The organism is Bacteroidales bacterium (assembly GCA_016707785.1).
Taxonomy (GTDB): Bacteria; Bacteroidota; Bacteroidia; order Bacteroidales; family UBA4417; genus UBA4417.
The window spans coordinates 1-115,343 of record JADJGZ010000012.1 but is presented as its reverse complement, the minus strand read 5'-3'; the positions used below and the strand labels follow the sequence as shown (position 1 = coordinate 115,343).

At 40.4% G+C, this 115,343-nt stretch carries 87 protein-coding genes and 1 pseudogene (1 of these 88 running past the window's edge); 42 read left to right on the top strand and 46 right to left on the bottom strand.

Annotated elements, in window-relative coordinates; genetic code table 11:
• The 4 genes from IPH84_08410 to IPH84_08395 all read right to left on the bottom strand — a co-directional run.
• On the bottom strand, positions 1-734 hold the 5' end (the start) of the coding sequence (locus IPH84_08410) for a S46 family peptidase (protein ID MBK7173243.1). It extends 1,414 nt beyond the left edge of the window; 734 of the gene's 2,148 nt are visible here — the first part of the coding sequence; it begins with the start codon at positions 732-734; its stop codon lies beyond the left edge, outside the window.
• Positions 735-759: 25 nt separating this feature from the next.
• Positions 760-1,851: an NTP transferase domain-containing protein gene (locus IPH84_08405; GenBank protein MBK7173242.1), complete on the bottom strand. Its 1,092-nt coding sequence runs from the start codon at positions 1,849-1,851 to the stop codon at positions 760-762.
• Between the two features lie 86 nt (positions 1,852-1,937).
• Positions 1,938-2,558, bottom strand: a complete 621-nt coding sequence (locus IPH84_08400) for a hypothetical protein (protein ID MBK7173241.1) — start codon at positions 2,556-2,558, stop codon at positions 1,938-1,940.
• On the bottom strand, positions 2,536-2,751 hold the full coding sequence (locus IPH84_08395) for a hypothetical protein (protein ID MBK7173240.1): 216 nt from the start codon (positions 2,749-2,751) through the stop codon (positions 2,536-2,538). The genes IPH84_08400 and IPH84_08395 overlap by 23 nt, the downstream gene beginning before the upstream one ends.
• Before the next feature lie 227 nt (positions 2,752-2,978).
• On the opposite strand from IPH84_08395, the gene IPH84_08390 reads away from it, so the two are divergent.
• The 3 genes from IPH84_08390 to IPH84_08380 all read left to right on the top strand — a co-directional run bounded on the left by IPH84_08390 (position 2,979) and on the right by IPH84_08380 (position 5,081).
• Positions 2,979-3,719 (top strand): ABC transporter permease, encoded by a 741-nt coding sequence (locus IPH84_08390; protein MBK7173239.1) that lies wholly within the window; start codon positions 2,979-2,981, stop codon positions 3,717-3,719.
• Complete coding sequence (locus tag IPH84_08385) at positions 3,716-4,465, top strand: ATP-binding cassette domain-containing protein (protein MBK7173238.1); 750 nt, start codon at positions 3,716-3,718, stop codon at positions 4,463-4,465. The genes IPH84_08390 and IPH84_08385 overlap by 4 nt, the downstream gene beginning before the upstream one ends.
• Before the next feature lie 85 nt (positions 4,466-4,550).
• A complete protein-coding gene (locus IPH84_08380) occupies positions 4,551-5,081 on the top strand; it encodes a CvpA family protein (protein MBK7173237.1) in 531 nt (176 codons plus the stop codon).
• Positions 5,082-5,118: 37 nt separating this feature from the next.
• Here IPH84_08380 and IPH84_08375 read toward each other — a convergent pair whose 3' ends face one another.
• The 4 genes from IPH84_08375 to IPH84_08360 all read right to left on the bottom strand — a co-directional run bounded on the left by IPH84_08375 (position 5,119) and on the right by IPH84_08360 (position 10,530).
• The gene (locus IPH84_08375) at positions 5,119-5,913 is read right to left on the bottom strand and encodes a GLPGLI family protein (GenBank protein MBK7173236.1); all 795 of its coding nucleotides are present in this window, start codon (positions 5,911-5,913) and stop codon (positions 5,119-5,121) included.
• 38 nt (positions 5,914-5,951) lie between these two features.
• Positions 5,952-8,492, bottom strand: a complete 2,541-nt coding sequence (locus IPH84_08370) for a TonB-dependent receptor (protein MBK7173235.1) — start codon at positions 8,490-8,492, stop codon at positions 5,952-5,954.
• Positions 8,493-8,527: 35 nt separating this feature from the next.
• The gene (locus tag IPH84_08365; protein MBK7173234.1) at positions 8,528-8,767 is read right to left on the bottom strand and encodes a hypothetical protein; all 240 of its coding nucleotides are present in this window, start codon (positions 8,765-8,767) and stop codon (positions 8,528-8,530) included.
• Positions 8,768-9,144: 377 nt separating this feature from the next.
• The gene (locus IPH84_08360) at positions 9,145-10,530 is read right to left on the bottom strand and encodes a tryptophanase (protein MBK7173233.1); all 1,386 of its coding nucleotides are present in this window, start codon (positions 10,528-10,530) and stop codon (positions 9,145-9,147) included.
• A 249-nt stretch (positions 10,531-10,779) separates the two neighbouring features.
• Between IPH84_08360 and IPH84_08355 the strand changes: the two genes are divergently transcribed.
• The 6 genes from IPH84_08355 (at position 10,780) to buk (ending at position 17,919) form a co-directional block, all read left to right on the top strand.
• Positions 10,780-12,162 carry a hypothetical protein gene (locus tag IPH84_08355; GenBank protein MBK7173232.1) on the top strand — a complete coding sequence of 461 codons (1,383 nt, stop codon included), beginning with the start codon at positions 10,780-10,782 and terminating at the stop codon, positions 12,160-12,162.
• Between the two features lie 56 nt (positions 12,163-12,218).
• Positions 12,219-13,376, top strand: a complete 1,158-nt coding sequence (locus IPH84_08350; protein ID MBK7173231.1) for a PQQ-dependent sugar dehydrogenase — start codon at positions 12,219-12,221, stop codon at positions 13,374-13,376.
• 121 nt (positions 13,377-13,497) lie between these two features.
• The gene (locus IPH84_08345) at positions 13,498-14,307 is read left to right on the top strand and encodes a DUF2807 domain-containing protein (GenBank protein MBK7173230.1); all 810 of its coding nucleotides are present in this window, start codon (positions 13,498-13,500) and stop codon (positions 14,305-14,307) included.
• Between the two features lie 132 nt (positions 14,308-14,439).
• Positions 14,440-15,708 (top strand): peptidase M64, encoded by a 1,269-nt coding sequence (locus tag IPH84_08340; GenBank protein ID MBK7173229.1) that lies wholly within the window; start codon positions 14,440-14,442, stop codon positions 15,706-15,708.
• A 190-nt stretch (positions 15,709-15,898) separates the two neighbouring features.
• On the top strand, positions 15,899-16,801 hold the full coding sequence (locus IPH84_08335) for a bifunctional enoyl-CoA hydratase/phosphate acetyltransferase (GenBank protein ID MBK7173228.1): 903 nt from the start codon (positions 15,899-15,901) through the stop codon (positions 16,799-16,801).
• Positions 16,802-16,842: 41 nt separating this feature from the next.
• A complete protein-coding gene (gene buk / locus IPH84_08330; protein ID MBK7173227.1) occupies positions 16,843-17,919 on the top strand; it encodes a butyrate kinase in 1,077 nt (358 codons plus the stop codon).
• A 6-nt stretch (positions 17,920-17,925) separates the two neighbouring features.
• Here the strand turns inward: buk and purN are convergent, their stop codons facing one another.
• Positions 17,926-18,513 carry a phosphoribosylglycinamide formyltransferase gene (gene purN, locus IPH84_08325; GenBank protein MBK7173226.1) on the bottom strand — a complete coding sequence of 196 codons (588 nt, stop codon included), beginning with the start codon at positions 18,511-18,513 and terminating at the stop codon, positions 17,926-17,928.
• Positions 18,514-18,838: 325 nt separating this feature from the next.
• On the opposite strand from purN, the gene IPH84_08320 reads away from it, so the two are divergent.
• The 7 genes from IPH84_08320 (at position 18,839) to IPH84_08290 (ending at position 24,490) form a co-directional block, all read left to right on the top strand.
• Positions 18,839-19,075 (top strand): acyl carrier protein, encoded by a 237-nt coding sequence (locus IPH84_08320; GenBank protein ID MBK7173225.1) that lies wholly within the window; start codon positions 18,839-18,841, stop codon positions 19,073-19,075.
• A 14-nt stretch (positions 19,076-19,089) separates the two neighbouring features.
• Positions 19,090-20,343, top strand: a complete 1,254-nt coding sequence (gene fabF / locus IPH84_08315) for a beta-ketoacyl-ACP synthase II (GenBank protein MBK7173224.1) — start codon at positions 19,090-19,092, stop codon at positions 20,341-20,343.
• Between the two features lie 2 nt (positions 20,344-20,345).
• The gene (gene rnc / locus IPH84_08310; GenBank protein ID MBK7173223.1) at positions 20,346-21,083 is read left to right on the top strand and encodes a ribonuclease III; all 738 of its coding nucleotides are present in this window, start codon (positions 20,346-20,348) and stop codon (positions 21,081-21,083) included.
• Between the two features lie 69 nt (positions 21,084-21,152).
• On the top strand, positions 21,153-22,064 hold the full coding sequence (locus tag IPH84_08305; protein ID MBK7173222.1) for a cation transporter: 912 nt from the start codon (positions 21,153-21,155) through the stop codon (positions 22,062-22,064).
• 12 nt (positions 22,065-22,076) lie between these two features.
• The gene (pyk, locus tag IPH84_08300) at positions 22,077-23,504 is read left to right on the top strand and encodes a pyruvate kinase (GenBank protein ID MBK7173221.1); all 1,428 of its coding nucleotides are present in this window, start codon (positions 22,077-22,079) and stop codon (positions 23,502-23,504) included.
• Between the two features lie 55 nt (positions 23,505-23,559).
• On the top strand, positions 23,560-24,060 hold the full coding sequence (locus IPH84_08295) for an IPExxxVDY family protein (protein ID MBK7173220.1): 501 nt from the start codon (positions 23,560-23,562) through the stop codon (positions 24,058-24,060).
• Complete coding sequence (locus IPH84_08290) at positions 24,050-24,490, top strand: hypothetical protein (protein MBK7173219.1); 441 nt, start codon at positions 24,050-24,052, stop codon at positions 24,488-24,490. Before IPH84_08295 ends, IPH84_08290 begins: the two co-directional genes overlap by 11 nt.
• A 13-nt stretch (positions 24,491-24,503) precedes the next feature.
• Here the strand turns inward: IPH84_08290 and pheS are convergent, their stop codons facing one another.
• From pheS to IPH84_08270, 4 genes are all read right to left on the bottom strand, one after another.
• Entirely contained in the window at positions 24,504-25,526 is a 1,023-nt protein-coding gene (gene pheS / locus IPH84_08285; GenBank protein MBK7173218.1) for a phenylalanine--tRNA ligase subunit alpha, read from the bottom strand.
• 172 nt (positions 25,527-25,698) lie between these two features.
• On the bottom strand, positions 25,699-26,325 hold the full coding sequence (locus IPH84_08280; GenBank protein ID MBK7173217.1) for a peptidylprolyl isomerase: 627 nt from the start codon (positions 26,323-26,325) through the stop codon (positions 25,699-25,701).
• A 52-nt stretch (positions 26,326-26,377) separates the two neighbouring features.
• Entirely contained in the window at positions 26,378-27,208 is an 831-nt protein-coding gene (locus tag IPH84_08275; protein ID MBK7173216.1) for a peptidylprolyl isomerase, read from the bottom strand.
• Positions 27,209-27,227: 19 nt separating this feature from the next.
• The gene (locus tag IPH84_08270; protein ID MBK7173215.1) at positions 27,228-27,818 is read right to left on the bottom strand and encodes a thymidine kinase; all 591 of its coding nucleotides are present in this window, start codon (positions 27,816-27,818) and stop codon (positions 27,228-27,230) included.
• Between the two features lie 132 nt (positions 27,819-27,950).
• Here IPH84_08270 and IPH84_08265 point away from each other — a divergent pair, with 132 nt between their 5' ends.
• From IPH84_08265 to IPH84_08250, 4 genes are read left to right on the top strand one after another with little or no spacing between them, the layout of a single operon-like run.
• Positions 27,951-28,739 carry a hypothetical protein gene (locus tag IPH84_08265; GenBank protein MBK7173214.1) on the top strand — a complete coding sequence of 263 codons (789 nt, stop codon included), beginning with the start codon at positions 27,951-27,953 and terminating at the stop codon, positions 28,737-28,739.
• The gene (locus IPH84_08260; protein MBK7173213.1) at positions 28,740-30,080 is read left to right on the top strand and encodes a M28 family peptidase; all 1,341 of its coding nucleotides are present in this window, start codon (positions 28,740-28,742) and stop codon (positions 30,078-30,080) included.
• A gap of 31 nt (positions 30,081-30,111) precedes the next feature.
• Complete coding sequence (gene rsmI / locus IPH84_08255) at positions 30,112-30,825, top strand: 16S rRNA (cytidine(1402)-2'-O)-methyltransferase (GenBank protein MBK7173212.1); 714 nt, start codon at positions 30,112-30,114, stop codon at positions 30,823-30,825.
• Positions 30,822-31,259: an NUDIX hydrolase gene (locus IPH84_08250; GenBank protein ID MBK7173211.1), complete on the top strand. Its 438-nt coding sequence runs from the start codon at positions 30,822-30,824 to the stop codon at positions 31,257-31,259. The genes rsmI and IPH84_08250 overlap by 4 nt, the downstream gene beginning before the upstream one ends.
• A 1-nt stretch (position 31,260) precedes the next feature.
• Here the strand turns inward: IPH84_08250 and elbB are convergent, their stop codons facing one another.
• Positions 31,261-31,908: an isoprenoid biosynthesis glyoxalase ElbB gene (elbB, locus tag IPH84_08245; protein ID MBK7173210.1), complete on the bottom strand. Its 648-nt coding sequence runs from the start codon at positions 31,906-31,908 to the stop codon at positions 31,261-31,263.
• 190 nt (positions 31,909-32,098) lie between these two features.
• Between elbB and IPH84_08240 the strand changes: the two genes are divergently transcribed.
• The gene (locus tag IPH84_08240) at positions 32,099-32,758 is read left to right on the top strand and encodes an SOS response-associated peptidase (GenBank protein ID MBK7173209.1); all 660 of its coding nucleotides are present in this window, start codon (positions 32,099-32,101) and stop codon (positions 32,756-32,758) included.
• A 35-nt stretch (positions 32,759-32,793) separates the two neighbouring features.
• On the opposite strand, the gene IPH84_08235 is transcribed toward IPH84_08240, so the two are convergent.
• Positions 32,794-33,783, bottom strand: coding sequence for an acyl transferase (locus IPH84_08235; GenBank protein ID MBK7173208.1), 990 nt, complete (start codon positions 33,781-33,783; stop codon positions 32,794-32,796).
• A gap of 46 nt (positions 33,784-33,829) precedes the next feature.
• Between IPH84_08235 and IPH84_08230 the strand changes: the two genes are divergently transcribed.
• From IPH84_08230 to rodA, 5 genes are all read left to right on the top strand, one after another.
• Complete coding sequence (locus tag IPH84_08230; protein MBK7173207.1) at positions 33,830-34,330, top strand: hypothetical protein; 501 nt, start codon at positions 33,830-33,832, stop codon at positions 34,328-34,330.
• Between the two features lie 25 nt (positions 34,331-34,355).
• A complete protein-coding gene (locus IPH84_08225; protein MBK7173206.1) occupies positions 34,356-34,835 on the top strand; it encodes a hypothetical protein in 480 nt (159 codons plus the stop codon).
• Entirely contained in the window at positions 34,832-35,548 is a 717-nt protein-coding gene (locus IPH84_08220) for a YdcF family protein (protein MBK7173205.1), read from the top strand. Before IPH84_08225 ends, IPH84_08220 begins: the two co-directional genes overlap by 4 nt.
• 138 nt (positions 35,549-35,686) lie before the next feature.
• Positions 35,687-37,498 (top strand): penicillin-binding protein 2, encoded by a 1,812-nt coding sequence (gene mrdA, locus IPH84_08215; GenBank protein ID MBK7173204.1) that lies wholly within the window; start codon positions 35,687-35,689, stop codon positions 37,496-37,498.
• Positions 37,499-37,536: 38 nt separating this feature from the next.
• Positions 37,537-38,754 carry a rod shape-determining protein RodA gene (rodA, locus tag IPH84_08210; GenBank protein ID MBK7173203.1) on the top strand — a complete coding sequence of 406 codons (1,218 nt, stop codon included), beginning with the start codon at positions 37,537-37,539 and terminating at the stop codon, positions 38,752-38,754.
• A 184-nt stretch (positions 38,755-38,938) separates the two neighbouring features.
• Here the strand turns inward: rodA and IPH84_08205 are convergent, their stop codons facing one another.
• The 6 genes from IPH84_08205 to IPH84_08180 all read right to left on the bottom strand — a co-directional run bounded on the left by IPH84_08205 (position 38,939) and on the right by IPH84_08180 (position 46,615).
• Positions 38,939-41,050 carry a peptidylprolyl isomerase gene (locus tag IPH84_08205; GenBank protein MBK7173202.1) on the bottom strand — a complete coding sequence of 704 codons (2,112 nt, stop codon included), beginning with the start codon at positions 41,048-41,050 and terminating at the stop codon, positions 38,939-38,941.
• 227 nt (positions 41,051-41,277) lie between these two features.
• A complete protein-coding gene (locus IPH84_08200) occupies positions 41,278-42,489 on the bottom strand; it encodes an HlyC/CorC family transporter (protein MBK7173201.1) in 1,212 nt (403 codons plus the stop codon).
• A 156-nt stretch (positions 42,490-42,645) separates the two neighbouring features.
• Positions 42,646-43,161, bottom strand: coding sequence for an LPS export ABC transporter periplasmic protein LptC (gene lptC, locus IPH84_08195; GenBank protein MBK7173200.1), 516 nt, complete (start codon positions 43,159-43,161; stop codon positions 42,646-42,648).
• Positions 43,162-43,246: 85 nt separating this feature from the next.
• The gene (locus tag IPH84_08190; protein ID MBK7173199.1) at positions 43,247-44,578 is read right to left on the bottom strand and encodes a tetratricopeptide repeat protein; all 1,332 of its coding nucleotides are present in this window, start codon (positions 44,576-44,578) and stop codon (positions 43,247-43,249) included.
• 23 nt (positions 44,579-44,601) lie between these two features.
• A complete protein-coding gene (locus IPH84_08185) occupies positions 44,602-45,885 on the bottom strand; it encodes a hypothetical protein (GenBank protein ID MBK7173198.1) in 1,284 nt (427 codons plus the stop codon).
• Positions 45,866-46,615, bottom strand: a complete 750-nt coding sequence (locus IPH84_08180) for a type III pantothenate kinase (GenBank protein MBK7173197.1) — start codon at positions 46,613-46,615, stop codon at positions 45,866-45,868. Before IPH84_08180 ends, IPH84_08185 begins: the two co-directional genes overlap by 20 nt.
• 223 nt (positions 46,616-46,838) lie before the next feature.
• Here IPH84_08180 and IPH84_08175 point away from each other — a divergent pair, with 223 nt between their 5' ends.
• A complete protein-coding gene (locus IPH84_08175; protein MBK7173196.1) occupies positions 46,839-48,446 on the top strand; it encodes a S41 family peptidase in 1,608 nt (535 codons plus the stop codon).
• Positions 48,447-48,458: 12 nt separating this feature from the next.
• Positions 48,459-48,980, top strand: a complete 522-nt coding sequence (locus tag IPH84_08170; protein MBK7173195.1) for a dihydrofolate reductase — start codon at positions 48,459-48,461, stop codon at positions 48,978-48,980.
• Here the strand turns inward: IPH84_08170 and IPH84_08165 are convergent.
• From IPH84_08165 to IPH84_08145, 5 genes are all read right to left on the bottom strand, one after another.
• The gene (locus IPH84_08165; protein MBK7173194.1) at positions 48,972-51,704 is read right to left on the bottom strand and encodes an exo-alpha-sialidase; all 2,733 of its coding nucleotides are present in this window, start codon (positions 51,702-51,704) and stop codon (positions 48,972-48,974) included. The genes IPH84_08170 and IPH84_08165 overlap by 9 nt on opposite strands.
• Before the next feature lie 108 nt (positions 51,705-51,812).
• Positions 51,813-52,553, bottom strand: a complete 741-nt coding sequence (truB, locus tag IPH84_08160; GenBank protein MBK7173193.1) for a tRNA pseudouridine(55) synthase TruB — start codon at positions 52,551-52,553, stop codon at positions 51,813-51,815.
• A 50-nt stretch (positions 52,554-52,603) separates the two neighbouring features.
• Positions 52,604-53,383: an undecaprenyl-diphosphate phosphatase gene (locus IPH84_08155; GenBank protein MBK7173192.1), complete on the bottom strand. Its 780-nt coding sequence runs from the start codon at positions 53,381-53,383 to the stop codon at positions 52,604-52,606.
• A 1-nt stretch (position 53,384) separates the two neighbouring features.
• Positions 53,385-53,666 carry a DUF3098 domain-containing protein gene (locus IPH84_08150; GenBank protein ID MBK7173191.1) on the bottom strand — a complete coding sequence of 94 codons (282 nt, stop codon included), beginning with the start codon at positions 53,664-53,666 and terminating at the stop codon, positions 53,385-53,387.
• 30 nt (positions 53,667-53,696) lie between these two features.
• Positions 53,697-54,572: a cell division protein FtsX gene (locus tag IPH84_08145; GenBank protein ID MBK7173190.1), complete on the bottom strand. Its 876-nt coding sequence runs from the start codon at positions 54,570-54,572 to the stop codon at positions 53,697-53,699.
• A 234-nt stretch (positions 54,573-54,806) separates the two neighbouring features.
• On the opposite strand from IPH84_08145, the gene IPH84_08140 reads away from it, so the two are divergent.
• Positions 54,807-57,590: a leucine--tRNA ligase gene (locus IPH84_08140; protein MBK7173189.1), complete on the top strand. Its 2,784-nt coding sequence runs from the start codon at positions 54,807-54,809 to the stop codon at positions 57,588-57,590.
• 840 nt (positions 57,591-58,430) lie between these two features.
• Here the strand turns inward: IPH84_08140 and IPH84_08135 are convergent.
• Positions 58,431-58,732 (bottom strand): annotated as a pseudogene (locus tag IPH84_08135) (GxxExxY protein).
• 457 nt (positions 58,733-59,189) lie between these two features.
• On the opposite strand from IPH84_08135, the gene rarD reads away from it, so the two are divergent.
• The gene (rarD, locus tag IPH84_08130; protein MBK7173188.1) at positions 59,190-60,086 is read left to right on the top strand and encodes an EamA family transporter RarD; all 897 of its coding nucleotides are present in this window, start codon (positions 59,190-59,192) and stop codon (positions 60,084-60,086) included.
• A gap of 39 nt (positions 60,087-60,125) precedes the next feature.
• Here rarD and IPH84_08125 read toward each other — a convergent pair whose 3' ends face one another.
• The 3 genes from IPH84_08125 to IPH84_08115 all read right to left on the bottom strand — a co-directional run bounded on the left by IPH84_08125 (position 60,126) and on the right by IPH84_08115 (position 63,325).
• Positions 60,126-61,097, bottom strand: a complete 972-nt coding sequence (locus tag IPH84_08125) for an electron transfer flavoprotein subunit alpha/FixB family protein (protein ID MBK7173187.1) — start codon at positions 61,095-61,097, stop codon at positions 60,126-60,128.
• A gap of 72 nt (positions 61,098-61,169) precedes the next feature.
• Entirely contained in the window at positions 61,170-61,919 is a 750-nt protein-coding gene (locus IPH84_08120; protein ID MBK7173186.1) for an electron transfer flavoprotein subunit beta/FixA family protein, read from the bottom strand.
• Positions 61,920-62,185: 266 nt separating this feature from the next.
• Positions 62,186-63,325, bottom strand: coding sequence for an acyl-CoA dehydrogenase (locus IPH84_08115; protein MBK7173185.1), 1,140 nt, complete (start codon positions 63,323-63,325; stop codon positions 62,186-62,188).
• 236 nt (positions 63,326-63,561) lie between these two features.
• On the opposite strand from IPH84_08115, the gene IPH84_08110 reads away from it, so the two are divergent.
• Positions 63,562-64,146 (top strand): TlpA family protein disulfide reductase, encoded by a 585-nt coding sequence (locus IPH84_08110; GenBank protein ID MBK7173184.1) that lies wholly within the window; start codon positions 63,562-63,564, stop codon positions 64,144-64,146.
• An 88-nt stretch (positions 64,147-64,234) separates the two neighbouring features.
• Here the strand turns inward: IPH84_08110 and IPH84_08105 are convergent, their stop codons facing one another.
• Together IPH84_08105 and IPH84_08100 are read right to left on the bottom strand one after the other, a co-directional pair.
• Entirely contained in the window at positions 64,235-66,982 is a 2,748-nt protein-coding gene (locus IPH84_08105) for a family 20 glycosylhydrolase (GenBank protein MBK7173183.1), read from the bottom strand.
• Between the two features lie 37 nt (positions 66,983-67,019).
• Positions 67,020-69,086 carry an alpha-L-fucosidase gene (locus tag IPH84_08100; GenBank protein ID MBK7173182.1) on the bottom strand — a complete coding sequence of 689 codons (2,067 nt, stop codon included), beginning with the start codon at positions 69,084-69,086 and terminating at the stop codon, positions 67,020-67,022.
• A 217-nt stretch (positions 69,087-69,303) separates the two neighbouring features.
• Here IPH84_08100 and IPH84_08095 point away from each other — a divergent pair, with 217 nt between their 5' ends.
• The 4 genes from IPH84_08095 (at position 69,304) to IPH84_08080 (ending at position 76,449) form a co-directional block, all read left to right on the top strand.
• Positions 69,304-70,338: a fatty acid desaturase gene (locus IPH84_08095; GenBank protein MBK7173181.1), complete on the top strand. Its 1,035-nt coding sequence runs from the start codon at positions 69,304-69,306 to the stop codon at positions 70,336-70,338.
• Positions 70,339-70,544: 206 nt separating this feature from the next.
• Positions 70,545-72,503, top strand: coding sequence for a DUF3857 and transglutaminase domain-containing protein (locus IPH84_08090; protein ID MBK7173180.1), 1,959 nt, complete (start codon positions 70,545-70,547; stop codon positions 72,501-72,503).
• Between the two features lie 16 nt (positions 72,504-72,519).
• Positions 72,520-74,358, top strand: coding sequence for a DUF3857 domain-containing protein (locus tag IPH84_08085; protein MBK7173179.1), 1,839 nt, complete (start codon positions 72,520-72,522; stop codon positions 74,356-74,358).
• A 12-nt stretch (positions 74,359-74,370) separates the two neighbouring features.
• Positions 74,371-76,449 carry a CotH kinase family protein gene (locus IPH84_08080; protein MBK7173178.1) on the top strand — a complete coding sequence of 693 codons (2,079 nt, stop codon included), beginning with the start codon at positions 74,371-74,373 and terminating at the stop codon, positions 76,447-76,449.
• A gap of 195 nt (positions 76,450-76,644) precedes the next feature.
• Here the strand turns inward: IPH84_08080 and IPH84_08075 are convergent, their stop codons facing one another.
• The 5 genes from IPH84_08075 to IPH84_08055 form a co-directional block, all read right to left on the bottom strand.
• Complete coding sequence (locus tag IPH84_08075; GenBank protein ID MBK7173177.1) at positions 76,645-76,878, bottom strand: hypothetical protein; 234 nt, start codon at positions 76,876-76,878, stop codon at positions 76,645-76,647.
• Between the two features lie 23 nt (positions 76,879-76,901).
• Positions 76,902-83,003, bottom strand: a complete 6,102-nt coding sequence (locus IPH84_08070) for a T9SS type A sorting domain-containing protein (GenBank protein MBK7173176.1) — start codon at positions 83,001-83,003, stop codon at positions 76,902-76,904.
• A 487-nt stretch (positions 83,004-83,490) separates the two neighbouring features.
• Positions 83,491-85,536, bottom strand: coding sequence for a DNA primase (locus IPH84_08065; GenBank protein MBK7173175.1), 2,046 nt, complete (start codon positions 85,534-85,536; stop codon positions 83,491-83,493).
• A gap of 115 nt (positions 85,537-85,651) precedes the next feature.
• On the bottom strand, positions 85,652-86,353 hold the full coding sequence (locus tag IPH84_08060) for a hypothetical protein (GenBank protein MBK7173174.1): 702 nt from the start codon (positions 86,351-86,353) through the stop codon (positions 85,652-85,654).
• 20 nt (positions 86,354-86,373) lie between these two features.
• Positions 86,374-87,414 carry a radical SAM protein gene (locus IPH84_08055; protein MBK7173173.1) on the bottom strand — a complete coding sequence of 347 codons (1,041 nt, stop codon included), beginning with the start codon at positions 87,412-87,414 and terminating at the stop codon, positions 86,374-86,376.
• Positions 87,415-87,906: 492 nt separating this feature from the next.
• On the opposite strand from IPH84_08055, the gene IPH84_08050 reads away from it, so the two are divergent.
• The 7 genes from IPH84_08050 (at position 87,907) to IPH84_08020 (ending at position 96,449) form a co-directional block, all read left to right on the top strand.
• Positions 87,907-91,281 (top strand): isoleucine--tRNA ligase, encoded by a 3,375-nt coding sequence (locus IPH84_08050; protein MBK7173172.1) that lies wholly within the window; start codon positions 87,907-87,909, stop codon positions 91,279-91,281.
• Positions 91,282-91,346: 65 nt separating this feature from the next.
• Positions 91,347-91,748 (top strand): TraR/DksA family transcriptional regulator, encoded by a 402-nt coding sequence (locus tag IPH84_08045; protein MBK7173171.1) that lies wholly within the window; start codon positions 91,347-91,349, stop codon positions 91,746-91,748.
• Between the two features lie 9 nt (positions 91,749-91,757).
• Positions 91,758-92,444, top strand: coding sequence for a lipoprotein signal peptidase (locus IPH84_08040; protein ID MBK7173170.1), 687 nt, complete (start codon positions 91,758-91,760; stop codon positions 92,442-92,444).
• Positions 92,445-92,637: 193 nt separating this feature from the next.
• The gene (locus IPH84_08035; GenBank protein MBK7173169.1) at positions 92,638-94,143 is read left to right on the top strand and encodes a F0F1 ATP synthase subunit beta; all 1,506 of its coding nucleotides are present in this window, start codon (positions 92,638-92,640) and stop codon (positions 94,141-94,143) included.
• 44 nt (positions 94,144-94,187) lie between these two features.
• On the top strand, positions 94,188-94,424 hold the full coding sequence (gene atpC, locus IPH84_08030) for an ATP synthase F1 subunit epsilon (protein MBK7173168.1): 237 nt from the start codon (positions 94,188-94,190) through the stop codon (positions 94,422-94,424).
• Positions 94,425-94,554: 130 nt separating this feature from the next.
• Positions 94,555-94,878 carry a hypothetical protein gene (locus tag IPH84_08025; GenBank protein MBK7173167.1) on the top strand — a complete coding sequence of 108 codons (324 nt, stop codon included), beginning with the start codon at positions 94,555-94,557 and terminating at the stop codon, positions 94,876-94,878.
• Positions 94,879-95,093: 215 nt separating this feature from the next.
• A complete protein-coding gene (locus tag IPH84_08020; GenBank protein ID MBK7173166.1) occupies positions 95,094-96,449 on the top strand; it encodes a sigma-54-dependent Fis family transcriptional regulator in 1,356 nt (451 codons plus the stop codon).
• Between the two features lie 29 nt (positions 96,450-96,478).
• On the opposite strand, the gene IPH84_08015 is transcribed toward IPH84_08020, so the two are convergent.
• From IPH84_08015 to IPH84_07975, 9 genes are all read right to left on the bottom strand, one after another.
• Positions 96,479-99,433, bottom strand: a complete 2,955-nt coding sequence (locus tag IPH84_08015; GenBank protein MBK7173165.1) for an SPOR domain-containing protein — start codon at positions 99,431-99,433, stop codon at positions 96,479-96,481.
• Between the two features lie 84 nt (positions 99,434-99,517).
• Positions 99,518-100,042, bottom strand: coding sequence for a DUF4402 domain-containing protein (locus IPH84_08010; GenBank protein MBK7173164.1), 525 nt, complete (start codon positions 100,040-100,042; stop codon positions 99,518-99,520).
• The gene (locus IPH84_08005; protein MBK7173163.1) at positions 100,039-109,017 is read right to left on the bottom strand and encodes a T9SS type A sorting domain-containing protein; all 8,979 of its coding nucleotides are present in this window, start codon (positions 109,015-109,017) and stop codon (positions 100,039-100,041) included. The genes IPH84_08010 and IPH84_08005 overlap by 4 nt, the downstream gene beginning before the upstream one ends.
• A gap of 79 nt (positions 109,018-109,096) precedes the next feature.
• The gene (locus tag IPH84_08000) at positions 109,097-110,458 is read right to left on the bottom strand and encodes a hypothetical protein (GenBank protein ID MBK7173162.1); all 1,362 of its coding nucleotides are present in this window, start codon (positions 110,456-110,458) and stop codon (positions 109,097-109,099) included.
• A gap of 46 nt (positions 110,459-110,504) precedes the next feature.
• Positions 110,505-111,341, bottom strand: a complete 837-nt coding sequence (locus IPH84_07995) for a molecular chaperone (protein ID MBK7173161.1) — start codon at positions 111,339-111,341, stop codon at positions 110,505-110,507.
• Positions 111,342-111,582: 241 nt separating this feature from the next.
• A complete protein-coding gene (locus IPH84_07990) occupies positions 111,583-112,086 on the bottom strand; it encodes a DUF4402 domain-containing protein (GenBank protein ID MBK7173160.1) in 504 nt (167 codons plus the stop codon).
• 522 nt (positions 112,087-112,608) lie between these two features.
• Positions 112,609-113,127 carry a DUF4402 domain-containing protein gene (locus IPH84_07985; GenBank protein ID MBK7173159.1) on the bottom strand — a complete coding sequence of 173 codons (519 nt, stop codon included), beginning with the start codon at positions 113,125-113,127 and terminating at the stop codon, positions 112,609-112,611.
• A 187-nt stretch (positions 113,128-113,314) separates the two neighbouring features.
• On the bottom strand, positions 113,315-113,818 hold the full coding sequence (locus IPH84_07980) for a DUF4402 domain-containing protein (protein MBK7173158.1): 504 nt from the start codon (positions 113,816-113,818) through the stop codon (positions 113,315-113,317).
• Between the two features lie 549 nt (positions 113,819-114,367).
• Positions 114,368-114,808 (bottom strand): hypothetical protein, encoded by a 441-nt coding sequence (locus tag IPH84_07975; protein ID MBK7173157.1) that lies wholly within the window; start codon positions 114,806-114,808, stop codon positions 114,368-114,370.
• Positions 114,809-115,343 lie beyond the last annotated feature (535 nt).

The following is a 115,343-nucleotide window of genomic DNA, read 5'->3' as shown; positions in this document are numbered from 1 at the left end:
GGGACGTTTTCTTTGGCATATTCAGCCGGTTTATTGTCAGTACTTGCATAAACTCTGAAAACTGAAAAATCACCGGTATGTCTCGGCCACATCCAGTTGTCGGTATCGGCACCGAATTTGCCAATTGAAGAAGGAGGAGCCCCAACCAGGCGAACATCCCTGAAAACTTCATAAAGGAAAAGATAGAATTCATTACCATTAAAGAAAGAACCAACCCTGGCATCATAGGAATTATCTTTCGTAGCTTCTCCTTCCAGTTTCCTGCTGTTTTCCCTGATTTTTTCATTCCTGGCTTGCTCCGTCATGTTCTCATCAATCCCTTCAAGCATTTCCTTGCTTACATCCTGGATACTAACCAGGAAACGCACAGCCAGATTTGGTGTGGGAAGCTCTTCTTCGAGTCTCGTTGCCCAAAAACCGTCAGTCAGATAATCGTGCTCAACAGTACTGTGCGATTGAATAGAGCCATAACCGCAATGATGGTTCGTAAATAACAATCCCTGTTCTGAAACGATCTCTCCTGTACATCCACCACCAAAAATGACAATGGCATCCTTAAGACTGTTATGATTTATACTGTATAATTCTTCTGCAGTAAGGTGCAAACCTTCTTTCTGCATATCAACATAATTAAGCCGTTCAATGAAGAGTGGAAGCCACATTCCTTCATCTGCCCTGGTATTCATCAGAATCGAGCACAGGGTCAAAAGCAGTAATAGTTTTTTCTTTATCATTACTTTAAGTCTCTAATTGTTAATACTAAACGTATTTGTCACCTTTTCTTTCCCGCACTTCATCCACATAATTCCTGATATTCTGTTCATCACCTTTTCGGCAAATCAGTAAAACATCCTTTTCGTCAACAATAATGTAATTATCCAGGCCCTGAATAAGTGCTACCTTGTGATCCGGCATTGTTATAATACAATTCTTTGTATCCACAGGAATCACAGAATCTCCAACTATTGCATTATTATCTTCGTTTTTTATGCGGGCTTCATACAACGATCCCCATGTTCCAAGGTCGGACCATCCAAAATCAGAAGGAATAACATAAACATTATCTGCTTTCTCCATTACACCGTAGTCGATGGAGATACTTTTACACAAGGTATAAGCTTGTAAAATGTAATCTGATTCCATGGGCGTAAAATAACTACTGTCGCCTTCTCTGAAAATAGAATTTACCTCCGCAAGGTGCTTATCAAATGCATTCAGGATACTCCGAAGGGACCAGATAAAAATTCCTGAGTTCCATAGAAAATCTCCACTCTGCAAAAATGAAACTGCAAGCTCATGATGTGGCTTCTCCGTGAAAGTCTTCACCTTTCTAACACTGGTATGGGGCTTGAATTCCTTTGTCTCATCAAACTGAATATAACCATACCCGGTATCCGGACGACTTGGCATAATCCCAAGTGTAATGAGCCAGTCGTTGACACTTACAGCATCAAGAGCATCTCTCAGGGTTTTTGTAAAAATCTCTTCTTTTAAAATGATGTGATCAGAAGGAGCAACTACAATCCTTGCATCCGGGTTAAGATGAGCAATCTTGTGACAAGCATAGGCAATGCAGGGTGCAGTATTTCTTCTGACAGGTTCACACAGCACATGATCAGGAATAATCAGCGGAAGTTGTTCAATAACAAGATCCTTATAAAGTTCATGTGTTACAACAAAAATATTCTCCGGAGGACAAACAACTGATAATCGTCTGAAAGTCTGTTGTATTAATGTTTCTCCTGTCCCTAAAATATCAATGAACTGTTTAGGACGCATGGTTCTGCTCATCGGCCAGAATCGGGCACCGACCCCTCCGGCCATAATTACACCATAATTATTTTTATCCATCATATCACTGTTTGACAATATTTATAACGATCCAAATTTAAAACTGGTCTCTCACAAATATAGAAAAACCGGAATCAATACTTACTTTAAATCAGAATTATTTGAGCAGTAGGTGAAACGAGGTAATATCTCTTGTTTGATGGACAAAAGCACTTATATCTGGTCCGCATCCGCTCCAATTTAATCATTTGTTTTCCATTCAATAGCTGAAACTTAACCTGGTTTCCAATTTCAGCCAGGGTGAGCATTTCTCCCTTTTCCTCCAGCCGATTCAGAACTCGCAAGATTTGAACATCCCGGTGAAATGAGGATGGGGTCTTTCTGAAATGAATCTTTAAGGCCACAATTAGTTCATCAGGTAATATCTGAGGATTCAGGAAAGGCAGGGTGAGTTCCTGAAAGGACAGCTTCCATTCTCTTCCATGTGGCATAGCCTTGCGACCATATTCTTTCCAAACCTTAAGGTGGGCCAACTCATGAATAAAAACCAATAGGAAAGAATACTCTCCTAAATCATTATTTATACTGATAACAGGTAATTCACTTCCGGAAGATGACCGAAAACTACCAAGCTTTTGCTTCCTGGGAGAGGTAACTTTTATAATGAAATCATACCGATTGAAATATTCGGAAATGAGTCCTCTTGAATGTTCTGGAAACCGATTTAGCAGTCGGTTGAAAAATTCAGGCCTGGTAAATAAGACCATCCTGAGGAAGCATTAACTGACCTGGCATCTTCATTAAACAACCGCATCGGTTTCTACCGGTTGAAGGAGGGCTTCTGCGCCAGTTCTTATTATTGTAATTGGGGGTCATACAACCCTGAAGCATAATAACCATCGTGCTTACTCCAAAAAGAAGTAAAACCTTATGAGACAACACTGACTTAAGTTTACCCATGATCATGACATTCAAATACAAAGGAACTACTTCTTTAGTTATTATTACAACTTTATGTATTCATTTTTTTACCTGCTTATTCCTAAACATATTTTAAACTCAAAGGTTCAAAGGTAGTTTCCATCCCTAAAGAATTGGTATTTGGCAGGAAATTGAAAACCAATAATGTTGCAAACAGTGTTCTTGTAGTTAATTTTACGCTAATTTAGCGGTAATTATTGTGTGAGATGAAGATTATTTACCATTTTGGCCGATACCTTAGTTTGCTTCTCCAGGTTTTCAAACAACCTGAAAAAATGACTGTTTATCGCCGCCAATTCATGCTCGAAGTTGAGAACCTCGGACTGGCTTCAGCAGGAATCGTTGCTATTATTTCAGTTTTTATGGGTGCTGTTCTCACCATTCAGATGGCATTTAACATTGACTCACCCCTGGTACCCCTATATACCATCGGTTTTGCCACCAGGCAAAGTATTGTGCTTGAATTCGCGCCTACGATCATCAGCCTCATCCTTTGCGGAAAAGTGGGTTCCAGGATATCTTCGGAAATAGGAACCATGAGAGTAACGGAACAGATCGATGCCCTTGAAGTAATGGGAATCAACTCTGCATCCTATCTTATCCTTCCCAAGATCATGGCTGCCATGTTCATTTTCCCATTTCTCATTATGATGAGCATGGTTTTAGGTGTAATTGGAGGTTGGGCTGCCGGTACTGCCACCGGATCAATTACATCATACGGATATATTTATGGCATTCAGTCATTCTTTCATATGTATGATATCTATTATGCCCTCATTAAAACAGTTGTATTTGCCTTTATCATAACTTCCGTTTCTGCATACCATGGTTATTATACTAAAGGAGGTGCGCTTGAAGTTGGTAATGCCAGCACTTCAGGCGTGGTTTACAGTAGTATTGCCATTATCTTCTCAAACCTGATCTTAACCCAACTGCTTCTGGTATGATAGAAGGGAATCACATCACTAAACGATTTGGTGAAAAAATCGTTCTCGAGGATGTAACAGTCCATTTTGATCAGGGAAAAACCAACCTGATCATCGGGCAGAGCGGCATGGGTAAAACGGTCCTGCTCAAATGCCTCGTCGGGCTTTTGCCTTTCGAGGAAGGACAAGTGTTATATGATAAACGTCCTTTCTCGGAAATGGACTTTAGTCAGAAAAAAGAAATCCGCCAGGAAATTGGCATGTTATTCCAGGGTGGGGCACTGTTTGATTCGCTGACAGCTGAGCAGAATGTTATGTTCCCGCTAACAATGTTTACAAAAATGACACATGCCGAGAAACTGGAAAGAGCTAATTTCTGCCTCTCCAGGGTGAACCTTGAAAATGCCAATAAACTATTCCCTTCAGAACTAAGTGGTGGCATGAAGAAAAGAGTTGCCATAGCACGCGCGATTGCATTGAACCCAAGATACCTTTTTTGTGATGAACCCAATTCCGGATTGGATCCTCAAACGGCAAACCTCATTGATGAACTGATCAGTGAAATCACTAAAGAGTATAATATCACAACAGTGGTTGTTACACACGACATGAATTCTGTACTTGAAATCGGGCAGAAAATATACTTCCTGTTTAATGGAAAACTCTGGTGGGAAGGAAATAAAGACAATATACTTTATGCTGCTAATCCTGAGCTTAATGCATTTGTTTTTAATTCGGAATTAACAAAGAGGCTTCGTCCAACCTGAACTGATTAATCCCTGGTTGTGGATGCAATAAAATTACTCAACCACAAGTTTCTCAAATAAAAAACTTAAATCTTCCTAATCAAATATGAATATCCTTGACCTGGTATTGCTGGTTCCACTTGCCTATTTTGCCTGGAAAGGCTTTTCCAAAGGGTTTATTATCACTTTAGCCATGCTTGCAGGTATCCTGATTGGGTTTTATGCAGCAATTCATTTTTCTGAATTCGTAGCTGACTTGCTTCGAAAACAATTTGACATGAAAAGCTCAAATATTAAACCGATTTCCTACCTGTTCACTTTTACTATTGTATTGGTGCTTACTTTTCTTCTGGGACAATTTCTCACTTCAGTGGTCAAAACTACAGGTCTCGGAATTGTAAACAGAATAGCAGGATTATTACTGGGAGTTGCTAAAGGTTTGCTGATTGTATCTGCTCTGGTGATGGTTCTGGAAAAGATCGACCCAAAATCCTACCTGGTTACAAAAGAACAGAAAGATGAATCCGCATTGTATAAACCATTAGCTTCTGTTGCACCAAAAGTGTTTCCCCTATTGAAAACCTATACCAACAAGGCAAAAGAATATATAATGAATGGAGATGACCAGAATATCTGATCATCTCCATTATTGCAATCTTGAAACTATCTGAATTTTAATACCTTATACCCCAGAAAGGTGGTTCTTCAGCTGCTTTCCGCTCATCCATGTACTTCTTGATGACTTTATAATAATCATCCTCATGGATTCTTTTACCCTTCATCTTCTTTGGTAAATCCATCTCTGTAGTTAATGACTTCATTTCAATTTTATCCGCGGTAATCACCATGGCACCGTCATTTATTTCTATTTCCAAAATCATCCCGGGCAATCCACAAAATCGCTCCGGACCACCACTGATGGGCATATCCATGGCAAACCAGGCAGTTACCTTTTGTTGTTTAAGCGTATCATGCCAATAGGCATTCATACAAATATGGCCGGCAACTTCCTTGATATCATTCAGAATTTTCCATGGCTGCGGACGCAAAGAATCGTCAATGATATATACCTTGCCTAACAATTGAATCATATCCAACGTCTTTTGCTTCTCAAAATCTCTTCTGATGGAATATTCATCCCGCCTCCAGGAATAACCTTCATCGTCAGCTTCAGCTCTCTCTTCCGAATCCTTGTAAAAACTCTGGGTAGGCTTAAAGTACATCTCTGTGAATTCCTTCCATTCAGATCTGTTACCCCACATATAGGTGATTCTTTCCCTCTGCTGCTTACTAAGATAGTCAACTGCAGCCATCTTTTTTGTCCAGTTGTGAGTAATCAGAAAACGGATTTTCCCCTCCATTGTCTGGGCAAAAGTACTGTTTGGCAGGAAAAATGAAAGCATCATCACAGCAACTGTTATACTGATTGCCTTTTGACCTTTCCCAATGATGAAACTAATGTATCTCATAACTAATCTCTATTTATTACGCTTGTGAAAAATCAATCCTACCAAAAATTATTCTTCTTTAATTTATCTTCAAATCCCCTAAGGTTGTATGTGGCACTTAACATATAATATCTTGCCAGGGTTGGAGCACTGGTATAAGATATATAGTTTGCAGTACCATACTGACTGATATATACTCTCTTATTCAGTATATCAAAAGCTGCCAGGCGTATTTCCAAACGATTCTTTTTCCCAAGAATTCTACGTATTGATCCATTCCAAATTGGCATATCACGGTCGAAATTAAATTTATCATTCCTGTAAATAGCATAATTAAAATTGCTCTCCAGGAAAAACTTGGGTGCAAATTGCCATTTTACAGAAGCATAAGTTTCATAATTCCTGATCTTCTGATTTTGCTCAGTGCGAATCGAATAGGAGATGTCATTGAAATTGATCCCCTGACTGATATTCATGATCAACTTTGGGCTTGGAGTTAGGTTGATCCCGAAATCGAAATTATATCCTTTGTTATCTGTTTCATTTAATACATCATTCACATAAGCAGGGGAATTCCCAATATTCACAGATCCGTTAAAGTCAATTGTGAGCTTGGTTTTAATGATTGGGAAGCTAGACCACACATACATGTTAAAGCTGGAGCCTCCTTCAATGTTCTCGGCCCGCGTGGTAGTCCTGATCCCAATAGTATCAATCACTTCCACCCATTGGTTATAGACAATGTTCTGGTCATAATTATTATAATTACTTCCAATCCCAAGGCTGGCAAAAGATGATGGGTTCCAGTAATTAAAATTCAAACTGACAGAATGTGATCTCTCAGGCTTCAAATTTGGGTTACCTTCACTTCTATATAAAGGATTATCGGTATTTGGAACCGATTGCAGGTCGGTAATTGATGGTTCTGTTACATCATAATTATAATTTGTGCTGATCCACATATTATGAGGTAGCTGGTAACTGGCCGATAAATTCGGGGTCCAGTTATTGAAGCTTCTCTTTAATGTATCTGAAAAGGGAAGATCCTTATCAATCGCATAATTACCTTTTAGCTGCAGTTGCTGGGCAGCGGCTCCGACTTGTACATTTAACCCTTTATTGGAATACCGGATACTGGAACCCAAACGATTATATAGCACGTTGTTTGTATAATACACGCTCAGGCTATCAATTCTGATGTTATTCTCCGAAGGATTGAGCACCTGTCGGTTCACTCCATTTTCACTCAAACTGAAATTATAGAATGTCTCCCAGTACCACACTTTTGAAAGTGGCTCGGTATATAATAAGCTTGATTTTAGCTGGGAAACATCATTGTCTTTCTCATTCAACTTCCTGATTTGTTCCTTGAATGAGGCTGCATTGAAGAATTCATTCAAAGAAAAAAGCTGGTCTGAACCGTTACTCCTGTTAATATTATATCCTGCACTCACAGCCAATGACCGGCCCTTTTTCTTAAACCGGTGGCGGAATATAGATGCACTCGTTATTCTCCAGGATTCAAGATCATTCGAATTATTCATACTGAGCCTGTTGAAAAGAACTTTCTCAGCTCCTGAATAGAGTTGACTTTGATCCATTGAAGAATTGGAGTTACTAAGCCGGAAATTAGCTTTTACAATGATGATATTATTAGAGTCAATCTCCTTCTCAAAACGGGTTGCAAAAGTATGATTGCCTCTGAAATCGTTCTTTGCCAAAGTATCATTATTATAAAAAGAGCTATCCCCTAAGAAAGTCTGCTTGCTTGAAAACTGCTCAAGATTCAGTTTAGTCTGGTTATAGAAATAACTGGCATTAAACTTCGTCTTCTTGTTATCATAATTATAATTTGTACCTCCTCCGAAATTCTTTGTGAACCCCCGGCCATCAAACTGGTTCATTGGTGAATCATCGCCACTGAAAGAATAATATCTTCCACCACCTGAACTGAATCCAAAATCCCCGTTATCATAATCATTAAAAGCGTTCTGGCCTTTAAACTCACCATAGTCTTCCCAATTCACCCCGGTTTGATTGATATTATTGGCATATCCTATGAATGAAAGCTGGTTTTTATCATTGAAACGATTGTAATTCCCACGTCCGGCCCAACGTTCATCCGTTCCAACAGCCCCGGTAATCTTTCCAAAGGATCCCTTTTTATACTCCTCCTTCAGTTCAAGGTTCATGGCCTTTTCCTTTGTGCCATCATCAACACCTGTTAACTTCGCCTGCTCCGACTTTTCATCATACACCTGCACTTTTGAAATGGCTTCCGCACCGAGGTTCTTGGTAACGCTCTTTGGATCGTCACCGAAGAAAGTCTTCCCATCCACAAATACCCTTTTTACATCCTTACCCTGAGTTTTGATGTTTCCTTCCGCATCCACTTCAATACCGGGAAGCCTGCGCAATAAGTCTTCCACTGTTGATCCGGGTGGAACTTTAAAAGTAGTGGCATCATATTCAACCGTATCTCCCCTGATCCTTAGCGGGGCTTTGGCAGCCTTGACAACCACTTCCATCAATGCCAGGGAAATAGGCTTCACTCTCACTACTCCCAGGTCATTGATTGCTGAAGAAGATGTTTGAATCAATTGTTGATGTGGAAGGTAACTGATATGCGAAATCTTTAATAAGTAAGGGACATTCCTGACATTATTAAATGAAAATGCACCGGATCCATCGCTGGTGGTAAATTCACCAGCGTACTGTCCTTGGGTGTAAGAAGCATAACAGTTGCAAAAGGCACTTCAGCATTCGATGTGTCCCTGATCATACTTTTGATGGTAACTTTAGTCGGAGATTGAGCCACCAACTGTCCTGAACATACCATAAGCAAGATCATCAGGAACCAGAATAATTGTTTCATTGAATTTTGGATTATATTTTATGACGCGATTTTGATAATTATAAGTACCAGGAGTTAAAACAAGAGTAAATAACTAAATGTTGGATAAAATTGTAGGGACCATGAAAGATCAAAGAATAAACTGATCCAATCCAATAAAATTGTACGCCGAACTTAAATTATTTTCCATGTCTTTTTTAAGACAAATATCTACAAGAAAAATACGCTAAACCACGCCTTGCAATTGATTTAAGACAATTTAACATTAAGATTATCCGATGAATGTTTAAACCATCCGTCACAAGATGAAAACAGGTTACTGAAAACTGATTTTTCAGTAACCTGGTGCAGAAAAAAAAGAAAATCAATGCTTGTTCATTACATTGATAAGTCCGGATTTAGATGGAATCCTTCCTTTTCATTTTTACAGTAAAATGGCGCAGAATTGGAGCTTCATAAAGAATTTCCATTCCTGAGGTGATGGATTTTCTGCGTTCGAAAACATTGGCCATTGAAGCGGCCACATATTCCATATGATTGTTGGTATAAACTCTTCTTGGAATAGCCAACCTGACCAATTCAAGTGCTGGGTATCGATTCTCACGCGAAACAGGGTCCCTGTCAGCCATCATTGCGCCAATTTCAACACCCCGGACACCTCCTTCCAAATATAATTCAACAGCTAATGTTTGTGCCCTGAATTGTTCTTTAGGCAAATGTGGAAGAATTTTATTTGCATCAATAAAAATTGCATGTCCGCCATAAGGTTGCTGCACTGGAATACCATATTTAGTCAGCAGTTTCCCAAGATATCCCACCTGGCCAACCCTGGCTTCAAGATAATCAAAGTCTAAGGCTTCATACAAACCCTGGGATAATGCAGCCATATCGCGACCAGCAAGTCCCCCATAGGTGATAAACCCTTCAAACATAATATTGAAAACCGAAGCCTGGCGATGTATCTCACTATCGTTAAGTGCAATAAAGCCTCCGATATTGACAATACCATCCTTCTTACTGCTCATAGTCATGCCGTCTGCAAGACTATACATATCTGCTACGATATCTTTAATAGCCCTGTTCTGCTGGCCTGGCTCCCTTTTCTTAATAAAATAGGCATTTTCAGCATATCTTGCTGAATCATACAATAACCTGATTCCATATTTTTGAGCCATAGCCTTCACTTGCCTCAGGTTCTCAAGTGAAACGGGTTGTCCGCCTGAAGAATTACAGGTTAAGGTTACTAATATGAAGGGAATCTTTTCCTTAGGATGTCTTTTTATTTCATTTTCCAGCTTTTCAAGATCAACATTCCCTTTAAAAGGATGGTCCAATTCTGTATCAAAAGCTTCATCAATGGTACAATCCACTGCATGTGCCTTCCTGAACTCAATATGACCTTTGGTAGTATCGAAATGTGAATTACCGGGGACTACGTCTCCTTCCTTGACCAGAACACTAAAAAGGACATTTTCAGCAGCCCGGCCCTGATGAGTTGGTAAGAAAAAATCAAAACCAAATATATCTTTGACTGCAGCCTTCAGCTTAAAATAAGATGCTGATCCGGCATAACTCTCATCACCAGTCATAATCTCTGCCCACTGCTTATCACTCATTGCACCTGTACCGGAATCAGTTAACAAGTCAATGAACACCTGGTCAGATGATAAATTGAAAAGATTAAATCCAGCCTTGGTAATCCAGGCTTCACGCTCAGCACGTTCACTTCGCCTGATCGTTTCAATCATTTTAATTTTGTAGGGTTCGGCAAAAGGTAACTCCATAGAAATTGTTTTAGCAATGATAAAACTGTTTTAAAAACTATATACAACTTTGAATATCAACAATATAATAGTCACGCTCCTTAATGTAACGGAATATTGTTTTTCTTAAACCTGTTAACTGGTTAAATTTCATATCTGGTGATTGAAACGCCTCAAATATACATTATTTTGATAAAAAACAAAAAATACCGAAATTTGTGGAAACGCAATCCCAACATAGCATTCAGGCCATCTAAAATGAAGTAAAAAATGAGCACCCGGCAATTGAATACCTTAATCAGCTTCATTTTCCTTTCAATACTCACTTCCGGATGTAATAATAGTTCCTCCTCATCTATTCTGATAGAAGAACCCGGAAAAATAACAGAACAGGTCAAATGTGTAAAAGATACCAGTCTATCCTACACTTTATATGTTCCATCATCCTATCAAAAAGAAAAGAAATGGCCGGTATTATTATGCTTTGATCCTCATGCCGAAGGATTGTTACCGGTCCGTCTGTTTAAAGAACAAGCTGAGAAATATGGCTTCATACTCGCAGCCTCCAATAATTCTAAAAATGGAATGTCCCCCGCTGAAACTAACCTGATATGCAAAACAGTGCTTTCAGACCTTACTTCAACTTATTCCACAGATTCCAAAGCTATTTACCTTGCAGGTTTTTCCGGTGGGGCAAGAGTGGCAGGATCCTTTGCACTAAACGAAGGCAACATAGCAGGAATTATTGCAATCGGAGCCGGACTACCTGCTCAAAACCCACAACAGGATATTACATTCAGCTATCTCTCCATAGCCGGAACCTGGGATTTTAATTATACAGAATTGCATCAATTGGATAAAAAATTGGAAGCCACGGGTACTACTCACTATCTTCTTGAATATGATGGCCCTCATGCCTGGCCACCATCAGAAATTGTACCTCAGATTTTCACCTGGCTGGAGTTTGACAGAATGCGAAAAGGAACAGTAAACCTTAACCGGGTACTGATCAACCAGTTCATCGATGATAATTTTAACCTGGCAGATAGTGCCCGAAAGAATAAAGATTTTGTTACCAGCTATAAGTACCTGGTAAAAATGAGGCAATACCTGGAAGGTCTGACAGATCTCACACCATTAAATTCAGAAATTGACAGAGTCATTACAGAACCTTCCTTTATTGCCGCACAGCAAAGGAATGAACAAATTCTTTCCACCGAAATAAACTTACAGTCACAATATTCCCTTAGTATTCAAAGTGAACAACCCGACTGGTGGATGAAGGAGTCCCAAAAACTTCGTTCTGCCTCAGAAAAATTGCCACAATCAGACGAAACACATATGTATAAGCGTCTGCTCGGATTCCTTAGTCTCAATGCTTACTCACTCTCCAATAGGTCTATCCGGCAGGGCAACCTGGAAATGGCTTTCCATTTTGTGGAACTTTACAGTATTATTGACCCCTCCAATTCTGAACATCGTTACCTTGCTGCATTGATATTGATACAGCAAGGTCAAAAAAAGGAAGCTTTGAATGCACTTGAAGATGCCTTTCAACTAGGATTTAAAGATTATTCCCGACTTAATAAGGAACCTGCCTTTAAAACTCTTGTAAAAGACCCCGAATATATCAGGATAACAAAGTCTCATTGAACTGGTTATCATGTTGTTGGGTTAAAAATTAAACCAGTCCTTCAAAACCAAACCATATGAAACCTCTATTTTTCACCAACAGGATTTTTTTATTATTAGGAGTAATTACCCTGATAGGATGCAATCAAAAAACTATTGATGAAAAACTCATCCCTTTTGCCAAAGATATTGATCAACCCTGTAGTATAACAAATGCAGGTGATGACCGGTTGTTCGTTGTTGGACAGAAAGGATACATTTATATACTGGATTCTGCAGGGAATAAACAGGCAGAGCCATTCCTTGATATCCATGAAAGGGTTGTTTACGGAGGTGAGAGAGGTTTACTTGGACTTACATTCCATCCCAATTTTAAAGAAAATGGGTATTTCTATATCAATTATGTAGGTGCAGAAGACTCAACACATATTTCCCGATTTAGCATAAAACCCAATAACGGCAATGCAGCTGATGCCAGTAGTGAAATTAAAATCCTGAGCATAAAACAACCTTACTCTAATCATAATGGAGGTTGTATCACTTTTGGTCCGGATGGTTACCTTTACATAGGTATGGGAGACGGTGGTGCAGCCGGAGATCCTGAAAACAGGTCACAGAATCCTAATGAACTGCTTGGGAAAATGCTTCGCATCGATGTTGACAAATCGGTGCCATATTCTATTCCAGCTGATAACCCTTTTGTAAACGACAGTAACTATAAGCACGAAATCTGGGCTACCGGGTTGAGAAATCCCTGGCGTTTTAGTTTCGACAGGCTAAATGGCGACCTCTGGATTGCAGATGTAGGTCAGAATAAAATAGAAGAGATCCATCTTCAAGTTGCAGAGAGTAAAGGTGGAGAGAATTATGGATGGAGATGTTTCGAAGGCAATGATCCCTTTAATCAGGAAAACTGCATAAAAGATGTACCATTTGCATTTCCGGTTCACACTTACGCGCATGGTGATGAATGTTCTATAACAGGAGGATATATCTTCAGGGGCTCTGAAACATCTTTTTACTATGGACAATATTTCTTTGCCGATTATTGCTCTGACCGGATCTGGACACTTCAACTTAAAGATGGGAAATGGCAGTCAATAGAGTTCGGGAGGTTTAAAAATAATAATTTCAGCACCTTTGGAGAAGACAATAAAGGACGATTATATGTTGCCGGATTGAGCAGCGGTAAAATTTTCAGGATTAACACTTCTCTTCTTCAAACCAAGGACTAAAAGGTTGTTGCATATTACTTCCCGAAGCATACTCATTCCTTATTAGGAATAATCATAATTCACTGTAACTTTTCATAGCCTTGTACGTCAAAGGCATTGATAACTTCTTTCATCCCCGATCATGAATAGTTCCATTACTTTGAAACCTTTTCTGTTTTTCGGATTATTTCTCATTCTACTGGCCACCACATCCTGTAGTGACCTTCAGTGCATCGATGGAAACAACGAAATGGTAAAAGAGAAAAGAATTCCGGGATCAGGCTTTGATGCTATTACTCTTTCTTCCGATTTTTCTGTATTCATTACTCATAGTAAAGTTGACAGCATAGTTATTGAAGCAGAATCAAACCTTATCCCCAAAATAATCACTGAAACCCGGAATAATAAGCTTGAACTTAGAACCGAGGGAGACATTTGTTTAAATCCACGTAAACCTCTTATTATCAGAATTTTTACTAATCATATTTCAGAGTTGGACATATCCGGTTCTGGCAATATTCAATCAGATTCCATTATTTCAGAACAATTAATGCTCACCATTTCCGGGTCCGGATCCTTTAAAGCGCCCATTCATGTAAATAATCTTCTGGCTACCATTGCGGGGTCAGGCAATGTTGAATTGTGGGGAAAAGCCACTAAAGGAGAATTAGTCATCAGCGGAACAGGTAATATTGACTCCTATGGACTGGATATGGATTCCTGCCGGACATCCATTTCAGGATCCGGTAATAACTATGTATTTGTCAGAGATTTATTGGAAGCTACCATTTCAGGAAGTGGCTCTGTTTTTTATAAAGGCAGCCCAGAGGTACAGTCGCATGTCTCGGGTTCAGGCAGTGTGGTAAATAAACCTTCCGGAAGCGCCCAGGCAATGAGCAGGCTGGGAGGATTCAGCTTTCCCCCATCAAGAACTATTTACCTGATATACTAACCTCAATACGCTTTGTTTGATAAGCTTCCGACGAACTGAGTCAGGAGAACAAAACTTTTTAAGGCTATCCTTCCTTTGGTGAGCCAAAGGTTTCTTTTGTATATTCGTTTGTCCATTCTCAATACACTCCTGATGAAATTTATCGGAATACTTTGCCTCGTTTTGGTATCATTGGCAGCAAAAGCCTCCTTTGATGACTGGTTTTATCCCCGCACACTTCGTATTGATTACTATCATACTGGAGATGCTCAACATGAGTTGTTTTCATTAGATGAAATCAAAAGCGAACCTTTCTGGGGAGGATCTTTTGAACAACTTATCGATTCCCTTCAAATGGGCGAGTACTATTTTAAAGTGTACGACAAAGAAAGTAATACCCTGATATATAGTTATGGGTTTTGTACCCTTTTCGCTGAATGGCAATTTACTGAAGAGGCGAAACATTTGAGGAAGAGTTTTTCGGAAACCCTGGTCATGCCCTATCCAAAAAAAGACATCCGGATTGAGATTTTGAGTCGCAATAGCTTGGGCATCTATCAGATAGTTCATGAATTTAAAATTGAAACATCTAATTACTTCATTACATCTGAACGACGATATAACTACCCCCAATATGATGCATTAATTAATGGAATTCCCGCCAAGAAAGTTGATATTGTAATACTTCCAGAAGGATATACAGCGGATGAAATGGAAGATTTCAAAAAGGATTGTGATAAATTTACCTTAGAGTTATTCGCATTTGAACCTTTCAAACAAAATAAAGACAAGTTTAATATCCGTGGGATTTTAGCTCCGTCAGCCGAGAATGGAACAGATATTCCGGGCGACAGAATCTGGAAAAAAACAATTCTGAATACCACCTTTTATACTTTCGACTCTGAAAGGTATCTCATGACCTACGATAATAAAAGTGTGAGAGATCTTGCTTCAAATGTCCCTTATGACCAGATTTATATCCTGGTTAATACTAAAAAATACGGCGGTGGGGCAATTTATAATTTCTACAACACCTCCGTAAATAGCAACTCATCATCCGCAAAAATCTTTGTACATGAATTCGGACATGGATTTGCCGGATTAGCTGATGAATATGATGATGGTTCAACTGCATTCAATGAAATGTATCCCCTGGATATTGAACCCTGGGAACCAAATCTAACTACATTGGTTGATTTCAGTCATAAATGGAAAAATCTACTTCCAGAAAATACAGTGATACCAACACCCTTGAATACTGATGACCCTTTGAAGTTAGGCGTTTATGAAGGTGGCGGTTATGTAGCTAAAGGGCTTTACAGACCGGCAACTGATTGTATGATGAGATCCTTTAAGGGAAATGCCTTTTGTAATGTGTGTGAAACAGCTATTCAACGGATGATTGATTATTATACAGATTAATCCTTTTTCTATTTATCCTCCATAATCCCAGGTTTTAACAAACATTTGGGAAGAACTATTCTAAATAGCAGGTAAAGTATCGGGAAGCCTTCAGAAATGATAGGCAATTATCTAATTTTGCACGGTATTTTATTGATAACTACAATAATTCTAATGTTATCTCTTTAACAACACTTAAAAAAAACATACCATGACCATTACAAAATTGGAACAAATCTTCGATCTTCTGAAATCAAAACAAAAACGGAGATTGGTAGCTGCCTACGCCAATGATGCACATACAATTGAAGCTGTTTATGCTGCAGTGAATAAAGGCATCATCGATGCTACCCTTACAGGTGACGAAAGTAACATCCGTAAAATTTGCCAGGATCATGGTTTTGATGTTTCATCATTTGAAATTGTTCATGAGCCTAATGAAATAAAAGCAGCATCACTGGCCGTTCAACTGATCAATGAAGGTAAAGCTAACCTTTTAATGAAAGGTTCATTGAGTACGGACAAATACATGCGTGCGATCCTGAATAAAGAAAAAGGACTTTGCAATGAAGGAGCTGTATTAAGTCATATTACCGTGATGGAATTTGCTGCATATCACAAACTGTTGACTATTAGCGATGTTGCAATTATCCCTTTGCCTGATTTCAAGCAGAAACTGAGAATCATTGATTATATGGTTAAAGTCTCTAAAGCAATAGGTGTCGAAAAACCAAAAGTGGCAGTTATTGCTGCAACAGAGCAAATGCTAGCCGGAATGCCAGCCTGTGTTGATGGTGCAATGCTTGCAAAAATGAGTGACAGGGGGCAGATACAAGGTTGTATTGTAGATGGACCTTTAAGCCTGGATTGCGCTATAGATAAGGAATCTGTTGAGATCAAAAAAGTGACCGGACCCGTTGCCGGCGATGCAGATTGTCTGTTGTTCCCAAATATTGAAGCAGGTAATGTCTTCTTTAAAGGGGGAACAAAGCTGGCTGGTGCTGAATTAGCTGCTTTCGTAGCGGGCGCAAGAGTTCCTTGTGTACTCACTTCAAGAGGTGACAGCGCTCTCACCAAAACATATTCTATTGCTCTGGCTGCATTATTGGCTTGATAGTTTTACCTTAATCAAGAATTCATAACTGATTGCTGACAATGGAAGATTTTCGTATTCTTGCTATAAATCCTGGTTCAACCTCTACAAAAATTGCGGTTTACCAGAATACGAACCCAATTTTTGTAAAGAATATCACCCACCATAGTGAAGAAATTGCGAAGTTCGAACATATAGCCGATCAGTTTCATTTCAGGAAAGACATTATCTACAAAGAGTTAGAAGAAGCAGAGATTCAGCTGGAAAAGATACAGGCTGTTGTGGGAAGGGGTGGGATGCTTAAACCGATCCCTTCAGGCGTATATCGGGTAAATGACGCCATGAAATATGATCTTCATGAGAGGCCTATTAAAGAACACGCCAGCAACCTCGGTGGACTAATCGCCGATGAAATTGCCAACTCTTTGCCTAATGCTAAAGCCTATATTGCTGATCCTGTTGTGGTTGATGAATTACACGACCTGGCAAGAATATCTGGACATCCCCTATTTAAACGCATCTCCATATTTCATGCCTTAAATCAAAAATCTATCGCCCGCCAGCATGCTAAAAGTATTATGAAACGCTACGAGGATCTGAATTTGATCGTAGTGCATATGGGTGGAGGCATTACGGTTGGGGCGCATGAAAAGGGCAAAGTAATTGATGTAAACCAGGGATTAGACGGTGAAGGACCTTTTTCACCTGAACGCAGCGGAACATTGCCTACCGGTGACCTGGTTCGTTTCTGCTTTAGTGGGGAGTACACTGAAAAAGAGATCATAAAAATGGTGGTTGGCAATGGCGGAATTGTTGCCTACCTGGGCACAAATAGTGCTTATGAAGCAGAAATGAGTGCTCAGAATGGTGACCAGAAAGCCCGGTTCATTCTTGAAGCCCTGGCTTACCAGGTAGCCAAATCAATTGGTTCTATGGTGCCCGTCCTTAAGGGAGATGTTGATGCTATACTTTTAACTGGTGGAGTAGCCCACAGCAAGTGGATTACCAATATGATCATTGAAAGAGTATATAAGTTTGCCCCGGTTTATACCTATCCAGGGGAAGATGAAATGCGCGCACTCGCAATGAATGGACTGATGGTGCTTAAGGGTGAAATTGAGGTGAAAGAATACGCCTGAGAAGAGTTATTTTTCTCTGACCCCTGAAACCAGGTTCTCAATAACTTTAGGAAGATACTCATATTCCAAAGCATGGATTTTGGAAGCTAATGTCTCAGAAGTATCTGATTCTGTGATAGGACATCGTGCCTGAAAGATGACTTCCCCTTCATCATACTTCTCATTCACATAATGTATTGTAATTCCACTCTCTGGCTCCCCGGCCCGGATAACTGATTCATGAACCTTACTTCCAAACATTCCTTTGCCTCCAAATTTGGGAAGTAAAGCCGGATGAAGATTTATGATATGATCTGGATAGGCTTGCAGGATATTTGATGGGATTAACCAAAGAAAACCGGCTAAAACAACCCAATCTACTTTTTTGCTCCTGAGGTCTTCAAGAATGTCACTGGAATGATAAAACTGCTCTTTATTGAAAAGTCTGGCGGGTACATTCAGATTCTTTGCCCTTTCAAGAACATAAGCTGAAGGATTGTTGCAATAGATTCCGGCAATCTCCAGAATATTTTTTTCAGAAAAATACTCTATAATCCGCTGGGCATTACTTCCACTTCCTGAGGCAAAGATTGCGATTCTAGGTAAGAAATCCATTCCGGGTAATTTTAATCCAAAATTAGGATAAAATTATCAATTCACATGGATACTTCAGTGTTAGCAATCTTGGAAGAAAAAGCATAAAAAATTTTCACATCTTACTTCAATATCCAGCTCTTTTCCTTTCAATAATTCCTTTTTGCGATTGAAATCAGTGGGCTAAAAAGATATTCTTTGAGCTACAAACCCATATATCACTGATGTATACTATTAATTTTCTGTAACTTATGTATAAAGAATCCAAAATATTTAAATCATTTTTTGGTTTATGTCGGTAAAAGCTTTTTCTTTGCAGCCCAAAACCAATTAAAAGAGTACAACAATGTCCGACATTGCAACAAGAGTAAAAGCTATCATCGTTGATAAGCTTGGAGTTGACGAAAAAGAAGTTACCCCCGAAGCAAGTTTCACCAACGACCTGGGTGCCGATTCATTGGACACCGTTGAGCTGATTATGGAATTCGAGAAAGAATTCAACATTGCTATTCCCGACGATCAGGCTGAGAAGATCGGCACAGTAAGCGAAGCTATTGCTTACATCGAAAACAACGCGAAATAAGTAAATCACGTTTGATGAAGTTAAGGCGAGTAGTAGTTACGGGCCTTGGCGCACTGACTCCGGTAGGAAACACCATCCCTGAATACTGGAATGGTTTATTAACCGGGGTTAGTGGCGCTGGACCGATTACGCGTTTCGACGCGTCAAAGTTTAAATCACAGTTTGCCTGTGAGGTAAAGAACTTTGATCCAATGAATTTCTTTGATCGCAAAGAAGTTCGTAAGTATGATCCATTTACCCTTTTTGGGTTGGTAGCGGCTGATGAGGCTGTTATCAGTTCAGGAATGGAAATAGATAAACTGGATCTGGACCGGGTAGGCGTTATCTGGGCTTCAGGTATTGGAGGGATGTCCTCTTTTTATGAGGAGGTTGCATCCTTTGTTACCGGAGATGGCACTCCACGCTTTACTCCTTTCCTGATTCCGAAAATGATTGCTGATATTGCTGCCGGTCATATTTCCATTAAATATGGTTTCCGCGGCCCTAATTTTGCCACGATTTCTGCTTGTGCATCCTCAGCAAATGCGCTGATTGACGCCTATACATATATTCGTCTTGGTAAGGCCAATATTTTTGTAACTGGTGGATCAGAAGCCACAATCAATCCCGCCGGTATCGGAGGTTTTAATTCTCTCCATGCCATTTCTACAAGAAATGATGATCCATCCACCGCATCAAGGCCTTTCGACAAAGATCGTGATGGTTTTGTTATGGGAGAAGGTGGAGCTGCTTTGGTTTTTGAAGAAATGGAACATGCTCTTGCCCGCGGTGCTAAAATCTATTGTGAAGTTGCCGGCGCCGGTATGAGTGCAGATGCTCATCATATGACAGCTCCTCATCCTGAAGGTATTGGTGCTAAAAATGCCATGCGTTTCGCCCTTGAAGATGCCGGAATGAATCTTGAAGACATTGATCATATCAATACTCATGGAACTTCCACCCCTCTTGGTGATATCGCTGAAATAAAAGCTATCGTTGGTCTTTTTGGTGAACATGCAAAGAAAATTGCAGTCAATTCTACCAAATCAATGACCGGTCACCTTCTGGGAGCTGCTGGAGCTGCTGAGGCAGTTGCTTCTATCCTGGCTGTATATAACGATATTATCCCTCCAACAATCAATCACTTCACAGATGATGAAGAGATTGATCAGAACGTTGATTTTGTCTTCAATAAAGCCTCAAAAAGGACTGTAAATGCAGCTTTAAGCAATACCTTCGGCTTTGGCGGTCACAATGCGTCCCTTATCTTCAAGAAATTCGAACAATAGCCTTGTCCCCGTTCGACGTAATTAAACCCATCAGGGTTATACTTTCAGAAGACAAAGAGTTATACTCCTTCATAAAGAATATTTTCGGGTTTTATCCTGGAAATATTTTTTTGTATAAACTGGCCTTCAGGCACAAATCCCTTGCAAAAGAACTCACTAATGGCACAAGGGTTTCTAATGAACGATTAGAATACCTTGGGGATGCCATTTTAAGCGCTGTTGTAGCTGATTATCTTTTTAAAATATTCCCTATTAAAGGGGAAGGCTTCCTGACTGAAATGCGGTCCAGGATCGTTAGCCGGGCATCCCTAAATAAACTATCCCAAAAATTAGGACTTGACAAGCTTATCCAGGTTAGTACAGAAGGAAATAATGTGTACAAATCGATGAATGGCGATGCTTTTGAAGCCCTGATAGGAGCCATATACCTCGATAAAGGGTATCAATTTACCCGAAGAATCATCATTGAAAAAATCATTCTTCAGCACTTTGACCTCGATGAACTTGAAAACAATGATACTAACTATAAAAGCCGTTTAATCGAGTGGGCCCAAAGAGAAAAACATAGTGTTGAATTTATCCAGGTCAGCGAAGTCGGGCATGGATATACAAAACAATATGTTATTGAAGTGCTTATTGACAAACGCCCTTTTGGAAAAGGCAGGGATTATTCCATAAAAGGAGCCGAACAAAATGCTGCAATGAAAACACTAATAGAATTGGATATCTCTAAAGCCTGACATTGTCAAAGTTTTCCTTTGCTGACTTGCTGAACTATTTATTCTATTCAAATTCTTAATCCTCTTTTCATGAGTACGCACGGATCAAATAAAGCCGTATTTTTTGCCCTGGGTGGTAATCTTCTTATTGCGATCATCAAATTCATTGTTTCCTTCATTACCGGAAGTGCTGCCATGCTGGCAGAATCTATACATTCCACGGCTGATTCATTCAACCAGGTATTACTCCTTATTGGAAATAAACGTTCTAAAAAAGCAGCTAATGAAATGCATAGTCTGGGCTATACCAGGGAGATTTTCTTCTGGTCGCTGATAGTTGCCGTATTACTGTTTTTTGTCGGCGCGCTGTTCTCTATTATAGAAGGAATTGAAAAGACTATTCATCCGGAGGAGATAACCGGAGTAAAGTGGTTGTTTATTGTTTTAATATCATCCATTATCATTGAAGCCAAATCATTCCAGGTAGCTTATAAGGAATTCAGAAAAACCCATAAACAACCTCTTTTAAAAGCCCTGCAACAATCCAATGATGTCAACCTGGTAGTAGTGATCTTTGAAGATTCTGCGGCTTTGCTCGGCCTAATCATTGTCCTGATTTCGACTTTACTGGCATGGCAGGTGGATCCAATCTTTGATGCAATTGGTAGTATTATGGTTGGAGTATTGCTCCTGGTGATTTCAATTATGCTGATCATTGAAGTTAAAGCACTAATAATTGGTGAAAGTATTCCCCGGGACGAAAGAAATAAAATCAAAGAAATCATTCACTCCTATCAAAAGATTAAACATATCAACAGGGTGCAGACCATGGTAACAGGCAATCATAAATATATGGTTCTCTTATCTGTTGATCTTGAAGATGACATGAAAATTTATGATGCCGAAAACCTTATTGATAAGATTAAAGCTGAAATCATCTCACATATTCCCGAAATAGAGACTATCTATATCGAGATTAAAGACGCAGTAAGAAACCAATAAATCTGTACCTGGATGAAAACCAAAATTGTTGCTACAATAGGACCAGCGTCTTCTTCGCCTGATATGCTCAGGAAACTGATAGAAAATGGTGTAAATGTCTTCCGGTTGAATTTCTCCCATGGCACGTATGAAGATCATGAAAAAGTGATCATCTCGATTAGGCAGTTAAACCTTGAATTAGGAACACATGTTTCTATCCTGGCTGATTTACAAGGGCCTAAAATCAGGATTGGAATCATGGAAAATGGAATAGTTCAGATGGAAGATCATCATGAACTGATTATTACAACTAAAGAATCAATTTCTACGGTTGACCGTTTATATATTACTTATCCTGAATTTGCCAAAGATGTAAAAGCTGGAGAAGATATACTCCTTGATGACGGGAAATTACAATTCAGAGTAATCGAAACAAATGGATCTGATGAAGTAAAGGTCAGAGTAGTTCATGGAGGCCCATTATCTTCAAAAAAAGGCGTTAATCTGCCCAATACCAATGTTTCGATTCCTTCTTTAACGGTAAAAGACAAAAGAGATCTTGAGTTTGCTATTAGCCAAAAAGTGAATTGGGTTGCATTGTCGTTTGTCAGGTCAGGCAATGATATTGTTGAACTTAGAAAGGAAATAGAATTATTAACCCAGGAATCATTCCGTCCCCGGATTATTGCAAAAATCGAGAAACCGGAAGCAGTAAAAAATATGGATGAAATTATTGCTGCTACCGATGGTATAATGGTTGCCAGGGGTGATCTTGGTGTTGAACTCCCTCTTGAACAGGTTCCCCTTGTTCAGAAAACCCTTGTTTCGAAATGTGTGAGTGCCTCAAAACCCGTAATAATCGCCACCCAGATGATGGAAGGAATGATCTCCAACATCAGGCCAACAAGGGCTGAGGTCAATGATGTTGCCAATTCTGTGCTCGATGGTGCCGATGCTGTTATGTTAAGTGGTGAGACTTCAGTAGGAATGTTTCCGGTTGAAGTGATTCAGACTATGAAGAAGATCATTACTGAGGTCGAAGAATTCCAGGATATCTATAATAAGGAACATCATGTTGACCCCGAAAATAAAGTCAGTATCATTAGTGATTCCATTCTCTTTGCTGCCTGTAAAATTGCCCGCGAATCAAATGCCCGGGCAATCCTGGCCATGACCCATACAGGTTATTCTGCTTTCAGGATCAGCAGTCAACGACCACGGCAGGATATTTTTATTTTTTCAAATGACCCTTACCTTGTTTGTACTTTAAGCTTAGTATGGGGAGTTAGAGCTGTCTATTTCAATGAAATTGAGCAATCCACCACAAGGACCCTTAAAAAAATTACTGAAAAATTGATTTCAGCTGACTTGATCAGGAAAGGTGATTTGTTGGTTAATGTTGCTAGTACCCCTATCTATATTTCTGGTAACACAAATATGTTGAAATTAAGTTTCGCCTGACATTCCTGATTATAAAGGTTTTGCTTAATTTTATCATGGAATATGCTATTGAGCCATGGCCAGGAAAAACCGTTTGGATGCTGTAACAGAATTTGCAATTGCCCTAATAGGAATTGCTACATCGCATCGCGATTATAAACTGGTTCATTACATTAACGAGAGTTTGCAGATAAACCTGATAAACGAGGAAGACCTCCCGGTTTTTAATGTAAAAAATGATTCTCTTTCCTATTTCCCATTCTTCACCTATTACCATCCGGATCTAAGGACCGACTTCTGCCTCATTGCGAATAACAATAATAGTACTTTCCTGATTCCTTCGCTTAAACAGATAAATTTCTTTCTCCTGATGCAAGGCGCAGCTTATCAGCAGCACATAGATACAGTTTCAGCGAGTTTAAGAAAAATACAGGGGGTCCAGGCAGCTATACTTGTAAATCAGTCTGGAATTAAAGAGATAGGACCATTATTGGAAGATATCGAATTGCATAAGATCGAAATTCAGAAGAAGGCAGGAGATTCTATTGTCAAGTTATATAAGAATGATGAAGAGTAAATCTCTTGAATACACCCTGGTTTCAGTACAGGTAATTACTGCTGCATATCTTGTGATTCAAACATCGTGGATGAATATGAATGCCTGGAGCTTAATCATAGTTGCATTATCAGGTTTTTTGGCAATTTGGTCTATTGTAATCATGCAATTGGATAATCTTCGCATTACTCCAAGCCCGGGAGAAATGGCACGACTTGTTACCAAAGGACCTTACAAACTGATCAGGCATCCCATGTATGCATCTTTGATCTTGCTTTCCCTTCCTTTGGTACTGGCAGAATTCAATGTAATAAAACTGGTGATGGGACTCTTATTGGCCCTTGACCTACTGATCAAATTGAATTATGAAGAAAAGCTTCTAAAGCAGAAATTCCCCCAATATGTGGAGTACTGTAATAATACAAAGAGGCTGATTTCTTTTATATATTAGTGCATTGGGAAGATCAGAATGAAGACTCAAACTGCCTCAGGAACCTGATGTCATTCTCAGAGAACATTCTCAAATCTTTCACCTGGTATTTCAGGTTGGTGATACGTTCAATACCCATTCCAAAAGCGAATCCACTATAAATCTTGCTATCGATTCCACAATTTTCCAGAACATTAGGATCCACCATACCACAGCCAAGAATTTCTACCCATCCAGTGTATTTGCAGAATCCGCATCCTTTTCCACCACAAAGGTTACATGAAATATCCATTTCTGCAGAAGGCTCAGTAAAAGGAAAGTATGAAGGACGCAGACGAATCCTGGTATCAGGAGCAAACATTTCTTTAGCAAAATAGAGTAAGGTTTGCCTTAAATCAGCATATGAAACATTCTTATCAATGTAGAGTCCTTCTACCTGGTGAAAGAAGCAGTGAGCGCGGGCTGAAATAGCTTCATTGCGGTAAACCCGACCAGGGAAAATGGCCCGGATAGGGGGCTTGGTAGTTTCCATAGTTCGAATCTGAACGCTTGAGGTATGCGTACGTAAAGCTATATCCGGATCTTTTTCAATGAAGAAGGTATCCTGCATATCACGTGCCGGATGCTCCGGAGGGAAGTTCAATGCAGAGAAATTATGCCAATCATCTTCTATTTCAGGGCCTTCACTAACAGTAAATCCCAGCCTTGAGAAAATGCGAATAATCTCATTCCTTACAATATTCAAAGGATGACGGGACCCTGCCTCCCGGAATGAAGCGGGCATAGTTAAATCGACATTGATATCCTCCTTCTGCTCACTTCCTTCCAACATCTCCTTTAACTGGTTAACTTTTTCCTGTGCAGCGTTCTTCAAGAGATTTAACAATTGCCCGGCATCTTTCTTTTGTTCAACCGTTAATGTTTTAAACTCTTCAAACAAATCCTGAAGCAAACCTTTCCTACCAAGGAACTTGATCCTGAATTGTTCCAGGTGTTCCATATTCTCAGTTGAGAAGCTTTTTACTTCTTCCAGGAGGTTGTTAACTTTATCTTTCATACCATAATCTTTATATCCGGAGCGGATAGGCCAATAAAAAGCAAACCTGCTGATAAATCAACAGGTTTGCAAAGTTCGGAAAAAATTTGTTTCAAGGATAAGAAAGCTGTCTGTCAAATTATTGGAAACTAACCTGACATATCCGGCTCTCACTCAAATATCGCTGCTCAAATTAAAGGACTTTCACTGTCATTTTGACATCCTGAACAGGTTTGTCACCAGGGCCCGTTTTAACGGCAGCAATTTTATCAACAACATCAATGCCTTCAATTACTTCTCCAAAAACTGTATATGCTCCATCCAAATGAGGGGTGCCTCCGACAGTTGTATAAGCTTTTCTTTGTTCAGCTGTGAATTTTTTACCCATTTGTCCTTCAAACTGGTTTAACTGGGCATCAGTGTACTTAGCGCCCTGGACAATGTAAAACTGAGAACCGGAGGACTCTTTCTTGGGATTTACCTGGTCACCCATACGGGCAGCAGCTAGCGCTCCTTTTTTGTGAATATGAGCAGGCAGAATTTCAGCAGGAACCCTGTAATCTTTTTCAGGTTTCCCGGCGGCAGCACCACCACCCTGAACCATAAAACTATTGATCACTCTATGGAAGATTGAACCATTGAAGAACCCTTCATTAGCTAGTTTAACAAAATTATCCCGGTGTTTGGGAGTATCGTTGTAAAGGACCAGCTTAATATCTCCATAATCTGTGTGAATCAATACTTTAGTCTGTTTTTGTGCATCAAGTTCCATTGAAAAAATGAATAAGAGGATGAATGAAATGAACGTTACTTTTTTCATGATGATTTGCTTTATTATTATAAGAAGTTAAGACCAGAATTGTTCATTGTATTTATTTGCGACGACTTATAACCTTCATGGTCATACGGATATCTGTTTCTGGCCTATCATTGGTATCCCTTTTCATGGCAGCAATCTGATCAACAATTTCCATGCCACTGATGACCTCACCAAATACCGTGTATGCTCCATCCAGGTGCGGGGTTCCCCCTATGGTTTTATATATCTGTCGCTGATTCTCTGTGAGTTTGAATGGCTTAGTTCTCATATATTCAGCTTCGATAGCATTATGGTATTTTTCTACTACCATCCGAATATTTGCAGTATCCCTTCGATCTACAAAAGATTTAAATTGATTATATGCAATTGTATCTGCTTGCTTTTTCAGAAGACTGAATAAAATGTACTGCTTTGTTCTCCGTTCAACTTTTAGCTCTACAGCATTTAGTTCTTCATCAGTGAATTTTTTGCCTTGAACGATGTAGAACTGAGAACCCGATGACTCTTTCTTTGGATTAATATCATCACTTTCACGGGCAGCTGCAAGTACCCCTCTTTTGTGGATGTATTGGGGAACATATTCAAAAGGCAATGTGTAGGTAGTATCACCATTACCCAGAAACTGTCCGGGACTAGCATGCCTTGAATCAGGATCGCCTCCCTGTATCATAAAATTATTGATTACCCGGTGGAAAAGTAATCCATCATAATAACCCGATTCAACCAATTTCAGAAAATTGTCATGATGTAAGGGGGTCTTATCATAAAGCTTTACATCAATATCACCTAAAGGTGTGGAAATTCTCACAACATCTTCCTTTTCTTTGAAAGTGCAACTACTAATGAGCACCGTAACAAAAAGAATGGCTAAACTAGTTTTCATTATCCAGGATCATTAGAATTTATAATGAGGGAGCAGCATTTTTCCGGGCAGTAAAACATTTACGGCAAAGCGGTTCATAACTCTCTTTTTCTCCAAGTAGGACCAGTTTTTCACCTTCTACAAGCCGATGTGAATAATGGGCAAGATCACCACATTGCATACAGATCGCATGAACTTTCGTAACATACTCAGCGGTTGCCATGAGTGTGGGTATAGGTCCAAATGGATTACCCTGGAAGTCCATATCCAGTCCGGCCACAATCACTCTTGTACCCTGGCTGGCTATATAATTGCAAACGGCCGGTAAATCAGCATCCAGAAACTGCGCTTCATCAATACCAATCACATCACATCCTTCAATATACAGCAATATTTCTGAAGCAGTCTGAATAGGAATCGAGCGTATACTGTTCTCATTATGTGAAACAACATTGATTTCATCATAGCGTTTATCAATTTCAGGCTTAAAGATTTCAACTTTTTGCCTGGCGATTCTTGCCCTGTTTAAACGACGAATCAGTTCTTCAGTTTTTCCTGAGAACATGGAACCACAGATCACTTCGATCCATCCCCGACGCTGAGTAAGATTAGCTGTATTTTCAATAAACATGCTCTTCTATTGGCTTATCTTTAGTACTTTTAACCAGCATTTGTTTATCATACAAACATAAGGATTTATCCAAACCAAACCTCAGGTTTACAAAGGAAGCCTGTAGAAAACATAACCAAACCTGTATATACTATGGAAATCAACCGCCTCTCCCGAGAAGCTGATGAACTCATCAGAAAAGTTGTTGCGAGGTACAATACACTTTATACTTCAACTGGAAAAATTTCACAACTCGAACTTGATCTTATTCTGGATGATCTCAGGCAACTCTATGAAAAGTTTAAAATCATAGGCCATATGAACATCCAACACCAGCAGGAGCAGCTTAAAGCAGTGAATTTGAATCCTACAGTCATTCCTGATCGCACAAGTGTAACAGAATCGGATCCTGAACCTGAATCAAAACCTGAACCTGATATAAGTGCGGCTGTTCAAACAGATCCTCTGCCTAAAGAAACAACTCCGGATATTCCTGTCAAGGAAGAAATTATTGCTGAAGTAGTCCCGGAGAAACAAGAAACCGAACCAGTCCCTCCTGCTATACCAGCTGCTATTGACGAGGTGCCCTCCAATCCTTCACATACCCTTGCTGATAAATTCAAGTCAGATCATAAATCATTGAGCGACGTCATTTCATCAGGTTCTCAAAAAGAAGGCTCGCTTGGAACCAGGCTGGGAAATGTGCACATTACTGATTTGAAATCTGTGATCGGGCTGGCAGAGAAATTTGCTTTTATCAACGAATTATTTGGTGGCGATCCTTTGGCTTATGAAAAAGCGATTGTTCAGCTCAATGGCTCTTCACACCTTAATGAAGCGGAGACCTATCTCGGAACTTTGCGGTTAAATCATAAATGGCCTGCTGACTCTCCATTGGTGAGCCTTCTATATGAGATGGTCCGAAGGAAATTCAATCTATAAATGGCAAGACTAATCAGGTATAATAATGTACCGGGGATGAATAAATTCTTTTGCAGTTCCTTCCTGTTAATTTTCTTTCTACTAATAAACATATCGGGTGTTAGAGCACAGGATCTTAATTATGCAAAACACCTGGTTGATACGCTGAGTTCTCCATCTTTTGAGGGGAGAGGATATGTTAATGGAGGAGACAGCAAAGCTGCTGAGTTTCTTGCAAATGAATTCCGCACGTTAAATATTCAACCGTTCGGGGATTCGTTTATGCAAGCCTACGATTTTCCAATCAATACCCTACCAGGAAAACTTGAAGTATCAATTGACGGGCAGTCACTCGATGCCGGCAGTCAATTCCAGGTTTGGGCTGCTTCTCCAACCATCAAAGGAACATTTCGAATCATCAGGGTGAATGCTGCTGATCTTATTAATCCCGCAAAATTGAGGAAGCACTTAAAAAGAAGTTATGCTGACAAGTTCATTTTAATTGACCGGCAAGGTATTTCAGATAAAAGGATCCTTTCAGGGATAGATTCACTTAAATACACCAATTATTTAAATGCCAAAGGACTGATCTTTGTAAACGATCAAAAACTCTCCTGGTCGGTGATGATCGGGTATAAACCATTCAATTACCCTGTTATTGACATCATAAAAAGCAGCTTACCCTCACGTTCCCATTCTATTAGCCTTAATGTTGAAAGTAAATTTTACCGCAATTATAAAACCCAGAATGTAATTGGCTTCATAAAAGGATCGGTATACCCGGATACATTTCTTGTTTTTACAGCCCATTATGATCACCTTGGCCGAATGGGGGAAGAAGTATATTTCCCGGGTGCCAATGATAATGCCAGTGGCACTGCAATGGTCATGGACCTTGCAAGACATTACTCCATTCAAAGCAATGCTCCGGCTTATTCAATGGTTTTCATACTTCTCAGTGGAGAGGAGGCTGGGCTTCATGGTTCAAATTACTGTGCCGAACATCCGCCTTTCAATTTGAAGAAAGTGAAATTCCTCATGAATATTGATATGATAGGGACAGGAAGTGAAGGAATTACTGTAGTCAATGGCAGCAAGTTTAAGGAGGCCTACCAGAGAATGGTAAAAATAAATGCAGACCAGGAGTATATACTGACTGTTAAGGAAAGAGGTGAATCCTGCAATAGCGATCACTGTCCATTTTATAAAAAGGGAGTCCCGGCCGTCTTTATTTATTCAATGGGCAAGGAATTCAGTGAATACCACAATGAAGATGATCTCTTTTCCAAACTACCCTTTACTGAATATTCCGATATTTTCAGATTGGTAAAGGATTTTATGAATAGTGCAACCCATTGGTAATTTTACTCAAAATCAGAAATCACAGCATTCAATGAAACTATACCTGGTTCCTACCCCGATTGGCAATCTGGAAGATATCACTCTAAGGGCATTGAGGGTATTGAAGGAGGTGGATGTTATCCTTGCGGAAGACACCCGGACATCCTCCAAACTATTAAAGCATTATGAAATAGAGAAAAAGCTGATGGCTCATCACCAGTTTAATGAGCATAAAGTACTTGATTCTTTGATTCGTCAGATTGCCTCCGGTCAAACTATGGCAGTTATCACTGATGCCGGCACTCCGGGAATATCAGATCCGGGATTCCTTCTCATAAGGGCTTGTTTGCAAGCCGGAATTGAAGTAGAATGCCTGCCTGGTCCTACAGCCTTTGTTCCTGCCCTGGTGAATTCAGGATTTCCTAGTGACAAATTCTTCTTTGAAGGTTTCCTGCCCCATAAGAAAGGCAGACAAACCCGATTAAAGGAACTGGCAACATTGCCTTATACATTTATCCTTTATGAATCACCCTTTCGTCTGGTAAAAACGCTGGAACAACTTGGAGAATTCCTGGGTATGGAACGCAGAGTAAGTGTATCACGAGAGTTGACAAAAATATATGAAGAAACCCGTCGGGGGAGCCTCCATGAAATTGCTTCCTGGTACAAAGCCCATCCACCCAAAGGAGAAATTGTGATTATTGTTGAAGGTTTAACAAAAAGTTCACTGAGTTCCGTAAACGTTGAAGTGGAGGAAGAGGAATGAGTTACTGTTACGATTACCCCAGGGCTGCTGTTACCGTTGATGCGCTGATTTTCAGAGATGTGAAACAGGGGACTGAAGTTCTTCTTATACGAAGAGGAAACGAACCTTTCAAAGATATGTGGGCATTACCAGGTGGTTTTATCGAAATGGATGAAACACTGGAAGAAGCTATCCAGAGAGAACTACAGGAAGAAACAGGCCTTTCAGGAATTGAGCTTAAGCAATTGCACACATTTAGTAGTGTGAACAGAGATCCCCGGCACAGAACTATCAGCACAGTTTTCTGGGGAATAATGACCGAAGAGGATGATAAGGTAATAGCAGGTGACGATGCAAGTGAAGCCGGTTGGTTCAGGACTAACGACCTTCCATCACTGGCTTTTGATCATGCAGAAGTAATACTAATGGGGCTGAAAAATTTAAAGTCTGAATAGCCTACATTGATTTTAACATCGCTTTCACAATATTATCGGCTCCTTCCGCAATCTGGGAAATGGTAGCATCCAACATATAACATGGAGTGGAGAAAACCTTGTGCTTATCATCGATAACAACCTGTCCATGTCCCGCTACAATATGCTGAGCGCCCATCTTTTCAACAAGTTCCACCGTTTCTGCTTCGTCCCCAATTGTAATGGAAACATTTCCAAGTATTTTTGCAAGGATAACAGGTGAAATACAGAGGGCTCCGATGGGTTTCCTGTGGCTGATAGCTTCCCGGATAAGTGTTGAAACGGTAGGATCAACTGAACATTGATCTCCTTTAAATGCAAAGTTGCAGAGATTTTTAGCAACACCAAAACCTCCAGGAAAAATGATTGCATCAAAGGTCCTGACATCCAGGTCATTTAACGGTTTGATCTTTCCCCTGGCTATCCTTGCACTTTCTACCAATACGTTCCTGGTTTCATTCATTTCCTGGCCTGTGGAATGGTTAACGACATGATGCTGTAAGATATCAGGAGCAAAAATATCATAACCGGCTCCATTTTTTTCAATAGCAAGAAGAGTCAGGACAGCCTCATGGATCTCTGCACCATCATAGACTCCACATCCTGCCAGAATAACTGCAAACTTTTTCATAAACCTTTTGTTTAGTATCTGCTTGAAACATGTTGATTCTACAAATATAACAGGCTGAATGAGATAATCTGCTATCTTTAAATTAAATTCTCAATTACTGTAGCATTGAGAAGAAAAATGCTGATGAAGCAAGGTGTTCCATGGACGATAACAATGTAGTTTCTTCAACAATATCAATCAAAAGGAACCTATGTGTGGCCGATTTTCATTAACAGTGAATGAGCTTGAACTCAATCTCAGGTTTGAGACCGAAGGAGGGACAACTCCTTATATTTCAAGGTATAACTGCGCTCCAACCCAAATGATGGCTGTTATCAGTAATCAAAATCCGAAGCAACTTAGTTATTATAAGTGGGGATTGATTCCTTCGTGGGCTAAAGATCCGGGGATCGGAAATAAGATGATCAATGCAAGGGCAGAATCCATCACTGAAAAGCCTTCGTACCGGGTTCCATTGCGTTCGCAACGATGTTTGGTACCCGCAGATAGTTTCTATGAATGGAAACAAAATGGACATAAAATTCCCTACAGGATCTTTCTTAAGGAACATCCAATTTTCTCTTTTGCAGGCCTTTGGGATCGATGGAAAGATCCACAGGGGAATTTAATTCATTCCTTTACAATTGTGACAACGGCGGCTAATAGTTTCATGAAACCTATCCATGAAAGAATGCCTGTAATCCTGGACCCCAGGGATGAAAGCATTTGGTTGAATTCTAACAGCGAACAACAATTACTTTCATTGTTAAAGCCCTGTGCATCAGAACTAATGGAAGCATATGCCATATCTGATCTGGTTAATTCACCCAGGAATGATTCCCCGGAAATTATACGCAAAGCCGAGATCTGAAAAAGGGTGAACCTTCAAGAGGAAGCAAAGGATCTTCAGGCAATTAACAAGGAACAACCTCTTATATCACTGGCATCGAATCGCCCCAAAACTTCGAATGAACCATCATTATATACTTTCCCCAAATCCTGAGTAGCTATAAAAGAGCAGCTATCTATATTGGCAAGGTCGATGATATTTATTCCACCACTAACACCTTGATCTAATAAGGAGATGGGGTCATTAGGGTCGCTGATCATAATCTGCATCCAGGGAGGACAATGATAAATTCCCTCACCTCCTGACCATGCCTGAGATAATAATTCGGTCATTCCGTACTCTGAATGTATAGACCCGACACCAAATCCTTGCATGAGGGAGTTATGCAATTCCATTCTTGTCAGCTCTGTCCTACGGCCTTTCATTCCGCCTGTTTCAAAAATCAGTGCATCCTGGAGGTTTAGTGAAAACTTTTCCACCAAATCCAAAAGTGCATAGGAGACTCCGAAAAGAATAATTTTGTTACCCGCGTCCCTGGCTTCATTTAGATGCAACACCAATGAATCCAATTCGTTAAGATAGAACCCACCAAAAAGCTGGTTACTCTTCCATCGCAGTTTTTCGATCATATAAACAAGAGAGGAGTTCCCTCTTTCAAGGTAGGAAGGGAGAAGTGCGAAAATATTGTAATCCTTCAAAGAGTTGTAAAACATTTCAAATCCCCGGGTGAAGCTTTCTTCATAAAGCCCCGGATCAGCAATGTAGTGCCTGGCAGGAACCATCCCTGTGGTCCCTGAACTTTCAAAAACCAACTGCTCCGGGTAGTCCCCTGTTACTACTTTATGTGTCTTAAAGAATGAAACCGGCAGAAAAGGAATTTCCCGGATGGAATTGATATCTGAGGGATCTTTCTTAAGTCCATCAACGAATTGATGATAGATTGAATTTCCTTTATATTGATAATGAAATATTTTAACCGCCAGATCGTTGAATTCTTTACGATTACTGACTGAAAATATCTGATGTCTCAATGTTTCCCTTTCCATTCAAAAAATTGTATTTTTATTCCCCTGAATTAAAATGATGAAAAGTTTGCCAAAGATAGTCCTATTTCTGCTACTGCCCGCCATTAGTATGCTTACCTCTTGCATTAAGGAAGATCAATACCCTATTGAACCAGTAATCCAATACCAGGGTTTTGGAGTAATGTCAGATATTAACAACCACGATTCTTTGGGTCAGCTCACAATTTCTTACACCGATGGGGATGGGGATATCGGGCTATATGACTATGATACAATTGAACCATACAAGTATAACTTCTATATGAAGTTTATGTATATGAAAAATGGTCAAATGACTGAATTGATTCCCTCAGATACAAATCTTGGTTTTAATGCAAGAATACCCATACTTACCCCTGCCGGAAAAAACAAAAACATAAAAGGTGAGATCAGTATTGACCTTGAACTTTATTATGCATGGCCTCTTCTGGAGAGTGACACCATAGGATTTGAGGTATTTATTAAGGATCGTGCTCAACACATCAGCAATATCATTCAGACACCTCTGTTCATCATTCGAAAACCCTAGATCATCAACTGAAAATAACAACTATATGCTTAAAAAATATGTCTTCATCCTTGCGCTTTTTGTTCTAGTATTACCTTTTTCTTCAGTATCCCAGCAAATCACTTCATTTGATGACCTGATGGCTACCCTGAAAAACGGAAAAAAAGTTACCGCTGTTTTCCAGTATTCAAAATTCAAGTTGATCAGTGATAATGAAGAACAGGAAAAAGTGCCCGATGCAATTGGAGGCATGCAGCTTTCCACATGGGAGTTTTTTGCACCCAACGCTGTTAAAAACAAGGAAGCGTTCGTTGTTTTCTCAGAAAGTAAACTGATAAAGAATCCTAAAGGAGAAGGCATGGTTTACAATTATGTTAAAGTAAGGGTATCAGCTGATCAGAAAGTAAAGGTAACCGCTCAATATTTGCAGGCCAATTCACTTGAAGTAAAGATGGATGAGAATTTTTTCGGCACAATCAATGATGGAAAAAATGATGGAGGCTTGACTTTGTTTGTCTCTGAATGAAAAAAAAGATCCATTTGTTTTACAGAATTCTCAAAGTCCTGATGTATTCAGCAGGGTTGATATTTCTTTTAGCCATAATCCTTGCCTTTACAACCCTTCCTTTTCACGCCAGGCATTGGCTGGGAACCCACAAGGGTATTATTGCTAGTGAACCATCAGCTATCATCCTAATGGGAGGGGCTGGTATGCCAAGTGAAGACGGTTTACTGAGAAGCTATTTTACTGCAATTCTAGCTCAGAAATACCCTATGTCAAAGATTATCATTGCATTACCCGGTGATAGTGCAGACGATCTTGACTCACCCCTTCAATTTAAAAAAGAACTCAACTTACGAGGTGTGGAAAACAATAGAATTCAATTTGAAAATATTGGAAGGAATACACGCCAGCAAGCCATGAAAATAGGTGAAATCTTATTGGACAAAAAGAAACCTATTGCGATTGTTACCTCCCCTGAACATATGTATCGTGCCATTCTTTCCTTTGAGAAAGTTGGATTTACGGTTGTGAAGGGATTCCCGACATACACTATTTCCATCGATGAGAAGAACCTTTTCTTTAATGATATGGATCTGAAAGGAACGCAAGGCCTTCCCCCCATTGGGCATAATAAACAAATAAGGTATCAATTCTGGAATCATTTAATCTATGAAGTCCAGGTGGCTAGAGAAGCTGCCGCACTCTTATATTATAAACTCAGATCCTGGATTTAGACGGAGTAATTAATCCAATTTTGATTGTTCTTAACTTTCTATAACAGTCTTCTGATCCTTTATAAAGTATTGTGTGAAAAATGTATTTTTGTTTATTCGGGTATGCCCTTCCAATTTACTTTATCTAACTGATTCTCAATGGCCAGTCGTATTTATGCCGATCGAAAAATCGTGATTGTTACGACATTCATAGTTATTGGATTCATTTATATTTTGCGCCTGTTTTACATTCAGATTGTTGACCGGAGTTATACCCTTTCTGCAAATAACAATGTACTCAGGTATGTTACTCAATTCCCTGCACGAGGCCTGATCTATGACAGAAACGGCAAACTGATCGTTTATAATGAAGCAGTTTATGATCTGATGGTAATTCCTAACCAGGTCAAAAATATTGATACAGCAGAAATTTGTCGCCTTCTTGAGATTGAAAAGCAAGGTTTCATTGATCGCATGAAGAAAGCAAGGGATTATTCTCCCCACCTTGCAACTGCTTTCGAAAAGCAAATCTCAAAAGAAACCTATGGTTATATTGAAGAAAAGCTTTACCGCTTCCAGGGCTTCTTTGTTCAACCGAGGACTTTACGAAAATATCCGATGGCTATAGGAGCTCATATCATGGGATATATTGGGGAAGTAACTCAGAAGCAAATTGAGAAAGATCCTTATTACAGGCAGGGAGACTATATAGGTATAAGTGGTATTGAAAGATCATATGAAGATGAATTGCGAGGGGTAAAGGGATTGAAAATTCGGATGGTGGATGTATTTAACAGAGATGTGGGTAGTTTCGAGAACGGAAAATATGACACCGCTGCAGTGATGGGGAATGACCTTTACACTGGTCTTGATGCTGAATTACAGGCCTATGGGGAGTTGCTTATGCAGAATAAGAGAGGAAGTGTTGTTGCGATAGAACCTAAAACCGGAGAAATCCTTTGTTTTCTATCCAGCCCTGGATATGATCCGAATCTGCTTGTTGGAAGGGTGAGAGGTAAGAATTTTGACCTTCTGAATAAAGATCCCATTAAGCCTTTACTCAATCGTGCAATTGCAGGAACTTATCCACCAGGATCCACTTTTAAGATGGCAAACGATCTTATTGGCCTACAGGAAGGAGTTATCACCTCTGCAACACGATTTTCCTGCCAGGGACCAGGCTCCTCACCGATACGATGTACTCATAATCACCAAAGTCCCCTTGATGTTTATACAGCTATTCAGCAATCCTGTAATCCATTCCATTGGCAGGTTTTCAGGGCATTGATGAATGACCAGGATTATGGTTCAGTAAAAGAGCGATATAATGTATGGAGGAACCATCTTTTGAGCATGGGATTTGGCAGGTCTCTTGAATCTGACTTACCTTATGAAGTAAAAGGTATTCTCCCTACTGCTGAATTCTTTGATAAGATTTATGGTGCCGGTCATTGGAATGCAATGACGGTTCGATCACTTTCTATTGGTCAGGGGGAAATCACAGTGACACCATTGCAGCTGGTTAATTATTCAGCCATGGTGGCCAACCGGGGATGGTTTTATCCTCCTCATATTGTTCGGGCATTAGGAACAGAAAAGAACCTGACCGATTTTACAAAAAAAAGAAATATCATCAGCATACAACCTGAGTATGTGGATGTTGTCAGAAAAGGGATGGAGGAAGTTGTTGAAATGGGTACAGCCAGGGCATACAAAATGGACAGCATCCCTATGGCAGGGAAAACAGGTACAGCAGATAACCCTCACGGTAAACCTCATTCAGTATTCATTGGATTTGCTCCCCTGGATAATCCAAAGATTGCTATTTGTGTGATTGTGGAGAATGCCGGATTTGGATCTACCTATGCAGCACCTATTGCTTCACTAATGATTGAAAAGTACGTAAAAAGGAAAATCACAAGGAAAGACCTTGAGGATCGGATATTAAACATGAACCTTCTTAACAATTGAAAGAGGAAAAAGGAATCTTACGTAATATTGACAAGCCTATGCTGTTCATTTACCTGCTATTGGTGATTACAGGATGGGTAAACATATATGCCGCGGTATATAACGACCAGCACGCGAGTATTTTTGACCTTTCACAAGCCTATGGTAAACAGGCTCTATGGATAGTCACAGCCCTTGGATTGGCTTTAATGGTTATGCTCACTGATGTTAAGTTCTTCCCTGCCTTTGCATACATCATTTATGGATCTACAATCCTATTGCTTATTGCGGTTCTTGTTTTAGGGAAGGAAATTTCCGGTTCAAAATCATGGTTTCAAATTGGCAGCTTTGCCCTTCAACCTGCCGAATTCGCCAAATTTGCTACAACACTGGCTATTGCAAGGTATCTCAGCACCCTCGACTTTGACAAGCAGCGACCTAAGTCTAAAATAATACCGTTGATTTTGATTGGTGTTCCTGCATTACTTATACTCCTTCAAAATGATACGGGCTCTGCAATTGTTTACACATCACTGGTTCTGGTACTCTATCGTCAAGGCCTTTCCGGTGTTATTCTGCTCATTGGTGTAGCAACAGCCATGTTGTCGATTGTGACCTTGATGTTCGACAGGTATTGGGTCATTGGAATCCTGGCTGTGATTATTGCAGCTATGATGCTATTTATCAGGCGCAACAGAAAAAACATCATGACACTTATCGGAATATTCATTATTGCTGCAGCTTTTACTTTTGCGCTGGATTATGCATTTGAGAATATTCTGGAACCTCATCAGAAAACACGTATCAACGTTCTTTTGGGAAAAGAGATTGATTTAAAGGGAGCCGGTTACAATGTAAATCAATCAAAAATTGCGATAGGTTCAGGGGGATTAGTAGGAAAAGGATTTCTTAAAGGCACTCAAACAAAATTTAATTTTGTGCCGGAACAAAGTACTGACTTTATATTTTGCACTGTAGGTGAGGAATGGGGGTTTCTTGGAGCCCTATTTGTGATCTCCCTTTATATTTATCTCTGTGTCAGGATTATTCTTTTGGCGGAACGACAGCGATCCGATTTCAGCAGAATATATGGCTATGGTGTTGCCTCCATATTGTTCTTTCATTTCTTTGTAAATATTGGAATGACTATCGGCCTCATGCCTGTTGTAGGCATCCCTCTCCCCTTCTACAGCTATGGAGGATCTTCCCTTTGGGCTTTTACTATCCTGGTATTTATCTTTATTAAGCAGGATGCAAATCGGCTTCAGCTAGTCTAAAACTACCGTTCAGAAAACTTAAACCCGAGCTTCCATTTCGATAAACAGGAGTGACTTACTGTATATTTATTTGCTTCAGGGTTACATATTTCATCAAAACGATCCAGCAAAGAGACTTTATATGGATATAAAAAGAAAGGCTGACAGAAGAACTGCCAGCCTTGCTTTTGACCAATCAAGTATCCTAGTAGAATAGTATCCTATTATCTTTAATATCTGCCTTTTCCTGCAGAATATTCATCACCTGATAGATTCTGGACTGGAAGTTCATGGCAATTTGACGTTTTTGGTTTTCAAATTCCTTCGTTGCCGGAGCTTCTTTCATTCCATCAAAGATCAAAATATATACAGCCTGTTCACCCTGAATTGGTGCCGACATCTGACCTTTCTTCATGGAAAAGAGACTTCCGACAACCTTAGGCTCATGACCAAATCCAGGGATATTTGCACTTGCAAAGGAAACCTCAACAGTGTCAATTTTTACCTTATATTCCTGGATAATAGTATTAATGTCTTTTAGTTTGGCAAACTGATTATTAATCTTTTTGGTGATTAATTCCGCTTTCTTTTCGCGGATTACCAGTGGTTTAATCGATTCTTTGAGAACATCAAGAGGAACAGGACCTTTTTCCACAACTGTTTTAACAGCAGCAATCACATAGAGTCCTTCTGTATCAAACACATTTGATACTGTTCCTTTTTTAGTATCTTCATTAAAAGCCCAGCGAACAATTTCACGTGCACGATCCACTCCAGGTAATTTGTCAGCCATTGCATCGGTACGGTCAGAAGTGCGAAGTTCCAATCCTTTATCCTTGATAGCTTTATCAAACTTTTCAATTGTATTGTTATCAGCTGCAAAAAGGCTGGCTTCATTGTAGATTTTTTCAATGGTTTTTGCACTGGCTTCTATCCGGCGATCAACACTGGCTACCCTGATTTTTGTCTCAGGGTCTTTTTTACCGGTAATTTTAATAATATGATAGCCAAACTGTGTTTCAACCTTGACAATATCACCCACTGAGCCTTTAATTACTGCATCATTAAATGCAGGAACCATTGCACCGTCAACAAACCAACCAAGGTCACCACTTTGTTTCTTAGCTGTTTCATCATCTGAATTATTGGCAGCAATTGTTTCAAACAAAGCCGGATTCTTTTTCACCATGGCCAGGATGCTATCCGACTCTTTAACAGCAGCTTCTTTGGAGCGTTTTGCAGTCTCTATAGGAGTACCTGCATATGAGATCAGGATGTGACTGGCTTTCAATGAATCAGGTCTTGCTTGTTTATCTACAACCCTGAATATTCTAAGCATACCATTATCCTCGAATGGTTCCATTACGATACCGATAGGTAAACTAAAGAGCAATGAGTCAATATAAGGTGAAAAAGAGCCACGCTTTTTCCAGGTGCTGTCATATCGGGTATCCGAATTAGCGTTAACAAAACCAGGGACATCAGTAACAGCTCCAAATTCTTCGTAGAGCATTTTTATGTCACTCTTGATTTTCATCATGTCCTCTTCTGATGGTTTTGGGTCAAAAAGAACATATTCCAGATCACGGACAGGTTTATCCTGGACATAACGGAAGCTGTTTTCCTTGTAATATTTTTCATAATCAGCATCAGTAACCGTTACCGTGCTATCAGAAACAATCTGATATCGCACACCTGTCAGACGGACCTGGGCCATTTTGTTGGTTTCATCATAATTACGACTGGCGAAAGCAGTAGGAACATAAAACCCTTTGATAAGCAGATTATTGAATTTGTTAGTCAAACGATCTTCTTTGATAGCTTTTTCCATGGATAAATACCGAGCCTTCATAGCAGGTTCAACATTATCCAGATTCTGGAGGAAGTTATCTACAGCCTTTTGATCAAACTTACCGGTGTTTGGATCTGTAAAACTCTGTAATATATATGAGTGAGGGTTTTTACCCCTGATAAGGTCACTCAGTTCTTCTTTAGTAACAGAGATCCCCAGTTTCTCATATTGTTTATTCATTATGACCTCATTCAGAACTTGTTGCCAGGTTCCCTGACGGATCTGGAACGCCTCATCAGCAGTAAGGTTTTGCTTGCCAGTGTTAGCTTTCTGAATTTCAATATTGTCTTCAACCTTCTTGTTGAACTCCATAGCAGAAACCTTCTCTCCGGCTATAGTTCCAATGGTCGTAGTCTGCTTGGTCCTTTTCCTTGAAAAATCACTTAGAACAAAGAGTAGAAGTGCAACACCAATAATGGCGACAAGTAACCAATAATGTTTACGAATTTCTCCGATAATAGCCATTTGTATTTTTTTATAGTTTTTGAAAAAGAGGTGCAAATTTACAATAAATCTGGAAGTTGAAAAATATATTTGATATTTAAGTGAATTAAAGGAGTATTAAAATATTTATGAATGAAGGAATTAGATGTTTTGCCATGGTAACAGGAAATATTTATAGGATAAAATGGTTCTATATCCTGAATATTGTATCCAGATAGGTAAACCCGTCTGATTCAAAATTGGGAAAGCTATCTGGAAATAAGATTCAACTGTACTTTTTCTATCCGTGTTTCTGTGGCTTCGAGAATTGTAAAAGTTAAATCCAGAATACTTATTTGTTCTCCGACTGAAGGTATACTTTGGTGATAATGTATAATTAAACCAGCCAAAGTTTCATATTCAGCAGATTCCGGTAATTCGAGGGAGTATTCTTTATTAAGATAATCTATCTCAAGTCTTCCGGCAAAAATGAACTCATTGGGATCATTTTGTTTCTCAGTGAATTCTTCCAGGTCAAATTCATCTTCAATTTCTCCAAAAATTTCTTCAATAAGGTCTTCTGTGGTGACCATACCAGCTGTCCCCCCAAATTCATCAACAATAACGGCGACACTTTTTCTTTGTTCTATCAGCATATTCAATACTTTGCTGGCAGTAATAGTTTCCGGAACCAGCAGAACAGGTTTAGCAACTTGTTTAATTGTAGCTGGTTTGGAGAAAAGGTCATATAAATGGACATACCCTATAATATGATCGACTGTACCCTGGTATACTAATATTTTCGAATGGTCAGATTCAAGGAATATTGAGTGTAATTCCTGTATTGAATCCATTTCATCTGCAGCCACAATCTCATTTCGGGGAACCATACATTCCCGAACCTTCGTGACATGAAAATCCATAACATTCTGAATCATCTGGATTTCTTGCTCACCTTCCTGCTGATCTGTTTGAGGCGAATAAAAATCCCTGATATATTCATCCAGGTCAAGTGCGGTAAATTGATATCCCTGAATCCCTGTTTTTATTCCTACCAGGTGTTTAAGTATAAATTCAGAGATCCCGATAAAAAGGTAAATCAATGGATATAACAATAGGTAGAGTAAATATGCCGGAACAGCGAATAAGTTTAACAGGGCATTGGGATTAATCCTAAAAAGTACTTTGGGGAGAAATTCAGCCAGAATCAGGATTATTAATGTTGAGAGAATGGTTTGCAGCAGCAGTATGGTTGCCTCTGAATGAAAAAATGGGGGCAGATAAGCAAGCAGAAAAGCATCAAGTAATGATGCCATTGCAATTCCGTAGATGACCAAAGCAACATTGTTTCCAAGTAGCATAGCACCAATAAAACCGGAGGGTTTCTGCATGAAACCGGAGAGGACTTTTGCTGATACAAAGCCCTTACTTTTGTCTAATTCAATTTTTAACTTATTGGCACTCACGAATGCTATCTCCATTCCTGAAAAGAATGCAGAAAAAACGAGTGTTAAGATGATTGTAAGACCTAAATCCATGAATGGTTTAAAAATGGCAGGACTTCATTCCTGATATTCATTATCAAATATAAGGGAATATTTACTTATGATGCGATACAGGTTGGATAACCGTATTGATTAGCGCTGCTCCTTAACATAGAAAGTCCCTGAAACATTCCTCACTACCCAATTATCAAATACCTCGTCTGACTCCATGCTTTTTCCTGTGATAATTTTTTCCGGTGTAGAAATCTTAACAAACTGATCAGAAAACATTTTCCTTTTATTCTCATCCCAGGTCAGATGTTCTGTATTTAATTGAGCATGCTTTGCATAATTTTTCACTACAACATCTCCTTTTGCCTCCATGATCTTCTTATTATCCCAACTGATCCCATATTTCGCTGTTAATTCGGATTTAGGCCTCATCAACGAATCAAAAAAAACAATCCTGATTCCTTCAGGAAACTCAGTATATGGATCTTTCCCCTGATAAGATTGAAGTTTAGGGGCAATCATTTCTAAGGTAATTATACCCCCTTCACTCTGCTTCACTTTAATCTTTTTAACTGTAATATCCGGGATTGAATCCAGTGTGGTAAGTTCTTTTACTTTTTCAATGTCATTACTGCATGAAAAAAGCATTGTTGCCATGATGATGACAACAATGCAGGTAAAAGAAATCTTTTTAATAATAACGGGACTACGATTGCCCATTGCAGAAGGAAGATATAATTGTTTAATGAGCAGCCCTTACTGTTGTAACTTCGTTAATCCAGCAGCCAACGGTATAGCTTTCGCCCAACTTAATATCGTGGAAGAATAATCTCTCTTGTGAAGGAAAATGCCTGGAATAAGTGGCAATTTTAGAGTTTGCATCATCAGCAACAGTGGGATCAACTTGTTTTGCCCTATTATACTTATCCACTGCTGCCCAATAGGCTGCTCTTTCACTAATTTCATCGGAACCGCAACTGGCTGCACTACTGGCGTACATATCCCCAATCAGCATATATGATTTCCCATCATTAGGATTGATTGCCAATGTTTTAAGTGCATAAGAACGTGCAGCACTAAAACTTTTCCGGTCAAAGTTCAGAATCGCCAAATAATAGTAAACTTTTGCTTTCTGCGTGTCCTCAATCAAAGGAATAGCTTCAAGGAAATAACTTTCCGCCTTGGTGTTGTCTTCCTTTTTCCAATACATCATACCCATGAGGTATGCAGACTGACCTGTTGGTTTGATTTTGTGCAGGGTTTCGGTAGCCTGGAAGAAAAGTTCTGACTTGGTGCAATCTTTCTTATCCAGTATCCTGGTGATTTTCTTCAATAAATTGGTATCCTCTGGTGATTTCTCAAACTTTTTGGTATAGATCCTGATTAATTGATCACAGGTGGCATAAGGTTCAAAAATTGTTTCAAGGGTGGCTTTAACATTGTTCCAGGAAGCAAACTTGACAGAATCAGCTTTATTTTCAGTCATATTCATATCGACCAGATCACTCAGGTCGTCATAAGCTGATGCCAAAGTGTCGCTTGGATACCTGCCCCCTTTCACCAGCATATCGGTGATGATAAAATAGCTGGATGTAATGAGTGGATCAGAATTCAGTCCTTCCAGACTAATTGATTGGCGAAGGTAATTGTAGATTATAAGTGTATCCTGAGGACGGAAATTGTTAAGTTCCATTGCCTGACGGCCACGAACATACCCTTCTTTGCCAAAATAGGTGATCCTTTGATCATAAACCATCATCAAAGTATCAATGAGTTTATTTCTTTGAGCAGCATCTTTGGCTTTCCCAATCATATACCCGACAATTTTAGAACCATCGATATAAAGATTCTGGCTGGCCAATGGGCAGTTTGCAAATACCCATCTCCAATGCGGAATAGCATCATCGAAGTTTTTTTGCTTATAGAATTCCCGATAGAGTGAAAGATGCGTAACACATTGCACACTATCATTTCCATACTTAGGCATTTTACCACCCTGTTGCGCAAACAACTGACTTCCAGCAAGTAATGCAAAAGCAAGGAAGACCAGAACTATTAAACTACCCTTTTTCATTTTGTGTGGATTTTGATAAAAATCTAATCGTACTTTCTTTTGAGGAACCATTTTTCGAACATTGAGGCTCCAACTGTAAACCTGAAGTAATTTTCCTTGATCAACTGGTTATCGGTAGTACCGAAAGTTCCTAGTTCAATTGCCAGGTTCACGGTTGAACGGGATTTCTTCATAGGCAATCCTATTCCAAAACTTATGCCAAAATCATTCAACCTGGTATTCCGCAGTTCGAGGTTACTTTGTTCGAACTTAAATCCCATTCTGTAATTGATTCTATTGTAGTATTTCCCGATATCGAGGGGTGAAGGTTTATATTGACCGCCAACAGAAATCCTTAAACTATTCTTGAGTAAACCAGAAGAACCCAGAAAACTGAAATCTTCCCATTTCTGGTATTGTATATCTGCAGTAGCCAACCATCGATTTTGCTTTGCAAGTGAAAATCCACCTCCAATACTTAATGGAATCCCGATGCTGCCGGACTTCCCTGATTCAAATACTGCTGTATCAGTAGTAACATCCAGGTTGGATGTATAATTATGAAAATAACTTACCGCAAGGAAGTCGTAAGTTGTACCCAATGACTGATTAGGGCTGAAAGTCAATCCTGCAGTAAGTGATGTTCCGTTTTTCAAAATATCGTGGTATTGTAAGCCGAACTCCAGGTGCAGATTCCTTACAATAGTTGAATTGATTAATTTGGAGCCGAAAATATAGGTTGAATCCGGAAAACTGACAGAACGCTCTTTATCAAGAGTACCAAAGATATAGGAGAGGTTCACTCCTACTGAAAGATTCTTAAACGGCTGGAATGCATTCCCGATATATGCCCTGTTTAATCCACCATTTCCTGAATAACTGTATTCTACCTTACCAAACCCTGACAATACACTATCAATCCCGATTTTGTATCCCATCACTGAATAAGGGAGAACACCAAGGCTGGATTTCCACCAGCGTGTTATTGGAAATCCCATGGTAATATAGGCAAGACCGGCATCATTCAGCTTCTCTGAGGCTGCTGAAGTCTTTAATGTTACCGCATTTGCAAACATAGCCGCATCGAAAATGAAGCTTGTACTATCAAAAGAAGTATAGGAAGCCGGATTATATGGATTAACAAACAAGGGGCTCCGGACACCAATAGCAGATCCTCCCATTGCCATATAATAACTGTTGCTATTAGAATACAATTTCCCAATTCCATACCTGGAATAAGGCGTATTCCCTGTTTGTGACAACAGTACAAATGGCATTAATCCAATGGCAAATGAAAGGATTAATTTTTTATAGTTCTTGATTCTCAAGGTTATAGTTGAGTAAAATGTTGAGTCCAAAAAGGACCAAATTTGGGGCTGCAAAGGTCTTAATTTTTAATTGTTTATCAAAATAATTCTGATCTCCTCCGGTTAAAATAATATTCAAGTCTGGAAATTGCTCCAAGTAACTGTTTATCATGCCTTCAACCTCATGGACAACGCCATTTAAAACACCGGAATGAATACATTGAAGGGTTGAATTTCCAATCAATGGAACATTATCCTGATCCATCTCTAATAACGGAAGGCGTTGAGTAAAAGTATGCAGAGCCTTATAACGCATCGCAATACCCGGTGCAATTGAACCACCAAGATATTCACCATAAGAATTCATCAGGTCGAATGTAATTGCAGTGCCAGTATCCACAACCAATACATCCTGCCCTGGGAATAATTCTCTTGCAGCGGCCATTCCAGCCAACCTGTCATTTCCCAGAGTTAAGGGAGTGGAGTATTTATTTACGAATGGCAACATGACTGAATTATCCAGAAACATCAATTTGCAATTCGTAATCACTTTGGCATAGATTGCCTGCTTAGTCTCACCAACTGATGAGATCATACATGCATGTATATCCGGGTAGTTTTGAAATATCTTATTTAATTGTTCATAATCGGAACCTGGTAAACGGATAAAATCCTGAAGTTGCCCGTTTTCAAAAAGAGCTACTTTAGTGAGGGTATTACCCATATCCACAACCAGATTTCCTTTACTCATTCAGTGAAGGACTTTAAATTAATAACCACTTATGAATCTGTCTTAAAAACGTTGTCCACAAAAGTAGAAAAATGATCTTACCTTTCAGAGTTGGATTTGACTTAGTCACTGTTGTTTAACTCTATTTAACAAGTGCTGACATTATACAACACTGATTTTGTATAGTTTTGTATTCATTATGGCACATATGTTTTAGCCATGATTTTAACTTAATTATTCACTGATGCAAGGAAACCGTCGTCCCTATATTTATCTTCCAATAGCATTTGCACTTGTACTCATTGTCGGAATTGTCCTGGGTTACTACCTGGTGAGAGTATCTTTCTCATTGCAACACCCGTTGGTCAAGTTGGGCAGTAGCAAGAATACACTTAATGAACTCATTCATTTTATTGATCAGAATTATGTTGATACCATTAATCCGGAGAACCTGCAGAGAGAGGCAATTGATGGGATGTTGATGAGCCTGGATCCTCATTCCCAGTATATTTCTGCATCTGATTTTCATGACGCCAATGATCCTCTGCTAGGTAACTTTGATGGCATTGGTGTTCAATTCAGGATTGAAAGAGATACGGTTATGGTTATAAATACAGTACCTGGCGGACCTTCGGAGAAACTGGGCTTATTGGCAGGTGACAGGATTATAAAAGTGAATGATACAGCTATTTCGAATATCAAGATTACAAATGAGATGGTGATGAAAAAGCTGAAAGGCCCCAAAGGCACAAAGGTTAAAGTTACTATTTTCAGAAGGGGACTTCACAAGCCTATAGATTTTACTATTACAAGGGCCGCTATTCCCACATGGAGTGTGGACATTTCCTATAAAGTAAAATCAGATATTGGATATATCAAACTGAGCAAGTTCAGTGCCACAACACATGAGGAATTAGTCAAAGCCATGCAGGATCTGAAAAAATCAGGGGTCAGGAAACTTGTCCTTGATCTGAGGGGAAACTCCGGAGGATACCTGAATGAAGCCATTGCCGTTGCCGATGAATTTCTTCCTGCCGGTAAAATTATTGTTTATACCCAGGGATTGCATCGTCCAAAACAAACAGCCAGTTCTTCTTCTGAAGGGGAATGGGATGATTTGCCTGTAACAGTATTGATTGATGAAGGATCAGCTTCAGCGAGTGAAATTGTGGCAGGTGCAATCCAGGACAATGATCGGGGGACAATTATTGGGCGTCGGTCATTTGGGAAAGGACTTGTACAGGAACAGATCAATCTTTCTGATGGTTCTGCTCTGCGCTTAACAGTGGCGCGATATTATACACCTACCGGAAGATGCATTCAAAAGCCATATACTAACGGAACCGAAGACTATTATATGGAGTACTATCATCGTTATGAAGATGGAGAACTTGAAAATGCTGATAGTGTAAAGCTGGTTGATTCTCTCAAATATAAAACTCCAGCCGGTAAAACAGTTTATGGCGGTGGAGGAATTATGCCTGATGTTTTTATTCCCCTTGAAAGAAGACCTGAATTCAAATTCTACAATGAATCCTTCAACAAAGGTATACTGTACCAATTTGCTTTTGATTATACTGACCTTCACAGACAGGAGTTCAAACGTTTCAAAGAGGTGAATTCCTTTGATAGTGGGTTTGTCATTTCAGAAGCAGTATATAAGGAATTCATCAGTTTCGCTGAAAAAAACGGCATCAAACCCACCCAGAGTGAAATTGTGACTTCGTCAGGGAAAATCCGTGAACTTATGAAAGCTTTCATAGCACGAAACCTCTTTGATGACAAGGGATTCTATCCTATTTATCTCCGATCAGATAACGGATTTGCAAAAGCCATTGGTTCATTCAAATAATTGAATGCCGCGATGAGAAGAGTGCAGTATTTCGTTGCTTGTAGTCTGGATGGTTTTATCGCAACTGAAAAAGATGATATCAGCTGGCTATTTACTGATGCTGATTACGGTTACGAGGAATTCTATGAATCCATCGACGCTACCTTAACTGGCCGTAAGACCTTCGATATTATTAAAGGGTTTGAAGAATTCCCATATTCGGGAAAAAAGAATTACGTTTTCAGCAGGGATCAGCATCCTGAACCTCATCCTGAAATTAAATATATTCATGAGGATATTATTCCTTTTGTTCAGGAGTTGAAAAATAGTCAAGGAAAAAACATATGGTTGGTTGGGGGTGGAGAGATCGCAGCGATATTGGAAAATGCCGGGCTGATCGATGATTACATTATTTCCATTCACCCAATTATTCTTGGTAAAGGAAAACCATTATTCGCGAAAGTGGATCAATTGAGGCATCTGAAACTCAATGAATGCATCAGTTATCCTTCAGGCCTTGTACAAGTTCGTTATTCAAAGGTTAATCTACCATAATAAAACCTTACCTGAATATTTCCGGACACCATTCTGATTAATTTCAACAACAAATGCTCCCCTCATTGAAGGTGTCATCTCCAGATTATATCCATTGGTAAGCTCAGGGATTTCCGTCTCAAACATTTTTATTCCACTCAAAGTATAAATACAAACTGAAAAAGGCTTTGAGGAAACAGGATTCTGAATGATTAAGCTGTGTTTCCCGCCATCACTATATACATTCCAGGAAGTCGCTAATTGCTGGTTGACACCCGTTGTTACATCATATGAAAATGTAGTGGTAAAAAGTCCTCTTCCATGGCTTGCTGCAAGAACAGTTAAATCGGATTTTCTTAAGTTCAGCATATCTACCCTTACATTGGCCATTCCATTGATTTGAGGCTGCCAGTAAACAATCTCTTTCTGCAAACTACTTGTGGTCCAAACACCTAACTCTGTAGCGATCATAGCCTGGTTAGGATTTTGGGGATGATAAATTACCCATCGAACCGGCATATCCGGCAAATCACCTTCCACCTCTCTCCAGTCAGTTCCCCCATTGCAGGTTTGCCAGATTGAAGAGACTCCATAGTTACTGAATGTGACTAGCAGAGTATCTTCTGAACCCCCGATTTCGATACAGGAGATGTTAGCCGGGGGGAAATCAGGGCTTCCAATTTCGGTTGACAGAGGAGATGCCTGCGCATTTTCAAGCTTAAAGAGTCGGCCGGAGACAGTTCCAAGAAAAATCCTGGTATTCCCAGCTGTTGAATAAGGTGAAACTTTCACAGCGGAATAGTAGGCCGTAGTTGAGGTCCCGGTATTAATGAAGCTATATCCGCTAGTAGGAATATTAGCTACCCTGAGTATTGTGTTGGCATTTCCTCCCCAAAGATCTACGGCATTAGCATACAAAGTATTCCTGGAATGATGGTAATCAGCTGGACTAATGAATGTTCCACTATAGGCATCAACATAGCCCGCCTGGAAGCCATTATTAAAAATTGTGTATCTATTATAATAATATGATGTAATGGTGAGATTGCTCTCATCCTGATCCCAGAAACAGTAAGCGCCATCTCCACCGGTTACCATATCGTTTATTGATAAAGGAGTTCCCTTATACAATAAAGTGCCATTATCCTGCAAGCCCCCTAAGTATTTTTCGGTTCCGGCTCCCGGATGCATTGCACAAGTATAAAACTGTAATGTGTTAAAGTTCTTGTTTTTTTGACTGAATACTGGTTTGACGGCATTCCCATTATTTGAATAAAAAACACCTCCATCGGTCCCAAAAAGCATTTCGGAAGAAGAGCCCGGCTTATAAGCAATTACATGCTGATCAGCATGAAGATAATTATCTCCTCCACCGTAATACATTAGTGACCAATCAGAAAGTAGCTCCCAACTGGTACCTGAATTTGTAGTGCGGTACATGTCTAATCCGCCTGCATAAACCGTTGAAGGAGTATTAGGGTCGACAGCAATATCCATTGCATGCCAGGCCAGGTTTGCCCAGTCTCCTCCGCCATCAGGTGTATTGATTTGCTGCCAGGTAACCCCTTTATCTGAAGACTTAACTAAATAATATCCTTTATAAACCGGGTTTGTAGTGGGGCTTAGAGTACCAGATGAGATAGCTGCGTAAATAATATTCTGGCTGGATGGTGCAGGTGCCAGAACAACGCGGTAAGGCTGACTATTGAGCGGATCATTTTCAATGATAGTGCGTATATCCGTATATTCTGTCCATGAGCCGGGTGTCCCCAGGTCAGAAAATAAGATGGTACCTCCACCTTTACCTTCAATATTCGCAACTGTGCCAACAAATATTCGGCCATCTGCACCCAATTGCACATCAGCAGGGGCATAAGGAACACTTTCATTTGTAATGTCCGGTAAGACCTGCTGCCAGGAAGCCCCACCATCAGCGGACCGGAATAATCCATCAGACGGTTGACTTTGCCAGATGCTACCTTTATAGGTGCCTGAAACAACACCGGCATATACCACACTATTTCCATTTTCATTCCTGACTATCAGCTTTGTGATGTAAGCAAAATCTGCAGTACTTGCCAGCAAAGAAAATGATTGTCCACCATTTATTGTTTTCCATATCCCCACTCCCCTGCCGGACGATTCCCGATAAGTTATAAGGGCTGTTTGTGATTCTCCTGTTCCCACGTAAAAAGTTGACGGATTATTAGGGTCAGAAGTGATGCAGCTGATTACCATATTTGGCCACATATCACTCACTGGTTGCCACAGAGAAATCTCAGAAGTGATATCGGGGTTATACCATAATCCTCCGGTAACACTGCCTGCCCATACTTTTTTACCGGTTGCATCATTTGGATCCCACATGATTGCCCTGGTTCGTCCACCCATTACAACTGACTTCCCAAGCCATTGCAATTGATAAGCCGTTGATTTTAATTGTTTTTCATTCAGTTTATGAAATGCATTCATTAGCCGTTCTGAAGGAACTCTTCCCAGAGATGGGTCCAGAGTCATGAAGTACTCCTGCAATGCAGCCTGTTCCGGAAGGTCAGGCCTGGACAGTCCTTTAGTACGGCATTCCTTCATTAGTTGTCCAGCTGTTGTATGAAGGAAAGATTCATAGGATACCCTGGATGAAATCCGGTTTCGATCGGCATGATTTAATAAAAAAGCGATTGAAGGAATCAGAATCAGAACCAGGAATGACTTTAGGTTTTGCAGGAGGGAATGATTTGAGTTCATGATATCTAATTATAAAAGACACTCAAAGTTCTGCATTCCTGAAACGAAAACAGCACTTCAACAAAAATAAATCATATCAATCATTAAGGATATAGGATAATCTGGAAATCATTCAGTTATCGATGCTTCCAACTGGCTATCCGGCTGAACCGGCTGTTGGGAAAGTATCAACTCCTTCAATTGATCAACTTCGTATGCATCCTTCAATTCATGAGGCCCAACCCTTGTTCTGCATAAGGCTGACAGATAGGCACCACTCTCTAAAGCGAGTCCAAAATCCCTGGCTACTGATCGAATATAGGTACCCTTGCTGCATACAATCCTGAAGTCAACTTCAGGTAAGGCGATCCGAGTTATTTCAAATAAGGGAATGCTGACCGACCTCGATTTCAGGACAACCTCCTGTTCATTCCTGGCATATTTATAAGCTCTTTTGCCATTAACCTTAATAGCTGAAAAAACCGGAGGTACCTGTTCAATATTACCTGTAAGACTTATAGCTGCTTTACTGATCATTTCTTCAGTAATGTGCTCAATTGGATAAGTCTGATCAATAGGTTTCTCCAGGTCAAAAGATGCAGTGGTAGCGCCTAATGTGAAAGTGCCTGTATATTCCTTGTCAAAATCCTTAAATTCCTCAATTCTTTTGGTAGCGGGACCCGTGCAGAGTATAAGCAAGCCAGTTGCAAGCGGGTCGAGGGTACCGGCATGACCTATTTTGAATTTCTTAATTCCAAGTTCCTTTTTGAAAAAGTATCGGATTGAACCAATTACATCGAAGGAGGTCCATCGATAAGGTTTATTAACCAACAGGATTTCTCCTTTTTCGAAATCGAACAAAATTTGCAGATTAAAGCCAACTCCAACTGAGGACGGCAAGGGTTAATTAATTAGATCTATCAGACTACTTTAAGGTCGATTCCCATTAACAGGAGGACTATTATTACAAGTCCAAGGACGATACGATACCATCCAAAGAGCCTGAATCCATGTTTCTGTAGAAATGTTATAAAAGTTTTAATAGCAATCATTGCCACTACGAAAGCCACCAGGTTTCCAACCAGCAAAAGATCAATATTATCGCTATTAAAATGCTTATAATCTTTGATCAGCTTATAGGCAGAGGCTGCAGCCATTGTAGGAACTGCAAGGAAAAAAGAAAATTCTGCTGCATTTGTCCGGCTTAATTTCTGTTGCATCCCTCCGATAATTGTAGCTGCTGACCTTGAAACACCAGGTACCATAGCTATACATTGCCAGAAACCAATCCAAAGAGCTTTTTTGTAAGTGATTTCCTGATTATCCCCCGGTTTATTGAACCATTTATCTACAAAAAGAAGAAGAATGCCGCCTAATAACAGCATAACTGCCACAACCATTACATTTTCGAGAAGGCTATCAATGAAGTCCCCTGCAAGGAAACCAATTACTGCTGCCGGCAAAAAAGCAATAAACAATTTCTGGTAGAAAGTCCAGCTTTGAAGGAAGCGCTTCCAATACAAGATAACAACAGAGAGAATGGCACCGAATTGAATATTTACAGTGAAAGCCTTGGTGAACTCATCTATTTCCATTCCCAATAAGGCTTCAGTAATTATCATATGGCCGGTAGAGGAGACGGGAAGGAATTCGGTTATTCCTTCGACTATGGCAATAATAATTGCTTCGATCCAGGTCATATTAATCCTTTGGCTTCTTGATGATGGCAAAGATTTCAACAACAAATCCAGCCAGGATAAGAATTGGGGCTAAGGTGAGCCGGCGGAAGTCAAACATGGCATCATTAAATACTTTGGGGTCTTTTGAACCTCCACCTACCATCAGAATGAAACCCAAAGCGATCAATCCAACTCCAATGAGAAGAAGTATATAGTTTTCTTTTCCAAAAGCAAATTCCACAGCTTGTTCATCTGTTTTCTTTTTTGCCGGAGCAGCCTGGGTTGTTCTTACATCTTTTGTCATAATCCCCATATTTAATTACATTGTTAATTTTCAGTGCATATAGAGTGAATCCGATTTCATCCTGAGGAATCTGCGGACTGCAAATAAGGTTGAAAATGCTGACAGGATAATACCTGCCAGAAGAATCATCAGGAAAAAGAGACCAAATTGGTAAGAATCCTGAAGGTTCACTAATTCAGGTATTTTTTGCTGAGCGAGCCATAATGTGCCAACAAGGAGGGCAACAGACAGAATCCCGGCATAAAGTCCATGCAACATGCTTCTAAGTATAAAAGGCCAACGGATAAAAGCTTCCGTTGCTCCCACTAATTGCATACTCCTGATAATAAAACGGCGTGCATATATAGAAAGCCGGATAGTATTGTGGATCAGGATAATAGCAATCAGCAATAATATCAGGCTGAAACCCAATATTACCAATGTTATTTTACTAATATTGGAATTGACTTCATCGATCAGAGACTTCTGGTAAACAACTTCTTTTACAATCCTGTTTGTAATGAGTCTTTTTTCAATCTTTGCAATACTATCCGTATTGGCATATTCCGATTTTAACTGAAGATCAATTGTTGGAGGAAGAGGGTTGTATCCCAGGAATTGAACGAAATCCTCCCCCAAATCCTTTGTAAGTTCTTTTGCTGCTTCGTCCCTGGTGATATAACGGGAAGACTTAACATATCCGGTTTGTTCCAGTCGCTGCCTGAAATTCAATACCATTTCATCATTCACATCTTCCTTGAGCAAGACTGTTATGCTGATATTTTCACGAACATATTCCGAGAGCTTACTGGCATGCAGGATGATAAGTCCCAGCAATCCCAACATATAAAGCACAAGCATTATACTAATAATACTTGTGAAATATGACGCACGCAGCCTTCTGTTCCTGAGTTTATCTTCAGCCATTACATCCTGTAATAAAGTTGACGAAATTAATAAATAATTATGAGCCTGACACTAAAGAGAACTTTCCACTGATGTTAGAATTTGTTAAATAGCATGTTATGAGTGATGGAGTACTTTATCAGGCCTTCGAATAGTGTCTCAAATATCCGATCAATTTCCTACTTTTGCACTCTTTTAAGATGCAAGGCATAAATTTGTAAAGGCTTAATTTGCAACCACTTATAAAACCATAATATGGATTACAATTTCAGGGAAGTAGAGAAAAAATGGCAGAAATACTGGAGTGATCACAAGATATATAAAGCAGAGATTGACAAATCGAAGCAGAAATTCTATGTTTTGGACATGTTTCCTTATCCTTCCGGAGCTGGCCTTCATGTTGGGCATCCACTAGGTTATATAGCATCAGATATTTATAGCAGGTATAAGCGGCTGAAGGGTTTCAATGTTTTGCATCCAATGGGTTATGATGCATATGGACTTCCGGCTGAGCAATATGCAATTCAAACCGGAACTCATCCGGCTATTACGACTGAGAAAAATATTGCCCGTTACAGGGAGCAACTGGACAAAATAGGGTTCTCATTTGATTGGGATCGTGAAGTAAGAACCAGTGACCCGGCTTATTATAAATGGACCCAATGGGTTTTTATCAGACTCTTTGAGTCGTGGTATAATAAAACTACTGACAAAGCTGAAAGCATATCCTCACTGGTTCAAATTTTTACTCAACTTGGAAATCATAATGTTCAAGCTGCATGTAATGAAGTACAGTTATTTACTTCGGATGAATGGAATGCAATGAATGAAACGCAGCAGCAGGGAATCCTGATGAACTATCGAATGGCTTATCTGGCAGAAACTGTTGTAAACTGGTGCCCTGAATTAGGTACCGTGCTGGCAAATGATGAAGTAAGTGAAGGTGCCAGTGTTCGCGGTGGCCACCCTGTTGAAAGAAAAAAAATGAAGCAATGGTTGCTTAGGATCACTGCATATTCGGAAAGACTACTAACCGGCCTGAATACGATTGACTGGAGTGAAAGCCTGAAAGAAATCCAGCGTAATTGGATTGGAAGAAGTGAAGGATGTGAGGCCTTTTTCAAAATCAAAGGCCATGAAGAACTTCTGGAGATTTTCACAACAAGGGCAGATACCATGTTTGGAGTAACTTTTATGGTGCTGGCTCCGGAACATCCATTTGTCGAAAAGATAACAACTTCTGATTTTAAGGAGAGAGTGACTCAATATGTGACCTGGTCGAAGAACCGTTCAGATCGCGAGCGCATGACTGAGGTTAAAAAGGTTAGCGGTGAGTTTACAGGAGCCTATGCCATTAATCCCTTGAATAATAGCGAAATTCCTATTTATATAGCAGATTATGTCCTCATGGGATATGGCACGGGAGCTATCATGGCTGTGCCAGGTCATGATAGCAGGGATTTTGCCTTTGCCCGTCATTTCAATCTCCCGATTGTCCAGGTAGTATGTCCTCATGGACAAGAACCAAGTGACCCATCAACATGGGAAGAATCTTTGGATTCAAAAGAGGGAAGGATGATCAACAGTGGTTTTATTAATGGCATGGATGTGAAGGAAGCAATTCCTGCTACCATCATGAAAGTACAGGAGATGGGCATTGGATATAAAACCATCAATTACCGTTTAAGAGATGCCATATTTAGCAGGCAACGATACTGGGGAGAGCCTTTCCCTGTTTACTACAAGGAAGGAATGCCCTATACAATTTCTGAAGACCAGCTTCCGCTTGAATTACCTGAGGTGGATGCTTACCTGCCAACTGAAAGTGGAGAACCTCCTTTGGCGAGGGCTAAGAACTGGAAAACTTCAGATGGTTATTCTCTTGAAACCAATACTATGCCCGGTTTTGCAGGTTCCAGTGCTTACTACCTGAGATATATGGATCCGGGAAATGAGAAAGAGATTTTTTCGAAGGAAGCAGTTGGCTATTGGAAAGATGTGGATTTATATATCGGAGGCTCGGAACATGCAACCGGGCATCTGCTTTATGCACGTTTCTGGAATAAATTCCTGTTTGACCTGGGGTATTCAATTGTGGAAGAGCCCTTTAAGAAACTGATCAACCAGGGGATGATCCAGGGACGATCTAACTTTGTTTACAGGGTGCAGGGCAGTAATACCTATGTTTCATTCGGGCTGAAGGACAAATATGATTCTCAGCCGATCCATGTTGATGTGAATATTGTGCACAACGATGTTTTGGACACGGCAGCTTTCAAAACCTGGCAACCTCAATTTGAGGATGCTGAATTTATTCTTGAAGACGGGAAGTATGTTTGTGGATGGGAAGTGGAGAAGATGTCGAAATCGAAGCATAATGTTCAAAATCCGGATGATCTGATTGACAAGTATGGAGCTGATACGCTTCGCATGTATGAAATGTTCCTGGGTCCGCTTGAACAATCCAAACCATGGGATACCAATGGCATTGAAGGCGTTTCACGATTTGTAAGAAAATTCTGGAGGCTGTTTCATGATGAGCAGTTGAATTTCAGGGTAAGTGATGAAACTCCCGGTCCTGAAGAGCTAAAAGTTTTGCACAGGACCATCAGGAAAGTTCAGGAAGATATTGAACGTTTCTCTTTCAATACAACGGTAAGTACGTTTATGATCTGCACCAATGAACTGGCAGATCTCAAATGTCACAAAAAGGCTATACTTCAGGATCTCGTGGTATTGATTTCTTCTTTTGCGCCTCATATTGCTGAGGAACTATGGCACTTGCTTGGAAACTCAGGCAGCGTTTGTGATGCTGAATTTCCTGAATTTAATGCAGCTTTTGTGGTGGATAATAGTTTTACCTACCCGGTTTCATTTAATGGCAAGACAAGATTTATGCTGGAACTCCCTGCTGATATGCCGGTTGCTGATGTTGAAAAAGCAGCCCTTGCAGCTCCTGAAGCACAGAAATGGCTTGAAGGTAAGACCCCCAGAAAAGTAATTGTGGTTCCCAAAAAGATTGTGAACGTCGTAGTATAAAAGGCGCTCTCTTTAATCCTTCTGTGTTTTTCTATTGTGTCCTATGTGTTTAAACCTGGGATTATAGACCAATCTTGAACCACAATAGGCACAGTAGAACACAATAGGGATTCTCTATAATTGACAAAGATGTTCATTATATCCTATTGTGCATTTCTATTGTGCGCTATGTGCCTATGTGTTGAATTCTGGCAATGATAGACCAATTTTGAACCACAATAGGCACAGTAGAACACAGTAGGGATTCCCTTTAATTGACAAAGATGCTCATTATATCCTATTGTGTTTTTCTATTGTGTCCTATGTGCCTATGTGTTTAAACCTGGGATTATAGACCAATATTGAACCACAATAGGCACAGTAGAACACAGTAGGGATTCCCTTTAATTGACAAAGATGCTCATTATATCCTATTGTGTTGTTCTGCCTTAAACCTGTTTAGATCAATATTGAACCACAATAGGCACAGTAGAACACAGGGGACCCTTTAATGCAAAGATGCTCATTATATCCTATTGTGTTTTTCTATTGTGTCCTATCTGCCTATGTGTTTAAACCTGGGATTATAGACCAATCTTGAACCACAATAGGCACAGTAGAACACAATAGGGATTCCCTATAATTGACAAAGATGTTCATTATATCCTATTGTGTTTTTCTATTGTGTCCTGTGCCCTGTGTTTAAACTGTTTAGACCAATGAACCACAATAGGCACAGTAGAACACAGTAGGGACTTTAGAAGCTTACCTATAGTGCCTTTCTATTGTAACTTAGAATTTGGTTCACTTTGATCACATCAGTATTATTGTTAATGACCTTTGACTCTATTTTAATTCATCTTATCCTTTGGGAAGTTTTGCAAACAGCTCTGTGACAATAGTCTTTTGACCTTCCCTGAATATATTTACACAATTGAAGTTAATTAGTATGCCTTTGGGTTTATTCAATAGTTTAAGATAGGTTAATAACTGTGCTTCATGAATGGGAAGAATACAATCAATAGCTTTAAGTTCAACAATAATTAAATCATCTACCAGAAGATCAAATCTCAGATCACTTTCAAGTTGTAAACCCTGAAAAAACAAAGGACTCTTTGCTGACGACTTACCACATGACCATTACTCTTAAGTATATGCGCCATACATTTTTCATATACACTCTCCAATAATCCAGGGCCTAATTCTTTATGAACATCAATTGCGGATCCAATAATTTCTGGTTAATCCATTGATAATGCTTTGATTCATTGCTTAATATTTTAATGATTAATAATTAAAAGAGGTAATAATATCAACTATTGTGCCTTTCTATTGTGTTTTATATGTTTAATTCTTGCTCTTCAGGGAGGTTTTTGAACCACAATTGACACAATTGGGCACATTAGGAATTTCTAAAAGGTTTCTATTGTGTCTTGCCTGTTAAACCTGGGATTATAGACCAATTTGAACCACAATAGGCACAGTAACACAAAGGATTCCCATAATTGACAAAGATGTCTAAACCTTGGTGCTTTCTATTGTGACCAATGTGTCTGTGTGTTGAATTCTTTCTCACATCTGTTAATTAACAAGTGAGTATCTTCGCAGCAAAATGATATGATGCCTAAGCAAGAGCGCAGCTTATATCTTTCTGGATTATTTTATGCCCTGGCATGTTATAGTGCCTGGGGCGTATTTCCATTATACTGGAAGATGTTATCAGCAGTCCCTTCTGATCAGATTCTGGCACACCGGATCATCTGGTCAGTAGCATTTCTGCTTATTATTCTGCTTGCCACACGAAACCAGACTGTCATCGGTTATCTTAAGGACAAAAGAATCCTTGGGTTACTATTTATCACTGGATTATTGATAGGTGGGAACTGGTTTGTTTACATTTATGCTGTAAATCATAATCATATTGTTGAAGCCAGTCTGGGGTATTATATAAACCCCCTTGTTAACGTTCTCCTGGGAGTGGTATTCCTGGGTGAAAGGCTGAAGAAAGCACAAATCATAGCAGTAGCCTTAGCCTTTGCCGGAGTGAGTTGGCTCACCTTTCATCTTGGACGAGTGCCATGGGTATCGCTTTATCTGGCAGTATCCTTTGCAGTGTATGGATTGATCAGGAAGAAGGCAAATCTTGAATCCTTACCCGGTTTGCTTATCGAGACCTTACTCCTTTCACCGCTGGCTATTTACTACCTATGGTTCGTGCAACAGCAGGGAACAGGAATGTTCCTCAACCATTCATGGCTCACCGACTTTTTACTGATACTGGGAGGACCTGTAACAGCGATTCCCCTTTTTTGGTTCGGAAAGGCTGCCACAAGGATTCCACTATCCACTATCGGGTTCATCCAATATCTCTCCCCTACCCTTCAGTTACTCATAGGATTAGTAGTTTATAAAGAACCCTTTAGTCCGGTTTACATTATTAGTTTTGGATTGGTCTGGGCAGGATTAATCCTTTATACCCTGAGTATTATCAGGGATTACCGAAAAAGGGTGATTTGAGGATCAGGCCAAAGATGGTATAAAGAATTTATTCCTTGATCAGTGAGCCTTTAGTGTTTTGATGGCTTGAATTAATTCGGGAAGAACTTTCTGCACGTCGCCAACAATTCCATAATCAGCAGTTTCAAAAATAGGAGCTTCCGGATCTTTGTTTATTGCAACAATTACTTTTGAAGAACTGATTCCGGCAACATGCTGGATAGCACCAGAAATTCCGAAAGCAAAATAAAGATTTGGAGCGATGACTTTCCCTGTTTGACCTACATGTTCAGCATGGGGTCTCCAGCCTTCATCGGCTACAGGCCTGGAACATGCCGTTGCTGCACCGAGCACTTCAGCCAATTCTTCAACAGGTCCCCAATTCTCAGGTCCTTTCATTCCTCTACCCGCTGATACAACAATATCAGCCTCTGAAAGAAGTATTTTCCCGCTAAACTTCTCGGTTGATTCCACTTTAGTGCTAAAAGTTACCGATGACAAGTCAGGATTAAACTCCAGAATCTGAGGAGTAATCGCAGATTCATGAACTCCAAAAGAATTCGGGCTTAGGGTAATAATACATAAGGGTGTATTTACCTCAATATCGGTAAATGCCTTACCGGAAAAGGTTTTCTTTCTAATTGTAATGGGGTTATAAGAGGAGGGTATTGAAGTAGCATAAGGAACCATCCCTGCTTGAAGGCGGGCAGAAAGCCTGGGAGCAATAGCCTTGCCCACAAATCCTGAACCCATAACAATAACCGTTGCCCCATCCAGTTTAACCGCCTGTTCAAGAATTGAAGTATATACAACATTGTCTAGCGTAGTGATGTCGGGATTTTGAAGAGTAAGTACTTTTGAAGCACCGTAAGTACCGGCCTTATTGAGTTCTGCTGCATCTAAATTGCCTATGGATAAAGCAGTAACACTGGTATTCAGGTCGCTAGCTATCCGACAAGCATAGGAAATTAGCTCAAAAGCACTCTTTGTGAATCTGCTCTCGCGGTTTTCGATGAATACCAGGACTGACATGGATAAATATTTTGAGAATGAGTATTTAAATCTATTTAAGGGTCTATTACCAGAATAAGGAATCTGATTCTGTTAAATCACTTTGGCTTCTTCATGCAGTAAGCGGACCAATTCAGAAACATTATCTGCATCTACCTTATGACAGGAGGCTTTGGGAACCGGGAGGCTATTCGTAACAACCTTAGTCAAGGAGCTACTTCCATTTGAAGGAACCACTGTTAACGGTTTGGTCCTTGCCGTCATAATTCCACGCATAGAAGGGATCCTGGGATCGATTGCGATTCCTTTCTGAATGATGGCGACCATTGGAGTATTGATCGAAATAGATTCTTTCCCACCATCGATTTCCCTGCTGAGTAGCACAGTACTACCCTGAATGTTGAGCGCACTGACTGAAGAAACCGAAGGAACACCCATCAACTCCGCAAGCATACCACCAACCATAGAACCATTATAATCGCTGGATTCAATACCGCACAGCACTAATTCATAGGGATTACCTTGCAGGAAGGAAGATAGTTCAGAGGCAACCTGAAAAGCATCAAGAGGATTGACATCGATTCTGATCGCATCGTCAGCGCCAATTGCCAGGGCTTTTCTCAAAGTAGGTTCCACTTCAGCACTTCCCACTATAGCAACTGATACCTTTTCAATTCCCGATCCGGCTAATTCCTTTAATTCCAGAGCCCTTGTGAGTGCAAGTTCATCCCAGGGATTGATAACCCACTGTATACCATTCAAGTCGATGGACTTTCCATCAGGTGAAAGTTTAATTTTTGTTGTTGTATCAGGTACATTACTTATGCAAACAAGGAGTTTCATCTGGGTTAAGTTTAAAGTTCTGTTCTTGTGGGTTGTGGTATGTCTAATGTCTAATGTCGGATGTCGGATGTCGGATGTTTGATGTCGGATGTTTGATGTCGGATTGCGGATTGCGGATTTGGACTCTTGGGACTTGAGATTTGGACTCTTGGGACTTGAGACTTGAGACTTGGGATTTAGTCCGCCAGGTGGAGGATGGAATCTCATATCCGGATTTCACAAATATTATTCTCCGATGAGGTCGCTGATACTAAACTCCTTGCCGATTATTTCAAAAGATCCCTTGAGATAATAATCTGTTGAATTTCAGAGGTTCCTTCATAGATCTGGGTGAGTTTGGCTTCACGCATGAGTCGTTCAACATGATACTCTTTTACGTATCCATACCCGCCATGAATCTGCACTGCCTGAGTGGTAATATCCATTGCAACTTCTGCAGCATAATACTTAGCCATTGCACTTGCAACCCCATATGGTTTATGTTGATCTTTCAACCATGCAGCTTTCAGGCAAAGATTCCTGGCATTTTCGATTTTCACTGCCATATCAGCCAATTTGAAAGCAATTACCTGGTGATTGGCAATTTCGGTACCGAAAGCTTTACGTTCTTTCGAATATTTTACTGCTCTTTCGAAAGCTCCAGAGGCCAGGCCTAAAGCTTGAGATGCTATACCAATCCTTCCTCCTTCGAGGGTTTTCATAGCGAAAGTAAAACCAAATCCATCTTCACCAATCCTGTTCTCTTTGGGCACTTTTACGTCGTTAAACATTACTGAATGAGTATCACTGCTCCTCATCCCCATCTTATCTTCATGCGGGCCCACACTGACACCAGGGGCATTTCTATCTACTATTATACAGTTAATACCCTTGTGCTTTTTCTCAGGATTGGTTTGGGCTATAACCAGGTAGGTGCCGGCACTATTCCCATTTGTGATCCAGTTCTTGGTACCATTGAGCAGATAATAATCTCCTTTATCCTCGGCCGTAGTCCTTTGAGAAGTAGCATCTGATCCGGCTTCCGGTTCTGAAAGCAGGAAAGCACCTATTTTTTCTCCTCTTGCCAGTGGTTTCAGGTATTTTTCTTTTTGCTCTTCAGAACCAAATTCCTGGAGTCCATAACACACCAGGGAATTGTTAACACTCATGATTACACTCACTGAAGCATCCACTTTAGAAATTTCTTCCATGGCTAATACATAAGAAACTGTATCCATACCACCGCCATCATACTTCGGATCCACTAACATGCCAAGAAAACCCAGTTCGGCTAATTTTTTAACATGTTCTGTCGGATAGATTGAACCTGCATCGCGTTCGATTACATCCTTGATAAGTTCTCTTTGGGCAAAATCGCGTGCAGCATCGCGGATCATCAACTGCTCCTCAGTAAATTCGAAATCCATGGTGAAATCTTCAGGTTAAAGGTTAGAAATTAATGTTTGGCTAGGTAACAAATATATAAAAAGATAATTTGCAACAATATATCTAGATATGTTATTAGAACAATTTTCCTTAATCGCGTTCTAATTATACAAATATGTTATACTGACAATTAAAGAGGCTCTTCAAACATTGTTATCATGAATCTGTTTATTTTAAAAGATTTTACTGGAATTCAGTTTATTAATGCATATAAAAGATGGAATATAAAAACAACTTCTCTGCAACCTTTAACCAATCCTCAGGCAAGGTTAAACTGCCACATTTACTGGCTCTTGCATCCTTGATGTTCATCATGATTTTTACATTATCCTCATGTGAAAAATCAAATGATGTTCCTGCAGACAATGGATCAAATCCTTTTGATTCTACTGTCATGTCAATGAAGTATATGGACCTGTCGGGAAATTCGGTCAGTCTTTCTGATTACCAGGGCAAGGTTCTGGTGCTTTTCTTTTTTGGCTATTCCTGTCCTTATTGTATTGCAGCTGCTCCTGATATTGAATCGGAATTATATAAACCATTTATTTCTAACAATAATTTTGTGCTATTGGGGCTGGATGTCTGGGATGGCTCGAAATCGAATGTACAAACGTTCAAAACGCGCACGAAAGTTACATTCCCACTTATTCTTGAGGCTTCCGGAATTGCCAAGACTTATAATACTACTTACGACCGGTTATTGGTCATTGATAAAACCGGTACAGTTGTTTTCAAAGGGAATCAGAATGCAGCTGGTGATGTAGCAGCAGCCAGGGTTGCTATTGAAAATGCACTTAAATAGAGACCTTTAACTTCATTTGTTTAAGAGTAATTGGCTGTGAACACTACTGAATTAATGATTCAGCCATTATTACTCTGTTTCAGAAATTTTATTCAACAATTATTTCATCGCAAAAGATAAATGAAGGATTTCCCGGGGCATGGTGCCATGAAGGTAATGGTCCCGGATTTTTTGCAATGATTTTCAGATAACGGCTATTCACCTTATCGAGCTTTTTTGAGAATGTATGGATAAGTAATTTCTGATCGTCCTGTGGTATGGAATGATCAATCACGGTGAGAAGTTTATAGTTTGTTCCATCAGAAGAAGTATATATCTGAACTTCAGACGGGAGTAAAATCCAGGAATAGGAACTCCTCAGAAAATCGCATGAAACAGAATGAATTTCAGTGGGTGTTTTAAAATCCAGCTCAATTTCAAGATCTGTACCCTGGAATCCTTGCCACCTGCCGTCAGAAAAAGAAGCTGATCCTTTTAGTCCATCGACCAGTGCTTGTTCTCCTCCAGCTGCATAGGCAGGATTATAGCTGCTATATTTTGAGTTCAGACTTTTAAAACGGCCAATGCCTTTATGCATCAGCACCGATTTTTCAGACACTTTTCCGACACTCAGACCTTCCAGTATCGCTGCTTTGATAGTTGCATTGCCATCAATGCGCAATGGTTCACTATAAACTTCAGACTGAAAATTGGGGGTGCTTCCGTCAAGCGTAAATACAATGGTTTTATCATCAAATACCGTTCGAAGAACAACGGCTCGCTTTCCATCCTGAATTTCTGGAAGAGGTTCGATGAACACCTTTTTGTCTACTTCCTGAATTTGTAGGGCCAGTTTATTGTAGTCGTTGAGATTCTTATCCAGCCACCAGCTTCTGTTTTCAAGATCCCAAAGCCGGCAATACTCCTTTTTGATCTCATATAGTGCAGTAATCAGGTCGTTCAGTTCTGACTTTACTTTAAAAATATCGCTTATATCCTTTGACTGATAGGCATTATAGAGATCGACGCGTACAATGTTCTTCTGTGCTGTGAATATTACTCTTTGCAGTGCCAGCAAAGCTCCATCCATCATGGCAGTATTAAAGGATGCATTTTCACGGTAATGATGAATCTGTTTACTAATCGTCTTTGCTTTATCCATCACCTGAAGATTTTTAGCAACACCATCAGGACTAGTATTCTCAGGGTAGAATTCAAGGATATCCTGCCAGAAAGCACTTTCTGAAACAACCCCTTTCATTTCCAAAAATCTCAGGCTATCGATGAGGATAAGCTGATTTGTAATACCGGGAGTTTTAAAGAAGACTTCATCAAATGCGGTGTTGAATAATTTCAGTTTTTGCTGTCTTTCAATATTTGCCTCTGCATTGGTCAGAGGGGATGCAGGGTTCCAGGAGCATTCGGCTCCCCAAACCAATCCATGCCAGTTATAGTTAAACAGGTTGTGGCCATTGTCATCCCATGCTGTATTCATCATTCCCATGGTTCCCAGTTTTGCCCCGTCGCGGACATAATTATTAATATTGACGGCAGCATTTGTGATGGCCGGCCATAGTTCACCCCAGCATCCCACTCCTGGAGCAACCATAAAATCAAAACCGGTTTGTTTAAAAGGAATAATGGCATGATCAAAGCTTTCCTCAGCTCCATAACCCCAGGAAAGGATTAAGAGATCCTTAGGTAACTGATCAATTATTGCCTGATTATTAACAGCAATATCGCCCCACATCATCAGTCGTTTGCCATAGGGTTTCATCAGCTTGTTGATCCGGTTAATATGATAGGCATAGATACCCCCTGTACCGATACTATCGGCCATTGCCTTACTCTTTCCTTCCCCCAGGCCCTGGGTTTCGTCGCAGTTGATATTAAAGAACTGACTTTTATAAGCTGGGACAATTTCGGCATACACATCATTCAGGAACTGATAAGTAGATTCGTCGGCAGGATTGAGGATATTCCCGTTTTCACGAAGGCCGGAGAAGAAAGGATTAGCCAGGATCTTCTCCATATGCCCGAATGATTGGAAATTCCCAATGAGGTCCATGTGATAGCAGGCAGCATATTCGGATAATTCAGCGATTTCCTTTGCTGTAAAAGTGCCAGGAGGGGCAAGATCAGGGTATTTTTCCAGGTGAAAAGTGTGCTCAGTATAGAGAGTAAAGAAATTCTGCTTGAATTCAGCCATCTTGCGAATACATTCCTTAACAAAATCAACGGTGGGAATAGGCCCTCTGCTGATATCATCCATCCATCCCCTATATCTTAATGATGGCCAGTCAGTGATTGTCATGCAAGGAATTTCATTCCCATTCCGGTTGGAACGAATCAATTGTTTAAGGGTTTGAACACCATAAAATAAACCCGCTTCTGAATGGGCAATCAGGATTATCTCCTCATCAGTGATATGCAACAGATATCCTTCGGTGTGAAAATCCAATGCCTTATCTTTCTCCATGACAGAATCAGGAAGCAATATCCCAGCTTGTTTCGCTCGATTCGATACCAAGGCATCGCGACCTTCAATTCCTATGAAAATAGATTGTTTTGCAGCTTTACTCCCAACATGAAGCGTCAGGCTTAATTCCTTATTGATTTCAGAAATCAGCTCACAGGCAGAAAAGAGTGTTTGGGTGAGTCGATTATCCTGAAGAACTATTCTTGAATCCGGAAGAATCCGGAAGAATCCGGAACCTTGTTTAAGCTGTTTAGGATAAGGAATGAGGTTAATATCCTGCTGTGCCATGACTCCGGGCATTGCAGAAAGAAAACCCACCAATGTCAGTAAAACCAGGTTAATTTTTTTGAAGAGCATTGCAGGCTTAAATCTGAACATGTTAAAGAATCCTTAAAAATGTGTAAAAACAATACTGTCATTCAACTATTATCTCATCAATAAACACCCAGGCTTTCCCTCCGGCACCGGGATGACCGCCAGGACACACTCCCCTGTTTTTGGCTGTAAACCTGATATACCGGGCATTTACTTCAGGGAAAACATCTGAGAACCTTTTCACTGCATCGGCAGTCTTCCACATGGCCGGATTAAACTTTTTGTTGAGTAAGGGTTTAAATTCCTTACCGTCCGCTGAATACTCTATTTTGATTTCTGTAGGCTCAAAAATCCATGATTTCACATTCACCAGGTAGCCGATACTGGCGGAATGTATTGCGGTCTTTTTGCCCATATCAATCGTAGCTTCGAAGTCATTTTCTTCAATTCCCAGCCATCGTCCATCACTGAATTTTACAGAACCCTGTTTGCCATCTGTTAGCGCAGCATTACCTCCGGCTTTGTATTTTTCAGCAGGCTCATTTTTCAGTGTAACGGATTTCCCAAACGATATGGGTAAGGACATTGAGGAAATATCCCCAAGTTTTCGGTTATTGTAGTATAATATGGCTTTAAAATCCAGCGGAAGTTTCGCCATCACCGGTTTCGAATATTTCTCTGATTTGTCATTCGGTTGCGACCCATCGATGGTGTAATAAATCACAACTTTAGGATCCGTGAATTTCGAGATCAGGGTAATTTCAACCTTATCGGCTGAAAGCTCGTACCGATATGAGAATTCAGGATTATCAAGTACCTGCGGGCTTCCCTTAATATCCAGGACGATCACACTATTCACTGAGTCGGGTGCAACCAGCGGAAGTGAGATTTCCATTCCTCCTGATTTCTTTACTAAGGTGAGAGGTGTTTCTTTTAGATCGCTAAGGAGATAAGCCTTTACAGGCTCATTCACCAGGTTGGTGACAGGCAGTTTGCCGGTTTTTGGCCAGTCAAATACATGTAAGAAAAGTCTTGTGCCTTCAGCAGTTTGTTTTTGTGTGCATTTCCCCCACTTGATGTTCTTAAAGGGACCAGCTTGAGTTCCATAAACTGACTGACCATTCACTTTCATCCAGTTTCCTAATAATGTTAACCTTTCCCGGCTCTCGGGTGGTATGATTCCTTCGGAGGTCGGACCAACGTTCAGCAGGTAGTTACCCCCTTTTGAGGTAATATCAACAAGATTATAGAGCAGGTCGCGGTAGGATTTCCAGTTATTATCGAATTTATTAAACCCCCAGTGGTCATTCAAAGTCATGCAGGATTCCCAATCTTTCCCGGGGATTCCATTCTCGGGGATTTCCTGTTCCGGGGTGCCGAAATCGCCGAGGGCTTCTGAATGAGTGCTTAATCCGGCCATTCCGTCGCGATAGACATCAATTCTGTTATTGATGATGATATCAGCATCCAGACTACGAATGAAATCGTTTAATTTAACTGCATATTCATGGCTCCAGGTACTTTCCCATTCGCCATCAAACCAGAGAACTGAAATATCTCCATAATTGGTAATGATTTCTTTCACCTGGTTTTTGAGGTAATCGAAGAAACGGTTAAAATCGGCACTCTCAGAGGAACGAGTCATCTCCCAATCGCGTCGTGGCAGGTAATCAGGATGATGCCAATCCATAATTGAATGATACCAGCAAATCCGCATATCATATTTCCTGCAGGCATCGGATAGTTCTTTCAGGATATCACGCTTAAAGGGAGTTGACATCACATCAAAATCAGTATACCTGGAATCGAACAGGCAAAAACCGTCGTGGTGTTTTGAGGTCAGGACGATGTATTTCATACCTGCATCCTTTGCAATTTTCACCCATTCTTCAGCATTAAATTTTACAGGATTGAATTGAGACAGAAACTGATCATATTCTTCCAGGGGAATTTCGGCTGTAGTGCGGATCCATTCTGCATGATCCTTTGACTCTTTCCATTCGCCTGCAGGAATAGAATAAAGTCCCCAGTGGATAAACATACCAAAGCGGGCTTCTCTCCACCACTTCATTCGTAGGTCCTTATCGCTTGTGGTTTGTGCATTAATATTCAATAAGGGCAGCACAAGGCTGATAGTTAGCAGCAGTTGAATGATCCTTTTATTCATGGCTCTATTTTTTATTCTTGTATTGGTATCCCTATGTTTATTCATTCAATTAACCCCTGACAAACGAGAGGACTTTCTTAAACTTTTTACAAAGCTAAGAAAAAGGAGATGCAAAGTAGTTTGTTGTTTATATTAATCAGCAAATCAATACAATGCCTGTGAGATTAGGAACTTTTAACAGGTTCATTATAAGTAATTACCTGATATCATTGATATTATGAGTATCTTTGTCAATTCATTAATCCATTATAGGCAAGTGCAAATTCCTTCACAACAAACGACTGAAACCCCTTGGGTAAAGGTTGTAGCAAAATATAAAAATCCAAGCGGGGCAAGAAGTTGGTGGCAAATAGCCAACACATTTATTCCTTATGTTATTCTATGGATATTAATGGTTGTGAGTTTGTCCTACTCCTACTGGATTACTCTAGTCCTCGCCTTACCAGCTGCGGGATTGGTAATTAGGTTGTTCATTATTTTCCACGACTGTGGCCATGGTGCATTTTTTAAATCCCAAAAAATGGCTGATGCAGTTGGGTATGTTTTGGGAGTCCTTTCTTTTACCCCATACGACCGATGGCATCATGCACACCATATACATCATCAGACTGCAGGCAATCTTGACAAAAGGGGCATAGGTGATGTATGGACTCTTACGGTAAATGAATACAAGGCCTTACCTCCCAAAAAAAGGCTCATGTACAGGATTTACAGAAACCCGTTTGTAATGTTTGGTCTTGGGGCAGCACTCATGTTCTTTTTTGCCAACCGATTCACCAGGAAAAGTTTCACTCCAAAGGAAAAGAAAAGTGTTTATCTTACGAATCTGGGCATTCTTGTTCTTGCTTCAACTCTTTGCTTTACAATAGGTTGGAAAGCTTACCTGATGATCCAGATTCCGGTTATGTATTTTGCCTCTGTTGCTGGGGTATATATGTTTTATGTCCAGCACCAGTTTGATGATGTTCATTGGAGTGAGGAAAAGGAATGGGATTTCAAAACCGTTGCACTTGAGGGAAGTTCATTCTTCAAGCTTCCAAAAGTCTTACAATGGTTCACTGGAAATATCGGTTTTCATCATATTCATCACCTGAGTTTCAAAATACCTAATTATTACCTTGAAAAGGTTCATAAAGAATCCTCCGTCCTGGGGAGTGTTAAGCCTATCACTCTTTTCCAGAGTTTCAGAACATTGCGTTTAAGGTTATGGAATGAAGAAACCCGCAAATTGGTTGGGTTTAAAGGAGTTTAGGTAAATCTATTGCCTTCTGTCAATTTCCGAAACCAAAATTTCGCTCTTTCAGCTTTAGGGTAATTCCGAATTCACCCCGGCAATTAATCATGTTTTTACTACTGTTTGAGGCATTCTGTGCATTTTATACATATTTGATTTGCACCTGCCTATCATTAAAGCAGTTTTATAGTAATTTCACGGCTTGATTCCTAAAGTCCGGAACTATGATAAGAGCATTCCTTCTGCTGCAGATTGCAGTAATTACCGTCCTTTCCCTTGATGCCCAGACGATCCCTGATTTGATTAAAGCATCTGGCTCCAGGTCTGATTACCCGGGTTCAGGGCAACTCATTATTTTCGACAGCACAAAAGTAACAGTTGAAAATACCGGGCTTAGTCATGTGACCACTCACAGGCTTTACAAGGTTCTCACTCCAGCAGGAGCTAAAAATCTGAATGTGATTAAGTATGATTACGATCCGCTATCGGCCTACATTGAAATCAGGGGAATTAGTGTTTACCACAATGATGGAACCATCACCAGGGTCAATCCATCAATGGTAATGGACTATCCGGCACCGGCAAGGGCCATTTACTGGGGAGCCAGGGAAAAGATGCTCGAAATAGGCCGGTTAGAGCCGGGTGAAGCAGTAGAAATTTTTCTTTACAGAAAAGGTTTTACTTATGCATTACTCCAGCAGGGTGATGATGATGAGAAGTATATTCCTCCAATGAAAGGACAGTTTTATGATATAGTTCCTTTTTGGAGTTCGGACCCGATAAAATTGAAATTCTACCAGGTTATTGTACCTAAAGACAAACCGCTACAATATGAGTTCTATAATGGAGAAGTAACATCGAAGCTTGAGATGAAAGATGCCTCTTTAATCTATTCATTCTCCAAGAAAAATATTACTCCATGGAAGGGCGAATCCCGCTCTGTTGATGCCTCCGATATCGCACCGAAGCTTTTACTATCAAGTAGTGCCGACTGGCAATCCAAATCTTTATGGTTTTATGGTGTGAATGAAGATTATGGAAGTTTTGAGTCTACTCCTGCTATACGAAATAAAGTAAATGATATCCTGAAAAGCGCCCGTACCGAGTTAGATTCTGTTACCCTCCTGACTCATTGGGCAGGAGATGAAATCAGGTATTCAGGCATTTCGATGGGGAAAGGCGAAGGCTATACCTTACATTCAGGTGAGATGAATTTTACTGATCGCTGCGGGGTATGTAAGGATAAGGCCGGCATGTTAATCACTATGCTCCGGGCTGCAGGTTTTGAAGCCTATCCTGCAATGACAATGGCCGGATCAAGAATAGACTATATTCCTGCAGATCAGTTCAATCATTGTGTTACCGTTGTTAAAGGGAAGCGTGACGGAAAGTATCATTTACTGGATCCTACATGGGTGCCGTTTGTCAGGGAACTCTGGTCAAGTGCCGAGCAACAACAAAATTACCTGATGGGTGTACCGGAAGGAGCCGACCTGGCTGAGACACCTGTTTCAAATCCCCAGAATCATTATCTCAGGATCTCGGGAATATCGATGATCCAGTCGGATGGCACCCTGGAAGGAGAATATACTGTTACCGCTGAAGGGCAGACTGATGCATCCATCCGGGGGCTTTTTACGAGATCATACAAGGCTGATTGGGAGAGCCTTGTTGAGAAAGAAGTTTTGAAAATCTCCCCCCTGGCACAATTGGTTAAGGTAACATACGATGATCCATATGCCTATTTATCCGGACCGATTCAGATTCATTTCAGGATTCGCATTCCTGATTTTGCCCGACTGACCCGGGATGAAATAATCTTCACACCGCTGACAGCCATAGGTTTTTTCAAGAGAGCAATGCCACATCTCACCTTCAGCACTTCAATGGAAAAAAGGGAATACCCCTTCCGCGACCGGACTTCACATACCGTAGAAATCAATGAAAAAGTGACGATTGAGAATATGAAAGAGATTGTATTCCTTCCGGAAAACCAAAATGGAGATGGTCCGGGTGCAAACTTCAGGGGTGGATATAAGCAGAGCGGAAATACATTTAGTTTTCATTTCAATGCCGAATATCCCAAGCGTATCTATCAGGCCTCCGACTGGAAATCCTATCGTGATGCCGTTATTTATCAGAATAAACTCTCGGAATCCCCAATAATTGTGAAAGTTAAATAGTTCAATCATTGACATTATGAATATTTTCTTCAAATCGATCCTGCTCATATCCATTGGACTGTTTATTCAAATGAATGTTTCCTCACAGGAAGTTCAACCTGATGCTGTCTATAAAAACTTAGTGAAAGAGTATACCCTTAAACCTGATGGTTCATGGGAGTATCATTACAGCCACACACTCCGGTTGCTTACATACTACTCATTTCATACCCTACACGGAGAGGATTTTATCATCTACAATCCAAAGTTCCAGCAACTAAAAGTCAATACTTCAACCACAACGATGCTGGATGGTACAATCGTAAAAGGCCCTGAAAATGCACTAAATGAGTTATTGCCATCATTTGCCGTTAATGCACCAGCCTTTAATCATATCAGGGAGATGGCTGTTACGCATACCGGACTTGAAAAGGGTGCTGTGATTGATTTCGATTATACCTTATTAAATTCAAAAGACTATTCACCAGGGATGAGCGGGAATGAAGCTTTAATGATGAATTCATCTGTTGAAAAATTTACTCTTATTATACATGTACCAAAGGGAGTAAACTTAAATGTGGATCAGTATAATACTGAAGTTAAACCAGTTATAGTTAAAGAAGGCAACAGGGTTACTTATAAGTGGAACCTCACTAATTTACCTGCAGCTCCGAGGGAAGATTTTCGTCCAAAAGAACAACAGAACAGGCCCAGGATTGTGTTTTCAACTTCGAAGAACCTTTTAAAACAGATCCAGTCTTTTGCAACACAATCCGCCTTTCAACATGGTACATCCGAAGTATTCAAAGCAAGGCTTTCGAAACTTGCTGAAGAAAAGAAAGATCCTGTTTTATTAGCCCTTGCCATCCAGGATATCGTTGCCAATGAAATAAATTACTTTCCTGTTCCTTTATCTGCCGCCGCTTTCAGGGTTAGATCAGCCCAGGAGGTTTATGAGAGTAATGGAGGATCAGAAATTGAAAAATCAGTTCTGCTCTGTTCAATGTTAAATGCTGTTGGAATTCCATCGGAAGTAATAGCCGTGATTCCTGCATTATTCTATGACAATAAAAGTTCTAATTTATTGCAGGCTGAACGCTTTCTCGTCAGGGCAACCCCTGGCTTGATGGATCCTGTTTATTTATCCCCGGTTCAAAATGATACTTATAACCAGGGTTTTAATCTTTTCAATAAAAAACTATTTCATATCACGGCTTCAAAACCAACTGAGTTTAAGCATGAGAATCCTGCAGTTGCAATGGCAGAGTTAGATTGTGCCCTTTCAACTGATGAAAAAATGAATGTGACAGGAAAGGCCAATCTTCAACTTTCAGGAAAATATAACCCATTTTTCAAACTGTCCCAGGATTCAACCTATACGAAGAAACTTTTATCTGGGATTGTTGAATCCTCTGATGTGAATTCATATACTGTCAACAAGCTTGATCAGGATCATGCCACTATTGATTATGAAATTTCATCAAACAGTCTGATCCAGAATATCTCCGAACATTATTTTATCCAATTTCCAGTCCTCTCTTCCGGAATTGAGGGTTGGCATGCCAATGAGCTGGTGTCGAAAAGGGTTGAACCCCTCGAAATACCATATTTAACGAATGAATCCTATCATTTCACTATTACCTTACCCGATGGTTTTGAATTAATAACTGCTGAGGAAAGTGTCCAGGTAAAAAAGCCGTTTGGAAAATTTTCCTTCAGCATATCCCAGGAAGGAAAAACCATTGAGATACATAAAAGCATTTCTTTGGAAAGAAACCTGATCAGCTTAAGTGAATACAATGATTTTAGGCTCCTGATAAACTCCTGGAATCAAAAAAAATACAAGGAATGTATCATCCGGAAAGGACCTAAATAGTGTTTTGCATTTATGACAAATAGACTACTTCAACTACTGGTTTTACTTTTAGCAACTGTTTATTCATCAGGACAAACTTACAGCGGTTCCGGGGGGATACTTACAAATGATGGTACAACTAATTATTACCCTGTTACCGTTTCCAATCTTGAGCAACCGAGCCTCGGACCTATCTATGGTGTAGAGACTATCTGTATTAAGATTACTCACACCTATGTGGCTGAACTTGAAGTAAAGCTGGTTTCGCCTGACGGGCTGCAAATATTATTAACAAATGGCAATGGAGGTTCCGGTGACAATTATTACACTACATATTTTAATGATTTTGCATCCACTTCGATAAAAAATGGATCTGCACCCTTTGATGGGACCTATAAACCGGAAGAACTAATTGGTGAAGTAAACAATGGGCAGAATGGGAATGGTGTTTGGCAATTAACTGTTAAAGACCTGGTTCCAAATAACAATTTTACCGGGTATATGGTTGGCTGGAGCATCAGCTTCGGATATACTCCCGGGCCCTATTTCCAGTTTCATTCTTCTAATCTTCCAATAGTTGTTATTAACACCCACGGACAGGTCATCCAGGATGATCCCAAAATACCTGTTGATATGGCGATTATTGATAATGGCCCGGGAGTGCGTAATTTTCTTACAGATACCGCAGCATTTGAAGGTATTATTGGCATTGAGGTTCGGGGTTCCAGCAGCCAGAGTTTCCCTAAAAAGAGCTATGGCTTTGAGACCTGGGATATTTTTGGGCAATCAATAGATACCTCTTTACTTGGAATGCCTGCAGAGAGCGATTGGATATTGAATGCAAACTATACGGATAAAACCCTTTGCAGGAATGTGATGGCATATCAGACATGGATGAACATGGGTCATTATGCTACACGTTATAAGTTTGCAGAAGTGGTGATAAATGGTGAATACCTGGGAGTCTATATCTTTTCCGAGAAAATTAAAAGAGATAATGACCGGGTTGATATTGCAAAACTTCTTCCAGAAGAAGTAAGTGGTGATGAGTTAACCGGAGGGTATATTCTGAAAGTTGATAAGTCGACTGGTTCAGGAGGTGATGGATGGGTATCTCCTTTCCCTCCTCCTGTGAATCCTGACGGACAAATGATCTTTATACAATATGAATATCCCCATTCTGAAGATATTGTACCTGAACAGAAGGAGTATATAAAGGATTATGTAACTACTTTTGAATCAGTGCTGGAAGGTCCCTATTTTACTGATACAGCAATTGGGTATCGGAAATATGCTGAGGAAATTACCTTTATCGATTATTTCATCGTAAATGAAATAAGCAAGAATGTTGACGGGTACAGATTAAGCACTTATTTCCATAAGGAAAAGGAAAGCAAAGGTGGAAAAATAAGGATGGGACCTGTATGGGACTATGACATTGCCTGGCATAATGCAGATTATTGTGAAGGAGATCTACATACAGGATGGGCATATCAATTCCCCTGTGCTTATGATTACTGGCAGGTTCCCTTCTGGTGGGGCCGACTACTCCAGGATCCGCTTTATGCAAGTCATCTGAAATGTCGTTGGCTTGATATGAGAGCTTCTTCACTTAGCAATCAGCATATCACCTTCTATATTGATTCTCTTGCCCTTCAATTAAACGAAGCTCAATTCAGGAATTTTATCAAATGGCCGATCCTGGGAGTTTATGTCTGGCCTAATCCATGGCCATACCCTGCAACCTATGCTGAAGAAATCCTCACCCTAAAGAACTGGGTACTCAACAGGCTTTCCTGGCTTGATGAGCATATGCCCGGCACTTGTTATACCATTGGTGAACAGGATTTAGCAGAGGATAAGACTGAAATTGAGATCTATCCCAACCCTGCAACCTCTTCTCTAACAATAGGGTATTCACAAGTTAGATCCGGTAAGGTAAGTCTTGAATTATTCAGCCAGGAAGGGTCATCTGTACTCACTTTTGAGGAAAACCGACCCGCCGGATTCCACACTGAACAATTAGATATTTCGAAACAGAGCCCCGGAGTATACCTGTTAAAGATGTCAGTGAATGGAAGTATAATTTACAGGAAAATTGTAAAAATCTGAATGCTTTAGTATAACTGCCGCTGCCGCTGATATCGCTTTCCCCAGGAGGCTTAGCTTTGAGAATCCTTCCGACTCCTTTTCGGTATTAACATGCGATTCAGTATAAAAAATTCTCGTTAAGATATTGAATAAAAAAAACAGGTATAGTTGCCGATTGACAACCATACCTGTTAGACTTCAGGCTATTTCCGAAGACTATTCTTCCGAATTGCTGCGGAACACCTTTTTCCCGGCATACATTGCACCCAGAGCAAGCAGAATACTTATTCCGCCACCAACAGGAGCTGTTCCACCGGGTGATTGATTCCCGGTTACTCCATGACCAGTTGTGGGAGGATGTGGTGGTTCCTGGGCCATTGTGGGCGGAACGACAAGTATCAGGATCATTACAAGAAATGAAGCAAGAATTATATAATGAATACGTTTCATAGGTATAGGTTTTTGATAGTTATTTACTTAACAAGAATCTTATGGTTTACAGTCCCTGCAGAAGTAATTACACTTACGATGTATACCCCGGTATGGTTTCTGAAATCAATACGTGTGGGCGAACCTGCAACCATGTTTGCCGTGGTAATAGTGCGACCAGCCATATCAGTAACCAAAACTTTGCCACTAAGTGGGTTTTCATTTAATACATTGATGATACCATCGGATGCATAAACTGTAACACCATTTAAAACTCCGGGTTCTTCAACGGAAGTAGCATCTTTAAAATGCAAACGGAATCGTCCGGCATCGTCATTTGTTCCAGCAGTGAATGTATAAGAAGGATTGTTATTTAACCTTTGCATCGTGCCGGTTTTTATGTCTTCGAGTGTGACATAAATATCAGCAGACAGGGTGTTCTCAATCATTCTAACAGTGTATTCTGCATCAGCTCCTACTTCAAGGTTAAGTGATACCGGGGAATTCAGGTTACTATTTGGCATAGTGTTTACTGAATATTTGGTATCATTTGAATTAGAGTAGAATTTGGGAACTGAAACTCCTGATGATAGTTTATAAGCATCCCATTCACTGTCAAATCCAACGGTAGCAGCATCATTGAACCTGATGAAAGCGTCATCATGATGTGCATTCCCATCGATTCTAAGATGGAGAAGGTTCTCAACAATACCAGAATTCTTGTAGAAAGCTGAACCACCATGCACCCTATCTGCATTCTGAAGGGTAAGGGCAGGACTGGCTGCATTAGCTTTTACAAAGAAACCTTGCATCGAAGGAATGATACCTTCCACGAGGCTTCCGGCATTTCCAACCCATGTAAGGTAGTTTTGGTTTGCGTTGTCCCAAACATAAACTGCATTGTCAAGGCTAGTATACTGGCTTGCACTTACAAAATCCCAATCAATAGCAGAAGGATATGGATTTCCGATAAGATTCCAGCCTGCGCTTGCTGCAGGAGTATGTGATAAAGCAGGACTAACATCTCCGTTGTTCATAACACCTGTGAAATGTTTTGTAAGATCAACAGGGTAAGCCACCATATATCCGTTTCCAACAACAAAATTGTTTTCAAAAGAGGTGTTCCATGTACCAGGTGCAGATAAAGTATTGATCCATAAGTTGGAACTTTCGCCCCATTTATAGAAATCGGTATTAGTACTGCTCAAAGTTTTGAATTCAGGTACAATAGCCTGACCAGATACTGGTGAAGACAGGAAATGGAACATGAAATCAGGCACTGCTTCATACTTGGTCAGATACCTTTCAATTGTTGTCGTTCCTGAAATAGTAAGGAAATTGTTTCCAAGAATACTACCGGTTCCGGATGCATTTGACTGAATAGTGAAATTTCGGCACCATCCGGCTGCTGTTAATGTTGGATAGTTGGTTAAACCACCTGGAATAATCACATCTGTATTAGGTCCAGGTATTCCATTATTCCAGTTGTTGTCAACATCCCAATTTGAACTAAGAGTTCCGGTCCAGGTTGTACTGGATGGTGTCATAGTTATTGCAATATCATCTACAGCAATAAAATCAATGTCCGCAGCCGAATATGCATGCCATCCAAGATAATATACATCTGTTGTGGAAGGTGTAAAATAAGCAACAGCTTGCTGGTAGGTAGCATTTATCATATTTGTGTTATTCCAGATAACTCCGGCTGTCATTCCTGCAGCATTAGGGACATTGCCATATTTCACCTCCATCTTTTCCGGACCATAGGTTCCTCCATCAGTCAAATACCAGAAAGACAGTTTATAAGTTTCCCCGGCCGTCATAATAATGCCTGGAGTAAAGAACCAGTCATTCTTAGCGTATGTACCGTTATAAAAAGTCGACATGCAATTATAGGGTGAATGCGCAGCCGGCTGACTAGTTCCTCTTTCATCAGTTGTTCTCCATGCTACTGTACCCGTCTGAACTGTCCAACATGTGGGAATTGCAGGAATAGTAACACCGTCAAAATTTTGCGTAAAAGGAACTTCAAAAACCTCACATAATGTTGCAAAAGTATACGGACCAGCCCAGGTACTCACATCCGTGTTATCTTTACCACAGTCGGTACGAACATAGAACTGATAAGTGGTTGACGGAACTCCGTCAGACCATGTATAACTAGTTCCTTCAATATTATCAATGGTTGGAGTTGTTTCTGCTCCTGGAGCAGGAGCCCCTGACGCTTCAATAAAAATATCAAAGAATGAATCAGGGCTAGACCATCCAAGATCAGCACCAACAGAAGTTATATTTGAAACCGTCAGGCTGTTTGGGGCGATACATGATGGAAGTTCATCAATTTTGAAATTATCAAAGTCAACATAATAGTCGCCACTTGCCCATGTTGCGTTGAACCGTATAATAATGCTTTGTCCTGCATAGGCAGATAACGGATAAAGCGTGGTAGCCCAGGAAATAGTTGAAATATGATTCGTTGGATCGATAGTTGCAAATGTTGCAAAAGTAGTCCCGCAATCAGTGGATACTTCAATATTTATCGAGCCCCAACTTGGTGAATTGGCTGTTGCAGTAGTTGGATATGAGGTATAATCGATGATTCGGTAATCAAAAATCAGGGCAGAATTGGATGATAGACCCTCAATTTTAGGCATACTAAATTGACCCGTAGGATAGGTACTATATAAATTTTTATAAAGTCCATATCCGGATGAAGGATTGGCGTGCGTTGCTCCAATAGACCAACCAGTTGTTGTCCAACCGGCAGGAGCAGAAGTGCTTCCATCAAAAACCTGAATATAAGGAGCCACTAAAGCAGCAGTTACAGTCCTTGTTGCCGGTGCCATAGCATTGTTCCCTGGTGTACCGTCGCCAACTACAGTTGTGCTTGCATTGAATGTATAAGTTCCAGCTGAAGACATATTCAGGGTAGTTGACATATCTACATTCATAGTTGATCCGGCAGCAAGAGTTCCAGTTGTAAGAGATGCTGAAAGAGATTGTGTAGCTGCACCTGTTACATTGCAGGTAATATCAACCTGGTTCACACTGAAATCAATGAGTGAACCGCTATAATTCTTGATTGTAACTGATACAGTTTCAGAAGAACCATAACAACCAGTGCCGGATGGATTTAATAGAGTAGTAGCACCCATATCAATGGTAGGAGGTGTCAATACCTTGATATTATCAATATCAAGATAGTAATCACCTGCAAGCCAAGCCGCATTGAAGCGAAGCAGGATATTCTGTCCGGCATAGGCGCTGAGCGGATAAGACATATTTGCCCAATTTACAGTTGAAACATGATTGGTAGCGTCAATGGTTGCAAGGGTGGAATATGAAGCACCGCAATTGGTGGAAATCTCAACTACAATAGACCCCCAGGCTGGTGAATTTGGCAAGGCAGTAGCAGGATAACTGGTATATGCAATTAACCTGTAATCGAATGCAAAAACATCAGTGGATGATACCGGGCCAAGTTTTGGAAGGATAATCTGTCCGCTTGGGGCACTACTCCAGAGATTTTTATAAAGCCCGTTTCCTGTGGCTGGGTTAGCATGTGTTGTGCCAATGGTCCAACCCGTTGTATTCCATCCAGCGGGAGGGTTAGTACTAGCATCGAAATCCTGTATGTGAGGAAGTGCCACTGGGGCAATAACAGTGCGGGTTGCCGGTGACATAGCATCATTGCCTGTATTCCCATCACCTGAAACAGTGGTGTAAGCATTGAAGGTATAGGTACCGGCATTTGTCATGTCGAGCGTTGTTGTCATCACAACATCCTGAGTTAAACCTGCTGCCAGTGAACCGGTATTAACAACTGCCGAAAGTGATTGAGTAGCTGCTCCGGTTACGTTAGTAGTAACAGTAACTGGGTTTACAGTAAAATCGACTGTTTCAGTTCCATTATTTTTAATGGTAATGCTTACAGATTCACTTGAGGTATAACATCCTGTTGACAGTGGAGACGCCAAAGCAAAGGCACTCATGTCAAGAGTATTGAGGTTGAAAGCATCTGCACCCATATCAGCGGGAGACATTGTACTGCGGTCCTGGCAATCAATATCTGTAGTAACCCATGCCTGGGGAGTAAATCCCGCAACAGCATTTATCCCTGCGGCAGAGGCATGCAGATTGGTGTTACCAGTGTATGCCGGATCGATGCTGACTGTATTGACATCCTGGGTTGTTGCAGTAGTCCAGTTGGCAACAGTATTATAATATGTTGTATTACCCCTTCCAACAAATCCTGAGGTGCCGGCATCATTCTTAATAAACATATCATTGTAGTTGGATACAGAACCAGATCCACCGATAGCAGTTGCACTTGTTGAGTACCAGCAGGTATGACGGGCAGTAGCGCCCTGAGCTCCGACAGCATTCACGAAAACATTTCCTCTTACCTTATGTACTGCTGTGCTTGCATTGGAAATTGCAAAACAGGCAAGTGAATATGTAGGCGTGCCTGTAGTAAAAAGATGGACACTATTATTGTCGATTTCTGCAACAGTGGCTGTCGAGGTATTATTGGCATAAATTCCATATGCATATACATTTGCTGTGGCAGTACCGGTAAAAGGAGACTTAATATCCGATACAAAATTGTTATAAACCCTGATTGTGGGTGTACCGGAACTGTTTTGTACTTCAATACCGGCGGCTCTGGAGGTGGATGTGGTCGAGCCGCTGTTCGAGATATCACTTACCTTATTATTATAAATCTCGCTTGTCCCCAAATAAGTAGAGCAAAGTATACCGGCAGTAGTAGACTGGTTACTCCGGATATTCGTAATATCATTGTTGAAGATTTTCACTCCTGATAAACCTGAGGTGTAAATCCCATAAGCGGAATTAAAAGTATAAATACCACCCATATTGGTGATATTATTTCTTAAAGCCTGGCAACCGGTTCCGGCAACCCCAATTTCACAGGCAAGGTCAGGATAGGAAGTATTACCCATTAGGTACACCCCGTTTTGTGCATTCTGGAGATTAAGGTTATAATACTTATTATAACTGTTTGCACCGGAAACATTGGTAGGGACTACACCTCCTCCGGTAGAATTAACTGTTGAAAGTATGCAACTGCCTGGTCCACCGGTAGTAGCAATGTAATTCTTGTTCAATGTGATTGAGCAATTTTTAATAGTATTGTACTGCGCACCATTGGTTGCAGATGCATTCCTAATAAGGTACCCATACTCAATAGCATTGGTTATGCTGGTTGCAGCAGATGCATCCACATCTATCCCATCGAAAGTGATATAATCACCTCCTGAGATACAAAAACCAAAATCATAAGGACTAGATGAAAGCAAGCCTGTTGGAGCAAGTTTTGGATTGGTACCAACTCCATTTTTCTGGAATGTGATTGTATTTGTGCTTGTCCCGGTTGCAGTGATTGCTGAAGGTTTTTCATTGAATACAGCACCAGCTGCCACATTAAAGGTTACTGCTCCAGAAATTCCGCCTTCATTTAATGCATTGATCGCAGCCGAAAATGTGGTAAAATTTGTGCTTCCTGATCCTGCAGGGTCAATTGTATAAATTCCTGAAAGTGGAAGAGGTGTTTCATCGATAATTACATTATCCACCCATAAATCATGACTACCGTAAGCTGAAGTAACTTCTAGTGCAATACGTGCATTGCTGACATTATATACTGCCATATTATAAGCCATCTTTGTCCAGGCGGCACCTGGGGCAGCAATTGATCCGGATACATTAGTCCAGGTGGAACCTCCGTTACTGGATGCCCATACCCTTAAAACTGCCGATCCTGAGCTATAAAAATAATTGAAAGAAATACGCGGATCAATACTGGAAGATAAATCTATATCTCCGGTTTCAAGCCTAAAAACATTGCCAGTACTCGAATTATAATCATTAAAATGCGCTACAGCTGTACCGTAGGGTGTTCCTGTTGGCCTGGTACCATTTCCAGCTGGAGTCCATACTGTAGTCCATACAGATTTTTCCCATGTCTCAATGTCGGAACCTGTTGGATGTGTTTGTACCCATCCACTTGGAGCAGGAAGGGTCCCACTCCAGGTTCCTTCAAATGACTCACTAAAATAGGTTTGTCCAAAACTAAATCTGCAAATCATCAAAATTGCTGCAGATAAGAGTAGTAATTTTTTCATAAAAAATAATTAAGGTTAATATAATTTGGTTTGGGTTTTAACAGATACAACAGCAGCTATTCCATTTTAAATGGAAATGCCGGTTAAAATCAAAGAAGCAAACACGAGATACAAGTAAAGTGAGTAAACGAAATAACAAAAAGAACGAAATACTTAACAAATTGCTTACAAGGCAATTACTGAATTGGGATATTTCAACTGTAAAGATTCTGTTTAGAACCTTATTTGTTGTAATATACTAGATAATAATAACTTGGATTGAACAGAAGATTGGGTTTTCGGTCAGATTCCAGTGATTATTTTCAATTTCAAATATATGCAGATAATATGAATACGCTATCAAAAAAGTAGTCCGACTTCCTGAATTCGAACATCTTTTTTCGGAATTTAAAAGCAGAAAAGCAGGTAGTATGGAATTTCTGAATAATTGGAGAACCCTCTGAGATAAATAAGTAAAGGAAGAAGTACTATCTTCCTTATTGATTCGCTAAATAATTGTCCTGCCCAGTTTCCCAAAATCGATCATATTGGCAACTTTTTGAACATTCCGGTAATGCTCCATCAGGTCAAGTTGTTCTTCAACGGTAGCAGCTGCTTTGATTTTATCCTCGATTTCCTTCATCAGTTGACGAACTCTTTTCGCTTTGAAAGAAAGGATACAATGAGGAATATGTTGATCGAGCACCTCATTTTCAAGTGCAAGGCGGATCTTTCGTCTTTCCCAGTTCGGACTGAAGGTATATTTTGTTGCAATCAGGTCAATCACAGCCTGTGTAATATCGCTGTCAGGATGGTTGGTAAGTTTCCTGTAATCGAGGTCTTGTGTCTCATCCAGCGTTTTGGAACCGGCATCAAATATTTTCTGGTAAAGTGGATTTGAGAAAGAGATTTCATCATTCCTGATATCTGTAATGATGAATCGTGCCACTTTAGTCTCCATTTTAACCGGCTTACCTGATTGCTCATCCGGATATTCAACCTGGATAGGTTCTTCCCCAAACAGCAATAACTGCCGGATGATCTCCTTTTCCTGCCATTCGGTGCTGAGCTTATCAAAAGTTTCATCCTGTTCAGGGGCAAAAAGATCGGGAGGTGGCTCAAGAATGGAAGCTTCTTCCTCTGTTGCCCCGGTTTTTTGAGAGAATTTCTTCCTGAGCAGTTTATTCAACTCACTCAAAACCGCCCTTTCATCCATTTCCATTTGGTGGGCACTCTCTCTGACATATGCCAACCGTGTAAGCCTGTCGGGAATCAAAGAAATGCTCTCAATGAAATCCTTCAGCACTGTTACCCGTTTAATCGGATCGGAACCTGTCTCTTTGAGTAAAAGATCAATCTTAAAATTGATAAAATCCTTTGAATTCTGGCTGATAAATTCTGTTACCTCAGTACTTCTTCGGGTCCTGGCATAGGAATCCGGGTCCTCGCCATCAGGAAAGAGTACAACCTTAACATTCATTCCCTGTTCAAGGATCATATCAATACCCCTGAAGGATGCTTTGATCCCAGCCGGATCGCCATCGTAAAGAATAGTGATATTGGGAGTATATCTTTTAATTAACCTGATCTGATCTGTTGTAAGTGAAGTTCCGGATGAAGAAACCACATTCTGTATACCAGCCTGGTGCAGGGAAATAACATCTGTATAACCTTCGACAAGGAAACACATATCATTGGCGGCAATGGCATTTTTGGCAAATGCGATGCCATAAAGGACTTTACTTTTATTATAAATCTCACTTTCCGGAGAGTTGACATACTTTGGTTTCGTCTTATCTGACGACATGATTCTTCCACCAAAACCTATCACCCTTCCTGCCTGGCTATGAATCGGGAACATTACCCTTCCCCGGAACCGGTCATATTGCTTTCCATCTTTATTGATGGTAAGTCCGGTTTTCTCCAGCATATCAAGACTGTAACCCTGTTTTAGCGCATGTTTGGTAAAATGATCCCATTCATCATGGCAATAACCCAGCTGGAATTTCTGTATAGTATCATCACTAAAGCCTCTTTCATGGAAATAGGACAATCCAACTGAGCGCCCTTCATCCGATTGTATGAGTTGTTCCGCAAAGAATTTACTGGCGAATTCTGACAACACTGACAGCCCTTCCCTGGCCGTTTTTTCCTGCAATTGTTCAGGTGACTCTTCTTCCTCCTGAATATCAATATGATATTTTTTAGCCAGGTATCTCAGGGCTTCCGGATAGGTAAACTTTTCATGCTCCATCACGAAATTCACCGAATTTCCGGCTTTTCCACAACCAAAGCATTTAAAGATACCTTTGACAGGTGAAACATGAAAAGAAGGCGTCCTTTCATTATGAAATGGACATAATCCAACCAGGTTTGATCCTCTCTTTTTCAGGGATACAAAATCTCCAACTACCTCTTCTATCCTGGAGGCATCTAGAATGGATTCTATGGTAGGATGTGGAATCAATGATTGAGATTTTACTTGAAGAAGCTGATGACTGTTGTAATTCCCACCAGGAAAAAGACAATTACCAAAATTGAGCTTAAGGTACAAAGGTAACAAGGAGTCCGGATAAAATGCAATCCTTCCATAATGATGACCCGGATAATTTATTTATACCTGACAGAAAAGAAGATCAGCTTATCACTCATAATTTAATCGGGCATTCCTAAAGGAAAAAAATCCCACCTCCATCAAATAATGGTCCATCATAAAGTTCAACCAAAGTCAGGTTATTTTCGTGAACAAAGGCCTGCATGATTTCGCGGTCACCACAAAAATTAAGATTGCCAATTACATAAAGTTTATTGTCAAAAATACCACAACAACCTCCTGTAAACCCGTGTTTAAACCCGGAAAGAACTGTATCAACCGGGGAAATATAAGTAACGTTTAATCCTGCACTTGAAAGGGCTATTTGAATACCCTTGTCTGAAGTAAGAAAAGCCTCATCATTTGCTGCTAAAAGGTTGCAACGTGTATACCCTTGATTAACATTGATTACTTTATACTCACTTCTCACATCATCAACTAAGCAAGTTGTAACTGATGGATCAGTGAAAGTTAGATTATGCACCAGGTGTTTTTGAGTAAATACAGCATTATACCAGGCTGTTTCAGGGTAAACATTTCCTACAGGATTTTTACCCAATTTAAAAGGAACTCCATGTTCTGATAACCTGTCAAGAATTTTCTCAGGAGTATTAGGTGCTGCAATAAGTCCCAAAGGTGTCTGACAGAAAAAAACATCCGGATGGCCGCTGATGGCATCATAAGTAATGCCCTTAGTAAAGAATTCCAGAACCTCTCCAAATGAAGAGAGATTTTTTTTTGCTTCTTCCGGAATGCGTTGATCAACAATTATCAGCATTTTAAATATTTTAGAAGCTATTAGTGCTTAGCTGCTTCTGAGAGTGGTTCTGTTGTAAATAGAAATTGCCGGCCTATTAATTCTTCATTTTCATGGAAAACCACTTTTTTGAAGTGTTGCAATAACATCTTTTTATTCAAGGCATAATGTCCGATTGCTGCATTTACCTGGCCAATTGGCACCTCAACCTTCAAGTAAGAATTCGCTTTGGATAGAATTGGATATACCTCCAGTTCTTTTTCAAATTCATCCTTCCACAATGCACTGGAGACCATTTCTCCAAATGCCACATGAAAGGGTCCGGCGACAAGGTTTTTACCTGATAATAATCCTTCAGATGGATGCAAGCCAATCCGGAGCACTTTAACACTGGATTGCTCAAATATTTTAACAATCTCTTTTGTCCAGGTTATTGCTTCTTCAATTGAGAGTGGATGATAGTTTCCCTTGTGATAATGAGCTTCAAGCTCAGTATCCTTAATAACCAGGGCAGGATAAATACGGGTAGATCCGGCTCCACATGCAATAATCTGATGTGCAGTATTCATGGCTTTCTCCAAAGTATCCCCGGGTAAACCCAACATCATTTGCAGCCCTAACTGAAAACCATTCTCAAGTATCAATGCTGAAGCCTTCTTTACATCTTCGGCTGTATGACCACGTCCAGAATACATTAAAACATTATCATCCATTGATTGCGCACCCAGTTCAATGGTTGTAACCCCGTATGCTTTCAGAAGGGATAAAGCATCATTATTAATATAATCGGGCCGGGTAGAAACGCGGATTCCACAGATCCTTCCTTCGTCCAGGTATGCCTTTGCTATTGTAAGATAATTCTTTTGACTAATTGGTTCAATCCCTGTGAAGTTTCCTCCAAAGAAACCAATTTCAACTGCATTTCCTGCCGGTATTGTTTCCAGTCTCTTTTCAATGATTTCTATCACCTCCTCATTCCCGGGCATGCATAAAGTCCCTGAAATTTTTTGCTGGTTACAGAATACACAACGGTTCGGACAAGCAAGTTCAGGAATAAAAACCGGAATAGTAAAGTGTTGCATGGGACAAAAATACAGTTTACAAATAAGAGAAAGTATAGATGTCAGGATTAGTGATGATATAAAATAAAAAAACCGGGGAGAGATTGGCCCCGGCTGCAAGTAGTAATGAAAGCTACATGAGGAGAAATTAACCTTTTGAGGCCTTTTTCTCTTTCTTTTCAGCCCTTTTTTCCTTTAAGGATTTGACGGGCTTTTTCTTTTCTTCTTTTTTCTCTTTATCCATCGACTTTCCCATGGCAAATAAATTTTAGTTTTGAAAGAACTAAATTACAATAGATTTTAGTGTGCAGCAAGTGTTTTTTTTCTTTCATTTAATTCAAGATGCACTGTTAACCGCATTTCTTCTAAAAATAATTATTCAGTATATAGAAAATATTATAAAGTTAACACTTAAGGATTGAGTTTCAAATCCGTAAGATACCTGTACCTAATGTGAATCAAATTTTTCTTAACTTTGCACACTTTTTAAAAAACTGCTCAAAACGATTGGAAATGGGTCATAAATATCCTGAATATAAGCAACTTAGTCTTACTCGAATTGGGAATGAGATACTGGACTTCTGGACCGAAAATCATATTTTCGAACAGAGTCTTGAAAACCGGCGTAATCATTCTCCTTATGTGTTTTATGAAGGACCCCCATCAGCTAATGGAATCCCGGGTATTCATCATGTGATGGCCAGAGCAATCAAGGATATTTTCTGCCGCTATAAAACATTGAAAGGGTATTATGTAGAAAGAAAAGCCGGTTGGGATACCCACGGACTTCCTATAGAAATAGCAGTTGAAAAAACATTAGGCATTACAAAGGAAGATATCGGGAAGAAAATCAGTGTTGACGATTACAATAAAGCCTGTCGCCAGGAAGTAATGAAATACAAGGATCTGTGGGATGACCTTACCCTGAAAATCGGGTATTGGGTTGATCTTAAGAATCCGTATATCACTTTTGATAACACCTATATTGAAACCTGCTGGTACCTCCTGGCACAACTTTACAAGAAAGGATTGCTGTATAAGGGTTACACCATTCAACCCTATTCACCTGCTGCCGGTACAGGCCTCAGCACACATGAACTGAACCAACCCGGCTGTTATCGTGATGTTAAAGACAATACAGTTGTTGCCCAGTTTAAGGTTCGTAAGGATTTCAATCATCCCTTAATTTCAACATTGATCCATGAAGAGGAAGCTGATACTTTCATTCTTGCATGGACAACAACCCCATGGACACTGCCTTCCAATACAGCACTTGCTGTCGGAAAAGATATTGATTATGTACTGGTCAGGACCTTCAATCCATATACACACCTCCCTGTAAGATTAGTCCTTGCAAAACCCTTATTTGGCAAATATTTCCCTGAAAAAAATGCTGAATTGCGGATTGAAGATTATGAACCCGGCTCAAAAGCTATCCCTTACTCAATACTTGCTGAATTTAAGGGATCAGAATTGGCCGGATTGCGCTATGAGCAGTTACTTCCTTATGCCCAGCCCGAAACAGGAGATGCTTTCCTGGTTGTAACAGCTGATTTTGTTACCACTGAAGATGGAACAGGTATTGTACATATTGCCCCAAGTTTTGGTGCCGACGACTTTAAAGTAGCCAAACTGAATGGCATCGGTGCCCTGACCTTAGTCGACAAGCAGGGAAGATTCACCGAAGAAATGGGTGAATTTGCTGGCAGATATGTAAAGAATGAATATATGAACGATAATGATCCACTTAAGTTTGAAAACGTGGATATTGACATTATCGTAAAATTGAAAAAGGAAAACAGAGCCTTCAAGACAGAAAAATACGAACACTCCTATCCTCATTGCTGGCGTACTGATAAACCTATCCTTTATTATCCATTAGACAGCTGGTTTGTACGTAGCACAGCTCTCAAGGACAGGATGATAGAGCTAAATAAAACAATTAACTGGAAGCCGGAATCCACCGGGACCGGCCGGTTTGGCAACTGGCTGGAGAACCTCAACGACTGGAATCTTTCCCGTTCACGTTATTGGGGGACCCCGCTACCCATCTGGGTTAGTGAGGACCGTGAAGAAGAACTTTGTATTGAATCTGTTGAGCAGCTAAAGGGCGAGATTGAAAAATCGATCCTTGCCGGTTTTATGCAAAATAGCCCATTAGCAGATTTCATTCCGGGGGATAACAGCTCCGAAAACTATAACCGATTTGACCTTCACAGGCCTTATGTTGATGACATCGTCCTGGTTTCCCCAACTGGAAAGAAAATGTTCCGCGAGCAGGACCTGATTGATGTTTGGTTTGACTCCGGGGCGATGCCTTATGCACAATTCCACTATCCTTTTGAGCGTAAAGCTGAACTTGAAGAATATTTCCCTGCTGACTTTATTGCAGAAGGTGTTGATCAGACCCGGGGATGGTTTTATACCCTGCATGCAATCGGAACCCTTGCTTTTGATTCTGTTGCTTTTAAAACAGTTGTTTCGAATGGGCTCGTTCTTGATAAAAATGGAAACAAGATGAGCAAGAGGCTGGGAAATGCTGTAGATCCGTTCCAGACACTTGAGAAATACGGTCCTGATGCCACCCGCTGGTATATGATCACCAATGCTCAGCCCTGGGACAATCTTAAGTTCGACCTTGAAGGAATTGCTGAAGTGCAGCGTAAATTTTTCGGTACACTCCACAACACTTACAGTTTCTTCGCATTGTATGCCAACATCGATAAATTCAGCTATTCAGAACCGGAAGTTCCTTTTACCGAACGCCCTGAAATCGATCGTTGGATTTTATCAGAGCTCAATTCCCTGATCTTAAATGTGGATGAAGCTTATGCCGATTATGAGCCAACCAAGGCCGGGCGTTTTATTGCTGATTTTGTAGATGCCCATCTCAGTAACTGGTATGTAAGGCTGTCGCGCAGGCGTTTCTGGAAAGGTGAGTATTCAAATGATAAAATTTCAGCCTATCAGACACTTTATCGTTGTCTGTTAACCATTGCTAAACTTGCATCACCTATTGCTCCGTTCTTTGCTGACCGGTTATTTATTGATCTGAATGGAATGAGCAAACTGGAGCCTTTTACTTCGGTTCATCTTTCCGATTTTCCGGTTGCTGATAAAAGCATGATTGATAAGCAGCTGGAAGAAAGGATGGAATATGCCCAGGAGATTTCCAGCATGGTATTGAGTTTACGTAAGAAAACCAATCTTCGGGTACGCCAACCCTTGCAGAAGATATTGATTCCTGTGTCCGGTGAGGAATTCCAGGCACAGATGGAGAAGGTAAGCAACCTTATTAGTTCAGAAGTCAATGTGAAAGAGATCGAATACCTCTCCGAATCAGCTGGCTTCATGGTAAAGAAGATCAAAGCCAACTTCAAAACCCTGGGTCCGAAGTATGGCAAGTATATGAAAGATATAGCAGCTGCATTGTCAGGCTTCACTCAGGAACAAATCAACCAGATTGAGAAAGATTCAAAATATCAGCTTCAAATCCAGGGTGATGATATTGAAATCCTGATTTCAGATGTTGACATCATAACAGAAGATATTCCAGGCTGGGTTGTGGCAAATCAGGGTACTCTCACAGTAGCACTTGATATCACCCTCACCCCTCAATTGATAGAAGAAGGGATTGCCCGGGAGCTTGTCAATAGGATTCAGAACCTCCGCAAGGACAAGGGCTTTGACGTTACCGATAAAATCAGTCTGAAGATTGAAAAAATCGATTCAATAGAATCAGCCATTGCCCATAATTATAACTATATTTGCTCGGAAACCCTTTGCGAAAGTCTCGAAATCTTTACCCCCGGAAATGAAAACGGCCAGGAAATTATTGAGCTGACTGATGACATTTCCATAAGAGTAGTAATTAATAGAACAAGTTAACACTTTGTTCGTTTAACCAGATAATAATTGAAGCAGAAATAACTAAGATTAATACCCCCCAGCATATGAAAGAGGATGAAGTAAAAGAGGAAAGAGTATATAACAGGTACGCAGATGAAGAACTGGAAGAGTTTCGGCTAATCATTCTCGATAAACTTGATAAGGCTCGTCGTGATCTTCAACTCCTGACTGAAGCCTATACCAATAGTAATGACCATGATATCATGGACACTTCACCTACTTTTAAAGTGCTTGAAGAAGGTTACCAGGTAATGTCAAAAGAAGAAAATGCCAGATTAGCATCCCGCCAGGAAAAGTTTATCCAAAATCTGGAGAATGCCCTTGTCAGGATTGAGAATAAAACATATGGTATCTGTCGTGCAACCGGCAAATTAATTTCCAAGGAACGCTTACGTTCGGTGCCACATGCAACTCTGAGTATTGAAGCCAAGCTTAACCAGAAATAAGTACTGGCTTTGAAGAAATCATTGCTTATCGTCTTTATGATCCTTTTAGTTGATCAGATTGTTAAAATCTGGATCAAGACTCATATGATGTTGGGTGAAGAGATCAGAATGGCCGGAAACTGGGCTATCATCCATTTCACTGAAAATAATGGGATGGCATTTGGTATGCAGTTTGCCGGCGACTATGGAAAGCTGTTTTTAAGTTTATTCAGAATAATTGCAGTTTTTTTTCTCATAGGATATATTTACCATCTCACTAAGAAAAAGGAGAAATTTGGCCTGATTGCCTGTTTCTCCCTGATCCTTGCCGGAGCTATTGGTAATATCCTTGATAGTGCTTTTTATGGAGTGATTTTCAGCGAAAGCAGCTATTTTAATGTAGCCCGTTTATTCCCTGCCGAAGGAGGCTATAGCACTTTCCTGCATGGAAAGGTAGTAGACATGTTTTACTTTCCAATTCTTGAAGGTACATACCCTTCCTGGGTTCCTTTTTGGGGAGGACAGCCTTTTCTTTTCTTCAGACCTGTTTTCAATGTTGCTGATTCAGCCATCACAACAGGTGTGCTTAGCCTGATCGTTTTCCAAAGGAGTTTCTTCCAGGTGCATAAAGTGGATGAGACTCCAGGCGAAACAGAACAAGGCAATGTGTCCGAAACAGCTGAGGACAACCAGGAACCCACCCTTCCGGAAAAATAAGATTGATCTTCAAATCAAACCATATTTGCCCATGAGTCCCTGATTCATGGGTTTTTTATATGTACCATTTATACTACTGCCCTGAAAATCTGATATTCTGATGATTATTTTCATTACTGTTTTGAATCATTTTAAATATCGGCATTGTTACATATCGGAAGTTTCTTAAATTTGCGTTTTAAACCAATTACTTATGTCAGAAAAGATTGTCGGCAAAATCTCTCAGATTATCGGCCCCGTTGTGGATGTAACTTTTGATGAAAATGTTCCCCTTCCCAACATTTATGATGCACTTACTGTTACAGGTACCACTGGTAATATTATTGTTCTGGAATGCCAGCAGGATACCGGTGAAAATACCATTCGTACCATCGCGATGGATTCAACTGATGGATTGAGTCGTGGTATGGAAGTAGTTGCTACAGGAAAAACTATTTCAATGCCTGTGGGAGATTATGTGAAAGGCCGATTATTTAATGTGATTGGTGATGCCATTGATGGTCTTCAACCTGTGTCACGTGAAAAGGAATACAGTATCCACAGGGATCCGCCAAAATTTGAGAACCTCACTACAACCAAAGAAGTCCTTTATACCGGAATCAAGGTTATTGACCTTATTGAGCCTTATGCTAAAGGGGGTAAGATTGGATTATTCGGTGGTGCCGGTGTTGGAAAGACCGTTATTATCATGGAACTCATCAATAATATTGCAAAAAGTTATTCCGGGCTTTCCGTTTTTGCAGGTGTTGGTGAACGAACCCGTGAGGGAAATGACTTATTAAGGGAAATGATCGAATCAGGAGTTATTAAATATGGTCATGAATTCCTCGAAGATATGGAAAAAGGTGGATGGGACCTTTCGAAGGTTGATCCTAAGGAACTTGTTGAATCACAGGCTACTCTTGTGTTCGGACAGATGAATGAGCCCCCCGGAGCACGTGCACGTGTTGCTCTCTCAGGCTTAACGATGGCAGAGTATTTCCGTGACGGAGATGAAAAAAGTGGTGGCCGTGATATTCTTTTCTTTGTAGATAATATTTTCCGCTTTACCCAGGCCGGATCTGAAGTATCAGCTTTACTTGGCCGTATGCCTTCTGCAGTAGGTTACCAACCTACACTGGCTACTGAAATGGGTTTGATGCAGGAACGTATCACCTCAACCAAAAGAGGTTCCATTACTTCAGTTCAGGCTATCTATGTACCTGCTGATGACCTTACTGACCCCGCTCCTGCTACAACCTTTGCGCATCTTGATGCTACTACCGTATTAAGCCGTAAGATCTCCGAATTAGGTATTTATCCTGCAGTTGACCCGCTTGATTCTACTTCACGTATCCTTTCCCCGGAAGTTGTAGGAGAAGAACATTATAATACAGCACAGCGTGTAAAAGCCATCCTTCAGCGCTATAAAGAACTCCAGGATATTATTGCCATTCTTGGTATGGATGAGTTATCCGACGAAGATAAACTCGTTGTATCAAGGGCTCGTCGCGTTCAACGTTTCCTTTCACAGCCTTTCTTTGTTGCCACCCAGTTTACCGGTATCCCCGGGACTTTCGTTTCCATCGAAGATACCATCAAAGGATTTAAAATGATCCTTGATGGAGAAGTTGATGAGTATCCGGAATCAGCTTTTAACCTGGTTGGTACAATTGAAGAAGCTATTGAAAAAGGCAAAAAGATGCTGGCAGGACAATAAAGTTCAAAATAAACATCATCATTTTATCCCAGTAAGTTTAGTACATGACAATAGAAATTGTTACCCCTGATACCACCATTTTCACCGGTGAGATTAGCCTGGCCCAACTTCCGGGACTCGATGGTTCATTTGAAATAATGAATAATCATGCCCCACTCATCTCCGTTCTTAAAAAAGGTAAAATCAAACTCATTGATTTGCAAAATCAGGTACAATTCTTTGAAGTGAACGGGGGTGTTGTTGAAGTACTAAAAAACAAGATTCTTATTCTTGCAGAATAGGAATTACAAAGGATTAAAGCATTACTGGAGGGTCTTCCCTCCTTTTTTATTTTAAGACAAACTTTAGTTTTCCGAGCCCCTTGCTTTTGCCTTCATAATTCCCTATCTTTAATGTAAAACCGGGACAATTATGAATACATCTTTTAGTATTTTCAAAGCCCTGAAACATCATCACAAGGAAGGGAAAGTTAAGTTTATCCTTTCAGGTTCTGCAAGCGATTATAATATCACTTACAAAAGCAATGATGATGTCACAAACCAGATCGCACATGCCAAAAAGCACTGGCATCATAGCTTTATCGCTCATGATGGGGACTATGTTTATTTTTCCGCACAATCAAATCAGCCTGATGCTGAAGTGCATGTTAAAATTATTTATCAAGGAAAAGTATTTAAAGAATCCACCGTTAATGGCGATTTCGCCCTTGCACTGACGGGTGGTTGTTTAAGCTGAACAAACGCTTTATGCTAGAGAGGGCTTCCATTGGAGGCCCTTCTTGTTTTATTACACACTACATTCATCAATGTCAAGAAATGCTTTGAAAAAAGGATGTTTGAAAAATCAATTTTCATTATATTTGTGGAATGTAAGTATTGTACCTGATTGTCATTCAACTATATAATGATTCTCCACACAAATTAACCAATTAACTCACAAATTCGGGTGATATGGACAAAATACTGATTATTGATGATGATGAGTGGAACCGCCAGATAATGCGGGAAACACTAAAGAAAGAAGGCTATATCTTATTCGAAGCTGTGGATGGTGAAAGCGGAGTGGCTACCGTTAGGAGGGAGAGTCCGGACGTGGTAATCACTGATTACCTGATGCCGGGGATCAATGGCCTGGAAGTGATGCTTGAAGTCCGAAAAATCAAAAGTAATCTGCCGGTTATTCTGTTAACAGGTTTTGGAGATGTTGGGCTGACCATCAAATCCATTCAGATGGGAGCCTTCGATTACCTGGAAAAACCGGTTAAATCTTCCCATCTTAAAACAGTTGTCAGAGATGCCCTTAATTCAGTTAAGGTGAGCAGTAGCCTGAATGAGGTGATCCCGGATGACATTTCTACCGTATTAGTTGATAACCTGCTTGTTGGCAAAACACCCCAGATGAAGGAAATCTTCAAGAATATCGGGCGTATTTCCATGAATAAGGTGAATGTAATGATCCAGGGGGAAACAGGGACAGGGAAAGAATTGATAGCCCGCCTGATCCATTTTAGTGGCATCACCCGTGAAAAACCACTGGTCATTGTAAACTGCAGTGCTCTTACTGAATCATTACTGGAAAGTGAATTATTCGGCCACGTTAAAGGTTCATTTACCGGTTCTATACGTGATAAAAGCGGGAAATTTGAACTGGCAGGTGAAGGAACTATTTTCCTCGACGAAATCAGTGAAATTTCACTGAATACCCAGGTTAAATTATTACGTGTTATCCAGGAACTGGAATTTGAAAAAGTAGGTGGTGAAGCAACAGTTCCAATGAAAGCCCGGATTATAGCAGCTACCAACAAGGACCTGGAAGAGCTGATTAAACAAGGGAAATTCCGCGAAGACCTCTATTACCGTTTAAAAGTATTCACCATCAACCTTCCTCCTCTCAGGGAGAGAAAAGATGATATCAGGGATCTGGTTATCCATTTCCTCCACAAACTCAATAAGCGATTTAACAAGAGTGTAGTAAAGATTGGTGATGGAGTTATTGAACTGCTGCAGGAACATGAATGGCAAGGAAATGTTAGGGAACTCGAAAATACGATCCTTCAAGCCATTGTAATGTCGAAAACAGATGTGCTTGAGAAAGAGAACATTACCTTAATTTCAAGAAGTCAGTCTGTAGTAGACCATAGTAGCATTGATTCTCATTACAAAACACTTGCGGACCTTGAGAAATTCCATATCAAAAGGGTTCTGGATGAACTGAAGTGGAATAAAGTAGAAGCAGCCAGGTATCTCGATATTACCAGGCCTACTTTAAACGCTAAGATTGAAAGGTATAATCTTATACAGGAATAAAACTGTATCTGGATTCCGTGATAGGATCTCTATTTTATCTTAATGATATAGAAATCTTTGAATCCCCGGTTCTTTACAACCGGTAAAAAGTTATTTGCTTCCTGTCGGGATGAAAATCCTACTACATAGACCCTGTAGAAACCTGCTTCATTTCGTATAACCACTTCTTTATTAAGGGCTTCCACTAAACGTCCTTTCATTTTTTCTGCACTTTCTGAGGATTTAAAAGCGCCCATCTGAATGACGATATCTCCGGTTTTCAGTGTAAAATTATTAGTATCTGAAAACTTTTTCTCTTCAACTTTTAATGAGGTTTCGCTTACCCCTTTTTCTGTTTTCGTATTTGCAGCAGGTTCAGACTTTTGAGCTGGCCTGGTTGTATTCTCAGTATCAGCCTGTAACGGTTTCGGATCTTCTTCCTTTACAGAATTTATAACAACTTTAGTTTCCTGAGCCGTCGATTCCAGGATAAATTCCAGGTCATCTACAATATCTCCATCCTGGTCACTCATAATTTCAAAAGGAATCATTCCAGGCGAAGAATTCATTTTTACTTTACTCATCTGAACTGAATCGACCTTAGCAATGTATTTACCGGGAGGAAGCCCAAGGAAACTGAAATAACCATCTGATTCAGAAAGTGTCCTTCCAATAATATTCCCATTTTCATTCAGGAAATTGATGATAATCCTGCTTTGGCCTTTTTGTGATCTCGGACCATTCAAATATATCATTCCGGAAGCTTCTCCATAGACTGAAATCGGGACTTCCAGCCTCCTGAACTGGTTGGGATCCACGCTTACTTTAACTATTGGCTTTCTCAGCTGCCAGGCAATATTATCAAAACTGTTTTTGTCAAATTCAATAATCTGTGAAGAATAGGGCTCCAGGTCAAATATTATAATGGTTGAGTCTTTTTTATTAAATTCCATTCTACCCCCATTGGTATGCAGGTTTAACCCAATCACCCGGGGTTCGCCTGTATCCTGCTTTTCATTGCAGTTCAAATCAAGGAAAGGAATGATCGTAATGGCACCTTTGCCCATGCTTGACCTGTTTCCGGCATGCAGATAATCCGTTTTACGATCCATCATGATGGTACCACGGGCCGACTGTGTCAACATCACATTGGAATTAACCCTTCTGGCTGTAAATGCTGTTTGGGCAAAAGCAAGGTCATACTTGAACCCAAATTCCAGGTTCTGTAGTTTACTCCGGTAATTCTTCTCATAAGAAACATTCACGAATCCATGCCTGAACACATGTTTTTCAAGTCCGAATTTCAGAGATATCAGCTTATTGTTATTATACTCATATTGCACCTGGGGAATCAAAACAAAGGAAGCCGGCAACCTGAAGGATAAGGAAAGATTACTATAGGCATAGGGATGGGCTGGGTCGATAAACATTGCATAGGTGGTAATGTTTGTACTCACACCCATAATTGCCCCCGACAACATGAATTCTGCAGTAGTATAATCAGATTCCGGCAGTATAATCTGGCTCAGTGTTAATCGTGTAAAAGCAGAAATACTCCTGGCCCTGAATGGGATAGAAACAATAGCTTTACGTTCTTGCAGATAATTATAATTGATTGCCTTCTGATTTCTGTCATACTTGGCTAAATACAATTCAAATTGAAGATTCGAAGGAAGTCGGTAGGTTAGAAGCCCCTTGGTTCGAACACCATAGATATACTCACCATTTAGCAGCAAACTTGAAGCAAGCCGGAGCGAAGTATTCAGGTAAGGCATTACAGTTCCTGATTTTACCGAAGATAAATATTCAGTTCCGGCGCCAATAGTCATTCTCCTGGTAAGTCCATAATTCATACTTACCTTGGAATAGCGGCTGCTTAGACTATCCTCCACAATTCCAGCACCGGCAGTATATTGAAATTCACCGGGAGGAAGGAAACTAAAGGGGATGCTGATGTTTTGTTCCTTGATGCGTTCTTCACCCCATGGACCAAAAAACTTAAGCAAAACCGCAGAATTACCATATACAAGCGGAACTTCAAAAGTAAAAAAACCGGATGCATCAGCTTTGGTATAATCCACCAGTACATTATTCACATAAAGCTCTACAGTCCAGCCGGGTTCAGTTTTATCGCTCAGGGAATAAGTCCCGAAGGAACGACGGAATGTTGTTGGTGTATTGGTGATTTGCACTCCTACCACAGGGGCATAAATCGATGATGTAGCCTGTGATGGAATTTTCCCAGCCAATACCTGTCTGACCATGCGATGATCATTATTGGCATATCTCCAAAGATACTGCTGCTGTTTTTCTTTAAAAGGCTGATGATTATTATAAAGTAAGGAGACATTTGCCTCTCCTCCTGCGATTACACCACCCAAACCGAGGTTCAAACGGGTATCATTTCTGCCATTAATCAGTTGACTGGTAATAATTGACCAATCGGCATTCCCAAAGTGAAACCACGGATATGACCGGGGCAAAACAGTATCTGCGTTAACTTCTCCCTTTAATTTATTGATGTTCTTGCGCATCTCTTCCTGGTGCATCTCCCTGATAATCGGGAGTTCAAGTTTTGTGTCCAATATAACTCCCAGGCTCCTGAAATTGAAAAAACAATTCAATCCGAAAACCTGTCCAAAGTACCTGGTATGAAGATATAAATTCGTCTCTGTCCTGACAAAAGCACCGGCTGGTAAATTGGTGGTTACATCCTGAAGGGTAATCATGTTCGCATTATAGTCAATCAGAAATTGGGCTTTGGGACTAATGAAGAACCCGGTAATAGAATCCAGATTTGACGAAATTTGGTTTTTAATCTTAAGGAAATCAAATAATTCAGTAACAGGAAGGTATGCCTGTTCATTCATGATCACTGCAGATATTTCAATGGTCCCTACTTTTTGAACAGCCAGGTAAACAGTGATTTCATCATAATCTTCTTCATTCTGGGCTGATAAAGTAGCAGAAAGTAGTAAGATTACAGAAAGGAACAGGTATTTCATACCCCCGCCCAGCTTACTTTTAAGCAAGCTTTGTGTTTGGAAGAAAAGTAAGAAAACCTTATTCAACATCTCTGAATCATTAATTTACTCCTGGATAAATGTGATGAAGAATGTACCGCTGTAGGAGCCTGCCGGGTTGGCCAGTGCATTTCCAACATAAAGGGTTCCTCCAACTCTTACCTGTGTTAAGCCTGGTGGAGTTAGAGTATTAATAAAAGGTGATGGAGGGTCGGTTTCGCCTAAATGTAAGATCATGCTTCCTCCGTTACTGCCTGTAAGAACGATATCAGGGCCATTTAATACAGTTACAAGGGTTCCCAGGTTTGCCCCTACCTCAAATATTGCCGGGTAGTAAGCATATCCAAGGTTTGCCTGGAGAATATCTCCTGTTACCGACCTGGAACCACTGGGATATATGATAACGCTTCCACCATTGTATCCCTGGATAATCGCACCAAAGCTCAGATTCTGAAAAGTTGTGACCGACATCGGTTTGGGGGGATCTTCCTGGGCGCTTAATAAGCTGGTTTGAAACAGCAAGCTTAGGGTAAAGAAAAAGAATACCCATTTTGAACATGCAATTCCGCTGAATCTTAGTATTGTTCTCATAGGTTCGAAATGAAAATTTTTCTTGAGATAATCCCCTTGGAAGTTTGCAGGCTGATAAGATAGATCCCGGTTGGAACTTCCAAATCCAGTTCATGCGTGCCGCTACCATTGAGAGATTGATTAAATACCTGCTGACCCAGCATCGTACTTACAATTAAATTAGCCTTAGAACCCAGGGAGAGATCCATGTAAACTTTCAGTTTATGATCTGAATAATAGGCATTTAGTTGATCATTTACAGGAGGAATATGGCTGATATCCTTGTAACTGAATATCAGGCTGAACCTATCCAGGGATTCCCCTTCTGAAACAAAAGCATGGTAAGCAAATTGTTCATCAACCTGTTGGATCTCACCTGTAATTTCATCCGCCAGAAATACTTTCATCCCTGGAGGCAACATCTCTACTAACTCAGGTTTGAAATCCAGCCAATCCGACTTTGCTGATTTTACCCCGACAGGGATTATGCAACTACTGTCAATAATTGATGAGTGTGCATTAATAGAGAGCTTTTCACCTGATGTATTCAGGGTGAAAATATTGGGAACTTCCTTGTCAGTATTCAATAATTTTAGCGCATCAAATTCTGCATCAAATCCAGGTGTGGCTCCTTGTTCAAAATAAACAGCCAGGTAATCGGATTCATCAGGATTTGTGGAATAAGAAGCTGATAACCGGACCAAAGGTTTGAAGTTTTGCATTAAACCTTTATGGAAATCCGGAGTCAGGTTGTTAACTCTAACCCTGTTATCCTGACCAAAAACAGCTTGAACCGGGTAGCTTCCATCTGTAACATGGATAAAGAAACCTTGCATGGCTGGAATAACATTATCTGCATACCCATCACTGGAAATTCCATTTACATAGGAGCTGTAAGTGCCGGAATACTGATCTGTAACCCCGGCATTAAAATAATAAATGGCATTGTCAATGTTGGTCCGGGTCCATCCGTTGGCTGAATTCCAATCGACAGGAGATGGATAAGGATTTCCTACTAAATTAAATCCCAGGGTATAGGTTTGATTATGATTATACAGTGATAATGAACTATTCAGATTATTATTCACATTTCCAGTAGCTTCCAAAGTCAGTGGTGTCATACTTTCCCCAAGGTTAATGGCATAACCAGTCATCGGAAGTAAGACTCCTGACGGATTAGTGTAGTTTATCCAACCTGAAGCAGGTCGGTCCTCCTCATATCTGTAAAAATTGGGGAAATCTGCTGATAAATCCACATACTCCGATAAGGCTCCAACAGTCATCGTTTGAAACGGTGAACTAATGTACTTATAGCCAAAACCTGAAGGTATATATCGTTCAACTGTGACGGTTCCTGTTATATTTCCGCTCCCGGATCCATCGATCAATGCGGTTTGGCTGGCAGTAGATTTAAGTGTCAGGTTATTATTTGTATTCAATGGACCATTGCTTAAAACGGTACCATAAACTGACATTTCCTGGTTGTTTAAGGTCAGGCTATTCGTGCGGTGAATAGAGAAATTATTTAAAGAAGGATTTGTTGTAAATACATTATCAGGAATCACGAATGCATTCCCTGAAATATTTCCGGGTGAACCAAAGGAAAGGTTAGAACCTGGAGAAGTGGAAATTGTGCCTTCTGTTTTGAGAATAGGAGTATCTGTATTCTGCAGGGTGAACGACATATTGCCAAGAATGAACTCCCCACTTTGGAGCGCTAATTGCCCGTTGAGTAAAGTAGAATTTGTAAGAGATACTCCATTAGTATTTCCAATAATAAGATTCCTGATGATGCTCGGCAACCTGTTTCCGGTGGATTGAGCTGTTACTCCATTGAATTCAAAGTCACAATTGGTTCCAAAAGTGCTTGCTGTAGATTGAATATTTCCTTGCCCGGGAACATTCGTAATACCAGCCGGTGAAGCCATTATTAGCTTTGCTGCATTATTCATTGTATATGTCCCGGCTCCGGTAATAGCATTTAATCCGCAGTCCAGTGTACCATTCAGTGTAAATGATCTTCCTGAACTTACGGGTAAATGGTTGTTTAATGTCAATGAAGCTGTAGTGGCTACATCCCAGTTGAAATAAGTAGAAGTAAGTGTTCCCCCGGATTGGGTGAATGTTTTTCCGGCACCTTTGAAATTGAAGGTTAGAACACCGGAATTAGTATTTCTGAAGATTCCACCTGTTTGGAGGTAATTGCCTGACAGGTTCACGACTTTAGTGCCAGCTGCTCCTGAACTAAAATCAAGAATACCGCCCTGAATAATTAAATCCTTGCCAATATTAAGAGTAAGTGCAGAGGTATTTGTAAGGTAGAGCACTTTCGTACCCGTTGAGAGTACTGAAAAATTACCATTCACAGTTGTTAGTCCGCCATTGAGGTTTATATCACTGGTTTGGCCTGTAGAATTCCATGTGAAATGGCCAAAACTCTGATTCATCCCTGCAGCAATATTTAGTTGATTGGAAGATAATACTTCATAAGTCGAGTTTAGATCCCAGGTGGCTGTTGGCACAGTAATCGGATAGTTCCCGGTATAATTCAGGTTATGCTGAAATTTACCTCCATTCCCAACCAGCATAGTAGCACCCGAAGCCATTGAAACTTTATCATCCTGGTATTCCATGATACCATTAATGGTAATATCTGTACCCGGGCCATTCATGATATTGAACCACCAGTTTGAAGGACATACATTGATGGTCAACTTCCCACCGGCATCAATCGTAACTTCATCCACGTTGAAATAACCCGCTGTTGCGGTAACAGTAACTGTATAAGGACTGCAAATGGTTATCGTACCATCCAGGGAAGTGGGTGCTGCTGCTGCTGCCACCCAACTGCCTGCCCTGTATATTTCCCATGTAGCAGCTTTGTCCCAGTCACCATTCGCTTTAGAACGATAATTTGCATAAACTGTAATTGATGTGCTAATGCAGTTGGAATAACAGGTACCATTCTCCCATCTGGCATAATATGTTGTTGTAACTGAGGGTGGATCAACAGATAAAGGGCTGCCTGTCCCAATCGGGGAACCTGAGCCACAAGCATTGGTATACCAGGTAAGCACAGCCCCACTTCCGCCCCCGCCACTGGCAGTGAGCGTGATAGGTGTGGAATGATCTGAATAAATAGCTGTCGGACTTGAAAGGATTGATGTTGGAACCGTTGGTGTTTGATTAACGGTCACACCAATGGAATTGGAGGTTGCCGGGTTCCCTGAAGTACAAGTGAGGTTGGAGGTCAGTATACAAGTAATTGCATCAGCATTCACCAGGGTAGCATCAGTGTAACTTGTCGAATTCGCTCCAACATTCACCCCATTTTTCTTCCACTGATAACCTGGACTACTTCCTCCATTTGTAGGAGTAGCAGTAAAAGTGACACTGCCACCACTGCATATGATATTGCCCGGGTCAGAAGAAATCAATACGCTGACAGGAAGGTTCGGATTTACCGTCATCGTTATCGGGTTGGATGTTGCAGGATTTCCTGTTGAACAGGTCGCATTTGAGGTTAGAATACAACTCACCACATCATTATTGCTCAAACCTGAAGTTACAAAAGAGGCAGAATTTGTACCTGCATTTGTCCCATTCACTTTCCATTGATAAGTGGGAGATGCCCCTCCATTAGCAGGTGTGGCACTAAAAGTCGCACTACTGCCAGAACAAATAGGATTAGCAGAAACTGCGATCGAAACACTAACAGGTAAATTGGGATTCACCGTCATGGTTATACTGTTTGATGTCGCAGGATTTCCTGTCGCACAAGTCGCATCTGATGTAAGCACACAGGTTACCACATCGGCATCTGCCAATATTGAGCTTGAATATACCGGGTTGTTAGTGCCTACATTAACACCATTCAGTTTCCATTGATAAATCGGGGTAGTCCCGCCATTGGTTGGAGTGGCTGTAAAAGTTACACTGGTTCCGGAACATATAGGGTTCGAAGATGCTACAATAGATACACTGACAGGTAAATTTGGATTTACTGTCATTGTGATCGAATTGGAAGTCGCTGGATTTCCTGTTGCACAGGTTGCATTGGATGTCAGAATGCAGCTCACCACATCATTATTAACCAAACTTGAACTGCTGTAGGTGGCTGAATTGCTCCCAACATTGGAACCATTCACCTGCCATTGAAAACCGGGTGTTGTCCCACCATTTACCGGTGTTGCTGTAAACGTTGTATTGCTACCTGAACAAATTGGGTTTTCGGAAACTGATATGGATACACTGACAGGTAAGTTGGGATTTACAGTCATGGTTATCGAGTTGGAAGTTGCAGGATTTCCTGTCGCACAGCCAATATTTGATGTCATTACACAATTAACAATGTCTCCATTTTCCAATGTGGAATTTGAATAAGAGCTACTATTTGTCCCAACATTAATCCCATTCAATTTCCACTGGTAGGATGGTGATGATCCCCCATTTGTCGGGACTGCAGTGAATGTGACACTGGTTCCTGAACAGATGGTAGTAGCTGAGGCAGAAATACTAATACTTACGCTCAGATTAGGATTTACCGTCATTGTAACGGAATTTGAACTTGCAGGATTTCCTGTTGCACAAGTTGCATTTGATGTTAGAACACAACTTACCTGGTCATTATTTGCGAGACTTGCATTAACATAGGTGCTGGTATTCGTCCCAACATTACTTCCATTTAGTTTCCATTGATAACCTGGTGAAGATCCGCCATTCGTCGGTGTTGCAGTAAAAGTAACACTGGTTCCAGGGCAGATCGTAGTTGCTGAAGCTGCAATACTGATACTTACCGGAAGATTGGGATTCACAGTCATGGTCACCAGGTTTGATGTCGCCGGTGAACCGGATACACAAACTGCATTTGAGGTCATTATACAGGAAACCACATCATTATTGACCAGGGACGATGATGTGAAAGTTGAGCTATTTGTGCCAACTGTACTTCCATTTACTTTCCATGAATAAACAGGGGCCGCCCCTCCATTGACAGGAGTGGCAGTAAAGGTTACACTGGTACCTGAGCATATGGTAGAAGATGAAGCACTAACAGAAACACTTGCCGGCAAGATTGGATTCACAGTAATTGAAACCGCATTTGATGTTGCAGGACTTCCAGTGGCACAAGTGGCATTAGAAGTCATTATACAACTTATTATATCATTGTTTACCAATGAAGAAGAAGTATAAGTTGAACTATTGGACCCGGTATTGTTACCATTAAGCTTCCACTGATAAACAGGTGATGCTCCTCCGTTTATTGGAACTGCAGTAAAAGTGACACTTGTACCGGAACAAATATTGGTTGATGAAGCTGATATTGTAACACTGGCAGGAAGGTTCGGATTCACGGTCATGGTTACCAGGTTCGAGGAAGCCGGACTGCCTGTTGCGCAGGTCGCACTGGAAGCCAATTCACATTTTACCTGATCACCATTCACTAAAGAAGCATTTGAATATGTTGCAGAATTGGTCCCAACAACGCTGCCATTTAATTTCCATTGATAAGTTGGAGAAGCCCCCCCATTAACTGCGGTTGCAGTGTAGGTAACATTTGTCCCGGAGCAGATGGTTGTTGCTGATGCTGATACAGTAACAGAAACCGGGAGATTAGGATTCACAGTTATTGTAACTGAATTTGATGTTGCGGGACTTCCACTGACGCAAGTAGCATTAGAAGTTAAAACGCAACTTACAATATCTGAATTCACCAATGCACTATTTGAATAGGTAGTTGAATTGGTCCCCACATTATTCCCATTTAATTTCCACTGGTAGGTTGGTGTTGAGCCGCCATTGGTTGGTGTTGCAGTAAAAGTAACACTGGTTCCGGAACAAACAGGGTTGGATGAGGCTGATATTGCGACACTTGCAGGAAGTACAGGGTTTACTGTCATAGTAACCGTGTTAGAGGTAGCCGGACTACCTGTCGCACAAGTTGCATTTGAAGTGATTACACAACTGATGGTATTCCCATTGGCAAGAGCACTGTTTGAATATGTTGTGCTGTTGGTCCCCACATTAGAGCCATTCAGCTTCCACTGATAAGAAGGTGATGATCCTCCATTGGTTGGAGTTGCTGTGAATGTAACATTGGTTCCGGAACAGATGGTGGTTGATGATGCAGAAACACTTATACTGACAGGAAGATTTGGGTTGACTGTCATGGTTACTGCATTCGAAGTAGCCGGACTGCTGGTGGCACAGGTAGCATTGGATGTTAAAATACAGGTTACAACATCATTGTTTACCAATGAAGAGTTCGTATATGTTGAACTATTTGAACCAACATTGCTTCCATTCAACTTCCACTGATAGGAAGGCGTTGAACCCCCATTCACCGGGGTTGCCGTAAAAGTTACGTTTGTACCGGAACATATAGTTGTTGCAGAACCGGCAATACTGATACTCACTGGTAGATTCGGGTTAACAATCATCGTAACAGTGTTGGATGTCGCCGGACTGCCTGTCGCGCAGGTAGCATTGGATGTTAACTGGCATGTGATTGTGTTCCCGTTTGCCAGTGAACTATTGCTATATGTAGTACTATTCGTTCCCACATTGGACCCATTAAGCTTCCATTGATAACTTGGCGAGGAACCACCATTCGTAGGGGTAGCTGTAAAAGTGACACTGGTTCCGGAACAGATAGTTGTGGCTGAAGCAGAGACACTGACACTAACCGGAAGGTTGGGATTTACAGTCATAGTGACTGTATTCGATGTTGAAGGACTCCCGGTTGCACAAGTAGCATTTGAGGTCATGACACAAGTCACGGTATTGCCATTTGCGAGCGAACTGTTGGAATAGGTTGAGCTGTTGGTTCCAACATTTGATCCATTTACTTTCCATTGATAGGTTGGAGATGAACCTCCATTGGCAGGAGTGGCAGTAAAAGTGACATTGGTACCCGAACATATTGTTGTGGCTGATGCGGCGATGGAAACAGACGCTGCTAACACAGGCATCACTGTCATGATTATAGGATCTGAAGTCGCCGGACTTCCAGAAATGCAGCTGGCATTTGAGGTTAAAGTGCAAGTAATAATATCATAATTCGATAATCCGGCAGTACTGTATGTAGAACTATTTGAACCTACATTATTACCATTCACTTTCCATACATAAGTAGGTGAGCTTCCTCCATTTACTGGTGTAGCTGTGAATGTAACGATTGTACCTGAGCAAACCGGATTTGAAGAGGCAGTAATACTCACATTGACGGGAAGATCCGGATTTACAGTCATTGTGAGGGAATTAGAGGTTGCGGGATTCCCTGTCACGCAAATGGCATTGGAAATGAGGACACAGGTTATTTCATCATTATTCGATAATGAACTACTTGTATAAGTTGAATTATTTGATCCAACATTAATACCATTCACTTTCCATTGGAAAGTAGGATTTTCTCCTCCATTTTCTGAAATGGCTGAAAATGTAACATTTGATCCTTCACAAATTGAAGTGGTAGTCGTTTCAATGATGATCGAGGTAAGCTCATTCTCAATCACTAAAACATTAGTACTATCGGAGGAGTTGCAACCATTGAGTGATGTCGAAGTAACAAAATAAGATGTATTAGCCTCAGGGTTTACATTAATTGTTGCATTATCCGCTGAAGGTATTCCAGAACCGGCAGGTAATCCTGCAGTAGATATTGGAGTTGCAGTCCAACTGTATAAATAATTATTATTAACAGGTGTCCCGGTCAAACTGACATTATCAATTGCCCAATAATACCCCCACAGTGCATAATAATGAAATCGGATATAAACTGTCGGATAACCAATATAATCATTCAGGTTGTGGATAGCATTGGAAAAAGATGTAGAAGAGCCAACCGTATAATTATAAGTATAAAAATCTGTCCAATTGGATCCATCTGTGGAAACTTGAATTTTTCCGTATTCACCAGGTAAGTATACCCTGAAATGATGATAAAAACTTAATGTCAGTGAACTGTAACCAGTAGTATTCACTGGTGGTGATTGCAGTATTGTAGAAGTAGTAGAACCATTCCCGGGAGCATCACTGTTGGAAAAATAGAACTGGCTGTAATCATTGGAGTGAATTGTCCCGCTATAAGCAGTCACATAACCATCAGGACGAAGATACCAGGCTGCTTCATCAAATATACCATTAACTGAATTATTAATTGTCAGCCAATTATTTGTACTCTCATTGAAGTTTTCATTTAAAAGGTTAGCTTCAGGTGACTCAGGGGAGCTACTCGCAGAAAGAACAACTTCATTTCCTGAACAAACTGAAGATAGATTTGAATTTACAATTACTTCAGGGGGAGCAAAACCAATGACTGGAATTGAAATGCTTGGTCCGTTCCCACATAAATTATAGGGTATAACATGGATATATCCGGTACTTTCATAAGGTACTACCACTATCGAGTTAGTATTTCCTCCACCTGTTTGTATCCATCCTTCCGGCAATTGCCATGTATAATTTACATCCTGAATCTGGTTTACTGAGTAACTAAGATCTCCATCATTTAAACATGCATAATTTTCACCTGTAATAGCAGATGGTTGATTTGGCACAGTGGAGATAGTAACATTAAGAGTACTTGCTGTTCCGATTCTGCAACCATTATTAGCTGATACTTCGATTATTCCGCCAACATTGCCTGCATGTACGGCTATTGAAGATGTTCCCTGGCCTGATGTAATTGCCCATCCGGAAGGTACTGTCCATAAATAGCTATATCCATTATTACTTTCTATTGAGTAAATAATATCTTCAGCCCCTGGACAAGGTGCGGTGATTCCTATAATTGTACCTGGAGCTGAAGGTTCGACGCACTCCCCAACCTGAAAGTCACCAAAAAAGGATACTCCCGTTGCCACACTACTTGTTTCTGAAAGTGTACCTACTACAGGATAATTCCAATTCTCATCAGAATAATTACCAATTACAAATGAAGTATAAGTGGCACCTGCATCAATGTCATTTAAATTGAAATTAAATGTACTACTCATAGGATGAATAACCAGATACTCCATTGTTGTTTAATGTCCAATCCTATTAACACTCAAAGTGGGTTAAATAATGAAGAATTTATACTTGGATGATCTGTTGGATTGGTTGAAGCTGAAATTGATCCCGACCTGATAGTGCTTCCCCTGAGAACGTAATTGTTAAAGGTGTATAATCCTGGCTATCATCTCCCTCAAAATGAACTGGAGACAGTATTCGCTGGTATTCCTTTTTCCAGATTACCATTGATATATTTTGAGGAACCTGCACCAGATAGGATTGCAGAATTCCCATTTGTAATACATTGGATCCTGTCGAAATTATTCCATTAGAAAGAGTAAGTGTTCCATTTACAATTTCATTAGCAGTTCCTGAAAATGTAATTCCTGCTGTATTATTAATTGTTAAGTTATTGAATAATATAGCACTTTCTCCTGCCAGGTTTTGATTAGAGGATCCGTTGAATGTGACAGTAGCAGACCCGGGAATAAAAGTGCCATCATTTGTTATATCTTTGGAAAGGGTCAGATTATAATTGCCACTTGCAAGGGTACTACCTGATGCTATAACCAAAGGAGAATTCACCACTTTTGCCGCATTCAGTGTGATTGTTCCTGTATTGTCAATTATGATCCCTCCTGCGGCAACAAATGTAGAGAACCACTCAGCCCCGGCTGACCTGGATGTGGAAGTATTATATTTCAACGTGGCATTGGCCCCATAGGTTATTGTACCGGAAATAGTGGCAGTACCCTCCATGCATAATGTTCCATTAACAGTGGCTGACGACTCGGTTTTAGTCCCACTTCCCGCTAATGTCAGGTTATAATAACTATAATTTCCGATAGTCTGATTACCGGAAGCATTATATCTTACTGTTCCAGTAGCTGCTGTAAGTGTGCCGGCAGTTCCACTCATGAAAGTCCCATTCACACTAATGAGACCGGCACCTGTAAAAGTGACCCTTGAACTGACGCCTAATGTTGTAATGTTGCCGGTTGCGGTAATTGTACCCGTAGAAAGTGAAACCGTTGAAATCCTGGTACTTGTTGTAGCCTGAATAGCCAGCGATACACATGAAAGAGAACCGGCATTAACTGCAAGTGTGTTACTCAAACTTGTTGAACTAGGTCGTTGAACGGTGACATTGCCTGATACTGTCAGTGTATTGGTTCCACTAATGGTTAGTAAGGCCGCTCCGGATGTTCCGGTTGTAAAGTTAATGGAGGCACAAACTGCTGCTACATTAACCGTAACTGTAACACCACTATTAATGACTACTGCATCAGCTGATGTAGGAACAGCATTCCCACCCCATGTAGTCGTACTATTCCAGTTCCCTGATGCTGAAGCTGTTCGTGTAGCGGCATTTAACCGGCTACAAAACAGCAACCCAATTGGGATAATAAGAATCAGAATTCTTAACTGGTAATATCTACTCATAGGTTGAAGCAATAATGATGAGTTCAGGAACAAATTTTCTTTGTTTTCACTTAAGAATGCACTCCCCCTCAGCAAGCTTTTCAGGCTTTTGCTCAGATTGAGTAGAATAGGTGACTAATAATTTCCCCTGACGGTAATCCACCCCTTCCACTTTCCGGAGATCCATTTTGAAGCGCCGAATTGAATTAGGTGTGTACACCGCAATACCTTTTACCACTCCTACTTCCGTGATCTTCCCATCAGGAGCAGAATAGTTTACCTTAACATCTCCGTAAACCGACATATTACCGGTACGGTTAAATGCCAGGTTTAACCTTGCTAGTGTATCATCCAGCATTTCAAATTTCAATTCTGAGAAGGAGACATTTGTGGTAGATTCACCAACCCGAATTATTACCGGGATGGTAATTCCGAAGATGGGCACCAATCGTACGGAAATCCCCGTTGAATCAGGTGTATTATCCTCTTCTCCCAGGGCTTTTTCAATAGGTACTGCCCTGAAATAAACATGAGATCTGTATTCCCCGGGAGTTAAGAGATTGGTCTTGGTTAATTGCATTTTAACTACCTGCGCTTCATTAGGAGCAAGAGTCACACTTCTCGGGAAAAACCGAATATACTTATCGGCAAAATTTTGGCCTGCATCAGGTTCTGCAATTTCTTCAAATGAGCCATCTTCCTTCATCCTGTATTGAACTATTGAAACATTGTACCTTGCAGTATCCTTACCTGTATTAGCAAGATTCAATTCCTGCGTTTTTGTTGCCCCCTCAAAGACAACTCTTCTGGGCGTTATCAGTAAGTTTCCCTGGGCTAAAGCTTTGTCAATCAGGGTTGTTGACAGAAGCAAAGTAAGTATCACAAGCAGTGGGATACGAGTCATCAACTTGCTTAAAGATCTAGTGTGCAATGTGCTTTCTTTTTTCATAACCATTTCTTATCAAAAACAATAGAGGCTCCAACATCTATTGAGGCCTAATATTAATTGCTTTGAAGGTCATTTGTAATAAAGAAAAACCAGATGAATTAAATCACTCTGGAACAAGGGGAATTCATCACACCTGGAAACAAAAAAAACGCTGCCAGCGGCAGCGTTTCCTCCATCTCTCTGTTTATCTTAATGCTTAGTTGTAGTTAACTGTTACAAACAAGCTGGATTCATTTGTATAAGTTCCTGCAGCCTGGGCAGCACCTACATTCAGGGTAGCTCCTACTTTTACTTCCTGGCTGCCATTGTTCAGGGCGCCTGTGTTGGAAGGGGTGCTTACAAAGTTTTCAACGGTCATTGTACCTGATGGACTGGTCAATGTGATGGCTGAAGAAGGTAAAGTGATAGAGTATGTGCTGTTGCCTTCTCCGGTTACTGTGAATGAAGCGGCTGAAACAGTTCCTGTTACTACGGGGAGGGTAACTCCACCGGTCTTGGTGCGTGCTCCTGAAGTTGGGAGAACAACGGTACCGCCTAATGTTGGACTAACGGCGATGTTACCGAAATTCATATCTACATCTTTTTCAATGGCGATCGGGGTGATGATGGTTGCTGTGGTTGAAGCGGTTGCGGTAACCTGAGCGAAAGAAGTGGCAGTGAATCCGAGAACGATGATAGCGAGGGCGAGTAAGTTTTTCATTGGAGTAGAGTTTTTTGAGTGAGGTTAGTTTTTGTGAGTTCGTTGTTGTGCCATATCTATTTCCAAAGTCGTGCCAAAGGGAAAAATAAATGAAAAATGTAAAATGAAAAATGAAAAAATCAAAATGAAAAGTATGTAACAACTTAATATACAATGAATTAAAAATTTGTAAATATTTTTGAGAAAAATGCCTTTATCATAGTATGTATAAAAATCATGGAGGGAGGATGTAAGATTTTTTATCATCATGTAAAATAATCTACATGCCTGCGGTGGGAAAATATGGACACGAGTTAACGAATAGGTAATTAATTTTCGTTTCAATCCACCGCCCATCCGTTTGATCCGCGTTCCTTTTTGGACAGCCAGCGCCCCAAGGTGGAGTCTCTAACACATTTTGCATTTTACAATTTGCAATTTTCATTTTGCATTAAAAAAAGAAACACCGGAGAACATGACTAACTCCGGTGCACATCTGTCGCCAAACAAGCAAAAGGCAACTTCTGAAAAAAGTATCTTGTATTAGTTATAGGCAAAAGTGATAAAGTAAGTACCAGTGTAATTTCCGACCGGGTTATCATTCATGGATCCAACAACAAGGGTTGCACCTACTTTTACTTCAAGTGTACCCCCTATTAGTACTCCCGCTCCTATGCCGGGGGCTGGGTTGGATTGCCAATCTTTAACGATCATGGTTTTTGTACCGGTACTATTGGTGAGTAATGATTGTCCGGAAGGTAAGCTGATGCTGAAAGTAGCCTGGTCCTCTCCTGTGATGATAAAGCTTCCATTGCTATGTCCCCCTCCGCTTAGCACGACGCTGCCATTGACAGATCTCATGCCCTGGGGTGAAAGATGAATTTCACCTCCATTGGTTTCCGGGGAGAACTTCCCGAAGCTTAGTTGCGAATTCTCCGTAGCTGTCAGGGCTGCAATCACCTCAGCGAACATGCTGGCTGCTACTCCCGTCTGGGCCTGGGCCCGGATTCCAACTATGATAAGCAGGAGTGTTATGGTGATATATTGGAGAATGAATTTCATTGAATGTATGGAGTAATTATTTGTATGTAAATCTTTAGTTATTGATCAGGGAATTGATTTTACAATTGCTGTTTGCCGATGAATTGACAATGCTGCTGAAGTGAATAGTGAAAATCCAGTGATTACTTTTTTAAAGCGTAGATACAAGGAGAACCTTGTATCTACGGGGGTTTTTGGTTGTTATATCTTAGTTGTAGTTAACCGTTACGAATAAGCTGGATTCGTTGGTGTAAGTTCCTGCAGCCTGGGCAGCACCTACATTCAGGGTAGCTCCTACTTTTACTTCCTGGCTGCCATTGTTCAGGGCGCCTGTGTTGGAAGGGGTGCTTACAAAGTTTTCAACGGTCATTGTACCTGATGGACTGGTCAATGTGATGGCTGAAGAAGGTAAAGTGATAGAGTATGTGCTGTTGCCTTCTCCGGTTACTGTGAATGAAGCGGCTGAAACGGTTCCTGTTACTACGGGGAGGGTAACTCCACCGGTCTTTGTGCGTGCTCCTGAAGTTGGGAGAACAACGGTACCGCCTAATGTTGGACTAACGGCGATGTTACCGAAATTCATATCTACATCTTTTTCAATGGCGATCGGGGTGATGATGGTTGCTGTGGTTGAAGCAGTTGCTGTTACCTGTGCGAAAGAAGTGGCAGTGAATCCGAGAACGATGATAGCGAGGGCGAGTAAGTTTTTCATTGGAGTAGAGTTTTTTGAGTGAGGTTAGTTTTTGTGAGTTCGTTGTTGTGCCATATCTATTTCCAAAGTCGTGCCAAAGAGCAAAAATGAATGAAAAATGCAAAATGCAAAATGAAAAAATTAAAATGAAAAATATTTAATGGCTTAATTTACAATGTCTTAAAAGAGTAGAAATATTTTGAAGAAAATTATGGGAACTATCGGTCGAATAAAAAAAAGTAAGGGTGGGTGTAAGATTTTTTATCGCCGTGTAAAATAATCTACATGCCTGCGGTAGGGAAAATGGTAGTTAAATGGTAGATAATGGAACACGAATGCCACGAATTGAACCACGAATTTTCACGAATAAATAGTGCTAATTGTAAATTTATCCGTTTTAATCCGCGTAGTAATCCGTCCGCCAGCCGGCGGATCCGCGTTCCATTAAGACTGCCAGCGCATTTTGAACTTTGCATTTTGCATTCTACATTTTGCATTAATAAAAAACACCGGCACTCATAAGGGTGCCGGTGCATATAGAAAAGCTGAACAACGTCGGTAAGAAGGAGGCTAGTTGTAAGCAAATACCAGTGTATATGAACCCTGGTAGAGACCGGAAGCCTGGTTGGAGGCCAATAATGCTTTTCCGGCAAGTTCGATGGTTTGACTGCCATCAATTCTTTGTGATTCGCGGGCACCGGTATAGGTAGCAACAGGTTCTACTGTAAACCCATTACCAGATTGATCCGATAATGAAGCAGACTTCAAAGTAAGGTTGCAGGCTACATCAACACCTGAATTGAGTTCGATGGTTCCCAGTGCCACATTTTCTGACCTGGCAGAGTTTAGATTGACAAGGTTAAAATCGGTAGAAATAGAAGAAGAAGCACTAACAGCTTCTACTACTTCAGCCGAGATATGACCTACAGCAATTGTTTGACCGAAAACATGGTTGAAAGTTGAGTTAAGGCTAAAAATTATGATTGCCGGGAGGAGTAGACGAGTAATCATAGGTAAGATTTTTTACGTAGACAATAACTCACTTGTGAAATACAATGTAAATATACATCAAAAAAAGACGTTTTCGACAAATGTGTAAAATAATTATTTACACTTAAGTATCATTTTAATAAATATATACACAATTGTCAATAGCTAAAATTTAACTTATATGCTTTATAAACAATATTTTAAGTATATGTTAATTCTATTTATTACACAATTTGATGTTTTTAAAAATATTTGACGTTTTAGGATAAAAAGTAAAAGTAATCAACAAGTGTAAACTTATTTTACTGCTGGCGATTCGATCAACACATTATTGGCCGCTTCTGATTATAATATGATGAAATGGATCAGGATGAAGAAGAAAGACCCTCGCTGGCGCGCGTCTCCTGACGCGTGACCCCGCTGGCGCGCGTCTCCTGACGCGTGACTATAGGTTTTTACCGACCCCTAAAATGGCATTGGTAAATATCCAACTCTCCAGATTATTGAAAAATGTCGATTAAAAGGTAACAACATACACTTCATCACCATTAAATAT

Excerpts from the sequence above, each read along its gene's own strand:
- IPH84_08320 (MBK7173225.1), top strand. The coding sequence starts at position 18,839 with ATGTCCGACATTGCAACAAGAGTAAAAGCTATCATCGTTGATAAGCTT.
- lptC (MBK7173200.1), bottom strand. The coding sequence starts at position 43,161 with ATGGCAACAATGCTTTTTTCATGCAGTAATGACATTGAAAAAGTAAAA.
- IPH84_08110 (MBK7173184.1), top strand. The coding sequence starts at position 63,562 with ATGGAATATAAAAACAACTTCTCTGCAACCTTTAACCAATCCTCAGGC.
- IPH84_08390 (MBK7173239.1), top strand. The coding sequence starts at position 2,979 with ATGAAGATTATTTACCATTTTGGCCGATACCTTAGTTTGCTTCTCCAG.
- IPH84_08025 (MBK7173167.1), top strand. The coding sequence starts at position 94,555 with ATGAATACATCTTTTAGTATTTTCAAAGCCCTGAAACATCATCACAAG.
- IPH84_08240 (MBK7173209.1), top strand. The coding sequence starts at position 32,099 with ATGTGTGGCCGATTTTCATTAACAGTGAATGAGCTTGAACTCAATCTC.
- IPH84_08405 (MBK7173242.1), bottom strand. The coding sequence starts at position 1,851 with ATGGATAAAAATAATTATGGTGTAATTATGGCCGGAGGGGTCGGTGCC.
- fabF (MBK7173224.1), top strand. The coding sequence starts at position 19,090 with ATGAAGTTAAGGCGAGTAGTAGTTACGGGCCTTGGCGCACTGACTCCG.
- IPH84_08085 (MBK7173179.1), top strand. The coding sequence starts at position 72,520 with ATGAATATTTTCTTCAAATCGATCCTGCTCATATCCATTGGACTGTTT.
- purN (MBK7173226.1), bottom strand. The coding sequence starts at position 18,513 with ATGGATTTCTTACCTAGAATCGCAATCTTTGCCTCAGGAAGTGGAAGT.
- rodA (MBK7173203.1), top strand. The coding sequence starts at position 37,537 with ATGCTGTTCATTTACCTGCTATTGGTGATTACAGGATGGGTAAACATA.
- IPH84_08275 (MBK7173216.1), bottom strand. The coding sequence starts at position 27,208 with ATGAAAACTAGTTTAGCCATTCTTTTTGTTACGGTGCTCATTAGTAGT.
- IPH84_08375 (MBK7173236.1), bottom strand. The coding sequence starts at position 5,913 with ATGAGATACATTAGTTTCATCATTGGGAAAGGTCAAAAGGCAATCAGT.
- IPH84_08120 (MBK7173186.1), bottom strand. The coding sequence starts at position 61,919 with ATGAAACTCCTTGTTTGCATAAGTAATGTACCTGATACAACAACAAAA.
- IPH84_07980 (MBK7173158.1), bottom strand. The coding sequence starts at position 113,818 with ATGAAAAACTTACTCGCCCTCGCTATCATCGTTCTCGGATTCACTGCC.
- IPH84_08105 (MBK7173183.1), bottom strand. The coding sequence starts at position 66,982 with ATGTTCAGATTTAAGCCTGCAATGCTCTTCAAAAAAATTAACCTGGTT.
- IPH84_08050 (MBK7173172.1), top strand. The coding sequence starts at position 87,907 with ATGGGTCATAAATATCCTGAATATAAGCAACTTAGTCTTACTCGAATT.
- IPH84_08140 (MBK7173189.1), top strand. The coding sequence starts at position 54,807 with ATGGATTACAATTTCAGGGAAGTAGAGAAAAAATGGCAGAAATACTGG.
- pyk (MBK7173221.1), top strand. The coding sequence starts at position 22,077 with ATGAAAACCAAAATTGTTGCTACAATAGGACCAGCGTCTTCTTCGCCT.
- IPH84_08000 (MBK7173162.1), bottom strand. The coding sequence starts at position 110,458 with ATGAGTAGATATTACCAGTTAAGAATTCTGATTCTTATTATCCCAATT.
- IPH84_08350 (MBK7173231.1), top strand. The coding sequence starts at position 12,219 with ATGAAACCTCTATTTTTCACCAACAGGATTTTTTTATTATTAGGAGTA.
- IPH84_07975 (MBK7173157.1), bottom strand. The coding sequence starts at position 114,808 with ATGATTACTCGTCTACTCCTCCCGGCAATCATAATTTTTAGCCTTAAC.
- IPH84_08220 (MBK7173205.1), top strand. The coding sequence starts at position 34,832 with ATGAAAAAAAAGATCCATTTGTTTTACAGAATTCTCAAAGTCCTGATG.
- IPH84_08305 (MBK7173222.1), top strand. The coding sequence starts at position 21,153 with ATGAGTACGCACGGATCAAATAAAGCCGTATTTTTTGCCCTGGGTGGT.
- IPH84_08355 (MBK7173232.1), top strand. The coding sequence starts at position 10,780 with ATGAGCACCCGGCAATTGAATACCTTAATCAGCTTCATTTTCCTTTCA.
- IPH84_08170 (MBK7173195.1), top strand. The coding sequence starts at position 48,459 with ATGAGAAGAGTGCAGTATTTCGTTGCTTGTAGTCTGGATGGTTTTATC.
- IPH84_08265 (MBK7173214.1), top strand. The coding sequence starts at position 27,951 with ATGGAAATCAACCGCCTCTCCCGAGAAGCTGATGAACTCATCAGAAAA.
- IPH84_08075 (MBK7173177.1), bottom strand. The coding sequence starts at position 76,878 with ATGAAACGTATTCATTATATAATTCTTGCTTCATTTCTTGTAATGATC.
- IPH84_08360 (MBK7173233.1), bottom strand. The coding sequence starts at position 10,530 with ATGGAGTTACCTTTTGCCGAACCCTACAAAATTAAAATGATTGAAACG.
- IPH84_08380 (MBK7173237.1), top strand. The coding sequence starts at position 4,551 with ATGAATATCCTTGACCTGGTATTGCTGGTTCCACTTGCCTATTTTGCC.
- IPH84_08125 (MBK7173187.1), bottom strand. The coding sequence starts at position 61,097 with ATGTCAGTCCTGGTATTCATCGAAAACCGCGAGAGCAGATTCACAAAG.
- IPH84_08165 (MBK7173194.1), bottom strand. The coding sequence starts at position 51,704 with ATGAACTCAAATCATTCCCTCCTGCAAAACCTAAAGTCATTCCTGGTT.
- mrdA (MBK7173204.1), top strand. The coding sequence starts at position 35,687 with ATGGCCAGTCGTATTTATGCCGATCGAAAAATCGTGATTGTTACGACA.
- IPH84_08080 (MBK7173178.1), top strand. The coding sequence starts at position 74,371 with ATGACAAATAGACTACTTCAACTACTGGTTTTACTTTTAGCAACTGTT.
- IPH84_08385 (MBK7173238.1), top strand. The coding sequence starts at position 3,716 with ATGATAGAAGGGAATCACATCACTAAACGATTTGGTGAAAAAATCGTT.
- atpC (MBK7173168.1), top strand. The coding sequence starts at position 94,188 with ATGACAATAGAAATTGTTACCCCTGATACCACCATTTTCACCGGTGAG.
- IPH84_08150 (MBK7173191.1), bottom strand. The coding sequence starts at position 53,666 with ATGACAAAAGATGTAAGAACAACCCAGGCTGCTCCGGCAAAAAAGAAA.
- IPH84_08395 (MBK7173240.1), bottom strand. The coding sequence starts at position 2,751 with ATGGGTAAACTTAAGTCAGTGTTGTCTCATAAGGTTTTACTTCTTTTT.
- IPH84_08225 (MBK7173206.1), top strand. The coding sequence starts at position 34,356 with ATGCTTAAAAAATATGTCTTCATCCTTGCGCTTTTTGTTCTAGTATTA.
- IPH84_08010 (MBK7173164.1), bottom strand. The coding sequence starts at position 100,042 with ATGAGAACAATACTAAGATTCAGCGGAATTGCATGTTCAAAATGGGTA.
- buk (MBK7173227.1), top strand. The coding sequence starts at position 16,843 with ATGGAAGATTTTCGTATTCTTGCTATAAATCCTGGTTCAACCTCTACA.
- IPH84_08335 (MBK7173228.1), top strand. The coding sequence starts at position 15,899 with ATGACCATTACAAAATTGGAACAAATCTTCGATCTTCTGAAATCAAAA.
- rsmI (MBK7173212.1), top strand. The coding sequence starts at position 30,112 with ATGAAACTATACCTGGTTCCTACCCCGATTGGCAATCTGGAAGATATC.
- IPH84_08045 (MBK7173171.1), top strand. The coding sequence starts at position 91,347 with ATGAAAGAGGATGAAGTAAAAGAGGAAAGAGTATATAACAGGTACGCA.
- IPH84_07995 (MBK7173161.1), bottom strand. The coding sequence starts at position 111,341 with ATGACTCGTATCCCACTGCTTGTGATACTTACTTTGCTTCTGTCAACA.
- IPH84_08175 (MBK7173196.1), top strand. The coding sequence starts at position 46,839 with ATGCAAGGAAACCGTCGTCCCTATATTTATCTTCCAATAGCATTTGCA.
- IPH84_08235 (MBK7173208.1), bottom strand. The coding sequence starts at position 33,783 with ATGGAAAGGGAAACATTGAGACATCAGATATTTTCAGTCAGTAATCGT.
- IPH84_08055 (MBK7173173.1), bottom strand. The coding sequence starts at position 87,414 with ATGCAACACTTTACTATTCCGGTTTTTATTCCTGAACTTGCTTGTCCG.
- IPH84_08200 (MBK7173201.1), bottom strand. The coding sequence starts at position 42,489 with ATGGAGATAGCATTCGTGAGTGCCAATAAGTTAAAAATTGAATTAGAC.
- IPH84_08095 (MBK7173181.1), top strand. The coding sequence starts at position 69,304 with ATGAGTATCTTTGTCAATTCATTAATCCATTATAGGCAAGTGCAAATT.
- IPH84_08190 (MBK7173199.1), bottom strand. The coding sequence starts at position 44,578 with ATGAAAAAGGGTAGTTTAATAGTTCTGGTCTTCCTTGCTTTTGCATTA.
- IPH84_08090 (MBK7173180.1), top strand. The coding sequence starts at position 70,545 with ATGATAAGAGCATTCCTTCTGCTGCAGATTGCAGTAATTACCGTCCTT.
- pheS (MBK7173218.1), bottom strand. The coding sequence starts at position 25,526 with ATGAAAGATAAAGTTAACAACCTCCTGGAAGAAGTAAAAAGCTTCTCA.
- IPH84_08015 (MBK7173165.1), bottom strand. The coding sequence starts at position 99,433 with ATGAAATACCTGTTCCTTTCTGTAATCTTACTACTTTCTGCTACTTTA.
- IPH84_08070 (MBK7173176.1), bottom strand. The coding sequence starts at position 83,003 with ATGAAAAAATTACTACTCTTATCTGCAGCAATTTTGATGATTTGCAGA.
- IPH84_08145 (MBK7173190.1), bottom strand. The coding sequence starts at position 54,572 with ATGGCTGAAGATAAACTCAGGAACAGAAGGCTGCGTGCGTCATATTTC.
- rarD (MBK7173188.1), top strand. The coding sequence starts at position 59,190 with ATGCCTAAGCAAGAGCGCAGCTTATATCTTTCTGGATTATTTTATGCC.
- IPH84_08365 (MBK7173234.1), bottom strand. The coding sequence starts at position 8,767 with ATGAAACAATTATTCTGGTTCCTGATGATCTTGCTTATGGTATGTTCA.
- IPH84_08205 (MBK7173202.1), bottom strand. The coding sequence starts at position 41,050 with ATGGCTATTATCGGAGAAATTCGTAAACATTATTGGTTACTTGTCGCC.
- IPH84_08155 (MBK7173192.1), bottom strand. The coding sequence starts at position 53,383 with ATGACCTGGATCGAAGCAATTATTATTGCCATAGTCGAAGGAATAACC.
- IPH84_08060 (MBK7173174.1), bottom strand. The coding sequence starts at position 86,353 with ATGCTGATAATTGTTGATCAACGCATTCCGGAAGAAGCAAAAAAAAAT.
- IPH84_07985 (MBK7173159.1), bottom strand. The coding sequence starts at position 113,127 with ATGAAATTCATTCTCCAATATATCACCATAACACTCCTGCTTATCATA.
- IPH84_08290 (MBK7173219.1), top strand. The coding sequence starts at position 24,050 with ATGAAGAGTAAATCTCTTGAATACACCCTGGTTTCAGTACAGGTAATT.
- IPH84_08115 (MBK7173185.1), bottom strand. The coding sequence starts at position 63,325 with ATGGATTTCGAATTTACTGAGGAGCAGTTGATGATCCGCGATGCTGCA.
- IPH84_08020 (MBK7173166.1), top strand. The coding sequence starts at position 95,094 with ATGGACAAAATACTGATTATTGATGATGATGAGTGGAACCGCCAGATA.
- IPH84_08270 (MBK7173215.1), bottom strand. The coding sequence starts at position 27,818 with ATGTTTATTGAAAATACAGCTAATCTTACTCAGCGTCGGGGATGGATC.
- IPH84_08280 (MBK7173217.1), bottom strand. The coding sequence starts at position 26,325 with ATGAAAAAAGTAACGTTCATTTCATTCATCCTCTTATTCATTTTTTCA.
- IPH84_08260 (MBK7173213.1), top strand. The coding sequence starts at position 28,740 with ATGGCAAGACTAATCAGGTATAATAATGTACCGGGGATGAATAAATTC.
- IPH84_08345 (MBK7173230.1), top strand. The coding sequence starts at position 13,498 with ATGAATAGTTCCATTACTTTGAAACCTTTTCTGTTTTTCGGATTATTT.
- IPH84_08340 (MBK7173229.1), top strand. The coding sequence starts at position 14,440 with ATGAAATTTATCGGAATACTTTGCCTCGTTTTGGTATCATTGGCAGCA.
- elbB (MBK7173210.1), bottom strand. The coding sequence starts at position 31,908 with ATGAAAAAGTTTGCAGTTATTCTGGCAGGATGTGGAGTCTATGATGGT.
- IPH84_08005 (MBK7173163.1), bottom strand. The coding sequence starts at position 109,017 with ATGAGTAGTACATTTAATTTCAATTTAAATGACATTGATGCAGGTGCC.
- IPH84_08250 (MBK7173211.1), top strand. The coding sequence starts at position 30,822 with ATGAGTTACTGTTACGATTACCCCAGGGCTGCTGTTACCGTTGATGCG.
- IPH84_08100 (MBK7173182.1), bottom strand. The coding sequence starts at position 69,086 with ATGAATAAAAGGATCATTCAACTGCTGCTAACTATCAGCCTTGTGCTG.
- IPH84_07990 (MBK7173160.1), bottom strand. The coding sequence starts at position 112,086 with ATGAAAAACTTACTCGCCCTCGCTATCATCGTTCTCGGATTCACTGCC.
- IPH84_08400 (MBK7173241.1), bottom strand. The coding sequence starts at position 2,558 with ATGGTCTTATTTACCAGGCCTGAATTTTTCAACCGACTGCTAAATCGG.
- IPH84_08295 (MBK7173220.1), top strand. The coding sequence starts at position 23,560 with ATGGCCAGGAAAAACCGTTTGGATGCTGTAACAGAATTTGCAATTGCC.
- IPH84_08180 (MBK7173197.1), bottom strand. The coding sequence starts at position 46,615 with ATGAGTAAAGGAAATCTGGTTGTGGATATGGGTAATACCCTCACTAAA.
- IPH84_08035 (MBK7173169.1), top strand. The coding sequence starts at position 92,638 with ATGTCAGAAAAGATTGTCGGCAAAATCTCTCAGATTATCGGCCCCGTT.